Origin of the sequence: Anaerotruncus colihominis, assembly GCF_010206195.1 — a bacterium.
Taxonomy (GTDB): Bacteria; Bacillota; Clostridia; order Oscillospirales; family Ruminococcaceae; genus Anaerotruncus; species Anaerotruncus colihominis_A.
This window is the reverse complement of record NZ_VIQT01000022.1, coordinates 57,672-142,451: the sequence shown is the minus strand read 5'-3', so window position 1 is coordinate 142,451 and position 84,780 is coordinate 57,672. Positions and strand designations below refer to the sequence as shown.

The 84,780-nt window shown below is 55.6% G+C and carries 69 protein-coding genes, 1 tRNA gene, 1 pseudogene and 1 other annotated feature (1 of these 72 cut by a window edge); of the genes and pseudogenes, 47 read left to right on the top strand and 24 right to left on the bottom strand.

Annotation, left to right across the window (positions count from 1 at the left end; translation table 11 throughout):
- Window positions 1–444: 444 nt before the first annotated feature.
- A complete protein-coding gene (locus FMM72_RS15925; RefSeq protein ID WP_160210938.1) occupies window positions 445–1,596 on the top strand; it encodes a DEAD/DEAH box helicase in 1,152 nt (383 codons plus the stop codon).
- 488 nt (window positions 1,597–2,084) lie between these two features.
- On the opposite strand, the gene FMM72_RS15920 is transcribed toward FMM72_RS15925, so the two are convergent.
- Window positions 2,085–2,690 carry an HAD family hydrolase gene (locus FMM72_RS15920; RefSeq protein ID WP_162221979.1) on the bottom strand — a complete coding sequence of 202 codons (606 nt, stop codon included), beginning with the start codon at window positions 2,688–2,690 and terminating at the stop codon, window positions 2,085–2,087.
- Window positions 2,691–2,721: 31 nt separating this feature from the next.
- Entirely contained in the window at window positions 2,722–3,225 is a 504-nt protein-coding gene (locus FMM72_RS15915) for a prolyl-tRNA synthetase associated domain-containing protein (protein ID WP_162221978.1), read from the bottom strand.
- A 165-nt stretch (window positions 3,226–3,390) separates the two neighbouring features.
- Window positions 3,391–3,636 (top strand) — a binding site (T-box leader).
- 73 nt (window positions 3,637–3,709) lie between these two features.
- Here FMM72_RS15915 and FMM72_RS15910 point away from each other — a divergent pair.
- From FMM72_RS15910 to FMM72_RS15880, 7 genes are all read left to right on the top strand, one after another.
- Window positions 3,710–4,456: a methionine ABC transporter ATP-binding protein gene (locus FMM72_RS15910; protein WP_162221977.1), complete on the top strand. Its 747-nt coding sequence runs from the start codon at window positions 3,710–3,712 to the stop codon at window positions 4,454–4,456.
- The gene (locus tag FMM72_RS15905) at window positions 4,453–5,121 is read left to right on the top strand and encodes a methionine ABC transporter permease (RefSeq protein WP_162221976.1); all 669 of its coding nucleotides are present in this window, start codon (window positions 4,453–4,455) and stop codon (window positions 5,119–5,121) included. Before FMM72_RS15910 ends, FMM72_RS15905 begins: the two co-directional genes overlap by 4 nt.
- A 75-nt stretch (window positions 5,122–5,196) precedes the next feature.
- A complete protein-coding gene (locus tag FMM72_RS15900; protein WP_160210943.1) occupies window positions 5,197–6,105 on the top strand; it encodes a MetQ/NlpA family ABC transporter substrate-binding protein in 909 nt (302 codons plus the stop codon).
- 775 nt (window positions 6,106–6,880) lie between these two features.
- The gene (locus FMM72_RS15895; RefSeq protein WP_160210944.1) at window positions 6,881–7,822 is read left to right on the top strand and encodes an L-lactate dehydrogenase; all 942 of its coding nucleotides are present in this window, start codon (window positions 6,881–6,883) and stop codon (window positions 7,820–7,822) included.
- Window positions 7,823–8,035: 213 nt separating this feature from the next.
- On the top strand, window positions 8,036–8,461 hold the full coding sequence (locus FMM72_RS15890) for an Hsp20/alpha crystallin family protein (protein ID WP_160210945.1): 426 nt from the start codon (window positions 8,036–8,038) through the stop codon (window positions 8,459–8,461).
- A 215-nt stretch (window positions 8,462–8,676) separates the two neighbouring features.
- Entirely contained in the window at window positions 8,677–8,928 is a 252-nt protein-coding gene (locus FMM72_RS15885) for a hypothetical protein (protein ID WP_162221975.1), read from the top strand.
- 73 nt (window positions 8,929–9,001) lie between these two features.
- Window positions 9,002–9,841, top strand: coding sequence for an NYN domain-containing protein (locus FMM72_RS15880; protein WP_160210946.1), 840 nt, complete (start codon window positions 9,002–9,004; stop codon window positions 9,839–9,841).
- An 894-nt stretch (window positions 9,842–10,735) separates the two neighbouring features.
- Here the strand turns inward: FMM72_RS15880 and FMM72_RS15875 are convergent.
- From FMM72_RS15875 to FMM72_RS15865, 3 genes are all read right to left on the bottom strand, one after another.
- Window positions 10,736–11,572 carry an Mrp/NBP35 family ATP-binding protein gene (locus FMM72_RS15875; RefSeq protein ID WP_160210947.1) on the bottom strand — a complete coding sequence of 279 codons (837 nt, stop codon included), beginning with the start codon at window positions 11,570–11,572 and terminating at the stop codon, window positions 10,736–10,738.
- 454 nt (window positions 11,573–12,026) lie between these two features.
- Complete coding sequence (locus tag FMM72_RS15870) at window positions 12,027–13,406, bottom strand: uracil-xanthine permease family protein (protein WP_160210948.1); 1,380 nt, start codon at window positions 13,404–13,406, stop codon at window positions 12,027–12,029.
- 64 nt (window positions 13,407–13,470) lie between these two features.
- A complete protein-coding gene (locus tag FMM72_RS15865) occupies window positions 13,471–14,709 on the bottom strand; it encodes an amidohydrolase family protein (protein WP_162221974.1) in 1,239 nt (412 codons plus the stop codon).
- Window positions 14,710–15,032: 323 nt separating this feature from the next.
- Between FMM72_RS15865 and FMM72_RS15860 the strand changes: the two genes are divergently transcribed.
- Window positions 15,033–16,997, top strand: a complete 1,965-nt coding sequence (locus FMM72_RS15860; protein ID WP_160210950.1) for a LacI family DNA-binding transcriptional regulator — start codon at window positions 15,033–15,035, stop codon at window positions 16,995–16,997.
- 181 nt (window positions 16,998–17,178) lie between these two features.
- Here FMM72_RS15860 and FMM72_RS15855 read toward each other — a convergent pair whose 3' ends face one another.
- Window positions 17,179–17,958: a DeoR/GlpR family DNA-binding transcription regulator gene (locus tag FMM72_RS15855; RefSeq protein ID WP_162221973.1), complete on the bottom strand. Its 780-nt coding sequence runs from the start codon at window positions 17,956–17,958 to the stop codon at window positions 17,179–17,181.
- A gap of 382 nt (window positions 17,959–18,340) precedes the next feature.
- On the opposite strand from FMM72_RS15855, the gene FMM72_RS15850 reads away from it, so the two are divergent.
- The 8 genes from FMM72_RS15850 to FMM72_RS15815 all read left to right on the top strand — a co-directional run bounded on the left by FMM72_RS15850 (window position 18,341) and on the right by FMM72_RS15815 (window position 26,607).
- Complete coding sequence (locus FMM72_RS15850; RefSeq protein WP_160209991.1) at window positions 18,341–19,258, top strand: ABC transporter permease; 918 nt, start codon at window positions 18,341–18,343, stop codon at window positions 19,256–19,258.
- A gap of 25 nt (window positions 19,259–19,283) precedes the next feature.
- Window positions 19,284–20,072 carry an SDR family NAD(P)-dependent oxidoreductase gene (locus FMM72_RS15845; protein ID WP_160209992.1) on the top strand — a complete coding sequence of 263 codons (789 nt, stop codon included), beginning with the start codon at window positions 19,284–19,286 and terminating at the stop codon, window positions 20,070–20,072.
- A gap of 14 nt (window positions 20,073–20,086) precedes the next feature.
- Window positions 20,087–20,881, top strand: coding sequence for an SDR family NAD(P)-dependent oxidoreductase (locus FMM72_RS15840; RefSeq protein ID WP_162221972.1), 795 nt, complete (start codon window positions 20,087–20,089; stop codon window positions 20,879–20,881).
- A 15-nt stretch (window positions 20,882–20,896) separates the two neighbouring features.
- Window positions 20,897–21,967, top strand: coding sequence for a BMP family lipoprotein (locus FMM72_RS15835; protein ID WP_160209994.1), 1,071 nt, complete (start codon window positions 20,897–20,899; stop codon window positions 21,965–21,967).
- 74 nt (window positions 21,968–22,041) lie between these two features.
- The gene (locus tag FMM72_RS15830; protein WP_160209995.1) at window positions 22,042–23,577 is read left to right on the top strand and encodes an ABC transporter ATP-binding protein; all 1,536 of its coding nucleotides are present in this window, start codon (window positions 22,042–22,044) and stop codon (window positions 23,575–23,577) included.
- Window positions 23,574–24,653 (top strand): ABC transporter permease, encoded by a 1,080-nt coding sequence (locus tag FMM72_RS15825; protein WP_162221971.1) that lies wholly within the window; start codon window positions 23,574–23,576, stop codon window positions 24,651–24,653. Before FMM72_RS15830 ends, FMM72_RS15825 begins: the two co-directional genes overlap by 4 nt.
- Before the next feature lie 72 nt (window positions 24,654–24,725).
- A complete protein-coding gene (locus FMM72_RS15820) occupies window positions 24,726–25,640 on the top strand; it encodes a pseudouridine-5'-phosphate glycosidase (RefSeq protein WP_160209997.1) in 915 nt (304 codons plus the stop codon).
- Between the two features lie 55 nt (window positions 25,641–25,695).
- Window positions 25,696–26,607, top strand: a complete 912-nt coding sequence (locus tag FMM72_RS15815) for a carbohydrate kinase family protein (protein WP_160209998.1) — start codon at window positions 25,696–25,698, stop codon at window positions 26,605–26,607.
- Window positions 26,608–26,766: 159 nt separating this feature from the next.
- On the opposite strand, the gene FMM72_RS15810 is transcribed toward FMM72_RS15815, so the two are convergent.
- Complete coding sequence (locus FMM72_RS15810; RefSeq protein ID WP_162221970.1) at window positions 26,767–27,900, bottom strand: DUF4317 domain-containing protein; 1,134 nt, start codon at window positions 27,898–27,900, stop codon at window positions 26,767–26,769.
- Window positions 27,901–28,791: 891 nt separating this feature from the next.
- Here FMM72_RS15810 and glpK point away from each other — a divergent pair.
- The 4 genes from glpK to FMM72_RS15790 all read left to right on the top strand — a co-directional run bounded on the left by glpK (window position 28,792) and on the right by FMM72_RS15790 (window position 33,965).
- Window positions 28,792–30,282: a glycerol kinase GlpK gene (gene glpK, locus FMM72_RS15805; protein WP_162221969.1), complete on the top strand. Its 1,491-nt coding sequence runs from the start codon at window positions 28,792–28,794 to the stop codon at window positions 30,280–30,282.
- A gap of 153 nt (window positions 30,283–30,435) precedes the next feature.
- A complete protein-coding gene (thrC, locus tag FMM72_RS15800; RefSeq protein ID WP_162221968.1) occupies window positions 30,436–31,929 on the top strand; it encodes a threonine synthase in 1,494 nt (497 codons plus the stop codon).
- Window positions 31,930–32,572: 643 nt separating this feature from the next.
- Entirely contained in the window at window positions 32,573–33,820 is a 1,248-nt protein-coding gene (locus FMM72_RS15795) for a cofactor-independent phosphoglycerate mutase (RefSeq protein ID WP_162221967.1), read from the top strand.
- Window positions 33,821–33,878: 58 nt separating this feature from the next.
- Window positions 33,879–33,965 (top strand) — tRNA-Leu (locus tag FMM72_RS15790).
- Between the two features lie 239 nt (window positions 33,966–34,204).
- Here the strand turns inward: FMM72_RS15790 and FMM72_RS15785 are convergent.
- Entirely contained in the window at window positions 34,205–34,471 is a 267-nt protein-coding gene (locus FMM72_RS15785; RefSeq protein WP_162221915.1) for a hypothetical protein, read from the bottom strand.
- 693 nt (window positions 34,472–35,164) lie between these two features.
- On the opposite strand from FMM72_RS15785, the gene FMM72_RS15780 reads away from it, so the two are divergent.
- Window positions 35,165–36,367, top strand: a complete 1,203-nt coding sequence (locus tag FMM72_RS15780; RefSeq protein WP_162221966.1) for an ROK family protein — start codon at window positions 35,165–35,167, stop codon at window positions 36,365–36,367.
- Window positions 36,368–36,706: 339 nt separating this feature from the next.
- Here the strand turns inward: FMM72_RS15780 and FMM72_RS15775 are convergent, their stop codons facing one another.
- Window positions 36,707–43,720: a SpaA isopeptide-forming pilin-related protein gene (locus FMM72_RS15775; protein WP_162221965.1), complete on the bottom strand. Its 7,014-nt coding sequence runs from the start codon at window positions 43,718–43,720 to the stop codon at window positions 36,707–36,709.
- A 462-nt stretch (window positions 43,721–44,182) separates the two neighbouring features.
- On the opposite strand from FMM72_RS15775, the gene FMM72_RS15770 reads away from it, so the two are divergent.
- Window positions 44,183–44,362: a creatininase family protein gene (locus FMM72_RS15770; protein ID WP_162221964.1), complete on the top strand. Its 180-nt coding sequence runs from the start codon at window positions 44,183–44,185 to the stop codon at window positions 44,360–44,362.
- 28 nt (window positions 44,363–44,390) lie between these two features.
- On the opposite strand, the gene FMM72_RS15765 is transcribed toward FMM72_RS15770, so the two are convergent.
- The 9 genes from FMM72_RS15765 to FMM72_RS15725 form a co-directional block, all read right to left on the bottom strand.
- The gene (locus FMM72_RS15765; protein WP_160210018.1) at window positions 44,391–46,481 is read right to left on the bottom strand and encodes an ADP-ribosylglycohydrolase family protein; all 2,091 of its coding nucleotides are present in this window, start codon (window positions 46,479–46,481) and stop codon (window positions 44,391–44,393) included.
- Between the two features lie 14 nt (window positions 46,482–46,495).
- A complete protein-coding gene (locus tag FMM72_RS15760; protein WP_162221963.1) occupies window positions 46,496–47,125 on the bottom strand; it encodes a DUF4867 family protein in 630 nt (209 codons plus the stop codon).
- 10 nt (window positions 47,126–47,135) lie between these two features.
- A complete protein-coding gene (locus FMM72_RS15755; RefSeq protein WP_243157852.1) occupies window positions 47,136–48,296 on the bottom strand; it encodes an iron-containing alcohol dehydrogenase in 1,161 nt (386 codons plus the stop codon).
- A 65-nt stretch (window positions 48,297–48,361) separates the two neighbouring features.
- Entirely contained in the window at window positions 48,362–49,312 is a 951-nt protein-coding gene (locus FMM72_RS15750; protein ID WP_162221961.1) for a nucleoside hydrolase, read from the bottom strand.
- The gene (locus FMM72_RS15745; protein WP_162221960.1) at window positions 49,309–50,529 is read right to left on the bottom strand and encodes an L-rhamnose isomerase; all 1,221 of its coding nucleotides are present in this window, start codon (window positions 50,527–50,529) and stop codon (window positions 49,309–49,311) included. The genes FMM72_RS15750 and FMM72_RS15745 overlap by 4 nt, the downstream gene beginning before the upstream one ends.
- Before the next feature lie 21 nt (window positions 50,530–50,550).
- Window positions 50,551–51,603 (bottom strand): ABC transporter ATP-binding protein, encoded by a 1,053-nt coding sequence (locus tag FMM72_RS15740; RefSeq protein ID WP_162221959.1) that lies wholly within the window; start codon window positions 51,601–51,603, stop codon window positions 50,551–50,553.
- A gap of 3 nt (window positions 51,604–51,606) precedes the next feature.
- Window positions 51,607–52,431, bottom strand: coding sequence for an ABC transporter permease (locus FMM72_RS15735; protein WP_160210012.1), 825 nt, complete (start codon window positions 52,429–52,431; stop codon window positions 51,607–51,609).
- Entirely contained in the window at window positions 52,428–53,309 is an 882-nt protein-coding gene (locus FMM72_RS15730) for an ABC transporter permease (RefSeq protein WP_160210011.1), read from the bottom strand. Before FMM72_RS15730 ends, FMM72_RS15735 begins: the two co-directional genes overlap by 4 nt.
- 106 nt (window positions 53,310–53,415) lie before the next feature.
- A complete protein-coding gene (locus FMM72_RS15725; protein ID WP_162221958.1) occupies window positions 53,416–54,576 on the bottom strand; it encodes an ABC transporter substrate-binding protein in 1,161 nt (386 codons plus the stop codon).
- 373 nt (window positions 54,577–54,949) lie between these two features.
- Between FMM72_RS15725 and FMM72_RS15720 the strand changes: the two genes are divergently transcribed.
- The 5 genes from FMM72_RS15720 to FMM72_RS15700 all read left to right on the top strand — a co-directional run bounded on the left by FMM72_RS15720 (window position 54,950) and on the right by FMM72_RS15700 (window position 60,588).
- Window positions 54,950–55,987, top strand: a complete 1,038-nt coding sequence (locus tag FMM72_RS15720) for a LacI family DNA-binding transcriptional regulator (RefSeq protein ID WP_160210009.1) — start codon at window positions 54,950–54,952, stop codon at window positions 55,985–55,987.
- Window positions 55,988–56,029: 42 nt separating this feature from the next.
- A complete protein-coding gene (locus FMM72_RS15715) occupies window positions 56,030–56,890 on the top strand; it encodes an L-ribulose-5-phosphate 3-epimerase (RefSeq protein WP_162221957.1) in 861 nt (286 codons plus the stop codon).
- 3 nt (window positions 56,891–56,893) lie between these two features.
- A complete protein-coding gene (locus FMM72_RS15710; protein WP_162221956.1) occupies window positions 56,894–58,447 on the top strand; it encodes an FGGY-family carbohydrate kinase in 1,554 nt (517 codons plus the stop codon).
- Window positions 58,432–59,127, top strand: coding sequence for an L-ribulose-5-phosphate 4-epimerase (locus tag FMM72_RS15705; RefSeq protein WP_180322945.1), 696 nt, complete (start codon window positions 58,432–58,434; stop codon window positions 59,125–59,127). Before FMM72_RS15710 ends, FMM72_RS15705 begins: the two co-directional genes overlap by 16 nt.
- Before the next feature lie 69 nt (window positions 59,128–59,196).
- Window positions 59,197–60,588: a C69 family dipeptidase gene (locus FMM72_RS15700; RefSeq protein ID WP_162221955.1), complete on the top strand. Its 1,392-nt coding sequence runs from the start codon at window positions 59,197–59,199 to the stop codon at window positions 60,586–60,588.
- 300 nt (window positions 60,589–60,888) lie between these two features.
- Here the strand turns inward: FMM72_RS15700 and FMM72_RS15695 are convergent, their stop codons facing one another.
- The 3 genes and pseudogenes from FMM72_RS15695 to FMM72_RS15685 all read right to left on the bottom strand — a co-directional run bounded on the left by FMM72_RS15695 (window position 60,889) and on the right by FMM72_RS15685 (window position 62,071).
- Window positions 60,889–61,188: a YciI family protein gene (locus FMM72_RS15695; protein ID WP_160210005.1), complete on the bottom strand. Its 300-nt coding sequence runs from the start codon at window positions 61,186–61,188 to the stop codon at window positions 60,889–60,891.
- 129 nt (window positions 61,189–61,317) lie between these two features.
- Window positions 61,318–61,520 (bottom strand): annotated as a pseudogene (locus tag FMM72_RS15690) (helix-turn-helix domain-containing protein).
- An 89-nt stretch (window positions 61,521–61,609) separates the two neighbouring features.
- Window positions 61,610–62,071 (bottom strand): SLOG family protein, encoded by a 462-nt coding sequence (locus FMM72_RS15685; RefSeq protein WP_160210004.1) that lies wholly within the window; start codon window positions 62,069–62,071, stop codon window positions 61,610–61,612.
- Between the two features lie 114 nt (window positions 62,072–62,185).
- On the opposite strand from FMM72_RS15685, the gene FMM72_RS15680 reads away from it, so the two are divergent.
- Window positions 62,186–62,374, top strand: a complete 189-nt coding sequence (locus FMM72_RS15680) for a hypothetical protein (RefSeq protein WP_160210003.1) — start codon at window positions 62,186–62,188, stop codon at window positions 62,372–62,374.
- A 331-nt stretch (window positions 62,375–62,705) separates the two neighbouring features.
- Here the strand turns inward: FMM72_RS15680 and FMM72_RS15675 are convergent, their stop codons facing one another.
- The gene (locus tag FMM72_RS15675) at window positions 62,706–63,341 is read right to left on the bottom strand and encodes a DJ-1/PfpI family protein (RefSeq protein WP_160210023.1); all 636 of its coding nucleotides are present in this window, start codon (window positions 63,339–63,341) and stop codon (window positions 62,706–62,708) included.
- A gap of 116 nt (window positions 63,342–63,457) precedes the next feature.
- Between FMM72_RS15675 and FMM72_RS15670 the strand changes: the two genes are divergently transcribed.
- Window positions 63,458–64,408: a helix-turn-helix transcriptional regulator gene (locus FMM72_RS15670; protein ID WP_160210024.1), complete on the top strand. Its 951-nt coding sequence runs from the start codon at window positions 63,458–63,460 to the stop codon at window positions 64,406–64,408.
- A 25-nt stretch (window positions 64,409–64,433) separates the two neighbouring features.
- A complete protein-coding gene (locus FMM72_RS15665) occupies window positions 64,434–65,027 on the top strand; it encodes a uracil-DNA glycosylase family protein (RefSeq protein WP_162221954.1) in 594 nt (197 codons plus the stop codon).
- A 476-nt stretch (window positions 65,028–65,503) separates the two neighbouring features.
- Here FMM72_RS15665 and FMM72_RS15660 read toward each other — a convergent pair whose 3' ends face one another.
- Window positions 65,504–67,573: a methyl-accepting chemotaxis protein gene (locus FMM72_RS15660; RefSeq protein WP_162221953.1), complete on the bottom strand. Its 2,070-nt coding sequence runs from the start codon at window positions 67,571–67,573 to the stop codon at window positions 65,504–65,506.
- 377 nt (window positions 67,574–67,950) lie between these two features.
- Here FMM72_RS15660 and FMM72_RS15655 point away from each other — a divergent pair, with 377 nt between their 5' ends.
- The 16 genes from FMM72_RS15655 to FMM72_RS15585 all read left to right on the top strand — a co-directional run bounded on the left by FMM72_RS15655 (window position 67,951) and on the right by FMM72_RS15585 (window position 83,736).
- The gene (locus FMM72_RS15655) at window positions 67,951–69,348 is read left to right on the top strand and encodes a hypothetical protein (RefSeq protein WP_162221952.1); all 1,398 of its coding nucleotides are present in this window, start codon (window positions 67,951–67,953) and stop codon (window positions 69,346–69,348) included.
- Between the two features lie 34 nt (window positions 69,349–69,382).
- Complete coding sequence (locus FMM72_RS15650) at window positions 69,383–70,462, top strand: sugar ABC transporter substrate-binding protein (RefSeq protein ID WP_162221951.1); 1,080 nt, start codon at window positions 69,383–69,385, stop codon at window positions 70,460–70,462.
- A 90-nt stretch (window positions 70,463–70,552) separates the two neighbouring features.
- The gene (locus tag FMM72_RS15645; protein WP_162221950.1) at window positions 70,553–72,082 is read left to right on the top strand and encodes a sugar ABC transporter ATP-binding protein; all 1,530 of its coding nucleotides are present in this window, start codon (window positions 70,553–70,555) and stop codon (window positions 72,080–72,082) included.
- Window positions 72,083–73,240, top strand: a complete 1,158-nt coding sequence (locus tag FMM72_RS15640) for a sugar ABC transporter permease (RefSeq protein ID WP_160210030.1) — start codon at window positions 72,083–72,085, stop codon at window positions 73,238–73,240. It begins immediately after the preceding gene.
- A 21-nt stretch (window positions 73,241–73,261) separates the two neighbouring features.
- A complete protein-coding gene (locus FMM72_RS15635; protein WP_160210031.1) occupies window positions 73,262–74,722 on the top strand; it encodes a M81 family metallopeptidase in 1,461 nt (486 codons plus the stop codon).
- Window positions 74,723–75,251: 529 nt separating this feature from the next.
- On the top strand, window positions 75,252–75,608 hold the full coding sequence (locus FMM72_RS15630; protein WP_160210032.1) for a DRTGG domain-containing protein: 357 nt from the start codon (window positions 75,252–75,254) through the stop codon (window positions 75,606–75,608).
- On the top strand, window positions 75,601–76,026 hold the full coding sequence (locus tag FMM72_RS15625; RefSeq protein WP_160210057.1) for an ATP-binding protein: 426 nt from the start codon (window positions 75,601–75,603) through the stop codon (window positions 76,024–76,026). Before FMM72_RS15630 ends, FMM72_RS15625 begins: the two co-directional genes overlap by 8 nt.
- 52 nt (window positions 76,027–76,078) lie before the next feature.
- Window positions 76,079–77,392, top strand: coding sequence for a [Fe-Fe] hydrogenase large subunit C-terminal domain-containing protein (locus FMM72_RS15620; protein ID WP_160210033.1), 1,314 nt, complete (start codon window positions 76,079–76,081; stop codon window positions 77,390–77,392).
- Window positions 77,393–77,403: 11 nt separating this feature from the next.
- Window positions 77,404–77,739, top strand: a complete 336-nt coding sequence (locus FMM72_RS15615) for a hypothetical protein (RefSeq protein WP_162221949.1) — start codon at window positions 77,404–77,406, stop codon at window positions 77,737–77,739.
- A 36-nt stretch (window positions 77,740–77,775) separates the two neighbouring features.
- Complete coding sequence (locus FMM72_RS15610) at window positions 77,776–78,486, top strand: PHP domain-containing protein (RefSeq protein ID WP_162221948.1); 711 nt, start codon at window positions 77,776–77,778, stop codon at window positions 78,484–78,486.
- Window positions 78,483–78,839: a NusG domain II-containing protein gene (locus FMM72_RS15605; RefSeq protein WP_162221947.1), complete on the top strand. Its 357-nt coding sequence runs from the start codon at window positions 78,483–78,485 to the stop codon at window positions 78,837–78,839. The genes FMM72_RS15610 and FMM72_RS15605 overlap by 4 nt, the downstream gene beginning before the upstream one ends.
- 336 nt (window positions 78,840–79,175) lie before the next feature.
- Complete coding sequence (locus FMM72_RS17440) at window positions 79,176–79,301, top strand: hypothetical protein (protein WP_257432060.1); 126 nt, start codon at window positions 79,176–79,178, stop codon at window positions 79,299–79,301.
- Complete coding sequence (locus FMM72_RS15600) at window positions 79,298–80,200, top strand: DMT family transporter (RefSeq protein ID WP_162221946.1); 903 nt, start codon at window positions 79,298–79,300, stop codon at window positions 80,198–80,200. The genes FMM72_RS17440 and FMM72_RS15600 overlap by 4 nt, the downstream gene beginning before the upstream one ends.
- Before the next feature lie 4 nt (window positions 80,201–80,204).
- Window positions 80,205–81,314, top strand: a complete 1,110-nt coding sequence (locus FMM72_RS15595) for an AI-2E family transporter (RefSeq protein WP_162221945.1) — start codon at window positions 80,205–80,207, stop codon at window positions 81,312–81,314.
- 506 nt (window positions 81,315–81,820) lie between these two features.
- The gene (gene moaA, locus FMM72_RS15590) at window positions 81,821–82,789 is read left to right on the top strand and encodes a GTP 3',8-cyclase MoaA (protein WP_162221944.1); all 969 of its coding nucleotides are present in this window, start codon (window positions 81,821–81,823) and stop codon (window positions 82,787–82,789) included.
- Between the two features lie 5 nt (window positions 82,790–82,794).
- Entirely contained in the window at window positions 82,795–83,736 is a 942-nt protein-coding gene (locus FMM72_RS15585) for an MOSC domain-containing protein (protein ID WP_162221943.1), read from the top strand.
- Window positions 83,737–83,818: 82 nt separating this feature from the next.
- Here the strand turns inward: FMM72_RS15585 and FMM72_RS15580 are convergent, their stop codons facing one another.
- Window positions 83,819–84,780, bottom strand: partial view of a 2-hydroxyacyl-CoA dehydratase gene (locus FMM72_RS15580; RefSeq protein WP_162221942.1) — the 3' portion only. Its footprint extends 418 nt past the window's final position; 962 of the gene's 1,380 nt are visible here — the last part of the coding sequence; the start codon falls outside the window, past its right edge; the stop codon is at window positions 83,819–83,821.

Genomic DNA, 84,780 nt, shown 5'->3' with positions numbered 1-84,780 from the left:
CGTATCGCCCTGGCCATAACCCGGTATAATAACCGCTTTGCGGTTATTATACCATGTCCGCGAAGCGGCATGGTATAATTGGCCATCGGGGCGGCAGCGGGCCGCGCCCGCGTATCGCCCTGGCCATAACCCGGTATAATAACCGCTTTGCGGTTATTATACCATGTCCGCGAAGCGGCATGGTATAATTGGCCATCGGGGCGGCAGCGGGCCGCGCCCGCGTATCGCCCTGGCCATAACTCGGTATAATAACCGCTTTGCGGTTATTATACCACAGAATGAAGCCCTATAGTGAATATTCGGAAAAATTTTGTAAATTTATACTTGGCCATCCTGATAGCCCTTTACGCAGGGACAAGCTGTGTGGTATACTATTCTTATAATTGGAGTGGTATGCAAAAATGCAGGCGGATGCCTGCACAGGAACAAAGGGAGAATCAGAACATGGCGCAGTACAGTGATTTATTGCTTTCGGAAGAAACATTGAAGGCCGTGGAGCGCATGGGCTTTACGGAGTTGACTGAAATACAGGAAAAGGCAATCCCTGTCATGCTTGAAGGGCACGAGATCATTGCCAAGGCGCCGACAGGCACTGGCAAAACGTGTGCGTTCGGCGTGCCGATCATGGAAAAAATCGACCCGTCTGTTTTGGCCGTGCAGGCGGTTGTGCTCTGCCCGACGCGCGAGCTTTGCACGCAAATTGTGGATGAATTGCGCGAGCTTGCGCATTTTCGTCCGCAGGTGCGCGTCGCTGCGGTATACGGCGGGCAACAGATCGACCGGCAGATCAACGCCTTAAAGCGCGGCGCGCAGATCGTCGTCGCAACGCCCGGCCGTATGCTTGACCACATGCACCGCCGCACAATCAATCTTTCCAAAGTATCCATCGCCGTGCTTGACGAGGCCGACGAGATGCTCGACATGGGATTTTATAAGGATGTGTGTAAAATTCTGGACCGTCTGCCAAAGGAGCGCCAGATGGTCATGTTTTCCGCGACGATTTCCCGCGAGGTCATGGATATCGGTTGGCTTTATCAGCGCGACACGGTCGAACTGACGGTCGAGCCGGTCAAGGAAAGCCAGCCAAAAATTCATCAGTACATGCTTGAAAGCGTTGGCCGGCAAAAGCTCGCCGATCTGTGTTATATCCTTGAGTTGAACGACTTTCACAAGGTCATGATTTTCTGCAATACCAAATATTCGACCGCAAGTCTGAGCAATCTGCTGCGCGAACGCGGCTTCAATGCCGATTGCCTCAACGGCGATATGCGCCAATCCGAGCGCAACCAGATTATGGCCCGGTTCCGTTCCGGCGAGATCGGTATCCTTGTCGCCACCGACGTGGCGGCGCGCGGCATCGACGTGCTTGATGTCGATGCGGTCTTTAATTATGAAATCCCGCTTGAAAATGAATATTACCTCCACCGCATCGGCCGGACCGGCCGCGCCAAAAAGGAGGGCGTCTCCTATATTTTCTATGGACGCGACGAGCTGCCGCGCCTGCGTCCCATTATCCGTTATACGCGCTCGCGCGTCATTGAGCTTGAATTCAACGAATCCGGCGAACTTGTGGAAAAGGGATTGTTCCAGCCGTAAAAATGTACGATCCGCCAAACCGCGCCCCGCATATGTGGGGCGCGGTTTTTTCATTGCCGCGCTGCGGCGCGGCCTGTTTTTATGCAGCGCCTGCCCCGCTGTTCGCGGCACAGCCTGTATAAATGCCGGGACCTGCCCCACTATTCGCGGCGCAGCCTGTATAAATGCCGGGACCCGCCCCGCTGTTCGCGGCGCAGCCTGTATAAATGCCGGGACCTGCCCCACTGTTCGCGGCGCAGCCTGTATAAATGCCGGGACCCGCCCCGCTGTTCGCGGCGCAGCCTGTATAAATGCCGGGACCTGCCCCACTGTTCGCAGCGCAGCCTGTATAAACGCAGCGCCTGCTCCACTATTCGCGGCGCGGCCTGTTTTTACGCAGTGCCTGCCCCGCTGTTCGCGGCGCAGCCGATTAAAGTTTTTTGCCGAGGCTTTTTTTCAAAAAAGCCGGAAAGTTTTTTGGCTTACCTTTTTTTCAAAAAAGGTAAGTTTCAAAAAAGCCGGAGGCGGGCTTCCAGGGTGCGGATCAGGGAAGCCGGATCGGTGAACACAACGCCTTCCATGCCGCAGGCCCGGGCGGTCGCGATATTCTCCTCCCTGTCGTCGATAAAGAAGCACTCGGCCGGGTCAAGCTCGTAGGTAGAAAGCAGCGTCTCGTAAATCGCGCGATCAGGCTTCATCTGCTGGACATAGGCCGACACGATCACGCCGTCAAGACAGTCGTAAACTGGGATCTGTGCGCGGTAGCGCGCAAAACGCACGCTTGCGTTTGAAAGGAGATAAAGCTGATACCCACGCTGCTCCAGGGAACGGGCATAATCATTTGTCTCTTGAATTGGCTCGAAATAGCGATCCCAGTTGAGAAACACATTCTCCGCAGCGTCATGCAGCCGCTCAGGCAAAGCCGACAGGATGCTGGAAAGCGCCTGTTCCTCATCAATGGATCCCGCATCCAGAGCTATCCACTCGGGACCGGAGAACACATGCCCGCACAACAGCCTTTGATCCTCCTGATTGTCAACAAAACGGGCAGCCAGCTCCATGTCGTCAAACCGCATCAGAACGTTTCCCATGTCGAAAATAATATTTTTAATCATACGCGCTCCCCTTTCCAGCCTACCGGCCAGGTCATGTGGCGTCTGTTGCCAACGTAATAAAGTGGACGGTGTTCCCATTGCCCCTGACAACGCGCAGCAGGTCGTCAAACGCCAGCCAGACCGTCGCGGTGTTGTCGTTGGGATGGACGCCAACGCGCGGATTCCCCTCGAGCGACCGGTCGAACACAACCTCGACGGCAGCGTCCGCATCATTGACGACGCCCAGCGGCGTCACTTCGCCCGCCGTCAACCCGAGGTGTTTTTTCAGACGCTCCGCGGATGCAAAGCTCAGCCTTGCCGAGCCAAGCTGCGCTTCGATCGATTTGATATCGGCGCGGCAATTCCCAGGAATGACAACCAGGAAATGGCGGCGGCCCTTGGCGTCGCGCAAAAATAAATTTTTACAGACCATACCGACGTTTGTCAATCCCAGGCGTTCCATCTCCTCAATGGTAAAAACGGCCGGATGCTCCGTCAGCTCATAGGCGACGCCAAGCGCGTCGAGCCGGGCGAGCGCCGCGCTCCGATCGGACATATCAAAAAGCCCCCTCGCTTGCTTTTTACAAAATGACTGCTAACATGTTCATTTTATCATACTCATATAGGAATTACAACGAAAACAGCTTTTTCCTCTTGACGAAACGCAAAAAAGCAGTATAATAACAACTACACAACTACAAAAAAGGTTTGCAAAAAACTGTGAAAGACGCTGAAAAGAAGAGTAAGCTGTCAGAACCGCAGCAGAGAGCCTCGGTTGGTGAAAAGAGGCGCGGGGAACACAGCCGAACATGGTCTTGGAGTCCTGCGGGCGAAAGCTTTTAGTCCGCGGCGGGTTCGCCCGTTAAAGCGACAGGCGGTCGGTATCAAGCCGGACGCCGGTGAGGCTGCCGCGCAGACGCGGCGGTAAAGCAGGGTGGTACCACGAAGCGGCGCTCTCGTCCCTGGACAATCTGTCCGGAGACGGGGGCTTTTTTGTTGTTTCCGCCTCTGCGGGCGCGCAGGATGTTGGAGGGATTGCATTGATAAAAATCAGCAATGTATCAAAAATATTTAATGATAAGTCGGGGGAGGTTGTGGCGCTGCGCGGCGTCAACCTTGAGATCGGCAGAGGCGATATCTTCGGCATCATCGGCATGAGCGGCGCCGGCAAATCGACACTTCTGCGCTGCCTGTCCACGCTGGAAACGCCGACTTCCGGCTCCATCACGCTTGACGGGACCGACCTCGCGTCGCTTTCGGGCGCGCGTTTAATTGAAATACGCCGCAAAATGGGCGTTGTCTTCCAGGGCTATAACCTGCTGATGCAGCGCACGGTGCATCAAAACATTGCGTTTCCGCTCACGCTTGGACACGCCGCCAAGACGGATATTGACCGGCGCGTCAAGGAGCTTCTCGATCTGATCGGGCTGGCCGACCGCGGCGACAGCTATCCCTCGCAGCTCTCCGGCGGCCAGAAGCAGCGCGTCGCCATTGCGCGGGCGCTCGCCACAAGCCCGGAGGTGCTCCTGTGCGACGAACCGACCTCCGCACTTGATTCCCTTACGACAAAAAATATCCTGGAGCTTCTGCATGATATCAACCGCAAGCTGAACGTTACAATCGTTATTATTACGCATGAAATTGCCGTTGTGCGGGCCATCTGCAACAAGGTCGCCGTGATCGACGCCTCCGAATTCGTTGAATGGGGCGACACCGCTGAGATTTTCAAAAACCCGAAGCATGATATGACAAAGCAGCTTCTTGGATATGAGGTGATGAAAAAATGATGGAGCTTTTGCAGCGATACGGTCCCATGCTTCTGGAGGGCGCCGGCGCAACGCTCGTCATGGTGCTCGGCTCGACCGTCTGCGCTTACATACTCGGCCTGCCGATGGGCGTGCTGCTGCGCGTGACCGATCGCGGCGGCATTATGGAAAACCGTGTTTTCAATTCCGTTTTCGGCTGGATCGTCAACATCCTGCGGTCCCTGCCGTTTATTATCCTGATGGTGGCGCTGTTTCCGTTTACAAGGCTGATCATGGGCAAGATCATTGGTACAGCCGCCGCCTGCGTGCCGCTGACCATTGCGGCCGCGCCGTTTGTCGCGCGCCTGGTGGAAAGCTCGCTGTCGGAAATCGACAACGGCGTTGTGGAGGCGGCCAAGTGCATGGGCGCGACCAACAGCCAGATCATCCTTCGCGTGATGCTTCCGGAGTCGCTGCCCTCTTTGATCCGCGGCCTGTCGATCACCACCATCACCCTGATCGGTTATTCCGCGATGGCCGGCGCGGCAGGCGCGGGAGGGCTTGGCGACATCGCGATGCGCTATGGCTTTCACCGTTATGAACCAAAGGTTATGATCCTTACGATTATCCTGCTGATTATCATCGTCTGCCTGATACAAATCATCTTCGATCACCTTGCGGCGCGCGTCGATAAGCGCAACCGCTGATTCATTCATCCATCGCCGGGATGCGGCCGCTTCCGGTATGATAGAAATCTTTTGATTAAAAGGAGTCTCAAACATATGAAATCAATCAAACAACTGTTCGCGTCCGCGCTGGCCCTGACCTGCGCGCTTTCACTGGCAGCCTGCGGCGGGTCCGCCGCGCCTGCTTCCTCGTCCGCGCCCGCCCCGGCGCCGTCCACAGCCGAAGAAGCATCCGCCCCCGTTGACGCCACCGCCTCTGCCACCGTCTCCTCCGGTGACGCCGTCACGATCAAGGTAGGCGCTTCTCCGGCTCCGCACGCCGAAATTCTCGAGAGCATCAAACCGGCTTTGGCCGCCGAGGGCGTAAACCTCGAGATTGTCGAATTCACGGATTATGTCATCCCCAACATGGCGTTAGACGAGGGCGATATCGACGCCAACTATTTCCAGCACTATCCGTATCTGGCTGATTTCAACGAGAAAAACGGGACGGATCTTGTCTCCGCCGGGGCTATTCATTTTGAACCGCTCGGCATCTATCCTGGCAAGACAGCTTCCATCGAGGCCCTGGCCGACGGCGCGACCATCGCGATCCCCAACGACGCTACCAACGAGGCGCGCGCACTGCTGCTGCTTGAAAAGCTCGGCCTGATCAAGCTGGCCGACGGCGTCGGCCTGTCCGCCACCCCGCTCGATATTACGGAAAACACCAAAAATATCAAGTTTGAGGAAATTGAAGCCGCACAGGTTCCCAACGTGCTGCCCGATGTTGATCTAGCCGTTATCAACGGCAACTACGCGCTTGGCGCCGGGCTTGCCGGCAAGGTGCTGACCACAGAGGACAAGGATTCCGAGGCCGCGCAGGAGTTCGCAAACATTGTGGCCGTCCGCACCGGCGACGAGAGCCGCCCCGAAATCCAGAAGCTGATCGCCGCCCTCCAGAGCGACGAGACGGCCGCTTTCATCAATGAAAAATACAACGGAACCGTGATCCCCGTTTTCTAATCCCCTCCGGCTTTTTTTGAAAAAAAGCCTCGGCAAAAAACTTCATACCTTTTTTGAAAAAAAGGTATGCCAAAAAACTTTAGTCGGCTGCGCCGCGAATAGTGGGTTTGGCGCTGCGTAGAAATAGGCTGCGCCGCAAATAGTGGGGCAGCTGCTGCATAATTAGTTTTACGCCGCGTCGATCAAAAGTTTTCGCCCGCCTTTTTCAAAAGGCGGCGGGTGAGAAAAAAGGCAAGGCCCCTCGCGGGTCTTGCCTTTTTTCGAGGGCGGAGCCCTTTTCCCGGGCCGCAGCCCTCGTAAAAAGCGCGGCCCGCAGGCCGCAAGAATCCTGTTCACGCGCAGGGCCTTGCGTCAGCAAAAGCCATGACAGACGCTGCGCGGCTGGCATGGCTTTTGCAAGCACCTGCTTTTTTGAAAAAAGGTATGCCAAAAAACTTTAGTCGGCTGCGCTCCGGCTTTTTTGAAAAAAAGCCTCGGCAAAAAACTTCATACCTTTTTTGAAAAAAAGGTATGCCAAAAAACTTTAGCCGGCTGCGCTCCAGCCTTTTTGAAAAAAGGCTTCGGCAAAAAACTTTAGTCGGCTGCGCTCCAGCCTTTTTGAAAAAAGGCTTCGGCGAAAAACTTTAGTCGGCTGCGCCGCGAACAGTGGGGCAGATTTCAGAGTTTGTACAGGCTGCCCGCAAAAGGCGGCGCAGCCTCTTTTTATCCGCCTGAATATGGACCGCCTCGCGGGGAAAAATGGTCACAGGTTTTAAAATATAAGGAGGCGATTTTTTTGAACCTGCAAAAGTGTGCCGTGATCGGCTGCGGCGCGGTTGGTGCAACAACAGCGTTCACGCTCTTAAAAAGCGGCCTGTTTTCAGAGCTTGTCCTGCTTGACATCGATCAGAAAAAAGCCGAAGGCGAGGCAATGGACATCGCGCACAGCGTTCCCTTTGTACGGCCGGTCAACGTCTATGCGGGCGGTTATTCGGATTTGGCCGACGCGGGTATGATTGTCATCACAGCCGGGGCGGCCCAGGCGCCCGGTGAAACACGCATTGATCTTGTGCGCAAAAACGTCCGTATTTTCCAGTCGATCGTACCGCAGATCACACAGTACAGCCGTGATTCCATTCTGCTGATCGTGGCAAATCCCGTGGATATTTTAACACGCGTAACGCTCACGCTGTCCGGCTTTCCGGCGCAGCGCGTCATAGGCGCCGGCACCGTACTTGATACTGCGCGTTTAAAATATCTGCTTGGTGAACATTTGGAGGTCGATCCCCGCAACATTCATGCATTTATCATCGGTGAGCACGGCGATACGGAGCTGCCGGTCTGGAGCAGCGCCAATGTCTCCGGAATCGATTTGATTGATTTTTGCAAGATCTGTGGAAAATGCGCCGATATGTCCGGCATCCACGGACTGTTTGACGAGGTGAAAAACAGCGCCTATCGTATTATTGAGAACAAAGGCGCCACGAATTATGCTATTTCCATGGCAGTGCTGCGCATTGTCGAGGCAATCGTGCGCGACGAGCGTTCGGTACTTCCGGTATCCGTTTTGACCGATGGTCATTATGGCCTGCACGACGTCTGTCTGGGCCTGCCGGCAATTGTCGGACGCGGCGGCATCCAAAAAATTCTGGATTTCCCCTTAAACACCGAGGAAAACCGTGCGCTCTCTGCTTCTGCTGCCGCGCTCTCGGAGGTTCTCTCCAGCCTTTCAATTTGATTAGCACTCTATATATACAAGTGCTAAAATTTTCAGTTCGTTCATATATCATGTCTGGTTCTGTAACAATCATACAGTATACTGTAGTCAATGAAACAAAAAAAGTCCCCCAGGAGGACCGAAGGAAGATGGTTGCAATGTACCACCAATAGCGGACCGTACCGCGTAAATCAGGAGCAAGCCGCAGTTTCTTTTGTAAAGGGGTTTTGATTTATGTTTGACCTGATGCCTTTTGAACACAAGACCAGAAATATAGCAAATTTCTTTGATACGTTTGAAAAAACGTTCTTTAACGATTTCCCGGCCGGATTTTCGGAAATCCGCACCGATATCCTTGACAAGGGCGATCGTTATATGCTCCAGGCTGAATTACCCGGTTTTGACAAACAGGATATCAAGATTGATCTCAACGGCGAAACATTGACGATCTCGGCGCGGCATAACGCAGAAACGAACGAGGAAAATAAGGACGGCTATGTCCGCCGCGAACGCCGCTATGGTTCGTTTACACGCAGCTTTGATGTCTCCGGTATCAATACGGAGGCGATCAAAGCCGCCTATAACAACGGCGTGCTGGAGCTTGATCTGCCCAAGCGGACGCCGGCGCAGTCGCAGACGCGCCAGATTGAATTGCAATAAAGCAAGCCATACCCGCCCCGGCCGCGCGCAACTGCGCGCGGCCGGGGCCTTTTTTGCAAGATTGTCCTGTAATCTGCAAAAAAGGCCCGAAGGCTCAGATTGTAAAAAAACCAGCAGACACAGCGATGCGCCGCCGCTGAAAAAATACCTTAAATCGTAAAACCGCCCTTGCGGGCGGTTTTGTAAGAGGAAGGGTCGCGCCGGCGGGAAAACAGATGCACAAGGCAAGCCTGCGAGCCGCAATCACGATGCCCGCAGGCGTATCTCGGAATGCCGCCGCCGCTTTGCGGCGGCTCTTAACGCGTAAAGGAATGGTCGCCCGCCGGCAGCGTGTTGGGTTTCTCAACGCACTGAAGCTTCAGGCTGAGAAAAACCCGAAACCTGATGATATTTCCGTGAAAATTTTCCCCCGCACTGTAAAATTGCTCCATTCACCGCAAATCTGTGTTATACTTAATAAAAAATGATTAGGGCTTGTTTGAAAAAAGATGGAAATTTTGATTTTTTAAACAGCCCCTAGCACAGCAAAGGGGGATTTTCTTGGCGAGCGATCTGAAATTCGCAGTCCTGATCGATGCCGATAATGTATCGGACAAATACATTAAAATTATTCTCGACGAAATCTCAAACGATGGGATTGCGACCTATAAGCGCATCTATGGGGACTGGACAAAGCCTGCGCTTGTTTCATGGAAAAGCGTACTGCTTAACAACTCGATCCTGCCCATCCAGCAATACAATTACACCACCGGCAAAAACTCCACCGACTCCGCGATGATCATCGACGCGATGGACATTCTTTATTCCGGCCAGGTGGACGGCTTTTGCATTGTTTCATCTGACAGCGATTTTACACGCCTGGCGGCCCGCCTGCGTGAAGGCGGTATGGTTGTCGTCGGTATGGGCGAGCGCAAAACACCTAAATCGTTTATTTCCGCGTGTAACCGCTTTAAGTATCTTGATATTCTTGCGCAGGCTGAACCGGCTGTGCAAAAGGATGAGGATTGCCCGCGCGAGGACGCGCCCCGGCCCGCCAATAACAAGCAGGCGGACAAGCCCGCGCCGGCACAAATGGAAAAGGAAGCGGGCAGGGAAAACGCAAAGGCTGAAGCTGACCCATCGGCCGCCAAAGAGATGACCGGCCTGAAAACCATCCGAAAATCGCTGCGGATGATTGTTTCGGAAAATTCGGACGAGGATGGCTGGCTGTTCATCGGCACCATCGGCAATCTGCTCGTCAAGCGCCATCCTGATTTTGACGTACGCAATTTCGGGCATTCCAAGCTGACGCCTTTTCTTGAATCGCTCGGCCTGTTCGACGTCAAAAGCGTGCGCACGCGCGACAGCAGCGTTAAGCTGATCTATGTCCGTTTAAAGTAAACGGACGCTTAGGGGCTGTTTGAAAACCCTGAGATTGTGTGCAAAGCGACGAAGCGGCAGAATAGGCGCATGAAGAGACATGAAACCAATGAAAAACAAAAGGGTGTCGTCTGGCGGAAAACCCTTTCCTCAAGCTGAAGAGCAACCGCCGTTTTGCCACCGGATATGCGAAGAAGCCCTTCTATTTTCACGCTGTTGTCTGTCTTGCCTGTATCCTTGTTTGGTTGCTTTGATGGTTTTAAAACAGACTCCAGGGCTCCGCCCTCGAAAAAAGGCAAGGCCCGCGAGGGGCCTTGCCTTTTTTCTCACCCGCCGCCTTTTGAAAAAGGCGGGCGAAAACTTTTGATCGCCGCGGCGTAAAACTAATTACGCAGAGCCAAACCCACTATTCGCGGCACAGCCGAACTAAGTTTTTTGCCGAGGCCTTTTTTCAAAAAGGCCGGAAAGTTTTTTGGCATACCTTTTTTCAAAAAAGCAGGCGCTTGCAAAAGCCATGCCAGCCGCGCGGCGTCTGTCATGGCTTTTGCTGACGCAAGGCCCTGCGTCTGAACAGGATTCTTGCGGCCTGCGGGCCGCGCTTTTTACGAGGGCTGCGGCCCGGGAAAAGGGCTCCGCCCTCGAAAAAAGGCAAGGCCCGCCAGGGGCCTTGCCTTTTTTCTCACCCGCCGCCTTTTGAAAAAGGCGGGCGAAAACTTTTGATCGCCGCGGCGTAAAACTAATTACGCAGAGCCAAACCCACTATTCGCGGCACAGCCGAACTAAGTTTTTTGCCGAGGCTTTTTTTCAAAAAAGCCGGAAAGTTTTTTGCCGAGGCTTTTTTTCAAAAAGGCCGGAAAGTTTTTCGCCGAGGCTTTTTTTCAAAAAAGCCGGAAAGTTTTTCGCCGAGGCCTTTTTTCAAAAAGGCCGGAACTGCTCCACGGCGTCGGCGGCGGCGTCCATCCAATCGCCCTCAAACAGCTCGATCACGCCGCTGTCGCAGTTGGAAGCGAGCGAGGGATCGATGGGGATTTTGGCGAGCACCGGCAGTTTGTGACGCGCGGCTGTTTCATCGATATGGCTTTTGCCGAACAGCTCGATGCGGCGGCCACAGTCGGGGCACTGCACATAGCTCATGTTCTCCACCAGGCCAATGATCGGGATGTTCATCATCTGCGCCATTTTGACGGCCTTTTCCACAATCATGCCGACAAGCTCCTGCGGCGAGGCCACCACGACAATCCCGTCGACCGGAATCGACTGGAACACTGTCAACGGCACATCGCCTGTTCCGGGAGGCATATCTACAAGCAGGAAATCAACATCGTTCCAGATGACATCGGTCCAGAACTGTTTTACCACACCCGCAATGACCGGGCCGCGCCAAACGACGGGATCGCTGTCATTTTCAAGCAGCAGGTTGACGGACATAATATCGACGCCTGTTTTGCTGCGTGCGGGGATGAGCGCAGTCCCAGTTGAGGCGGCTTTTTCATGGACGCCGAACGCCTTGGGGATCGAGGGGCCGGTGACGTCGGCGTCCATGACGCCGACATTATAGCCGCGCCGCTTGAGCAGCACTGCGAGCAGGGAGGTCACAAGGGATTTTCCAACGCCTCCCTTGCCGCTGACCACACCGATCACGCGGCGCACGCAGCTTAATTCATTTGGCGCCTCCAGGAAATCAGCGGGATCGCTCTGCCTGCTTGGGCAGTTTTCGCCGCAGCTTGAACAGTCATGCGTACATTCGCTCATGTTGTTTTGCAGCTCCTTGCATAGTAAGATTAAAATAAGTATAGGATTTCCAGACGGCTTTGTCAAATACGCGGCCAAGCAAAAAAGAACGTCCCCTGAGGGACATTCTTTTTACAGATGTTCTATATCAAAACCGCTTTGCGCGGGAAATATTGGGCTGCCCTGCCCGCCGGACCGGTGTTCCGCCCATCCGGGGGCAGGCATGTGAAAAAAGAGATAGAAGAAAAAAGAGAGAAAGTAATAAATAAAGGCTGGAGAATGTCTTTACTTTTTATTCTGGAGGATACACCGCCTTTCCTTTTAAAGTGATTTCAGTATACAGGCCCAATGTGAAATTTATTTGAAGTTTTTTTGACGTTTGCTTAAAACTTCCATGGACAAAATGCGAAAGGCCCCCGCCGGCAGAGCAGGGACCCTTCACATTGATATGGAAAAGAAGAAGTAAATCTGTAGGTCAATTCTTTGCGGACGACGCTTCGGCAGGGTCCTTGAGGACCATGTGCAGAAGGATATTGAGCACGACGCCGCACACCACTGCGATAAACACATTGTTGTTGACAAACATCTTGACAAACGGATGGAACGAATTGGCCCACTCCGCGCCTGTGGTGGAGAAGAACACAGGCAGCATCACCGCCGTACCGATGGTGGTTCCGGCGATCAGGTTGTTGCGGGTTTCGCGCGCTTCGGAAACGACGACGTCGATACCGGAGAACATGATCATGCTCGCGGAGATCAAAAATACGGCGCCGACAATCGGACGCGGGATGCAGGCGAGCATCTGCGCAAGCTTCGGGGACAGGCCGTAAAACAGGAACATAACCGCCGCTACGCGCACAACACGGCGGGACGCAACGCCTGTAGCGGCCAGAATGCCGATATTCTGCGTATAGCTTGTGACCGGCAGCGCGCCGAGCAGACCGGAACCGATGCAGCCGAGTCCCTCGGCCATGATGCCCTTGTTGATGTGCTTAACGCGGTAAACCTGATCGCAGACGGCGCAGGTAGCGGCATAATCGCCGATTGATTCGAACATCGATCCGATATAACCGGTAAAGCCCGCGAGGATCGCCGCCGGAATCAGCACAAACGGAGCGGTCGCGCCGTCATAATTGCGGAAGGGGAACAGCTGCGGCAGGGCGAACAGATCAGCCTGGCCGACAAGCCCCCAGTCAAAGATACCGGCGATCGACGAAATAACGATGCCGATGACGACGACCGAAATCAGAACGAAGCCCTGCGACAGCAGGCCCTTGCCGCGGAATTTGAGCGTCAGCGCCAGCAGGAACGCAACAAGCGCCAGAATCAGATAGACAGGCTCATGCGAGGCGAAGATCCAGCCCAGGGCGATTTTAGCTGCAACAAAGCCGATTGTCGCCACGACCGATCCGGTTACGACCGGGGGAATGAATTTACGCAGGCGTCCCAGGACGCGCGAAACGCCGATAACGGCTTCAATCGCGCCGCCGACAAGCACAGCGCCCCACATCGCGGGGAAACCGTAGGTCGCCGCAACGCCGCCCATTGCGGTCAAAACGGATGAGGACGGTCCCTGCACAACCGGCAGACGGTTTCCGATCGTCGTCTGGATCAGCGTACCTACACCCATTGCAAGAAAGCAGGTGCGTATCATGATTGGGAGTATTGTCTCGGAAAGACCAGCCAGCGATACAAACATCCCGGCCCAGATAAACGGCGTAAAATCGACCAGTGTAATCTGCCATGCGAAAAACAGGGTTTGCCACCAGCTTTTAGGGTTTTCATCGACGCCGATCGTTACTTTGACCGTACTCTCCGGCTGTTTGTCAAAAATAGGCTGTTCAGGATTATACATTTGTCTTCCCTCCTCCGGTTAGGCGGCCGTCCAGCCGCGGACGGCCGCGGTTTACACCTGATGGTTACAGCAGCGACGCCTTACGCTCAAACGAAGCGATCACACGTCCACGGCGCAGAATATACGGCCGCGACGCGCGCGTGCGCAACGCCTCCTGAATATTGTCCGCGTCGAACAGATTGAGGTCCGCGTCGTTTCCGGCCTCGATGCCATATTTAGCGTCCGGGTCGAAAATCCTGGCGGAGTTGCAGGTGAGCATGTCAAAGATCAATTTCGCGGTGCCCGGGGTATTATACTGCGCGGTGTAAGCGCCCACAAGGCCGTAATCGAGCGGGTCGCCCGTGCCATACAGATGGAATCCGTCGCAGATCGTATCCTGCGCGGTCGCGACATTGATGCCCATATCGACCATTTCACGGATACGTGTGACGCCGCGCGTGCGCGGTTCTGCGTCGATGCCCATGATGGCAAGCACCTGCGTGTTTGTACAGATATTCATGCCGGACTCCTTGATCAGCTTCATAACCTTGATCGCGTGCGACTGGTTCTGATAGGTGATCGATGTACAATGTCCGCCGGTAACACGCGCTCCCCATCCCTTCTGCATGGTCAGCCATGCCGTGTATTCCAGCGAACGGTCAAACATGTCCTTGGACTGATCGATGTGCATATCGATCGGGACATTGTATTTTTCAGCAATTTCAAACACCAGATCCACATGGCGGCGCGCATGTTCGTCAAGCCATTCGGCCGCCGGCATACCGCCCACAACGTCGCAGCCCATCTCCATGGCCTGCCACATCAGCTTTTCGGTACCCTCATTGGCATAAATGCCTTCCTGCGGGAAGGCGATGACCTGCAAATCGCAGATGTCCTTACAAGCTTCCTTCGCGGCCAGCACACCCTCAAGACCGACCAGGTTTGCCATATTGTCAATGTCCACATTCGTGCGCAGCTTTGTCGTACCGAACATGACGCATTCGCGGATAGCCCGCTCGGCGCGCGCTTTCACATCCTCGACTGTGTAGCGGCGCTTGATATCGTGCATGATGTGGATGGAATCCTCCAGTGTTTCGATGGTGCTTTCGCGGCCGGCGAGCGCGGTGTAGGCTTTGTCAAAATGCATATGTGTGTTGACAAATGTCGGTGCAGCCAACATACCGTGCGCATCGATCACCTCAAGCCCTTCAATGCCTTCGGGATTGATGCCGGGACGGATCTCGGCATATTTTCCGTCATTCCCGATCAGAAGATCGTTCATACCGCGTCCATCCGCAAGATTCGCATTGCGTATCAAGAGCATGGCGTCCACTCCTTTTCAATTTTGTTTTGCTTTGGAATGTCTCCATCATATCAATCCAGCATTGTGATGTCAAATTTTTATGTTAAAATTGCACGTAATTTAATCTTTTAACGAGCGGTTTTTTGCCATAAACGGCTCATTAATTGCGCAAATAAAAAATTTTTTCTTTACAATTGGTTCATATATATAGTGTAAAATAGATACAAGAAGCAACCCTTTTCCTGTTAAAATATACGATTTTTCAGAGCGCCCCCCGATCTGAAAATTGCCGGCCGCGCCGTATTTTTAAAAGCCCTTGTCCGAGGAGTGGGAGGAGTGGAATAATGATCACAATCCATGATGTAGCCGCCGCCTGCGGCGTCTCCGCCACAACGGTTTCACATGTGCTCAACCACACACGCCCTGTCGACCCGCAGACGGCCGCCCGCGTGCGGGAGGCCGTCGAAGCGCTTGGATACCGGCCGCTGCGCAACCGCGACAAATACGGCCTGCGCGCTGTCCGCACCATCGGCTTTTTTGCCCATGGCGCGGGGATCACAGTTTGCGCCGACCTGATTGAGCGCCTGCGCGGACGGACGGATCCGGACAAGCATCTGATGCTGATCTGCGCAAAACCATCCCTGGAAGACGGCGAGCTGCGGGCCATGCAGATGTTCCACCGCCTGTCATTGTGTATTATTCACAATTCCGTGTGTATCGCCGGCGCGGACGGCAGCGGACAGGCCTATCCCGTGCCGACGCTGTCGCTCAACAGTCAGCCGGCGAACGCGCCCAACCTGCGCTGCATTTCCTTCGATTACCAGCGCGCGGTACAGATGGCGCTCTCCCATCTGATCGAGCTGGGGCATACCGAGGTTGCGTTTCTGTCCAGCATGCACAACCGCAATGTCAATGATGAAATCCGCGATTCGATCCGCGCTTTTCTGCGCGAGCATGGGCTTGTCTTTCGGGAGGACCTTTACTTCGAATTGCCCGCTATACCACCAGATGCCACCTGCATACAGTCCATGCTCGACGCGTTTTTTGCGGAGCATCCGTCTCTGACGGCGGTGGCGCCTGTCGGCGCGTGGGCGGCGGCCTGCACGGCGGATTTTTTTCTACGCCATGAGCTGTCCAGCCCGCGCGACAAGTCGATCGTCATCATCGGCGGGCTGAGTATCCTTGGGGAATACAGCTTCAATATCTCGCGTGTCGATATGGGTACCGACGGCCTGCTCGACGCCATTGCCGGCTGGATTGATTCGTGGGGGACGCGAGATGTTCCCGCGCGGGTCGCGCCCGTGTTCCATGTGAGCGCGAGCACCCGGGCGCTCGCCCGCACGCCGGCCGGCGCGCCCGCCTTCGCGCCCGAAGCGCTGGAACTTTCTTTTGACGAATTACAGCGCGTGCGCGCCGGAAGCTTTACCGTCTGCGTCTCGCTCGACAGCAGCGGCGCGGCCTTTTTCCAGCTTGTGCTGCGCGGCCTGCGCGACGCCCTTACCGACCTGAACATGACGCTGCTTGAAACAGCGGAAGCGAACGGCAGCCTTGCGCGGCGCAGCTCGCAGCTAAAGTATTTCGCCCATCTTTCGCCGGACGCAATCATCAGCTTTTCAAACGACCAAACGCCTTTGCGCAATCAATTCACCGCTCTGGCCAACGGCCCTTCCAAGCTTATCCTTGGCGTCGACCAGCCGCCCGATCTGCCGGAATACGCCTGCGCGGCCTGTATCGTCACCAACGAACCGGAAAAGGGCCGGCTGGCCGGCCGGCTGCTTGCCACCGAGCTGATCCGGCGCGAAAAGCGGCGCATTGGGTTCATCTGCAACGCGGACATCAATTTCTGTGCGCGTCAGCGCGATTGGACTGCCATCAACACGGTGCGCAAGAATTTCCCACAGCTGGAAATCGTATTTCGCCACGATTTCTCTGACGAGCGCCAGGCCGCGGACGCTGTGCGTCAGGCGCTTGACGCATATCCCGAAGTCGACGGCATATACGTTTTTTCCGCTCAGGCCGCGCTTGAGGCGCAGCGCCTGCTGCTTATGCGCGGCCGCAGCGACGTGCTGCTCGTCACGACCCAAATCAGTTCCGAAATCGCCGGTATGCTGATCAAATATCCAAACCTGATCGGGATCATCTCCTCACAGGGCTATGAAATCGGCCGCTGCCTTGCGCTTGCGGCCGCCGCCAGCCTGATTGGAAAGCAGCCGCCGCGCTATGTGGCGCTCGACCCCGTCACCATTACCGCCGGAAATTTGGAGCGCACCTGGGTGCGCACGATGCGTTTAAGTCCGCCGGCGCAGTAAGAGCCCGGCGCGCAAATACAGGGATCGCGGGCAATCCTTTGCAGATGAACCGTCCCGCCTTTATCCCGAACCTCGGCGGCGCCTTTGCATTTCCCGGGAAATGCAAACCGATGGCCAATTATACAATGGAAAACGGAAAGCCTCCCTGTTATTTTATAAAACAGGGAGGCTTTTTCACGAGTCAGACAAGATGCAATTCGACGCCAAGCCCACGGATATAATCGCACCATTCCTCGGAAAGATTTTTATCGGTGACGATGATATCAAAGTCGGACAGATACGCATAAAAGGCGACGCGCACAATACCGAATTTGCTTGAATCAGCCAGCAGGATTTTCACGCAGGAGGCATTGATTGCCGCGCGCTTTGTCGCAACCTCGTAATGGTAAGCGCAGGTGATGCCAAGCTTGCCGTCAACGCCGGACGCGCTCATAAACAGCTTGTTGGCGCGCGTGGCGTTGATCAGGGAGATGCCCTCGGGCGATTCAAACATCTGGGACGCTTTGTGGTAGTAGCCGCCGGCAAAGATCAGACTGATACAGTCGTCTTTTTGGAGCATCTGGAGAATAGAGGAGCTGTAACACAGGGCAGTGAATGAAAGCCCTGGCGGGATATGCGGCGGAATCTTCTCAACAGTGCTGCCGACGTCGATGATAACAACATCGTTTGGTTCAATCAACGAGGCTGCGAACCGGCCGATCCGCGTTTTCTCGTCGGCATGGCGGCTGTTTTCGTCGCTCCATTCATAATCCGCACCGATAACAGGCAAGTTGCTTTTCTCATTGTAAACGGCGACGCCGTGCACATTTTCCGCTATGTGGTTGCCTGCAAGCGTGTCCAGATCGCGGCGGATCGTCATTTCGGAAACGCCGAGCTTTGACGCCAGCTCCCGGATCGGGATGGCTTTTCTCGATTTAAGAAGATCGATCAGCGCGTTCAGGCGCATCATTTTTTTGTCCATCTGTATTGCCCCTCTGACCGACTGGTCCGATTTTGTTATCAGTTTAACATGATTCTCTCAAATTTACAATATCAAATCGATTTTCAGCGAAACCCGCGCTGACGTCATGCGATTTTCTGTTATGATTTACCAATTATTTGTTTATTTATTAACATTCACCTACATAATTCACAAAGTTTTATGTTAAAATGAACATAATAGCGCTATATTTATTTTATATTGTTGACAATAATCCAGCATTTTAACTATTTTATTAAATTTTTTTCTTGAAATATCAAAAATAGCTGCTAAAATGTTAATAAAAGAAACTTAATTTTGTATAAATGTTAATTTTAAAACATTTATATAACGATCCCTTTGGGCCTTGAGAGGAGCTGATCAAATGCAGGAAATCCTGGCCGGTATGATCCGAACCGCTACGCCGGTGCTGCTGGCGGCGATGGGCGGCCTGCTTTGCGAGAAAGCCGGCGTCTTTAACATTGCCCTGGAAGGCATGATGCTGTTCGGCGCATTCTTCGGCGTGCTCGGCGTCTACGCCACCGGCAGCCTGGCCGCCGGGGTCGCTGCGGCGCTGGCGGTCGGCGCGGCGGCGGGGCTTCTTTACACCTTTATCGTTGAAGAGCTTCGCGCCAACGCCACCATCGTTTCCATTGGGCTTAATACCTTCGCCGTCGGTATCACGACCTATCTGATGAAAATCGTTTTCGGCGACGCGGGCTCTGTCGGTTCCGACCGGATTGTCGGGCTGCCGCAGGTGAACATTCCCCTGCTTGGGAACATCCCGCTGGTCGGCCGCATTCTCAACGGACATACCATTCTGGTATACGTCGCGCTTGTGATCGTTGTGATGCTGCACATTCTGCTCTACCACACACAGGTTGGCATCGGCATCCGCGCCGTGGGCGAGCGGCCTGCGGCGGCCGCCTCGGCCGGGCTGTCCGTGCGGCGGTACCGCTTCGCCAGCGTTATGGCCGCCGGTATGCTCTGCGGCCTGGCCGGCATCCACCTCTCGCTCGGATATGTCACCCTGTTCTCCGAAAATATGACCGGCGGCCGCGGCTTTTTCGCCTATACAGCCGTCGTATTCGGCCAGGCTGACCCGCTGATCGTTATGATCGCAAGCTTCCTGTTCGGATTGGCCGAAACCGTCACCTACCGCGCACAACAGACCGGCCTGCCCGGGCCGCTTGTTCTGACAGTCCCATATGTGGTTACGCTGATCGCGCTGATCGTGCGCAGCCGCCGCAAACCAGCCGCCAAATATGCAAAGGCCGCGCCGGCCAAGGCCCCTGCGCCGTAAACGGCGCGGACCGGAAGGGAGAGATATGATGACAACGCCAATCAAAAGCATCCTTGACTTTGAGGGAAAAACCGCAGTCATCACCGGCGGCTGCGCCGGTATGGGCACGGGGTTAGCCAAACGTTTCGCCCAGACAGGGGCGAACATCGCCGTGACCTATTTTCGCACGCCGCCGGATGAACTGATCGCGCAGCTCGAGGCGGACGGCGCGCGCTGCATGGCCGTCCGGACGGATGTGCGCAGCCCCGCCGACAGCGAGGCGATGATCCGCGCCGTCGCCGAACGGTTCGGCTCGGTCGATTTTCTCATCAACAACGCGGGCATCTATCCCCACCACGATCTGCTGAAGGTGACCGAGCAGGAGTGGGACGACATGCACGACAGCAACCTCAAGGGCGCGTTTTTCTGCGCGCGCGCCGCCGCGCAGCAGATGATCGCCCAGGGGCGCGGCGGCCGGATCGTCAACATCGTTTCCATCAATGCGTTCCGGCCGATGCGCAGCGGGCTGGTGTACGGCGCGTCCAAGGCGGGGCTTGCCATGGCGACGCGCTGCATGGCCGTGGAGCTTGGCAAATACGATATCCGCGTCAACGCGGTCGCGCCCGGCCTTATGGACGCGCCGGGGCTTGATGAAAACGTCCCCGGCTGGCGCGCCCGCTACAGCGGCCGCGCGCCGCTTGGACGCATCGGGCGGCCGGAGGACATCGCGGACGCCTGCATCTTCTATTGTTCGGACCTGTCCGCCTGGATCACGGGTGAAATCACCATGGCCGACGGCGGCGTGATGCATGCGGAAGCATACGATACACAGTGAAAGGAAGGATTGAAATGGCGGACCTCTATCGTCTTGACGGCCGCACGGCCATTGTCACCGGAGGAGGCGGCGGGCTTGGACTTGGGATCGCGCGGGCGCTGGGCGAGCGCGGCGCAGGCGTGCTTGTGTGCGACATGAACGAACGCCTGCTCGACGAAGCCAGGCAATCCCTTTGTGGCGCGGGCGTGCGCGCCGCCGCCTGCCTGTGCGATGTGACACGCGAACAGGATATCGCGCAGGCGCTGCAAACGGCCGAGCGGGAGCTGGGCCTTGCGGATATCCTGATCAACAACGCGGGGATCACCAGGATGCAGGATATTATGGAGGTGCGCGAAAGCGACTGGGACGCCATCCTCGCGGTCAACGTCAAGGGGCTGTTCTCCTTCAGCCAGCAGTTTGCGCGCCGGCTCGCGGGCGCCGGGCGTGCGGGCCATATCGTCAATATCGCGTCTAACGGCGCGAAAACCACATATGACGACCAGGTCCATTACTGCGCGTCCAAGGCGGCTGTCGTCAATATGACCCAGTGCATGGCGTCCTCGCTCGCGCGGTACCGCGTCAATGTCAATGCGGTTTGCCCCGGCGCGGTCGAAACGGAGATGCTCAAGGGCTGCATGGCGGCGACCGAACAGCAGACAGGAGGCCGCGTGACGGTTGAGGACTGTATGAAAACCTGGGGGCCGCCACAGCTTGGGCGGCTGATCCAGCCGGAGGAAGTCGGCCGGATCGTCGCGTTTTTATGCACCGAGGCGGGGGCGATGATCCGCGGGCAGGCGCTCAACGTCGACGCGGGCAACACAAAATTTTAAACGGAGGAAATGCAGATGAAAAAAATCACGGCAATACTGACAGCTCTGACTATGGCAGCCGCCCTGCTGGCGGGATGCGGCGCGGGCAATCCCGCACAAACGTCCTCCGGCGCAGCCGCGGCGCCCGCCTCCTCCGGCGCGGCCGGGGAGGGCGGCGACGCCAAAAGCGTTGTCGTCGTTTTTCCCCAGGGGCTCGGCGACGCCGGGCCGATGGACGCCATGAATGAAAACCTAAAAAAAGCGCAGCAGGATTTCGGTATCGAGGCGTCGACCTTTGAGGCGCTCGAGGCCGCACAGCACGAGGAGGTGCTGCGCACCTACGCGCGCGAGGGCGCCGATTTGATCATCACCTCAATGCCGGCCACGGTGGAAGCTGTCAAAAAGGTGGCCGCCGAATTTCCGGATACGCGCTTCTGTTCGATCTTTCCGCTTGAGGAAATCGATCTGCCGAACGTGACCTGCGTTGATTTCTCCATCTGGGAGGCGTACTATCTGGCCGGCATCATGGGCGGCTCCATGAGCGACACGGGCAAAGCCGGACATGTGATCGGCGCGGAACAGTCGTCGCTGATCGCCAACTACAACGCCTTCAAACAGGGCGCGCAGAGCGTCAATCCAGACATGCAGGTGCTTTTGTCAAACACCAACACCTTTGACGATCCGGCCAAAGGCAAGGACGCAGGCATCAGCCTGGTGGACCAGGGCTGCGATATCCTGATCACCGACTGCGCCGCAACCGGGCTTGGCGTGATCGACGCCGCCAAGGAAAAGGGCATTTTGATGATGGGCGACTCCAACCCGCACTATGAGCTTGCGCCCGAAAACATCCTCGCCGATACGCTCTGCGAATACGGCCCGGCGCTCTATGCGCAGATCGAACGCTTTGTAAACGGCGAGCTGGAATCCGGCACCTATTATTCGTCCATCAGGGAAGGCGGCGTCGGCCTGCTGATCAGCCCGGAGATCCGCGGCAGCCTGCCGGCGGACAAGCAGGCGCGCTTTGACGAAGCGTGCGAAAAAATCGACCAGGCGCTTGCCGGCATCCAATCCGGCGAACTGGTGATCGAACGCAACATCGAAAAATGATCGCCCTGCGGCGACAGCAAATCGGACGCGGACGGCAAAGCCGCGTAAAAGCCAATTGGACAGGCGGTGCAATTATGAGCGAAGCATATGAACTGGAGCTGCGCGGCATTACAAAACGGTTCGGGGACACGCTGGCCAACGACCATGTCAGCTTTTGTGTCCGCCGCGGCGAGGTGCACGCGCTCATCGGTGAAAACGGCGCGGGCAAATCGACCCTGATGAATATCCTCTATGGGATGCTGCGTCCCGACGCCGGCGAAATTCTCTGGCGCAAAAAGCCGCTCTCCCTGCGCTCCCCGCGCGACGCGATCACAAAGGGCATCGGCATGGTGCACCAGCATTTCATGCTCGCCCCGTCGCTGACGGTGGCTGAGAACATTGCGCTTGGCCATCCGCCCGCGAAAGGCCCCTTCTGGAAGCCAAAGGAGCTTCGCCGGCGCGTGGAGCTTCTGCAAAACGACTACGGCGTCGAGCTGCCGCTGGACGCGCCCGTACGCGACCTGACGGTGGGGCTTATGCAGCGCGTGGAGATCGTCAAGACGCTCTACCGCGGCGCCGAAGTGCTCATCCTGGACGAGCCGACCGCCGTGCTGACGCCACAGGAATCCGTCGAGCTGTTCGCGACCATACGGCGGCTGACCGCGGCCGGGCGCACAGTCATCTTTATCTCGCACAAGCTGCGCGAGGTGCTCGATATCTCCGACCGGATCACCGTACTGCGCGCCGGAAAAACCGTCGGCACGGTCGATAAAACGCAGGTCACCGCCGCGCAGCTTGCGCAGATGATGATTGGCCGGCCGCTGGCGGGGCTTGGACGCGGCGAGTCCAAAACCGGCGAGGCCGTGCTCGAGGCGGACAACCTCTGCGTCGCCGGCGACCTTGGCACGACCGCGGTCGACGCGGTGTCCTTTTCGGTGCGCGCCGGCGAAATCCTGGGCGTAGCCGGCGTAGAGGGCAACGGCCAGACGGAGCTGGCCGAGGCGATCATCGGCGTGCGCCGCCCGCTTTCCGGCCATATCCGGCTGCTCGGCGAACGCGCCGACGGCCGCCCGGTCGACAAGCGGCTGAACGCCGGGCTTGCCATCATCCCGCAGGACCGCGTCAAGGAAGGGCTTGCGCTCAATTTTTCCATCACCGACAATGTCATTTTGCACATGCGCGGCGCGCCGCCCATCTCGCACCATGGCGTGATCGACTGGAAGGCTGCCGGCCGCGCCGGCGCGGAGATGGTGCGCGACTACGCGATCAAAGCGCCGTCGGCCGGGGAACTCTGCGGCAACCTCTCCGGCGGCAACATGCAGAAAGTCGTCGTGGCGCGCGAGCTGTCGAAAAAGCCCAAGGTCGTCATCGCCTGCCAGCCGACGCGCGGCGTTGACATCGGCGCTTCCGAATATATCCGCAAAATGCTGCTGAAAATGCGCGATGAGGGCAGCGCGGTGCTGCTCATCTCTGCGGATCTCGACGAGATTATGGAACTCAGCGACCGTATCATGGTGATGTATGGCGGAAAAAAATCGGGGGAGCTTGCAAGCGGGCAGGCCAACGAACAGATTCTCGGCCGGATGATGTTCGGCGAGACGGTACGGGAAAGCGCGGGTGATGCTGTATGAACGGGACCCCAGCCAAAAAGAAACTGATTTGCTCCCTGCGCGGATTGGCAAGCGTGATTCTTGTTATCGCCTGCGCGTTTCTCATCCATTGGGTCATCCTGCTGCTCAGCGGAAAATCGCCGGCACGCATCTATTTTATCCTGTTTAAGGGCGCGTTCGGCGGCGTCTACAATTTTGCGCGTTCCATCCGATGGGCTGTGCCGCTCATTTTTACCGCGCTTTCCTTCGCCGTTTCGGAACGCTGCGGCATCTTCAACATCGGCGCGGAAGGCCAGCTTTATATGGGCGCGTTCGCGGCCGCCTGGGTCGGCTTTACCTTCCCGGACCTGCCGCACATCGCGCTTGTTCTGCTGGCGATGGCCGCGGCAATGATTGCCGGAATGCTCTGGTCGATGGCCGCGGCCTGGCTGACGCTGAGGTTTCACGCAAGTGTGATCGTCGTGACGCTGATGCTCAACTACATCGCGATCCTGTTCACCGAATATTTGACACGCTATCCGTTCTATGTGCCGGGCACGCTCGGGGAAAGCGGATCGACACAGTTTATTTCGGATGGCGCGCGTCTGACGACGTTGATCTTTGGCACCGACGTCACAACAGGCGCGCTGCTCGCGCTCGCGGCGGCCGCGGCCATCGCCTTTTGGAGCGCGCGCACCGTAACAGGCTATGAATGCCGCATCATCGGCGCGAACGAACGCTTCGCCGCCTTCTCCGGCCTTATGGTGACACGCCGCAAACTGCTCGTGTTTGCGGTCAGCGGTATGCTTGCGGGCCTGGGCGGCGCGGTTGAAGTGCTCGGCAATTACGGACGCTTTATGGTCAATTTTGCAAGCGGTCTTGGCTTCGATGGTATCGTCGTGTCGCTGCTCGCCGGCGGAAACCCCGCTTTGATCCCGGTTTCCGCGCTGTTTATGGGCGCGATGAACAGCGGCTCGATCTCGGTCGAGATGTTCGGCGGGGTACCAAAAGCAATGACCGATATTCTAATGGGGGTAATCGTCGTCATCGTAACGGTCAGGGCGATTCCTGTATATATCAGGCGGCGGCCGCATAAAACAGCGGCCGCGCAAAAATAAGGGATCGCCTTGCCGAAAGGGCTTTGGCCCGCAGGCGGCGCCCCTAGGAATGCGGAAAGAGGGAATGTAAACGTGGAGCATGTAAACCTTCATATTTCAGAGGAAGTATCCGCGGCGCTGCGGGAAAACCGTCCGGTCGTCGCACTTGAAACGACCATCGTTTCACATGGGATGCCGTACCCGCAAAATGTGCAGACCGCGGCCGAGGTGGACCGCATCATCCGCGAAAACGGGGCCGTGCCAGCGTCGATCGGCGCGATTGACGGTCAATTCATCATCGGTATGACGGCAAAGCAACTTGACCATATGGGCAAAAACGGGGCGTCCATCCCCAAGGTTTCCCGGCGCGATATCGCCGCGGTTTGTACCAAGAAGCTCGACGGTGCGACCACAAGTGCGGCCACGAGCTTTCTTGCGGCCAAAGCAGGCATCCGTGTATTCTGCACCGGCGGCGTGGGCGGCGTACACCGCGGAGCGCAGCGCACCATGGATATCTCCGCCGACCTTGAGGAGCTTGCGCAGACGCCCGTGATGCTTGTCTGCGCCGGAGCGAAGGCGATTTTGGATCTTGGCCTGACGCTGGAATACCTTGAAACGAAGGGCGTTCCCGTCATTGGCTACAAAACAAAAAAGCTGCCGGCCTTTTACACATCCGAAAGTGATTTCGAGGTCGATTACCGCATGGACACGCCCGAAGAAATCGCCGATACCTTCCGTGCGCAGCTCGACATGGGGCTGCCCATGGGGATGCTCGTCTGTAATCCCATTCCGCGCGAATACGAGGTGCCGGCCGGCGTAATCAACCCTGTGATCGAGCAGGCGGTGCGGGAGGCTGAAGCGCGCGGCATTCATGGAAAGGATTCCACGCCGTTTTTGCTTGCGAAGGTCAAGGACATTACCCAAGGCAAAAGCCTGGATGCAAACATTCAGCTTGTTTACAACAACGCGAGGCTTGCGGCGCATATCGCCGCGGCGCTCTGCCGGTAAAGCGCGCGGGCCGGTCTTCGGACCCGGCCCGCGCCTGTTTATATAGGGAGGCTGTATGATGGAACAACGGATTGAAGCTGTTGTCATCGGACATACCACGCTTGACAGCGTCGTCACTTATGACGGCGAGCTTCACCTGCGCTGTCCGGGCGGCGGCTGTCTGCACGCTGCCGCCGGCGCGGCGTACTGGTTTAAAAACCACGAAGTCGGTATCGTGACAAAGATCGGTCCCAACTTTTTAGAGGAAAATGTGCGGACCATTCAAAGCTGCCCAGGGGTAGACTGCGCCGGAATCAGGCGGATGGACAAAAAAGGCATGGAACTTTGGCTACTTTATGATGCGGACGGCTATCGCCACTGGGTGCTGCATCACGACTGCTGTACCCGCGAGCAGGCCGCACCCGCGCCCAGGGATATCCCCGCGCGTTATCTTAAAGAGGCGCGCGGCTATCACATCGCCCCGCTGCCGCTAAACCAGGTCCAGGCGCTTTTAAAAGCGATCCCGCGCGGCCGGCGCATCCAGCTTGATCCGCATTATGAATGGTTCTTCCCGAAGTACCGAAGCGATTGGGAACAGGTTCTCCCGTATGTTTCGGTGCTTATGCCCAGCGAGGACGAATTTACAAAGTTCTGGGACATCCCCTATGGCCAGCCGGCGCAGCAGTACGAGCCGTATATCCGCCAGCTCTCGGAGATGGGACCCGAAATTGTGATTCTCAAGATGGGCGCGCAGGGCGCGCTCCTCTACCAGCGTGAAACAGGCGCCATAACAACGATACCGTCGCAGGCCACGAAAATCGTGGACGCCACCGGCGCGGGCGACGCTTTCGGCGGCGGTTTCCTCGCGGGCTGGCTGAAAACGGGCGACGTGACGGCCGCCGCTCAATACGGTATGCGTTCGTCGGCGCGCACCTTGCAGCTGCGCGGCGTCATCGCCGAATTCCTCCAGCCTTCCCCGCTTTTTTGAAAAAAAGCTTGGCAAAAAACTTCATACCTTTTTTGAAAAAAGGTATGCCAAAAAACTTTCCGGCCTTTTTGAAAAAAGGCCTCGGCGAAAAACTTTAGTCGGCTGTGCCGCGAACAGCGGGGCGGGTGCAGCGTTTTGCAGGCTGCTTTCATACGGCGTTCAGCTGTCGATGCGGATATTGACGCCGTTGACCTCAACGCCGTCGTTGGCGCGGATCAGGATATATCTGCATCCATTGATAACGCGCGTTTCAATCAGGTCGCTGCGCTGCGGGTTCACATGGATGGTAACGTCGGGCGTACATACCTCGAACTGCTTCTGGTCGACGATGTTGCGCGGCGGCAAATCCGTATCGGCGCCGAATGCGTCGTCATACCGCGCGTCAAACGCTTCAATGTTTTCCTCGGAAACGCCGCAGGATTTTAAAACGTTCTTGACCGTGTATTTCGAGACGGCTAACGGTTCGTCCACATGGTTCGCCTTGTGCTCCTCAATCATTCCGCAGAGCTGCTCGTGAACCGTCTGTATGACGCCAAGGCTGCAATCGCTTTCGAGCGTATCCTCCAGAATTTCCTGAAACGTCTCCTTTTGGACGGCGGCCGCCATAGGCAGCGGGCGGCAAAACACCGCGTCGACAAATTCCTGATTCATCTGTTCAATGTCGCGTGAATAGTACAGCGCACCGTACAGGTTTGCGCTGCGGTCGTCAAATGCCGGGAACAGAAAGCCAAGCTCGGGCGCGGCGACAATCCAATCCACCTTGCAGTTGTGAAATGTGTTTTCATTGACATAATAGCTCAAGGCGGGCTTTGTCATCTTGACCGGACAGACGCTGCACAGGATATAAGAATACACGTCGGCCGCCGCATCGTCAAGCTGCTGGCCGTCCTTGGCGCGGTAGGGAACGTCATATGTATCGTGCGCCAACAAAATCAGGTAATTTCCGTCAAACGAAACCGCCTGGATGACATGTTCATAAAATTCGCGCACCGCCTGTTCATCGCCGAGCGAGGAGCCGCGCAGCGCCATCAGCAGGCGGTGTTCCGGGCTGTCAACCACCTGCTGCGTTGCAAACGCAATATCGATCAGATTTTTCCCAAGCCCGCCTGACAGCGTCCGCTTGAGGATGGCGAGCAGCTTTTCGGCTTCCTCCTGCGGCATCAGGGCAAGCGATTGTGAAAATTCGGTGACGATCTCCCGTTTTTCGTTGACATAACAGCCCCGTACATGGGTGATGTTGCTTTTGTCCGGCTTAAACCGGCGGCGGATTTCCGCAATTTCCTTCTCGTTCATAGGATCCTCTTTCCATAATAAGCTTAAGAGTATGGCCTGTTTGCATGACGGCCGCCCTGCGGTTATTTTATCATGTCCGCAGCGCGGCATGATAAAATTGGCCATCGGGGCGCAAGCGGGCCGCACCCGCGTATCGCCCTGGCCATATGAGGATAAAATAAATGCCATGCATTTATTTTATCATGTCCGCAGCGCGGCATGATAAAATTGGCCATCGGGGCGCAAGCGGGCCGCACCCGCGTATCGCCCTGGCCATATGAGGATAAAATAAATGCCATGCATTTATTTTATCATGTCCGCAGCGCGGCATGATAAAATTGGCCATCGGGGCGCAAGCGGGCCGCACCCGCGTATCGCCCTGGCCATATGAGGATAAAATAAATGCCATGCATTTATTTTATCATGTCCGCAGCGCGGCATGATAAAATTGGCCATCGGGGCGCAAGCGGGCCGCACCCGCGTATCGCCCTGGCCATATGAGGATAAAATAAATGCCATGCATTTATTTTATCATGTCCGCAGCGCGGCATGATAAAATTGGCCATAGGGGCGGCAGCGGGCCGCGCCCGCGCATCGCCCTGGCCATGCATGAAGGATAAAATAAATGCCACGCATTTATTTTATCACAAATTTTCTGCTGTAACAAACAGAAAAAGGTAATTAGCTGTATCCTTAACCAACAGAGCGGGAATATCTTTGTGGGAACGCACAAAATTTTCCGGGAATGCTTGCATGACCCGCGCCGTGGTTGTATCATAATTTTATCTGTGCGGCCGCGCCGCGCAAACAGGGTGTGGCAGAAACGCCGGAAGGGCTGTTTTGCCATGCTTTTTTGTTCGGGCAAAAAGCCGTGGCGCCCACTCGGGGCGAAGGACAACGGAGGGGACGGATATGGGCAAATACATCCTGGCGCTCGATCAGGGTACCACCAGCTCGCGCGCGATCCTGTTCGATCAGAAACAGAACATCGCGGGCGTCGCGCAAAAGGAATTTACACAGCTTTACCCAAAGGAGGGGTGGGTTGAACACGATCCCATGGAGATCTACGCCTCCCAATACGCGGTAATGATGGAGGTCATTGCCCAAACAGGCGTGAACGCGCGCGATATCTCCGCCATTGGCGTCACCAACCAGCGCGAAACCACCATTCTTTGGGACCGGCGGACAGGCCGCCCGATCTATAACGCGATTGTCTGGCAGTGCCGGCGCACTGCCGGCATCATCGACGTTTTAAAGGACCAGGGCTTATCAGATTATATCCGGGAGGCAACGGGCCTTGTCCCGGACGCTTACTTTTCCGGGACCAAGATCAAATGGATTCTTGATCAGACGCCGGGCGCGCGGGAACGCGCGCAGAGAGGGGATATCCTGTTCGGCACGGTGGACAGCTGGCTGATCTGGAAGCTGACCGGCGGCGCGGTGCATGTGACCGATTACACCAACGCCTCCCGCACGATGATCTATAACATCAAAACGCTCGATTGGGACGACCGCCTACTGGACGCGCTTGATATCCCGCGCGCGATGCTTCCCACCGTCTGCGACAGCAGCCATATCTACGGATATGCGATGATTCAGGATACCCGTATCCCGATTGCCGGGATCGCCGGCGACCAGCAGGCGGCGCTGTTTGGGCAGTGCTGCTTTAAGCAGGGCGAGGCGAAAAACACCTATGGAACAGGCTGTTTTTTGTTGATGAACACCGGTGAAACGCCCTATATCAGCGAAAACGGCCTGGTTACGACAATCGCAGTTGGATTGAGCGGCCGGGTACAGTACGCGCTGGAGGGAAGCGTCTTTGTGGGCGGGGCGGTTATCCAATGGCTGCGCGACGAATTGCGCTTTCTCACCGAGGCGCGCGATGCGGAATATTACGCCCAAAAGGTGGAGGACACTGGCGGCGTTTATCTGGTGCCTGCGTTTACAGGGCTTGGCGCGCCCTATTGGGACATGTACGCGCGCGGCTGCCTGGTCGGGCTGACACGCGGAACGCGCCGCGAGCATATCATCCGCGCGGCGCAGGAATCGATTGCCTATCAGAGCGCCGATCTGGTGCGCGCGATGGAGCGGGACACCGGCGTCCCGCTGGCTGAACTGAAGGTCGACGGCGGCGCCTCGCGCGACCGGTTTTTGATGCAGTTTCAAGCGGATATCCTGGATAAACGCATCCGCCGCCCTGTCATCCGTGAAACAACCGCGCTCGGTGCGGCGTATTTGGCTGGGCTTGCAGCGGGCGTCTGGAACAGCCGCGAAGAAATTTGCAGCCTGTGGAGCTGCGACACTGCCTTTACGCCGGATATGGATTCAGACCGGCGCGACCGCCTGCTGCGCGGCTGGCATAAGGCGGTTGGGCGCAGCCTCGACTGGGAGGAACGTCTGTAATCCGCCGCGCTGTTTCATTGATCTTCCCCGCCCCTTTTGCGGTCTTGCGCAAACAGGTGCAAAGTCTTGCTATCCGGAACCGGATATGATAGAATAATCGATGGAACAAATACACATGTACGCCGATCACGTACATTTAAAGGGGATTTTCTTATGGATTATATCAGCACGCGCGGCGGCGGCCAGCCGGTTTCAGCGGCGCAGGCAATCGTATCGGGCCTTGCGCCAGACGGCGGGCTTTACCTCCCGCAGTCGCTGCCTTCGTTTACCCTCGATGAAATTGCGTCGCTTGCCGGCCTCGGCTATACAGGGCGCGCCGTCGAGGTGCTCTCCCGCTATCTGACGGATTTTACGCGCGGCGAGCTGACGGAATATGTTGAACGCGCCTATGCAAAAAGCAAGTTCCCACCCAAGGCTGTCGCGCCGGTCGTGCCGCTTGGTGATAACGGCGCGTATGTCCTCGAGCTGTTTCACGGGCCGACCTGCGCTTTTAAGGATTTCGCGCTCCAGCTCCTGCCGTTTCTGTTGACAGCCTCCCTGAAAAAAACGGGTGTGGACAAAACGGTCGTCATTCTTGTGGCGACCTCCGGTGATACCGGCAAGGCGGCGCTTGAAGGATTTGCCGATGTGCCGGGCGCAAAAATCTGCGTATTCTATCCCGACGGCGGCACAAGCAATATTCAGCGCCTTCAGATGACGACGCAGTCCGGCGATAACGTCATGGTATTCGCCGCAAAGGGCAACTTTGACGACGCGCAAAACGGCGTCAAGCGTATCTTTACCGATGAGCCGTTCGCCGAGGCGCTCTCTGAGCAGGGGTATCTGCTGTCGTCCGCCAATTCGATCAACTGGGGCCGCCTTGTCCCGCAGATCGTCTATTATTTCTCCGCCTACTGCGAACTGCTGAACGCGGGGCGCATCAAGGCCGGCGATCCGATCGACGTCGCTGTGCCAACCGGCAATTTCGGAAACATCCTCGCCGCATGGTTCGCCAAACACAGCGGCCTGCCCATCAGGCGTCTGATCTGTGCGTCAAACCGCAACAATGTGCTGACCGACTTCATCAAAACCGGAACGTATGACCGCAACCGCGATTTCTTTCTCACGGCTTCGCCGTCGATGGATATCCTGATCTCCTCAAATCTCGAGCGCCTGCTGTATCTGCTTTGCGGGCGGGACGCCGGCCGTGTGCGCGGTTACATGCAGTCGCTTGCAAAAACAGGGGCTTACACGGTTGAGCGCGACGTGCTTGAACGCTTGCAGGCGGAATTTTCAGCGGGCTGTGCCGACGACGCCCAAACGGCGCAGACGATCCGCGACACCTGGGAAAAGACGGGTTATCTGTGCGATACGCATACAGCCGTTGCCGTGCGTGTCTGCGAACAGGCGCGCGGCAGCGACAAAACGCCGGCTGTCATCGCCTCGACTGCCAGCCCCTTCAAATTTGCCGGCAGCGTCCTGCCCGCCGCTTTTGGCGCCGCGCCGCAGGGCGACGATTTTGCACAGCTCGACGCGCTGGCCAAAGCATCCGGCCTGAGCGCACCCGCCGCGTTGGCTGGATTGCAGGGACGCAAGGAGCGGTTCCAGACCGTAGTCGCTCCCGCCGACATGAAACAGGCCGTTTCCGACTGGCTCCGGCTTTTTTGAAAAAAAGCCTCGGCAAAAAACTTTAGTCGGCTGCGCTCCAGCCTTTTTGAAAAAAGGCTTCGGCGAAAAACTTTAGTCGGCTGCGCCGCGAACAGTGGGGTGGGCGCTGCGTAATTAGTTTTACGCCGCGTCGATCAAAAGTTTTCGCCCGCCTTTTTCAAAAGGCGGCAGGTGAAGGGGAATGACAAGGCCCCTTGCGGGTTTTGTCATTCCCCGAGGGCAGCGCCCTTGCTTTCGGGCCGCAGCCCTCATAAAAGCGCGGCCCGCAGGCCGCAAGAGCCTGTTCAGAGGCAGGGCCTTGCGTCAGCAGGAAGCGTGACAGACGCCACGCGGCTGGCGCGCTTCCTGCAAGCTTCCCGCTTTCCAGCCTTTTTGAAAAAAGGCTTCGGCGAAAAACTTTAGTCGGCTGCGCCGCGAACAGTGGGGCAGGTCCCGGCATTTTTACAGGCTGCGCCACGAACAGTGGGGCGGGCTCTGGCATTTTTTACAGGCTGCGCCGCGAACAGTGGGATGGGCGCTGCGCAAATGACGGGGCTGTTGCAAGCTCCAGCCTTTCGGGTTTATACAAATCAGGCGTTATGCCGCCGCGAGCAGCATGTCCCGCCGGATGAGCGCAGCGATTATGAAACATCAGGAGAAGCATATGAAATATATTGTCATGCTTGGGGACGGCATGGCCGACCGGCCGGTCCCCGCGCTCGGCGGCAAAACGCCGCTGGAAGCCGCATATACTCCCAATATGGATTTTTTGGCGCAAAACGGCGTCACGGGCATGGCGCGTACCGTACCCGAGGGAATGCCGCCCGGTTCCGATACGGCAAATCTTTCGGTGATGGGCTATGATCCCAAGGTCTATTACAGCGGTCGTTCGCCCCTGGAGGCGGTGAGCATGGGCGTGGAGCTTGCGCCGGACGATGTCGCTTACCGCTGTAATCTCGTAACGCTTTCGGATACGCCGGCGCTTGAGGATGCAAAAATGGTCGATTATTCAGCGGGAGAAATTTCGACCGCTGAAGCCGCCGAATTGATCGCCTGTCTTGATGCGGCGTTCCATACGGATGACTGCGCGCTGTATGCCGGCATCAGCTACCGCCATTGCCTTGTCCTGCGCAGGACGCAGACCGGAAGCGACTGTACGCCGCCCCATGATCTTTCCGGCCAGCCGGTTCGTGGTCATTTGCCTTCCGGCCGTCACGGCGCGCGCCTGTGTGAAATGATGGAGCGGTCGCGCGCGTTGCTGCGCGATCATCCGGTCAATCAGGCGCGTATCGCGCGCGGCCTGCGGCCGGCAAATGCCTGCTGGTTCTGGGGTGAGGGTACACGGCCCGCGCTGACGTCCTTTGAACAGCTCTATGGCGTGCGCGGCGGCGTGATTTCCGCTGTCGATCTGATCAAGGGAATTGCAATCTGTGCAGGGCTTGACAGCGTCGATGTGCCGGGCGCGACCGGCAATGTCGATACAAACTTTGCCGGCAAGGGTCAGGCCGCGCTGGAGCTGCTGCAAAACGGTCACGACTTTGTTTATATCCATGTGGAGGCCCCGGATGAATGCGGGCATCGCGGCGAAGCGGAAAACAAAGTCGCTTCGATCGAGCTGATAGACCGTGAAATCCTTGGACGTATATTGCCCGCTCTGCGTGAAAGCAGCGAGCCGTTCTCCGTGCTTTTGATGCCGGATCATCCAACGCCGCTGTCCATCCGTACGCACACGTCCGATCCTGTACCGTTCGCGCTCTACCGCAGCGACACCGTGCCGGACGCTTGTTGGCGCGCGCCCGCCTATACCGAAGCGCACGCAACATCCACCGGACTCATGCTTTTGGAAGGCCATCACATGATGGAATGGCTGTTGCGCGGCCGGTTCCCCGAAAATTTTGCCAAAAACTGTTGACAAGCAGTCGATCGAATGGTATACTAATTGAGCGTGATCAAATTGATAACGTTCAAGTGCGGGTATGGCGGAATTGGCAGACGCGTTAGATTCAGGTTCTAATGGTCGCAAGGCTGTGCAGGTTCAAGTCCTGTTACCCGCACCACCAGGCAAGGGTCTGGAGCCATTTCGTGCTCCAGGCTTTTTTTATGTCCAAAGCAATTGCCCGCGTCCGGGGTGGTTCCAAACTGGGCAGGTTTTCCAGACCATGATAATCCGAACCCGGTTCCAATCGGGGACGGATTCAAATTTTTAGTATATCTATGCTAAGGCAAAAGAGGCGGTATCGTTTTGATACCGCCTCTTTTGTTATACGCTTTTATGCTGTTCTGATTCCTTTACCCGTCACGCTTTCCATTCTTCAAATTCCGTCTGCCCCTCCGGACTGGCAAAGAATTTTTGGATATTTTTCAGCTCGCTTTCCAGTTTCATTCGCTCCATTGTATCTTTCAGTTTTCCATGCTCTTTTTCATACTCTGCAATGAATTTTAGCATCAGTTGGATAATTTGGCTGTTGGCGGAGCGTCCCGCATAGCCGCAGACATAGCGGAATTTAGCCAAAATATTACCATCCACCCTGAGTCCAAAGTGCTTTTCGTTGTCTTTGTTCATAGGTGTCCTCCAATAAAGCTATTATAACTTTATTGGAGACCTATCCTGTGGTACAATTCAAAAACAGACTTGTTATAAAGTTATTATAAGTCTGGATTTTTGGGAGGTAAGAATATGGACAGAGAGCACACTTGCCCCGTAACGGGCCACCGTTTACGTTGGAAATGGCGATCCCTAACCCTGGCCGGATGAACACGCCTGACAGAGAATTTCAACGTCTGCTAAAAGAATGTGATATTCTCAAAGCGCATATGGAGCAGTATTCCAAAAGCTGCTATACGGTGCGCAACCGATATAACGCAGACATATTAACAACGCCTGTATAATTTTTTGGCGGCTTTGAAATTTCAAGCCGCCGTTTTCTTTAAGTACAAGGCAGGCGTAGGCACGCATCAATAGGCTTAAAGCATAAACCAGCCCTTAATGTTCAATTTACCCGGGTTGAGGTTTTGGTTTTCTGGTTAAAAACCCATTAGGAATGGCTGGTGAGGAAAGAACTGGTCAGCTAAAAATAGTTTAAAGCCCAAACGAAAAAGAGTCCCCCGTGCTGAAATCCTGACGGAACCTCACTGTATCCGGCACAAAATGCGCTTTTTTGACAGCGGTATTATACAAATCCTATAAAATGTAAGATAAAATATATTGTATTTTCATAAGAAATACGATATAATGACATCGTGTGGATAATGGAGTGTGAAAAATGTGATCTGTAAAACTGCACCGCAGGATCAAAGCACAATCAAATACAACAATATGAAGATGATCCTCGATATCATTCGGGACAGCCGCGAGGTTTCCCGCAGTGAAATCGCGCGAATGACTGGCATGAGCCCTACAAGCGCGACACGGCTGGTCGGCTCTCTGGAGGAGTGCGGGCTTGTCAGGGATATGGCGGCGGTTTCAAATGGGGTTGGACGCAAGGCGGTTATGCTTGATGTGGAGGAGAACGCTTTTTATTGTATCGGGCTGGATATTTCCGAAACCAATTTAAAACTCTGCATCCTCAACTTTGGCGGCCAGATCGTCGCGCGGGGCGCAGCGCCTGCGCCGTGCGATTCTTTTCAGCCGGAGGAGGTTGTTGAGATTTTCTACCGGATGTACCAGCAGCTTGCTATACAAGCAAAAATCCCGAAGGAAAAGGTTGCCGCAATTGGGGCCGGGGCGGTTGGAACGGTTGACTCCAAGACCGGAGAGGTCATATTCGGGGATTTGATCCGTTGGAGCAATGTGCCGATCGGGCAGATGATCGAGGAAAGGTTCGGCCTTCCCACTTATGTGGACAACGATGTCAAATGTGCGATTATTGGGGATTGCTCCACACCGCCGATCAAGGGGGCGGACGATGTTGTTCTCCTGAGCTTTGGGTGCGGCGTAGGCGGCGCGGTGATCCACAGAGGACGCCTGGTGCGCGGTTCCATCAACTCCGCAGGCGAGATCGGACACACAATTGTGGACTATACCGACGGCCGGCTCTGCTCCTGCGGCCGGCGCGGGTGCGCGGCGGCCTATCTGACCAAGGACCAGATTATTCAACAGGCGACAAAATTCTGTCCGGAAATTTCCAGCCTCGAGGAAATCATGGCTGCATGGGAGCGCAGGGAACCTTGGGCAGAAGCTTTGCTTGACCGGATAAGTACCTATATGGCGATCACGGTAAGCAACGCCGCCTGTTTTCTCAATCCACGCAATATGATCCTGGGCGGTAAGCTGATGAACGAATACCCCTTCCTGTTTGATCTGGTATTGGAGAAATATAATGTTATGATGTATCCTCCCTTGAGGGGGGCGACTGCTTTTATCCGCTCTCCGCTGGGGACGGACGCAACCTGCGTTGGCGGTGCAATGATCGCTGTGGAAAAACATGTGTACAAGGTTATGCGCTCGGCGTCAGAGTAACGCGTTGTGGGTGCGACCGTTTTGATGCTTTTTTTATTTTCTCTATATCTATTGAATTGCAATTCAATAGATATAGAGGCAGGCCTGCGTCTTACCCCATTGTTGAAGTAGGTTGCTTTCATAGCAATCAAAGAAAATAAATAACCCGAACCTGTCTCCAATCGGAAATAGGTTCGGGTTATGTTTGTTTGGCAAGCCTGCCCGGTTTAGAACCACCCCGGACGCGGGCAGTTAAAGCCGCACCGCGCCAATACCGCTTTTATATGTATATTCTGCCCTCTAACTTTGGGGTAAACAGGCGGCGGGCGGCCGGAATATCCGGCCGCCCGCCGTCTGGCGTTACGAATCTTGCTTCCTTCTGCGGATCAGCGGCCAGCCCATGAGCAGGACCAAGCTGGCGCCGGACAGGCCCAGCAGTACCAGCCACAGCGTCAAACTGGCGCCGTCTCCCGTCTGCGGCACATGGGCGGCCGGTTTATCCGGATTATCCGGGCCGGTGGACTTGACTAGCTTTCCTGGGTCAATTGGGTTGTCCGGCTTTCCTGTGTCAGTTGGTTTGCCCGGCTTTCCTGGGCCAATTGGGTTGCCCGGATTGCCCGGTTTATCCGGATTGCCCGGGTTGTCTGGGTTGTCCGGATTGTCCGGGTCGATGGGATCGCCGGGACCGCCGCTGCCCACTTTGACGTTGACGATCTCCACTTCAACGACTTGCTTGTCCGTGGTCACAGCAAAGCGTGTCTCGGGGTTGTCCGGCAGCTGATAACCCTCCGGGGCTTCAATCTCTACCAGGGCATAGTTGCCGACCGGCAGCTTGCCGAGAGCGATCTCGCCCTTCTCATCGGTGGTATAAATCGACTCCTGCCGGGCGCGGTAGGAGCCGTCCGCTGCCAGCGCCTTGAGTTTGAACTTTGCGCCGGGCAGAGGGGCGCCGCCCTCCGAAACCTTCTTGACCAGAACTTCCCGCGTGGGGCTGGGGTCTTGCTTATTTGTGAACGTATAGGTCAGAGTTTCGTTGTCGGTTTTAATCTCAAAGTCCCACTCCGGTGCGGAAGCGTCCATCAGATAATCCAGAGGGGCTGCCCGCTCGACCAGCTTGTATTTTCCAAAGGGCAGGGAGTCAATGCGGATTTCACCGTTCTCGTCGGTGATATACCGCCATTCGCCGTAGTGCATGTAATCAACGTCCGGATCGTCCGAATACTTATGCAGCAGCTCAAACTCCGCGCCTTTCAGCTTCTTGCTGGGAACGTCTTTATCCACCTTCTCCACCACGATGGAACCCTTAATCTGGTAGTTCGGCAGAACCAGTTGGGGCGGGACGAAGTGGAAATCCTGGTCGAAGCAGGACTCGTCCAGCACAATCTCGTGATGGGTTTCGTCCAGCACATAGTTCTCCGGGGCCTTGGTCTCCACCAGATGGTAGGTGCTGCCCAGCATAAGGCCGGGTATTGCTATTGGCCAGCCTGGGGGCGTATAGTGCGTGTTCTGCTGATTGAACTCAATCCGCCCGTTTTTATCTGTTGTCGCCTTGCCTACTGACGTATGGCTGTTCATTGCATCGGTGCCGTCTCCGGTGTAAAGGAACAGCTCGTACTCCGCGCCCGCAAGCCCCAGCTTGCTCTTGCCATCCGTTTTGAGCACCTGAATAGCAAGCTTCTCCTGCACATCCGCTAAGTCCTTCAGAGGATTTTCCACATCAACCGTTATGGTCATGTTGGGGATCAGTTTTCTAACCAGCTTCGGCTGTCCATCCGGCTCCTGAATGCCGTCCGGGACTTTCGTCTCCAGATATTGCAAGCTACTGAGCGGATCGCCCGGATGCGTGGGCGACTCTGCCTCCCTCATGAGCGCGAAAACTTCACCGCTGCGGCCAGTGACCAGCTCCTTGGTAGCATCCGGTTCAGTCTCGTCACACTGTTGGTAGAAGCCATCTTTGAGTTGGATAAAGTAAAGCTGCTCGATATCAAACGTCAGTTTTCCATCGATGACCACCGGGGTTCTCCACGCCAGTTCAAAGGTCACTCCCGGGATATGGACAGCAGGATTTGTAAACTCTACCGCCTTGCGCAGGCGCAGGCCCGCCACGCCCTTGCGGTTGACAATCACGCCGTCCTTGACCTTGTCGTCGATCACCACAAGCGGCGGCGGAGTCACCCCGTCCTGGCTCTCCGGGATCTCAAAGGTCAGGTAGATATTCTCCAGATCAAGCAGGTAGCCGTCTGGGGCCTTCATCTCGCTCAGGCTGTACCTGCCTGGCGGCAGCTTGAAACGGATCTCGCCATCCGTTCCAGTGATATAAATGCCCTGGCCGTAACCAACCCAGATTTCCTGGCCGGCTGCGTCCGTTCCCATATACTTGGTCAGGAAGAAATGCGCGTCCTCCAGCCGTTTATCGTGGTCGTTTTCGTCCACCTTCACAAGTTTTGCCTCGCCCAGCACACCCTTGACGTTGGTCACCGCAGGGTACTGTACCGGAATCGTCACGCCGTCCCGGTCAAAGGAGAACCGGTCGATGGTGAACAGGCGGCGCGTACTGTCCAGCAGGTAGCCCTCCGGGGCCTTGGTTTCGATCATGACATAGTCGCCCCATTCCAGGCCGTCAAAGGTCAGGCCGCCGTTTGCATCGGTGGCCTGCGTGCCGATCTTCACTTCCCTGGTACGGGTGCCGTCCGGATAGTTCGGGTCATAATCCGGCTCATCTGGCTGAATCGTTTCGACCACGATGCGGTACAGGGTAAATTCCGCCCCCGCCAGCGGCTTGGCCATATTCTCTGCGTCCTGCTTATGCAGCGTTAGCTTGCCTTTCAGGCGGATGTTTTCCACTTCGTCGATACGGATTTTGTCTTTCTCTCCCTTGGGAAAGATGACATCAATACCGCTCGGCGCATTTTTCAACACTCCCTCCTCGCGGTTTTTTGCCGTCTTGAAGATGAATGGCTTGTTTTCATCCGGCTTTTTGTAGCCCCAGGGGGCGGCTGTCTCGGTGAAAGCATACTCCGTGCCGGCTTTTAGCCCGATAACGGTGAGCAGGCCGTCCAAACCGGGAACGATTGTTGAAACTGCATTTGGCTCGTCCGCTTTGGCGATCCGGTAAACGTTTCCTGGATCTGTGGGGTTCGTTACAGGAATGAAAAACAGCGTGGCTCCATTCTCCGAAACAGTGAATTCTGCACCGGCCAGCGCGGCCTTTTTCGGATCGTCTCCGTCTGCCTTTTTCAGCTGCAGGCCATACACAGCGGAATGGTTTTCGGCCATCCGCACGATGCCGGCCTTGGCGCCTGTATCATCCGGAAAGGCGTGCTCGTTGATATCGAAATACACAGGCGTCTGGTCGAGCAGGTAGCCCTCTGGAGCCTTGACCTCAATCATGTAGTAATACTCGGGATTGAGGCCGTTTATGAGTGGCTGAGAGTTTGCCCCCTTCATCTCCATAGATTTCAGCACGCCATTTTGGTCTGTTGTGCCCACGGCCACGCAGGTGTCGTAGCCAGCCTGATACCCCTGAATTGTTGTCGTGGTCAGCTCCTCCGGGCGGGGATTGGCCGTCCCCACCGCGCCGCTGCCCCGCATGAACAGCTTATAGACCGCGCCCGGCAAGCCGGTGGCGCTGCCGTCGTCAAGCACCTTGTCAGTATACAGCCAGCCGTCGTAATCGTGGCCGGGCGCTGCCGGGAGCGGCTGGCCCTCGATGTCTGGCTTGGCTTTTTCCGCGTCGTACTTCACCAGCGCCAGATGTACCATGCGCTTGAAGTTGCGCAGGGTATTGTCATTTAATCTGGTGGTATCGTCCTGCTTTTTGGGGGCAGTGTAGAGCTTGACTTCTGTGGCGCCCTGTTCGGTGGCGCTGCCGCTGTCCACGTTGAAATAGAAGCTGCGGTAGTCGCGGACATAGCCGGCCGGCGCCTGCACCTCTGTGATGGCGTAGTGCCCCATCGGGATGCCCGTGATGGTGAAATTGCCGCTTGCGTCTGTCGCGACGGCCTGTATTTTTCCTTTCAATATACCTTCGCCCTGGAGGTCGATTTCCACTGTAGAGTTGGCCGTCTTGAAGTATTCTCCTGTCCCCTGCGCCTCTTTCAGCTTAATGATCTCCCAATTCGCTTCCTTGTCGGGGTTATCCTCCCAATCCTTCTCCGTGCCCTTGAAGCGGAACAGGGCGAAGTACGCGTCCTGCAGCGGCTTATAGGCGCCATTCTCGGGAAACGGTCCGGTCTTGTGCAGCGTGAGCCTGGCGGTGCCAGGGGTGTTTTTCAGCGGGGCGTCCGCCGTATTCAGCAACAGGTGGTAGGCTGCGTCGTAACCGGCGGTTTTCTGTGGGATTTCCGCCGGCAGCTCGAAGTCATATTTAACCGGCTTCGCCGGCGTCACATAGCCCGGGGCGGCCGCAGTCTCCTGCAGGAAATACTTACCCGCGGCCAGGCCGTGGATACACAGTTCGCCGCTGGCGTTGGTTTTCAGCGCCGCATTCCCTGAGCCGTCCGCCGTTTTCCACAGGGTCTTATGTTCATTGAGTGTTTTAGCAGCAAAGCCGGTGACCGGGGCGCCGTTCTCATCAAACAATTTAAACTCTGCGCCCTCCACCGGATTGCCGCTGAAGGAATCCCGCTTATACAGCAGCACCGACCGGGAGGTATTGGGCAGCAGCTTATAGACGACCTCGTCCATATTGCTTTCCAGCAGGATCGGGGTTTTGTCCAGATAATACCCCTCCGGGGCCGCCTGCTCCACCAGCCAGTGCTTGTGCTGCTGGGTGATGCGCTGCAGCACGAGCTTGCCGTCCTGGCCGACGGCAAGCTCGGTCACTTCGCCCTGGACGCCGCCGTGATCCGGGTCTGTGCCCGTGTGGGTGTAGACGTAGGCGTCGCCGTTTGCGCTGGCGTCCTTGTCCAGGAAGTAGGCCAGATGCTCGCCTGTCAGCGGCGGCACCTGGCCATTGCCTGTGCCGCAGTACATCTGGAACTTGGCCCCGGTCAGGCCTGCATGATTTTTATCCACATTTTGGATGTCCTCGATATCCCCGGCAGCAGAGGCGTAGTGCTTGTCCGCCTTTTGTAGGACAACGCTGCCCAATGTGTAGCTGCCAGTGATGCCCGAGCCAAATCTGATGTTGTCCGCGGTGTCCTCCGCCGTCCACTGGCTGTCGCCCAGCCTGAAGGTGACGCGATTTCCATAGGAGGTCATGGAGGTGTTGATGGACTTGCTGCACACTTTGAGCGAAAAGCCGTAGACCTGCTCATTCTGGTAGAAATCCTTCGCGTCCTGATAGCGTTCCTTAACGGCTTTCCACTCTGTGCTGTATTGCAGGCGGTTGCTGCGATAGACCTCCTGGTCGCTTTTGATGTTTTGCAAGGACTTGACAAAGTTCGCGTACTCATTCAGATTTTCCAGCTTTTTGCCGTCTGGAACATCCCAATCTTTCATGGCAGTTATCATATCGAGCTTGGGCAGGGGGACGATCAGATTGCCAGCGGCATTTACCAGCTCTCCCAGCGGGCTGATATGGGGGTCGTCACGCCATGTGCGGTAGTTCTCGTTCCAATCCCCTACGGCCTGCTCTTTTTGCGCCCGCAAACCCGGGTCTGTTTCTATCGCCACCGCGCGGTTGAGTACGTTCAGCAGCATTGCCTGCCGCTGATCCATCAGTATGATGGGGGAATTTGCGCCGGCTTCCAGCGCCGTGATGGTATCGTCGCAGTTCTGTATCAGCTTTTCCAGCTCTCTGACAGGCCACCCACTGGTTCCGTAAATGTCCTTCCATGTGATGCCGTTCGCCGGATTCTTCGTACCCAGCTTGCCGGTGTTGATGAGCAGGGTCTGGCAGCGGGTATCCGGGTCTGTAGTGACGGTCCAGCTTTTCGGGGTCTGTTCCACCTCTTTCTGGACAGCCCGAATTGCGGCTGAAGTCGTCGCCTTGCTGCCGTCAATCTGTTTAAATTGATACCCATTGATGAAGGGTTGGATACTGCCTTTGCCGTCATAGCTGCCGTTGCCCAAACCGCCGTTGAGCAGGTTGCCGCTTCCCGGCACAACCACAGGCAGCTCAATGAAGAAAGGCGCGCCGTCCACATACTGTTTGCTGGGATACGGATTCCCGTCCACAGCCAGCGGGCAGTAGAACTGCTGGTTGGGGTCGAGCGTGTCCTCGATAAGCAGGTACTTTGGGTTTTCCTGCAGGGAATCGGGGTCTTTCCCACTGCTTAAAAATTCCCGCTGGCTTTTTTGCAGCTGCTCCAAAAAAGCCACGCGCCACTCGATGCGGGGCACCTCGTCTTGATTGTTGGAACTGTCCCACACCTTGCCCTTGCCGAAAGGGAGCAGGTTGTCGTTAAAGCTGGGGGGGATTGGCTTGGACCAGCCCACGCCGCCGGGGATGGAGGGCACTACAGGCTGCTCCGGCTTCGGAACGATGGTTATCACGCCGCCCTTAAGGCCATCGTCAATATCGCCGGTGCCCGTTTGCGCAAACTTTCCGCTGCCCTGGAGCATGGCGACAATGGTTTTGGGATCAAAAAACTGGATGTATCGATTGAAGACCATTTTGTACATCATGACGCCGGTGGCCTTGTTGTAGGTGGTTTGCCATTCGCCCACCTTGATGCCGTTAATGATCCATGCCCCTTTCCTGTTGAGAGCCAGATCCAGCTTTGGAACCTGGAATATCTGGTACTCAAACCAACTGCCCCCAACCAGTTCCTTACCGGCGTTTTCAATGGCTGTTGGATTGGGAGCCCAAAGATGGGTGTAAGCGAAGTTGTCGCCCTCGGTTACGGTGATATCCCCGCCCTTATAGAGGTCGCCATTGATGTAGAGATTTGTATAGTGGCTCAAGCAGCTCTCCGGGATCCGCTTGTCCGGGTCTTCCGCTGTAACAGCGGCATTGGACTGGTTCCGCAGAGTTTGCAGCCCCCCGGAATCCAGCATGTCTTGTGGCACGCCGTAGATCCCGCTGACTGTTTCGCCGTCCTCAAGGTTTTCGACAGGCGGCGCGCTGCCGCCCGCCGCCCAATCCGGGGCGTCCGGCCATTCGGCTGGGTAATTCTCCTTGCCATTGCATACCGCGCACTCGAAAGCGCAGGGCCGGCCCCCAGCCGCAGGGGCGTAGCCGCAATCCTCGTTGTGCTCATGCTGGCAGCCCAATTCTTTCTTGCTGCAGCCGCTTTCCTCACTGCACACATGGGTGCAGTTTCCCGGCTGACGATCGGTATAGCCGCACTCTGCTGTATGTACAGTGTGGTGTTCGCATAAGCCACTATCCGGGCCGCCGGATTCTATTGCGAATGCGTTGACCGGAAAAGCAGAAAAAAGCAATACGCCGCTGAACAACAAGCTTAAAAATCTTTGTTTCGTTTTCATGTTACCTGGTTCCCCTCTGCCAAAGTCGAAAATGGTCGAAGATGATCTGTGATGCTATAAAAAAAGGCGCATTGCCCCCGCGGAAAGCTGTGGAGACAATACCCCTGATTGTTTCAGATAAATTCTTTCAAACAACGAAAAAAGACAGAACTTGTCTGTCTGTCTGTCTGTCTGTCTGTCTGTCTGTCTGTCTGTCTGTCTGTCTGTCTGTCTGTCTGTCTGTCTGTCTGTCTGTCTGTCTGTCTGTCTAAAGCATATCGCGTTTGGATACAGTTTGTCAAGTGTTTTTCTCATATTTTCCCCTTTTTTTCTCTTTTTCTACCCTCGAAAACGCCATAAATTATGATTTTTATTATACTGCATTTTCCGCCGCTCGTAAATAGCTTTGAAGCCTGTTACAAGGAGAATTTTTCATTTCCACCGATAAAAGTACCATTCATCTTTTGAACAAGGAGGATTCTTATGTACCCCTCGGTCGATATGAAAACGATGACCTGGCTGGAATACCGCGAGACGCCGTTTCCCGGATGGGCCGCCGGGCACGCCGCCATTACGGAAACCTCCCTGATGCTTTATTTCGCTCCCGAACTTGCCCATATGGACCGTATCGACGGCAGCGCGGCGGCCCAGGGACAGTCATGACCACCCCTCTTAGGGGTGGTCATGATTTTTATATCCGGCCGGTCACAGCAAACGTTTTCCAACGGCTGGAGGCAGCGCCGGAGTGGCACACACCCACCATGCCGTAAGCAAAGCGGTCATCTACTGCCTGTAACACCAAAGCGCCGTCTACCAGCAGACGCAGGCCGCTGCCTTCGGCCTCTGCCCGGAGCCGCAGCGTTTCACTGCGTTTCCATCCATACGGGGCAGATGCCAGCTGCGTCCATTCGCCGTTCTCACAGCATGCAATGACCGCATTTTCGCCGTCAAGCCCCAGCGCATAGAAGTTACGGGCGCCCTTGCCCCGCAGAAGCAGCATACAGGAATCTCCGCTCTCCACGACGGCTTCACCTTCTATGGCCCCATCCCGGGTATAATAATTCCCGGTAAATGCCTGGCCGCCGCACTCCGTCCGCAACACCAGTTCACCATTCTGCAGGTCCGGCTCGATATCATTGCAGGAGAAGGGCGTGACCTCATCAAATTCCTTCTTCTGAATGGCCATATCGATGGTGTAGGCCATAGGGCCGGTGACTGTGATGTCATCCACAAAGACCCGGCCCAGCGTCCAGGGCGGCGTTACGGGGTCGATCTCCACCTTCCAGCCAATGAAATGGACCTGGTCCCCGGCAAGCTCAGGTACCCGGAAGGAGACCTGATGCCAGGTCCCATCCGGCAACACCACTGACTCCAGCTCTTTTCGCCGGCCTGTTACTGCCGTTGTCAGAAACGGCGTCACCGTAATGGCGGCGGGCGCTTCCTGCCTGCTCTTCATCCAGCAGGAAACCGTCTGGCCGGGATAGACCCGGGGAGAGAACACCGGTTCATAACGCTCATCGTTGAAGTCAGAGCGTATAAAGCTGCCGCGGAAGAACAGGTCAACAGGAACCGGCAGTTTTCCGTCTATCATCATCTCCAGACAGCGCTTACCAGTGTGGGCTTCGCCCTCCACAGGGCGGATCCAATGGCTGGCCCGGTCTGTCAATTCCAGGCCGTGGGTAGAGCCGGGCATCTCAAAGTCCATCAGCATATCGCCGGGTCGGGGCAAGGCCAGCCAGGCAGGAGGTTGTTCACCCCGCAGACGGTAAGCCAGAACAGCCAACTCCTTCGAGAACGTTGCGCTGTCCAGCATGTTCAGGAAGCCGGACACGCTGGACAAGACCACACAGTCGTTGATTGACGTGCGATAACGGGCAGGGAAATTCTCCAGCCCCCCAAGAACGCCGGTGATGGTGCCGGTGTTGCTGGCATTACAGTCCGTATCAAAGCCGCACATACAAGCGATCTCAATGGTGCGGCCCAACTCGCCCTTACCGTAAAGCAATGCCAGCACGCAAATACCCGCATTGGGGATGATGTGGCAGTAACCGGGGTACTTGTGGGCGCCCCACTCCCGATCCACATAATCGCGGCAGGCCCGGAAATCATCAGGCTGCTTCTTGTGGAAGGCCCGCACAGACTCCACCACACGGCGGTAATCGCAATCCCGAGGCAGGACCGCCAATCCGGCATCGAGCACCTCGTCTACCGTAGTACAAGTAAATGCCGCAGCTACGCAGGCCGCCATGAATTCCGCGCCATACAGCCCTTCGCCGTCATGGGAAACAGAGGCGGCCTTTCTGGCCTGCTTGGCTGCCATGGCAGGATCACCGGGATAGATCAGGCCCCAGGTGTCCACAAAGATCTGACCGCCGATTTGCTCGGCAGCCACCTGCCCGTTGAGAGCGATGCTGCCGGATTTTGGGGCGGATACCCCGCGCTTCAGGTTCATGTAGGCGCGGTGCTCTGTGGACATATCCTCGCCGCCCCACCAGAACATACCGTGACCGCAGCGCGTGTAGTTCAGCCAGGTCTCGCCTGCTTGCTTGGGGGTAAAGTCCTTGCCCCAGTCAGTCAGAGCCCGCAAGAAAATTACCGGGCCGTTGACATCGTCGTCAGCAGCATAGTGTCGGTATTCACGCAGATAGCCTTCCATGTTCCCATAGTATTCCTCAAGACGCTCATAGGTCCAGTAGGGATTCTCTACCGGTGCGCCCAGGCGCATACCTGCATCCATGCCCAGAAAACCGGCATAGATCTTTTCGATCCACTTTTCCTGCATGTTGTCCTCCTCGCTCAGCCCTTCATCAAGTCTACATCCGGACCCTGGATGCCCACATAGGCGCCCTGCTGCGCCTCATTGGTATTGGCGCCTGCGATGACCCACTTGTTTGCGCCCCAGAGCAGCCGGTCCTCTTTTCCCGCAGGCGTGATCCTGGGAGCATCCCCATTGGTCCCTCTGGGCAGAACACAGCCCATGCGGAATCCATGGCCAACCGCCGCAGGCGCATAGTGGAGGGTCGTGGCATACAGTTCGACCGCTGTGCCCTTGGGCACGAAGAACGCTTTGACGCAGCTGGTATCCAGCACACCGCCCACGATCTCGGGCTGACGGGCCACCAGCAGGACCATGTCACTCACAGCGATGTCCAGCTCGCTGGTGCGATGATACTCCAGACAGCTGAGGCGGGTGTTGGCGCCGTTGCAGTACCCGATCTGGATGGGCATACCTCCGAACCCGCGATCCCGCAGCTCTGCCGCCACAGAAAGCGCCTCTAATTCCGGGACGGACGCCACATAGACCGTGCCATCCTCCGGGCAGGGGGTCGTTTCTTCCATAACCCGGCAAAGTTCTGCGAAATCATATCCTTCCAGCACCTGTCCGTATGGTGCGAAGCGGCTGTCGAAAACAGAAATCTGTTCCATCGGTCCCTCCTTACAGAGCCATACGCAGGATGGCGCGCACGTCGTCCTGCGTCATCTTCTTATAAGCCCATGCGCCCATGTCTGTGTGCGCCACCAGATCATCAATGGCGCTCTCGGGGACGCCCAGATCCGTCAGAGTAGCAGGCGCGCCGATCTCGTTGAAGAAGTCGCGGGTACGCTGCACACCCTCGCGGGCCACTTCCAGCGGAGCCTTGCCGGTGGGGTCCACGCCCCACACATTCACGGCATAGCGGGCATAGCGCTCCGGGGCATTCTGGCAGAAATACGCCATATAGGTGGGATGCACCACAGCCAGACCCGCACCATGGGCCACATCAAACAGCGCAGAAATGGCGTGCTCGATGTTGTGGCTGGCCCAGTCGGAGTTCTTGCCGTTGCCTATCATGCCGCACAGGGCCACGGTGCTGGCCCACATGATATTGGACCGGGCGATATAGTCCTTGGGATCCTTGATAGCGACACGGGTCGCAGAGATCACGCTGCGCATCAGCGCTTCCGCCAGATTATCCGTCACGCTGTCGGTATCAGGCTCGGAGAAATACAGCTCCCAGATATGGCTCAGGGTATCCACGATGCCGTTGATCATCTGGTTCTTGGGCAGCGTATAGGTCAGAGTGGGGTCCAGAATGGAGAACTTGGGGAAGGTCAGATCGGAGTTGTAGTCGGTCTTTACGCCGGTCTCCCAATGGGTGATGACGGCAGAGCGATCCATTTCACTGCCGGTAGCAGGGATGGTCAGCACCACGCCCAGAGGAACGGCTGCTTCGGCCACCTCATTGTTCAGGTAAAATGCCTCCCAGAAATCACGGTCGGTGCAGGCGCCCACGGCGATGGCCTTGCTGCAGTCAATGGTGCTGCCGCCGCCAACGGCCAGGATAAAGTCCACATTGTGTTTTTTACACAGCTCAATGCCCTCATACACCTTTTCGGTGCGGGGGTTAGGCATGATGCCGGACAGCTCTACAACTTCCTTGCCGCAATCCTTCAAAATGGCCATCACGCGGTCATACAGGCCGGTACGCTTAATGCTGCCGCCGCCATAGGCCAGCAGGACCGTCTTGCCCACAGCCGCCAGCTCCTCCGGCAGCTTGTTCAGAGAGTTCTGTCCGAAATGAATCCGGACAGGGTTATAAAATCTGAAGTCATTCATGATGAAGCCCTCCTTTTTCAATCATAGCAATACTGGCTCCGCCAGAGCGGAGCCAGTAGATTCACTCAGCCGGCGCCCAACAATGCAAATAAGTGTTTTTTGTAGAGCGGGACATTCACTGCCGGACAAATCGCCGCGTTGGGAGAGCGCTTCAAGCGGTTGTGATGGTCGATGCGGAAATATCCCCGCGTCTCCGTTCCTATTCTCTCCACGGCGCAGTTTGCTTGAAACACGCCTTCCATGATCTCCGGATACAGCGCCGCCGTCATGACCAGGCTGTCAATGACGCTATAGGAAGACCGGCCATACATACTCAGGTAGTACTCCCGCAGTTTACGTGTGCAGCGAACACAGAATTCCGCCGTGGGAGAACCGCTGTTCAACAGCATCTCCACTTCTTCAGGCGTGATTTCCGTTGCGCCCACCGCCGTATCCCAAGTGACCCAAACGGCGTCCACGCCAGAGTCCAGAACGATATCGGCCGCTTCCGGGTCCACGTACACATTGTATTCCGCTGTAGGGGTCATATTGCCGGACCCACTGGAAGAGCCCCCCAGGATCCAAACCTTTTTGATGTTTTCCGCCAGCTTGGGTTCTTTCAGCAGCGCCATGGCCAAATTCGTCATGGGGCCGCAGGTGACGATCTCGATCTCGCCGGAATTGGCCATCACGATGTCGATGATAGCGTCTACCGCATGCTTGGTTTCCGCAGGTCTCTCCGGCATGGGCAGATCCATGCCGCCCAGGCCGTCCTCCCCATGGATATTGGCCGCATAAAACGCCTGCTTGCGCATGAGGGGCCGCTCCATGCCCCGATAAACCGGGGGCACATAGGTGTGCGCAGCGTCCACCGCATGCATGGCATTCTTGACGCAGAGATCCAGCGGCAGGTTTCCGCAGACCACCGTGATGGCCTCCACCCGGACAACATCTACCGCCCGGAGCGCCTCGATCACAGCCCAGACGTCATCGGAGCCTGTGTCTGTATCCACGATAAAACGGCGGAGCTCACTCATTTCAAATCACCGCCCATCCAGTTGGAAGCCTTGACGCCGTGACGCTCACAGTACTCGTTGAACACAATACCGGCAGGCAGCATCTTGAACTCCTCCTGCAGCGCCAGACGGCGGGTCAGATCCTCTTCGGCCTCAGCCTTTACCAGGTGCTCAGTGGGCTCCAGCAGAGCCGTCATCAGGCACTTTTTCACGCTGCGGCTGCCGATCACGGAAGCGGCGATGCGGTCAATGCTGGCATCGAAGAAGTCCAGGCCCAGATGTACCTTGTCGAAGGCGTTGCAGCGCTTGATCTGCTGCATGATGGCAACAATATCCTCAGACACGACGGCCACATGGTCGCTATCCCAGCGAACGCCGCGGGATAGGTGGGTCATGATCTCCTGGTTGAATGCGAAGTAGGAAGACAGCTTATCCGCAACGCTCTCCGTGGGGTGATAGTGGCCGATATCCATGCAGACCATAGCCTTGCCGGTGGTCAGGACATAGTTGGCATAAAAATCGTGAGAACCGGCAGTATAGCTTTCCACGCCCAGGCCAAAAACCTTACCCTCAACAGAGTCCCGGTTGTACTTGGGGTCGATGGGCTCCGCAAAGATCTGATTCAGAGAATCGATCAAACGCTCACGGGGACCCAGCATATCCACGCGGGTATCCTTGGAGCCATCGGGGATCCAGTGATTGGTGATGCAGGTCTCGCCCAGCGCCTTGCCAAAGGACTCGCCGATCTTACGGCATGCAATACCGTGCTGGATCCAGAAGTCCCGGACACTCTTGTCAGGGCTGGCCAGGGTCCAGCCGTCCTTGAGCATGGGATGGGAGAAGTAGGTAGGATTGAAGTCCAGGCCGATCCCTTTTTCCTTGGCGTAATCGATCCAGGGGGCAAAATGCTCGGGCCTGAGCTCATTCCGGGGGATCTTTACGCCATTGGTCAGGGGATAAACGCTGTGCAGGGCCAGGTGCTTTGCGCCGGGGACCAGGGAGAGCATCTTATTCAGATTGGTAAAATACTCCTCAATGCTGCGGGGCTTGCCTGGAGCATTACCGGTAGCCTGGATGCCGCCGGTCAGCTGCGCATCAAAATCTTCAAAGCCCGTCAGGTCATCCAGCTGCCAGCAATTGATGGACAGAGGGATCTCGTCCATGCGGCGGATGGCCTCCTCGGTATCGACCCCCCAGGAGGCATAAATCTCCCGGGCGGTTTCATAGTGCTTGCTCATATCAATAACTCCCCCAAAAAATCAGTTGTTATAGTAGACCACGTTCTCAGGACGAATGCGGACATACTGAGTCGCGCCCTCCTGCAGGTGGTCTGCGCTGATGCCCAGCGCAGAGATGTCCAGAGGCTGGTCGCCCAGCAGGCCGATCAGCTTCCAGCTCAGGCCGGTAAAGATCTTTTTCTGCAGGTGGAAGACGTTGGCGCCTTCCGCCCCTTCGTTACAGAACTCGAAGTACTCGCCGCGAACCGCAGCCTTGATGTCGTCGCCTTCCTTGCCGCCGCAGTAGTTGATGGGGATGCGGATACCGGTGTTTACCAGATACCACGTATCGTTCTCACTCATCAGCTTGCCGCTGATCAGGTTTGCCTTGCCCAGGAAGTCAGAAGCAAACTCGGTAGCGGGCTGGCTGTAGATCGTATAGGGATCGCCCTCCTGCTCGATGCTGCCCTTGTTTATCAGAATGATCTGGTCGGACATGGTCAGCGCCTCCTCCTGATCGTGGGTAACGAACACGGTGGTGGTGCCGATCTTCTGCTGAATGTTGCGGATCTCATACTGCATCTCGCCGCGGATCTTACGGTCCAGAGCGGACAGGGGCTCATCCAGCAGCAGGATGCTGGGGCGGGTCACCAGTGCGCGGGCCAGCGCCACACGCTGCTGCTGGCCGCCGGACATCTGGGTGATCTTGCGGGGACCGTAGCCGGGCAGCTTCACCAGCTCCAGAGCCTCTTCCACGCGCTCGTCGATCTCCTTCTGTGGGACCTTCTGCATCTTCAGGCCATAGCCCACGTTCTTGGCCACGGTCATGGAGGGGAACAGTGCGTAGTTCTGGAACACCAGGCCGATGTTGCGCTTTTCGGGCTTGACGTTGGTGATATCTGCGCCGTCTACCAGCACTTCACCGGAGCTCGGGGTCTCCAGACCGCAAATGATACGCAGAATGGTGGTCTTGCCGCAGCCGGAGGGACCCAGCAGTGACAGGAACTTGCCAGTCTCCAGATGGAAGCTGACACCCTTGAGCACTTCATTCTGACCAAAACTTTTTTTCAGATTATTTACTCTCAACTCAGCCATGATTTATTCTCCTTTTTTAGAGCTCGAGCCGGAGGAGATACCGAACAGGCTTCCGGCCGAAAAGCCCAGCTTGACCAGCAGGATCACAATGCCGACCGCGACCAGAACAATGATGGCGGAAAGGGCGTTCAGATCTGCCTGATAGCCGCTGCGGATGCGGGTAAAGACCAGGGTAGGCAGCGTCTGGGTCCCGATGGGGATCAGGTAGTACTGCACAACGAAGTTGTTGAAACACATGATCATTGCCATGATACCGCCGGCCATGATGCCGGGGACGATGGCCGGCAGCGTGATGTCAAAGAACACGCGGGCGGGCCCGGCGCCCAGCAACCGTGCAGCAGATTCCGGCGTGCGGTCCATAGACACAAAACGACCGTTGACCAGCAGCACCACATAGGGCAGCACCACGATCAGGTTACCGAAGAACATGGAGACCATGCTACGGCCCGCACCGACAAAGGAGAACAGCAGCAGCAGGGAGATGGCCGTCACCAGCCAGGGGATGATGATGGGCAGCTGGATCAACGCATTGAGGCGATTTGACCACTTGGGGGAGTAGGCCTGCAGGCCAAAGGAAGCCATTGTGCCAATAATGATCGCTGCCACCGTCACGCCGAAGGCAAACTTCAGGCTGAACACGCAGGCGGGCAGCAGGTTGCTCTCCGTAAACAGGATCTTGTACCAGTCAAAGGTAAAGACATAGGGGAACATACCATAGGGCGTGGCATTAAAAGACATGCCAATAATAGCGATGATGGGGATGTACATGAATGCCAGTACGATCCACAGGCACGCCACCATGGCACGGTTAAAACCCTTGGAATTCATTCCACGTCACCTCCGATTGCCTTCTGTGCCCTGGCAGTCGCCAGACGGACCAGCCCCATGATAATACTAAGGACGATCAGCAGCGTACAGGACAGGACCGCGCCATAGCCCATGTTCAGCGATCCGGAATACTGCGTATCGATCATACTGCCGACCATCGCACCGTTGGCGCCGCCGACCAGGCCGGGTTCCATAAAGCTGCCCGCCACGGGAACGAACACCAGCAGAACGCCGGACAGCAGGCCCGGAACACTCATGGGGAACACGATGTTGGTGAAGGTCTTCCACTTGTTGGCGCCCAGGATCAGGGAAGCCTGGATCAGGTTATCGCCAATGCCCTCCAAAGAGGAGTACAGGCACAGGATCATGTAAGGCAGGTATTCGTATGTCAGGATCAGAATGGTCGCCTTGTTGGTATACAGCATGGTGGGGACGTTATGGAAGCCGATGGCGTCCAACAGGGTCAGCAGCAGACCGCCGGACTGGATCAGGTTCATCATAGCGTAGATCAGCAGCAGCTGGGAGGTGAAAAACGGCAGAATGACTACCATCATGAAAATACTGCGGTTTTTCGGCTTCACGATCTTGGCAATGGCCCAGGCCGTGGGATAGGCCGCCACAATACATATGAGCGTCACCTTCAGCGCCGTCATCAGGGACTTACCCAACAAGCGCCAGAAGGTATCGGACTCGATCATACGGGTAAGGTTGTTCATGGTCCAACCCGGCCAAGGCTCACCGGCAAAGATATTCCGGTTCATAAAGCTGAACACCAACAGCATCACCAAAGGAACGATCGTCAGGCACAGCAGCAAAACGATACTGGGCGCTGTCCACAGTGTCACAGGCTGGAATTTCTTTTTGCTCAAACTACTCATTTAATTTTGCCACCCCCGGGTTTTTTAAAGGAAATGCCGCCGAAAGGGGTTCCGGCGGCATTCTGTCAGAACTATTGATGAATTCTGCGAATGATATGATCCTATATCAGCTGACAAACTCCTGATACAGGTCGACCCACTGATCCTTCACAGCGGGATCGGCGATGTAGGGCAGCAGCTTGATGATGGTGGGCATGGGATCCAGCTGCAGATCGATCTTCTGCTCGGGAGTCAACGCCTCGATAACTTCCGCGTTGACGGGCGTGTAAGTCATGTACTCACCGGGATAAGCTTCGCTGACGCCGGTAGCCATGGAGGTCTGCTGCTCGGTGCTCATGATCCAGTTGAGCCACTCATAAGCCAGATCCTGCTCGTCGGTGCCTTCCACGATGGCCCAGTAGTCGATGAAGCCAACGGTACCCTCTTCGGGGTGGACCAGCTTGATGTTGGTGCTGGAATCGTGCAGCAACTGGCTGTAGGGACCGGACCAGATCTCACCGGCCCAGAAGTCACCGGCCATCCAGGGCATGATCTGCTCGTCGTTGGTGCTCCAGAAGCCCAGCAGCTGACCCTTCAGCTCGTTCAGAGAGGCGCGGACCTTTTCGATGTCGGCGTTCTCAATATCGTTGGAATCTTCGCCGGCCAGCAGGCAGCCGATGACCCAGGAATCGCCGTCGCCGTTCAGAACCATGACATGGCCCTTCAGGCGGGGATCCAGCAGGTCGCTCCAGTGCTCGATCTCGAAATCAACATAGTCGGGGTTATAAGCGATGGAAGAGGTGCCATTGCACCAAGGCACTGCGAACAGGCTGCCTGTATCATCCACAGCATAGGGGGCCTGGTCCTTGTAAACGTCGGCGATCTTCTCATAGTTGGGCAGCTTGGAGGCGTCCAGGTCAGAGATCAGGCCATCGTCGTGGAACCACTGGGTGTAGTTGTTGGACAGAACAACTGCGTCAATGGTCTTGTTGCCGCCGGTCAGCAGCGTTGTCATCAGTTCGTCATAAGAGTTAAAATAAACATGCTCCACCTGCGCGCCGGTAGCATCCTCAAAGGCCTTCTCGCAATAGGCCTGGTCGGAGTTGTAACCCTGCCAGTTGGCAACGTACAGCGTATGGCCTTCGTAGGGCAGGCCGCCCTCGTTGGCGGGAGCGCTCGTCTCGGCGCCGGGCTTCTCGGTTGCGGGGGGATTTTTTGCAGGGCCGCCGCAGGCGGCCAAGCTCAGGGTCATAACCAGAGCCAGCATCATCGCTAAAATCTTTTTCATATGACATAACGACCTCCTTTTTCTGCGGATATCCAATCCGTTTGTTTACTAAACGCCAATAACTTCATCCCCGTGCAGGAGATTTATTATCTCAATCATACCATGATGTTTCAAGAAGTCAATTCGGAAGTTTGTACAAATACTTTTCTGATTTTTTTATCAAATAGCTAATTGCATCAAATTTTAACCTAATAGTTTATCTATTTTGCTTAATTTTTATTGCTTTTCGCAGTTTCGTGCAAAAACAGTCCCCGTTTTTTTCGCTTCCGCTCTTGCATTCCTTTTCAAATGTGTTAATATAATTTTAAACATTTTTTGTTTATATTTTTCTGTCGCTTTATCTGTTTACTAAAATCAAAAGGAGGGGTGCTGCATGAATCTGCGCGAAATCGCCAAAGAAGCCGACGTATCACTTACCACGGTATCCCTTGTCCTGAACGGAAAGCCCGGCATCAGCTCCGAGACCCGTGAACGCGTGAAGGACCTTTTGCACCAAAACGGCTACGATGTAAAGGGAAAAAGCAAAAGCAGCCGTAGCATCTGCTTTCTCAAGTATCTCCGCCACGCGCATCTGGTCAACGGCAACCCCGGCTTTGTGACCCAGATCATGGACGCCGTGGAGCAGGAATGCCGCAAGGCCGGGTACGACCTTCAGGTGGTGACGATCGACGCCTCGCTGTCCAGCGCCGCCCTGAAGGAATTGATCGGAAAACCCGCCATAAAGGGCGCCATTTTCCTCGGTACAGAGTTGATTCCCAACGATATAGCCCCCTTCCTCACCCTGGAAAAGCCGCTGCTGGTGGTGGACAACTCCCTGTCTTGCCTTCCGGTCAGCAGCGTGACCATGGATAATCAGCAGGCGATCTTTTCCGTTGTAGAGCACCTGGCACAGCTTGGCTACAAAAAAATCGGTTTTCTTTATAATTCCCTTCCCGCCAGCAACGACCAGGAACGGCGCGCCGCTTTTCAGAACGCCATGCGCCATCTGGGCCTGCCCTTTGACACGCGGCTGATCTTCCCTGTGTTCCCCACAATGGAAGGCGCCTACCGCTCCACCAGGGAACTTCTGGAGGCCGGCGCCGCACTTCCCTCCGCCATTATCGCCAATAATGACAGCATAGCCATTGGGGCGATGCGGGCCTTGAAAGACTTCGGTCTGCGGGTCCCCGAAGACATTTCCATTGTCGGCTTTGACGGGCTTCCATTTTCCGCCCTGGCGGAGCCGCCGCTCACTACCGTAAATGTCTCCTGCGAGGGCATCGGGTATTGGGCCATGCAGATCCTGCTGAACACCATCAACGGCCGCTGCACCACCCCCTGCAAAATGGTGGTCGGGACCCAGCTGGACGTTCGCTGCAGTACCATTCCGGCCCATCCCGTCCGCCCCCATCCCCTTCTGCTTCCGGACTGATCACGACCCCCTCAAATTTATACATAAAGGAGCGTTTCTACTATGTTAGGAGATCACTTGCTGGGGTTATACGAAAAAGCATTACCCGCTTCCATGAGCTGGAGCGAGCGCCTGCACGCCGTAAAAGAATTGGGGTTCGACTACATGGAGATCTCCATTGACGAGACCGACGAGCGCCTTGCCCGCCTTTTTTGGACCCAGGAAGAAAAGGACGCCCTGCACCGCGCCATGGCCGAGACGGGGACCCCCATCCCCTCCATGTGCCTGAGCGGACACCGCCGCTTCCCTTACGGCAGCGCTGACCCCTCCATTCGTCAAAAGGCATATGAAATGATGGAGCAGGCCATTTTGTTTGCCCGCGAATTCGGCGTGCGCGTCATTCAGCTGGCCGGATATGATGTGTATTACGAACCATCCACCCCTGAAAGCCTCCAAAGATTCAAGGAAGGTCTGGCCTGCGCCTGTGCACTGGCGGAGAAATATCAGGTCATGCTGTCCATGGAGATCATGGACACCCCCCTCATAAGCAGCATCACCCGCTACAAAGCCTTCAAAGCCGATCTGCCCACCCCCTGGTTCACTGTTTACCCCGACCTGGGCAACCTGACCGCCTGGGGCAGCGATGTGGTGTCTGAGCTGACGCTGGGGGGCAAGGAGATCGCAGCCGTTCATCTGAAGGATACCCTGGCCGTCACACCCGACTTCCCCGGTAAGTTCAAATGCGTCCCCTTCGGCGGCGGATGCGTGGACTTCCCCCTGTGCCTGCGCCAGCTGGAACGTCAGGGCTATCACGGTCCCTATATGATGGAAATGTGGCATCAGCCTGACCAGGACTGGAAACAGGACATCCTGGCCGCCAAATCCTATATCGAACAGCAATTTGCTCTGGCAATGGAGGAATAATACATGCGATATTATTTGGGACTGGACAACGGCGGCACCAGCACGAAAGCCGCCCTCTTTGACGCCGGAGGCCGGCAGATCGGCGTGGAGGCAGCCGCTACCGCTGCCATCACCCCCGCCCCCGGCTTTGTGGAGCGGGATATGAACGATATGTGGCAGGATAACTGCCGTGTCATCCGGGCGCTTCTGGAAAAAACCGGAATCGACTCGGGGGAGATCGCCGGTATCGGCCTGTGCGGCCACGGCAAAGGCCTGTACCTGTGGGGCAAGGACGGACAGCCCGTGCGCCGGGGTATTCTCTCCGCGGATAACCGCGCCTGGAAATACCAGATGGACTGGAGAACTGACGGCACGGAAAAAGCCGCCTTTGCCCTGTCCTGCCAGCACGTAATGGCCTGCCAGCCGGTGGCTTTGCTGGCCTGGCTGCGGGATCACGAGCCCGGTGTTCTGGAAAACACCAAGTGGGTCTTTGCCTGCAAAGATTACGTCCGTTTCCGTCTTACCGGTGAGGCCCGCGCTGAGGTCACCGATTATTCCGGCAGCGGCCTGATGAATCTGCACACCAAGTCTTTTGACCCCGCCTTGCTCAAGCTGTTCGGCATTGAGGCCATTTCGCCCGCTCTGCCGCCGCTGTGCAATTCTCTGGAGATCGCCGGCCGCATTACCGCTGAAGCCGCGCAGGCCACCGGCCTGGCAGAGGGTACTCCCGTCATCGGCGGTATGTTTGATATCGACGCCTGCGCTCTGGCCGTCAACGTGACGGACGAGGAGCACATCTGCATGATCGCCGGGACCTGGAGCATCAACGAATACATTCGCCGCGAGCCCGTCACCGACGGCCGCGTTCTCATGAATTCCCTGTTCTGCCTGCCGGAATACTATCTCATCGAAGAATCCAGCCCCACATCCGCCGGCAACAACGAGTGGTTTATCCAACAGCTGCTGCCCGAGCTGGTGCAGGAGGCAAAAGCGCAGTCCAAGAGCATTTACGCTCTGATGAATCAATGGGCTGAGGAGTTCTCCGCCGCCGATTTCATGCCCATCTTTCTGCCCTTCCTCACCGCCAGCAACGTAGACCCCCGGGCCCGCGCCGCCTTTATCGGCCTGAACGCCTCCCATAGCCGTAAGCACATGCTGCGGGCAGTTTATGAAGGCATTGCCTTCTCCCACCGCCATCACCTGGAAAAGCTGCTGGCTACCCGCGACGGCCGCCCGTGCCGCATCCGTCTGGCAGGCGGCGCAGCCCGATCCCCGGTCTGGACCCAGATTTTCGCGGATGTGATGAACTGCCCCGTGGAAACCGTGGCCGCTGACGAGACCGGCGCGCTGGGCTGTTCTGTGGCTGTTGCCACCGCATTGGGCGACTACGCCACACCCACCGAGGCGGCGGCTGCCATGTGCCGCCTATCCGCCCCCGTATACCCCGATCCCGAAGCCGCCAAGGCTTATGAGAAAAAGTACAACTTGTATCAGAAGGCCATCCGGTGCTTGGACGGCCTGTGGCCCGATATGCAGGCCTACATAGAAGGGAGAGACAGATTATGTTGGAAGCACTGAAAGAGCGCGTCTGCCGCGCAAATCTGCAGCTGGTCGCTCACGGTCTGGTGGTCCTCACCTGGGGCAATGTGTCCGCCCTGTCCGAGGACGGCAAATACATTGTAATCAAGCCCAGCGGCGTCAGCTATGACGTGATGAAGCCGGAGCACATGGTGGTCACCGACCGGGATGGCAACATGGTGGAAGGCGACCTGCGCCCCTCTACCGATCTGCCCACCCATGTGGAGATCTACCGGAGCTTCCCCGGCGTCGGCGGCGTTGTGCATACCCATTCCCGCCATGCCACCGCCCTGGCCCAGGCAGAGCTGGATCTGCCCTGCTACGGCACTACTCACGCCGACTACTTCTTCGGCGCCGTCCCCTGCACCCGCCACCTGACGCAGGAGGAGATCACCGAAGCCTACGAGATCAACACCGGCAAAGTCATTGCAGAGACCTTCCGCGGGAGAAACATTGATCCTGCGGCCGTTCCGGCCGTCCTGGTGCGCAAGCACGGCCCCTTCGCCTGGGGTCCCACTCCGGAGAAAGCCGTGGAAAACGCGCTGGTTCTGGACGAATGTGCCCGCATGGCCCTGATCACCCGCCAGTTTGACCCCGGTGTCGCTTCCGCGCCCCAGGAAATCCTGGATAAGCACTATTACCGCAAGCACGGCGCCGGCGCCTATTACGGCCAGAAGTAACCGTTCCCCCGCAAATCTCCCCAAAACACAGGACACGCAAAATACTGTAATAAGAAGGAGGCTGCGAATATGTGTACCTGCCTGATCGCCGGAAAGAAAGCCACCATCAGCGGCCGCGCCATGCTGGCGGCCAACGACGACTGGGAAAAAATCCCCAGTGTTCTGACCCATACCCCCCGGCGAGGCCACGTCCCCGGCGAAACCTACCTGCTGACTGCGGGCGGGCGGATCCCGGAGATCGCCGAGACCTGCGGTTACAGCTATACCGCCTGTAAGTACAATACCGGCACGCTGGACCGGTCCTGGGCCGGCGGCGTCAACGACTGCGGCGTGGCCGTGGCCGGCACCGGCGCCAGCGCCTTCAAAGCCATTCCGTGCGAGGACGCCCTGCTGGAGCCCGACGATATCCCCCTGCTGGTCCTCACCCGCGGGACCAGCGCCCGTCAGGCCGTCCGGATGCTGGGAGAACTGATCCGGCAGTACGGCATTCGCTATTCCGGCCTGGAGGGTTGCGAAAGCATGGCTACCTATAGCATCGCCGATGCCGAGGAAGGCTGGTTCCTGGAAGTAGCTCCCGGCAACCACTGGGTGGCTGTCCGGGTACCTGACGACCAAGTGGCCGTGCGCCCCAACGCCCTGTGCACCCACGACGCCGACCTGACCGACACGGAGAACGTGCTGGCCTCCCCCGGCCTGGCGGAATACGCCCGGGAGCAGGGCTGGTGGGACGGCGATATCCACCACTTCGACTTCGCGGCAGCTTACGGCAGCGACGTCAGCCCCAACGAGTGGGGCCCTGAGCTGGACAGGATGAACCTGCTGCGCCGCTGGCGTGCCGTCAGCCTTTTCTCCGGCAAGGACATGCCCTACGAAGACCTGACCTATTCTGTGGTGCCGAACCGCCTGCTGTCCATGGAAGATTTCAAAAACGCACTGCGCGACCTGTATCAGGGCACGCCTTATGACCTGTCCAAGGCGCCCGGCGCCGGTCGGTATGGCGATCCCTTCCACGACGATCCGCCCGAATACGCCCTGTGCCGCCGCTGGACCGTCGCCAGCTTCGTGGCGGATTTTCGCAAAGAAGGCGCTCCTGTCATGTGGGTCAGCATGGGCTGCCCCAAGACCAGCTGCTATATCCCCCTGTACGCAGATATCAGTGATCTGCCGGCCTGCTGTGAAGAAACAGAACCCGGCAAGGATACGCCGTCCCTGTTCTGGAGCTTCCAGGCACTGCACTTTCTCACCTGCCGCCGCTATTCCGAGAACATCCCTCTGGTGGAAGCGGCCCTGACCGCTTATGAGCAGGAAGCGGACGAGGCCCTGGCTTCCATCCATGACAAGCTGGCAGCACTCCCCGCCGACCGGCGCCGCGCAGAGCAGACTGCGTTTACCCACCGTCAGATCCAACAGGCCTTGACCCTGTGCCGCGATACTCACACCGCTCTGCTGTACCGGTATTAACTCATTTCGCCGCAAGCAGCCCGATCCTAGCAGAACGGGCTGTCCCAAGCTGTGCAGCCAGTACCAAAGCTGTATCGAAACACGAAAACAGAACGAAGGACAGCGCCGCAAAAGGCGCTGTCCTTCGTTTATGGTTATCGGCCACTCTCCTGGGCGGGTTCAAACAGCTGCACCGCCATGCCGGTCAGCGCCTTCTGCGCCGCGCTTCATGGTCAGACTGTAAAGCAATCCGGATGCCACATCAAATCAGACGATCTTGCCGCGCTCCCCCTCTTACCCCAGTGTTGTTCCTTGCCGCAATTACAGCAAGTAATTATTTTCCCGGTTTGCAATCTGTAAACCGACTAATTTGTAGGTTGCATATCCTCCTATGACCAGCGGCTCTGATTTGCAAATTTCTTCTGCTTCTTCACGGCTCTCTGTTTTTAGGATATACATACCTGCCATTCCCGGATAACCTTTAAAGACGCCGCAGATTTCCAGCTTTCCTTCATCGTCCAGCTTTCTTATATTCTCAACGTGTTCCATAACTACCTGTTTTGTCATTCTATTATAAGTCTTGCTTTTCTCAATCATCATCATGTACATCAATTTTTCCATACGATTTTCTCCTTTACATTCTATAAGGGTTCGCTGAGGGTATTATATTAAATATTTATCCGGCATTAGCAATCTGTCTGTCGCTTCCCGGAAGCGAACTGATATCCTGCGCCTAAAACGGTCTTACGGTCATTTTTCGGTAAACTCAATGACATCACCTATATTGCAATCTAATGTAAGGCAAATTTTATATAGGCTTTCCATTGAAACAAACTCGCTTTTCCCATCTTTTCCAGAACATTAAAGCTGTTCCCTGCCGCCTCTTTCAGTTCGGTCCGATTCATCTTCTTGTCAATCAATAGTTTCCATAGCTTATCATAGCTGACTGGCATTGTGATTCTCCGTTCAAAGCGTCTTCTACAGGATACCACATCTTGTCGCCCTATATCAAGGTAATCTCACAGAAAGAGGGGAATTCGTGTTATAGTTTGACTTCCCTCACAACACGTTTGGCTTGACGTGCATATCTGATTGTCGCTGCTGTGCCACCACTTTTGCGTCCATCATACACTGCAATGACCAGTGTTGAACAGTCCACCATATATCGGTTGCGCACCGTATAGCAGCTTTTGGAATACTGTTCCATATGCGCTTTGAGAATATCACATCCTTTTAGCAGACGTTGAAATTCTCTGTCAGGCGTGCTCATCCAGCCAGGGTAAGGGATCGCCGCTTCCAACGTAATAGGATACTCCGGCTTCAATTCGGCAACAATCCCAGCAAAAATCAGGTCTACGCCAGACGCAAAGCCGCTGACGAAATGCGTATACCCATCTTGAATTGCTTGTAACAACTCCTGATACAACTGATCTTGCACATATGAAATCTTTTCAACAGGAATATCACGGTGGCCCGTCACACAACAAGTATGTTCTTTGTCCATATTCTTACCTCCCAAAAATCCAGACTTATAATAACTCTATAACAAGTCTGTTTTTGAATTGTACCACATAATAGGTCTAAAATAAAGCTATAATGGCTTTATTGGAGGACACCTATGAACAAAGACAACGAAAAGCACTTTGGGCTCAGGGTGGATGGTAATATTTTGGCTAAATTCCGCTATGTCTGCGGCTATGCGGGACGCTCCGCCAACAGCCAAATTATCCAACTGATGCTAAAATTCATTGCAGAGTATGAAAAAGAGCATGGAAAGATTGATTTGAATGAATTACAAAACAAGTAAAAAGTACCGGTAGCAGAAGGTTGGCCACCTTCTGCTACCGGCATTATATTATTTTCCTGCTTGTATACCTTTTAATAAACAAAGAAAGAACAGAAAAGACAAATATGTTTTCCGGCATTGTCCGCTGTACTGACCGCGGCGAAAAGCTGTACTACTGCACAAGCAAAAATTTTGAAGCATGGCAAGAGCATTTTGTGTGTTCCACTTCAAGGCTCAAGGGAAAAGAAGTCTGCCTGACGCATTATATCCGCTTTTTTCTTTCGCCGTTGTGCGGCACTTTTTGACCACTATTTCATTTTCTATGGAAACCCTTCTGCATCAAACAGGTTCATTATTTATCAGTAGATGATAGCGTCTGCATGAGTGCAAAGAAGTGTTGTGGTTTACCAGTTTTGAAATATTCATACCAAAATTCCAGTGTATCGTTTTGAAAAACGCCCAAATATTCAATAATTTGCTTTGCCCACAATAAGCCTCCGGCAGATCCGGCAGTAATCAGGTTGTGCGTTGCGACGGAGGGAGCGTCAACATAAAATTTCTGACCTTTATAGTTAGGCGACACCATCTCAAGAAACCCCTGTCCGTTACTGGTATGTGGACACCGATCTAATAACCCGGAATTTGCCAATTTAGCAGTAGAACCGCAAATCGCACATACCATAGCTCCTACGGAAACAAGGTCATTTGCTTTTTTAATAATAGCATCATGTTTTGGGTTATCCCAAGTATTTGCACCCGGTAATATTAGCACACTTGTTTTGCTGACAGCTATATCATCAATCGTGCAATCGGGAATCACAGTCAGTCCTCCCATTGTTTTGATGGGCATTTGTGATAAACCAACTGTTTTGATTGATATGCAAGGTGCTTCTTTTTTGAAAAACCGTCCGGAATTTAATTCTGAGGTAACATATCCAATTTCCCAATCAGCAAGTGTATCCAAAGTGTAGACATAGACTGTAAACATATAATCCTCCATTTTCAGTGTTGATTTGTTTGCCCCGTTATTGTATCATGTAATGACTGACAATATTATGGCAACAATAGAAGATAACAAGCTGAATTTTGAAAGGTGGCTGTCAAGTGAAAATAGACAGACTTGTTAGTATTATTATGATACTCCTTAATAAAAATCGAATTGGTGCACAGGAGTTAGCAAGTTTGTTTGAAGTTTCACCCCGCACAATTTATCGTGATATTGATGCAATCAATATGGCGGGTATTCCTATTCGTTCAATATCAGGCGTTGGCGGCGGTTTTGAAATCATGCCAGAATACAAAATTGATAAAAAGGTTTTTTCAACCGCTGACCTTTCTGCAATTTTGATGGGGCTGTCCAGCCTTTCTAATATGGTACGAGGTGATGAATTGATAAATACTCTTGCTAAAGTCAAGAGTTTTATTCCCGCTGACAGAGCGAAAGATATAGAATTAAAGGCAAATCAAATCTATATAGATTTGAGTCCGTGGATGGGTAATAGGAATATACAACCATATTTAGAAATGATTAAAGCTGCTTTACAAAATCATAACCTACTTTCTTTTGAATACACGGCTCATCACGGAAATAAAACGGTACGCATAGTTGAACCATATCAGCTTGTACTAAAAAGCAATCATTGGTATCTTCAAGCGTACTGTTATAACAGAAGTGATTACCGTTTATTTAGGTTATCCCGTATATTCAGCCTAAAAATAATGGCGGATACTTTTGTCCCACGAGATTATGAAAAACCAATATTGGATTTTCCGGATGTTCTGGAAACGACGCAAATAGAAGTTAAAATTCGTATCCACAAGTCCGTGATGGATAGGGTGCTCGAATTTTGTACTTATGAAAACTTTACACCAGATGGAGATACACATTATATTGTCAATTTCCCATTCTTCGAGAACGAATATTATTATGATATACTGCTCAGTTTTGGGAATAAATGTGAGTGCTTAGAACCAGTACATATTCGCAACGAATTGCAACGCAGAATATATGATATAGCTGTTATATACGATCAGCAGCAGAAAATAACTATATAATCGTTGATGTAAGGAGAATAAAGATATGAACATAAAAAAAGAACTTGAAATGAAAGTAGGTATAGCAAACGGCATTTATCTAAACGACATTGATATTGACCCGCTTACGATTAAAGCAATTATGATAAATGAAGTTGTTCCCACTGACCCTTTACAGGATTTTTATGGAACCCCTGACGCTGATTATCTGAAAACAACGATCCCCCTTTTGCAAGGGGCGGGAACAGCGGTTACTTCCATACAAGACATATTACAAATGGGTATCTATATCACAAATGCAGTAAAAACCCCAAAGACAGAATATTCCATTGACAGAAGCAGTATTGAAAATAGTTTGCCATATTTAGAAGCGGAGCTTTCTTTATTCCCCAACATAAAGGTTATTATGCTTATGGGTGATGTTGCAAAGAAAGCCTTTAACATGATTACAAAAAAGTCAACAAAGAAAAATGCTGTTCCCGCCGTTTCGACCTATAAATTGCGGAATAGCGAAATTTATTACAAGGGTATTCGGGTAATGCCGTCATACATAATGACAGGAGGGAATATCTTAATCGAAAGGTCAAAAGTAACAATGGCAACCGAGGACATTGCAGCTATGTTGGAAATAATCAAGTAAAACCCCCTATAAAGATTTTGAAAGCCTGACAACCACTGTCAGGCTTTCATAGAAGCTGCCGAACTTGTAGGTGGGATAATTTCCGGAGTGATTGCTAATAAACTTAAAACAGAAAAAATTTACTGGTTGTTTTGGATTATGGGACTAGCAATAGCTGCTTTTGACAGTAGCCTATCGTTTAATCTTCCTGCAAACTTGACCTACATCTGCCACAGAACCGGACAAAGCCGCAGAAACATAGTGTTTCTGCGGCTTTGCGGCGTTTCTGGTATTCATTTTTTGCGGCGTGGTGAGCAGATTATTCTACTATTTTTTATAGATTGCAAAGTGCAATCTATAAAAAATTGGCTATCCGCGCCGTCCCCGGCGCGGGGCCGTTTGATTAAAATGCGCCTGCCCGCAGAGCGGGCAGATGCGCAAAAAAATAGTTGCAAAGCAACTATTTTTTATATCAGCCAAATTCCAAACATTGTGCATCAATCTGCCCAAACCTCAGTATGCAACGTCTGTCCTGCTGTTTGCTGGATCCGGAAGCGCCCGATGAGGCTGTTCAAGGCCCGCGCCTGTTGCGACAGCTCCTTAGAGACTGCCGCGCTCTTTTCCGCAGCGGCAGAATTGGTCTGAACCACCGCCGAAATCTCCCTGATTCCGTTTTCCACCGATGCGATCATCTCCGATTGCTCAACACTTGCGGTAGCAATCTCATCCATTAATTCCTTGATAGATTCAACGCAATCGTTGATGACATGCATAGCGGAGACAGCCATATCCGTAGACTCCGTTCCACTTTTGACGCTTTCAATCGACTGGCTGATCAGCACATTGGTGTTCTGCGCCGCCTCGGCAGATTTGGCCGCCAGGTTCCGGACCTCGTCTGCCACCACCGAGAATCCTTTTCCTGCGCTTCCGGCCCGAGCCGCCTCTACCGCAGCATTCAGCGCCAAAATATTGGTCTGGAATGCGATATCTCCAATGGTCTTGTTAATCGTGCCGATCTGGGAAGAGGATTGGTCGATATTCCTAGTGGCGGCAGTCAGCTGCTCCATCTTCACATCCGCCTCAGCCGCATAACCGGCAGCCCGGCCAACTAAGTCGCTTGCACTGCTGCAGCGCACAGTGCTGGTTTGAAGCTGGGCTGTAATGGCGTTTACATTTGCCGCCAGCCCGTCAACCGAAGTGGATTGCTCCGCCGCCCCCTGGGCCAGCACCTGGGCGCTGGAGGATACCCGCTCTGCACTGGCGTCAACCTGACCAGCTACTTGGGAAATGTCGCGAATCACATTCAGCAAATTCGTGTGAATTGATTGCAAACTTATGAACAGGGCTTTGAAATCGCCAATATAATAAGATTCATTCTCAAGAACATCAACGGTAAGATTTCCATTTGCTATTTCACCCAGAATCCGCCCCACATCATCAATGGTCTTTCGCAGGCAGCCGCAGACATGATGTGTGGTCTGGGCTATGATACCGATCTCATCCGACCTGCCGTAAAAAACCTCCAGTTCCTGGTCGGCAGAAAGATTCAGCTCGCCCAGGCGTCCAATGGCCTGTTCTACCATCATCAGATCCCTGCCCTCGCGGCGCAGTATCAAAAGTGTGACCAGAATGACAGCGGCAACCACAACCGCACACAATACGCCAACCAAAACACGTATCGTTGTTACAGAACCATAAACCTCTGTAGCATGATCTCGAACCATGAACACCCAGCCGCGGTCCTCAAGATATTTGTAAACCACCAACTGCCTAACCCCGTTTTCATCGCGATAGGAGTATGTACCGGCTTCGGTGCCGCCCTCCGCCTGGATACGCCGGATAATCTCCTGGTAACCGGCGTCGGTCGTTTCCGTGTTCAGCAGCTCGTCATTCTCATGGTAAAGGTATACGCCGGTATCTACATTCAAAAACACGTATTCGCTGCCGGGAAGGCCTTTGATGTCCAAATTTAACAAGGAATCCATAAGATGGCTGGCGTAAACGCCGGCTCCAACGTACCCAATACACTTTTCCCCTTCAAAAACGGGGTAGTACATAGATAGGATCATACTGCCAGTACCAGGCGACTTCATAATTCCTAAGTTGGTCAGTTCCCGCTGGGACAGGATCGTATCCTGAAAGGTCTTTAACGACTCCCCTGACCTCGTTGTCATACCAACGGCGCCCTGGGAGGTATGGGTCAAAACATGGGTTGTTGGAGTGGCAATGTAGAGCCCCTCGAACACATCCTTGACGGCTGCAAAATCCTCCGTATACTTCTGGGCTTGCTTTAGCAGCGCCGGATCGTCCGGATTCAAAAGAAGTTCGCGAACCTCGCTTCCCAAGGCGAATGCAGTCATATACTCCTCTGCGGAAAGCACATATTCATGAATGATTGCAGCACGGGACTCCACAGCATCCGTCATCTGGTTGGTAATATCGTTTTTGACGATAGATGCAGCGTTGGTGGAAACCACGAGCCAAAGCAAAAGCATTCCGACCAGGATAATGGATGTTATAATCACTCCGATCCGTACAGCAAGCTTTTTGTTCTCAATCAATCTCACAATACTCTCCCTCATGGACATAGATTTTTGGATTGAAATTACCTTATTCACTGAATATTTTAGATTCAGGAAACTGCTCGGAAGATTTTTCCCGGTATTGAATGCCTATATTATAATGTATCTGTTCCCACATATCAAGAATCTTTCCTATGGAATTCAAGCAATGCTTTGCAAAACAGTGTTTGGGAACAAAATTTGCTCGCCCGCTTTTTATTCTATAAAAAGCTGCCAAAAGCAAAAATGAAAATTTGTGATTATTCATAATTATCATCAAAACTTGTTGACAAATCATGCTGTTTTATTAATAATATAGTCAAGTTATTTTTTTATTCCCATTTAATAACGCCATGGGAGAAATTAAAAAGGAGTGTATTATCATGGGAACGATCCGGATTACACAAGCCGACAGCTTCTTTTTTGAACGGCAAAAGCTCCCGCTCCCTCATTTTACTGCTGAAGATTATCTTGCAAGGCTGGATCTTCTTACCGGCCGGATGCGCGAAAAGGGCGTCAGCCATGTCGTGATCTACGGTGATAGGGAGCATTTTTCCAATATTGAATACTTTTCCAGCTATGACTGCCGCTTTGAGGAGGCCCTGCTGATAGTGGACAGCGAGGGCGGACGTTGGATCATCGTCGGCAACGAAGGGATGGGGTACAGCCATCAGATCCCCTATCCGATCAACCGGATGCTCTATCAGCACTTCAGCCTCCAGGGACAGCCCCGCGACAGCAGCCCCACGCTTGAAAAACTGCTGGAACAGGCAGGTATCCGGCCGGGAAGCCGCGTTGGGGTGGTAGGATATAAATATTTTTATTCCGCGCACACCACCGATCCGCTGCACAGCTTTGACCTGCCGATGTATATCATGGAGGCGGTTTTTGCGGCTGCGGGCCAGGAAAATGTGGAAAATTTCACCCATGAGATCACCGGGCTGCCTGACGGCATCCGGATGCGGGTTTATTCACCAAAGGAAGTCGCCTGGGCGGAATACAGTGCGACCAAATCGGCCGATGTCCTGCTCAACCTGTTCGACGCGCTCAAGGTCGGCGGGCAGGAGCTGGAAACCTCCCGCTATGGGAAAATCGATTTCACACCGGTGTGTATGTACAGCCTTGTCAATTTCGGAGCGTCCAACCTCTCGCTCGGCCTGCGCAGCCCGGACGACAGCGTTTTGAGCCTGGGGGATCCCTGTGGGCTTTGTTACGGCGCCCGGGGGAGCCTGACCTCACGCACCGGAATTGCGGCAAACAACGAGAACGATTGGCCGCAGGCGCTCGCGGGGGAGCTGGAAAATTTCTATATGCCGTTTTGGTCCGCGATCGCCGCATGGTATGAAACCATTCGGGCGGGGACGACCGGCGGCGCGCTTTACGACGCGGTTATGAAAATAATAGGCGGCCCCGAATTCGGCGTCGCCCTCAATCCCGGCCACAACACAGGGATGGATGAATGGACAAATTCCCCTGTCTACCAAGGCTCCACATTGCCGGTTTTGAGCGGCGCCTATATGCAGTGCGACATCATTGCGTCGCGGCAGGAGCCATATTTCCACAACGCGATCTGTGAGGACACCGTCATCATCGCAGACGAGCCGCTGCGCGCCGGGATTGCGGCGCAATATCCTGAAATGTACGCCCGCATTCGGGCGCGGCAGGAGAAAATGCGCTCGACGCTCGGCATCCGGCTGGATGACAGCGTCCTGCCGATGAGCAACCTCAACGGCGCATATTTCCCGTTTATGCTGGACACATCCCGCGTGTTTGCCAAATAAGGCGCGGGCCTATTTAAAAATTCAGGAGGTAGCTATGAAAAAGTTTTTGTGTGGATTGTTTGCATTTATTCTATCTGCATCCCTGCTGACCGGATGTCAGCCGCCTGCCCCAACGGACGCCGGCGCGTCCGCCGGGCCCGCGTCCTCGGGAGAGACGCAGGCGGACAAGCCGGCGGACGGCGAACGGATCAAAATCGGCGTTGCCTTTGCATCCGAGGCGCAGTACCGCTTTAAATTCGACAAGGAGATCATGGAGCAGAAGGCGGAGGAGCTGGGCGCCGACATTATATTCCAGTATGCGAATTACGACGCAACCAAGCAGGCCAATCAGGTTGAAAACCTGATCTCCCAGGGGATTGACGTGCTGGTTCTGAATGTGGTAAGCGGCAACATGGTAAATCTTGTAGAGAAGGTACGCAGCCAGGGCATCCCGGTTATCACCTTTGACAATACGGTTGAGGGCGCGCAGGTCGACCTGAATGTGGACCGGGACAATGTGAAGGTTGGGCGGCTCCAGCTTGAATCGGCTCTTGAATATATGGGACCGGATGGCGGCAACGTCGTACTGGTCAAGGGCGACCCCGGCAGCGCGGTCGCACAGAGGATCAGCCAGGGCTATGAGGCTGTCGCGGCGGAGCACCCGGAGCTGAACATCGTGGCGGATCAGTTCCATGAGGCGTGGAGCCCTGACAAGGCGCTCAAAACCGTTGAAAATGCGCTCTCTGCAAACAACGACAATATCCAGGCGTTTGTCGCGTCCGCCGACTCGGTCGCTTTGGGCATCGTTCCTGCCATCAAGGCCGCGAAGCTGGACGGCAAAGCATTCCTCTGCGGGATGGATGTGGAGATCTCCGCCGCCAAGCTCATCAATGAGGGCGTTATGACCATGAGCATCTGGACCGATATTGTCTCCGGCGACCAGCGCACGATTGAAGCCGCGGTCAAGCTGGGCAGGGGCGAGGAAATCACGCCCGACGAGATCCAGCAGATCGGCGGGTTTGACATCCCTGTCCTTTTGGTGGACGTTATGCCCGTCACAAAGGATAACCTACATCAGTGGCTGGACGAGATCGCGCCCGCCGGATGGGCCACCGAGGAGGAGATCTTCGGCTGACCGCAAGGCGTCATAAAAACGCTCTAGTTTGACTGTTTGACGCGGGGCCTTCGGGCCCCGCTATTATAAAGCAAAAAAGGGGGCGGCATCTTGCCGAATGCAGTATTAGAGATCCGCGAACTGACCAAACGCTTCCCCTCTGTCCTCGCGGTCGACCGGGCCACCCTGTCGATTGAGCCGGGCAAGGTTCATGCGATCGTCGGTGGAAACGGCGCCGGGAAATCCACGCTTATGAAAATGCTTTCAGGAATTTATCCGTATGGGAGCTACGAAGGAGAATTTTATGTGGACGGGCGGCCATGCCGGTTCCGGTCGATTATGGATGCCGAAGCCAACGGTATTTCGATGGTCCCGCAGGATCTAAACATGGTCAACGAGATGACGGTTGCAGACAATCTGTTTATCAATCGCCAGCCGGGACGCGCCGGGCTGGTCAACCAAGCCGTTATGATGCGCAGGGCGCAGGAGATCATCGACGACTTTGGGCTGCATATCAACCCCAACAGCCTGGTGAAGGAGATCGGTATCGCACAAAAGCAGCTTATCGTGATCGCCCGTGCGATGCACAATCAGGTCAAAGCGCTGATTTTGGACGAGCCGACCGCCACGCTTTCCAGTGAAGAAAGCGAGCTGCTGTTCGCCAAGGTGCGGGAGCTGCGCGGCAAAGGGATCGCCTGTATCTATATCTCCCACCGGTTGGAGGAAGTGCAGAGCTTGTCGGACACGATTACAGTCATGCGCGATGGACGGATCATTGAAACCGATGCGGTTGAGCGCATGGACGAGCGGCGGATCGTTTCGCTGATGGTCGGCCGGGATGTGGACGATTTCTATCCTCCGCGCACGAACAAGCCCGGCGATGTGGTTTTCCGCGCAAAAGGCGTTACAGTCTACAACCAGAAATTCCCGGATAAAAAGGTGGTCGACAATGTGGCGTTCGACCTGCGCTCCGGCGAAATCCTTGCGGTCTATGGGCTGGTCGGCTCGGGGCGCACCGAGATGGCGATGGGGATGATCGGCGCTTGGAAGGGCAACGTCGAATGTGAGGTTGAGGTCAAGGGCAAGGCCGTTGTAAGCCGCAATCCCGCGCAAGCGCTCAAAAACGGCATCAGCCTGCTGCCTGAGGACCGCAAGCGGGAAGGCGCGATCGCCAGGCAGTCTGTAGGAAGCAACATCTCCGCCTCGAGCCTGCCGCGTTTTTCAAAATTCGGTGTGATAAACAGCCTGCTGGAAAAGCAGAACAACCAGGGGATGATCCGCTCCATGTCCATCAAGACCCCGTCGATGGATGCGCTGATCGAGACGCTCAGCGGCGGCAATCAGCAGAAGGTTATTCTGTCGCGGCTGATCTCGGCGGATTCCCCGGTTTTGATCCTGGACGAGGCGACGCAGGGGGTCGATGTGGAAGCGAAAACACAGATCTATCATATTCTGAACAGTCTCACAGCGCAGGGAAAGGCTATCCTGTTTATCTCGTCTGATATCGCGGAGGTGATGGGGATTGCCGACCGGATTATGATAATCCGCCACGGCAGGGTAGTCAAAATTCTTGATAATCAGGCTCTCGATAAGGAGCAGGTGCTCTGGTATGCGACGGTCGGAGATGAAGGAGGAAAATAAATGGCTGGCAGAGATCTCAAATCCATTTTAACCGGCAAGGCTGGCAAGAATATCCTGATGGCGGCCGGCGTCATCATCCTGATGTGTATATTTAATCTGTTGACCGGCAATATCTTCACTTCCGTGCGGAATCTTACGCTGCTGATGAAGCAGGGTTCCGTACTTATGATTGTGGCGTCGGGCTTGATGCTGCTGCTGATCGAACGCAATTTTGACCTGAGCGGCGGCGCCGCGGTCTATTTTGTCAGCGTAATCGCGGCCCAGTGCGCCGTCACCTATAAACTTCCGCTGCCCCTCGCCCTGCTGATTGCGATGCTCTGCGGCCTGCTCATGGGCGCGCTCAACGGTTTTTTCATCGGCTATGTGGGCATCCCGGCGTTTATCGGTACGCTGGCCGCGCAGCTTTTGTTCAAGGGGATCGGCTACACATGGACCAATGCGGCGACGATCGGCCCGCTCTCGGACGAGTTTGCATGGCTGAGCGAGGGGTACATCCCGCCGGCTGCGAGCGCGGTTTTGATTGCGGCGGTTGCATTGGCCGCCTGCCTGTTCTGCATTTCCGACTATAAAAAGATGCGCCAGTGGTATGGCAGCGTCAACCGCCTGTTTACCCGCATCGCAGCGATTGTGATTGCCGCCGCGCTGGCAATCTGGATCTTCACCGGCTATTATGGTATACCGATGTGCGTGTTCTTTGCGGCGGTGATGGCCTCGATCACGGGGTTTATCTCCAACAAGACCGTATTCGGACGGCATATTTACATCATCGGCGGCAACCCGGAGGCGGCAAACCTTTCGGGAATCAAGACAAAACGCCGCATCTTCCAGTCATATGTCTATATGGGCGTGATCTATGGTGTAGCGGGTATCGTGATCACCGCACGGTTGGGCGGTTCCACCGCTACCTCCGGCAACCTGCTCGAGCTGGACGCCGTTGCGGCGGCCTGTATCGGCGGGACAAGCATGTCCGGCGGCGTCGGCCGGATCACCGGCGTTGCGCTGGGCGTACTGGTGCTTTCCGCTGTGGATAATGTGATGAGCCTGATGAACGTCTCCTCATATTTGCAGATGGTGGTCAAAGGCTTGATCCTGCTTCTTGCAGTCTGTATGGATGTCTGTATGAACCAAACCAAATTCCGCCTGAAGAAGGCCAAATAAATAATAAACAGAGGGAAAGCTATGAAAATTGCTGTCGGCTTATTTTATCTGGAATGCAACACCTTTAACCCCGACCTGGTCGGACGGGAGCAGTTTGTCTTCGCCGAAGGCCAGCAGGCGCTCCCCTACCTGCATATATGCGATCTCTTCAAAGAGGAGGGCTTTGAGCTGGTGCCGACCATCATGGCCTCCACACTGCCGGCCGGACGGCTCAAAGAGGACGATTTCTGGTTTTTTGCCAACAAGATTTTGGATACCGTGCGGGCAAACCCTGATCTGGACGGCGTCTTTCTGCACCTGCATGGCTCGATGGAGGTCGAAAATATTGGCTCCGGAGATCTGCGGCTTGTGAAGGAGCTGCGGCGGATTGTCGGGGACAGCCTGCCGATCGGCATCGCGCTCGATGCGCACGCCAACAACGACGCGTCCCTTGCCGATTATGTAAACATGATGCGTGGATACCATACGATACCTCATTCAGACCAGCCGGAAACCGAACAGGCGGTCGCGCGTGCGCTGGTGAAATTTATCCGGGAAAAACAACGGATCAAACCTGCGCTCACCATTGTGCCCGCGATCATCTCGGGAGAAAAGGGGCTTTCTGCCGCCGAACCGCTCAAAGGTCTGATTGAAAAAGCCGAAGCTTACGAACAGATGGAAGGGATTGAAAGCGCAACCGTCTTTATGGGCGACCCGTGGTCCGATTGTCCAAACAGCCATCTTTCGGTCGTGGTGGTTCCCGAACGGGAGGAATACAGCGAAAAGGCCCGTGCGCTTTCACGGGAATTGGCGCAGGAAATGCTCGACCTGCGCCGGCAGTTTGATTTTGAGGTTCCGGCGCTATGTCCGCCCGAGGCGCTTGCACGCGCGCTGGCATTTGAAGGCGGACAGGTATTCATCACTGACTCGGGGGATAACACAACCGGCGGGGCAGTGGGGGAAGGCACCGAGATGCTCCGCCTGGTCATGGCCTGCCCCGATTTAAAGGGCAAAAAGGTTTTGATCACCGCGATCCATGATGACGCCGCCTTTGCAGCCTGTATGCATGCGGAAATCGGCCAGCCGGTTTCGCTGACGGTCGGCACCGGCCGGGATGAAACTTCTGTCCCGACCGAAATTTCCGGAATACTCAAATGCCGCGGCAAGGTGCTCGGCTATCTCAACACCGACAGCGACGAGTGCGGGGCCTGCTGTACGGTATCGCTTGGGGCGGTGGATGTTGTGATCTCCAACGCGGCGACTTCCTTTATTACGCCGGGCCATTTTGACGCCGCCGGCACACCGCTGGATCATTATGACATTTTGGTGCTCAAACAGGGGTATCTGTTCGCGCAGCTCAGGCCGCTTGCCAAGCTGGCAATGATGGCGGTTACAAAGGGCGCGACCTACCAGTTTATTGAAGAACTCCCGTACAAGCATCTTATGCATCCCATCTTTCCATTTGAGGATGTTTCTACAATCGAGCCTTTAGGGGCTGTTTGAAAAACCAAAACTGCCGGCGCCTATTTTGCTTTCAGTCAAAAACGATATGGAGCGGTACCTTTCTGTTTCTGTCAAAAGGTACCGCTCCATATCATTTTGTGTATGAACCGCACAAACTCCGCCCGTGCCGCTCGAAACTGGACGGTTGCGAAACGTGCCATGATATGATATACTGAAACTTACATAATTTCGCGCCCCAGGGGTGCACGGTTTTCGTGTGTTTTGTTAAAAAACAGACATATGACCATGCAGGCGGCCGGCCCAAATTCGCGGTACAGCCTGTGAAAACGCAGCGCCCGCCCCGCTGTTCGCGGCGCAGCCTGTGAAAACGCAGCGCCTGCCCCGCTGTTCGCGGCGCAGCCTGTAAAAACGCAGCGCCTGCCCCGCTGTTCGCGGCGCAGCCTGTGAAAACGCAGCGCCCACCCCGCTGTTCGCGGCGCAGCCGACTAAAGTTTTTTGCCGAGCTTTTTTTCAAAAAAGCGGGGGCCTTTTTTCAAAAAAGCCGGGACTTTTGACAAGGAGGGTATCTATGACCGTACGCGATATCCAGAAAATACTGCGCGCAGATTTGCTGTGCGAAGGCGATCATCTCGACGCCCGGGTGCATACGGCCTGCGGCAGCGATATGATGAGCGATGTGCTTGCATATGTCAAGGATCAGAGCGTCCTTTTGACAGGGCTTGTCAATGCGCAGGTGGTGCGGACCGCTGAAATGATGGATATGCTTTGCATTGTATTCGTGCGCGGCAAGCGCCCGGACGAAGCAATCGTCCAACTCGCGCAGCAGCGCGGTATTGCCGTTATGAGCACGCCCTACCGCATGTTCACGGCGTGCGGGCTGCTTTATGAGAACGGGTTGAAGGGTGGCTGTGAAACGGATGTCTGAATCGATTAAATTGTCCTACTGCGTGCCTGGCGACGATTTCACACGCGCAGGCGAGGCATCCAGCGACGTAAAGGGCGTGCTCAAAAAGCTGGGGCTTTCCCCGGTTGTGGTGCGCAAGGTCGCCATTGCCATGTATGAGGGCGAAATCAATATGGTCATTCACGGCGGAGGCGGACAGATCGCGGTTGAAATCGGCGGCGAGGATATCCGCATGTCTCTTTCCGACCACGGGCCGGGTATCCCCAACATTGCCCTGGCCATGCAGGAGGGCTGGTCCACCGCGCCCGAGGAGGTGCGCAATCTCGGCTTCGGCGCGGGGATGGGGCTTCCGAATATGAAAAAATATTCGGATGAAATGGAGATCATCAGCGCGCCCGGTGAAGGCACAACCGTCAATATGACGGTGCACATCGCTTGATTTCCATTTGAACCAGCCTCTTTGTACACCCATCTGAAGGGAGGCCGTCCACATGGATACGGCGAATTTTTTTCATTCCGTAACACTTGACCGCGACAAATGTCACGGCTGCATCAACTGTGTCAAACGCTGTCCCACCGAAGCGATCCGCGTGCGCGGCGGCAAGGCCAAAATCATCAAGGAACGCTGCATCGACTGCGGCGAATGCATCCGTGTCTGTCCGCACCACGCCAAGCAGGCAATTTTTGACCCGCTGTCCGTCATGGACCGCTTTACCTATAAAATCGCGCTGCCCGCGCCCGCGCTCTATGGGCAGTTCAACAACCTCGACGACATCGATCTCATTCTCGGCGCGCTGCTGCTGATGGGGTTTGACGAGGTGTTTGAGGTGGCGCGCGCCGCCGAGCTTGTTTCCGACGCAACCAGGCGCTATATGGCCCAGGAAGATATTCTCCGCCCTGTGGTCAGTTCCGCCTGCCCGGCTGTGCTGCGTTTAATCCGTGTCCGCTTCCCCGAGCTGATCGAGCATGTCCTGCCGATGCACGCCCCGATCGAAGTCGCCGCCCGTATGGCCAAAAAGCACGCCGCCGAAAAAACGGGCCTGCCGCCCGAACAGATCGGCGCAATTTTTATCAGCCCATGTCCGGCCAAGGTGACGGCCGTCAAGATGCCGCTCGGCTCCGAAAAGAGCTGTGTCGACGGCGTGCTCGCTATCCGTGAGGTATATCCCAAGCTGATCAGCCTCATGCGCGAAGTCCCCGGCTCGGTTGATTTGGCGCGCACAGGGCGCATGGGTATCGGATGGGGCAGCAGCGGCGGCGAGGCCGCTGCCGCGCTCAAGGAGCGGTATCTTGCGGCGGACGGCATCGAAAATGTCATCCGGGTGCTTGAGGATTTGGAGGATGAAAAATTTTATGACCTCGATTTTGTGGAGCTGAACGCCTGTTCCGGGGGCTGTGTCGGCGGCGTGCTCACGATTGAAAACCCATATGTCGCCAGGGCAAAGCTCAAGCGTATCCGCAAATATAGGCCGGTATCCTGCAACCATATCGACGGCGAGGATCTCTCGGCCTTTTTTTGGGACGAGGCGGTTGAATATGAGCCTGTGCTGGAGCTTGACGCGGATTTTCGCACAGCTATGGAAAAGATGAAAACCATGCGCGAAATTGAAGCGCGCCTGTACGGCATGGACTGTGGATCGTGCGGCGCGCCCTCATGCAAGGCGCTCGCCGAGGATATTGTGCGCGGCTTTTCTACCGAGGAAGCATGTATCTTTAAGCTGCGCGAGGAGATCGACGGCATGGCGGAAAGCCTGCGCCGTCTTTCGCGCGTGATGCCGAAGGCGGACGGCGATAAATCAAGATAGGAGGCTTGACCATGACAGTCTGTGAAGCTGCAAATACCCTGCATTTTGAAATATTGACCGGCGGCGGCGCGCTCGACCGCCCGATTGAAAGCGTTTACTCCTGCGACCTGCTTTCGTTCGTCATGGGCCGCGCGCCCGCCGACAGCGCATGGGCGACGGTGATGGGCAATGTCAACGCAATGGCCGTCGCCGTGCTGGCGGATGTTGCATGTGTTGTGCTCGCCGAAGGCGCGGCGCTCGACGACGACGCGCGCGCCAAGGCCGAACAGAATGATATTGCCGTATTGCGCAGCAGCGACCCGGTATTTGAAACGTGCCTTGCGATTCATACTCTGCTCAAAGGCTGACGGCGGGCTGCCCGCCGCGGAAAGGGGGGAGCGGCCATGCGTCCCGTGTTTTATGATTTGCATATTCATTCCTGCCTGTCGCCCTGCGGCGACCAGGACATGACGCCGAACAATATTGTCAATATGGCGCTGCTCAAAGAGCTTGAGCTGATCGCGCTGACCGACCACAACTCCTGTAAAAACTGCCCGGCAATTATGAAGGCGGCAGCCGGCACAGGACTTGTCGTACTGCCGGGCATGGAGCTGACGACTGCCGAAGAGGCGCATATCGTCTGTCTGTTTCCGGCGCTTGAGAACGCGCTCGCCTTTGATACATTTGTACATGACCGCCTGGCGCCCGTCAAAAATGTGCCGGATATCTTCGGCGAACAGCTTATCCTTGATGAAAACGACGATCCGGTCGGGTATGAGGACCTTTTGCTCGTCAACGCTACCCTGATCGGCGTCGACGAAGCGCCCGCAGCCGTGGCACAGTTTGGCGGGCTGTGCTTTCCGGCGCACATTGACCGGCCGAGCAACAGCATTCTGTCAAACCTGGGGTTTATCCCACCGGAATGCGGTTTTCACGCCCTTGAGGTCGCCCGGCCCGACGCCTTTTTTGCAGACGGCGCGCACAGCGGCCTATGGGAGGGCTATACAATTGTGACAAGCTCTGACGCGCACGATCTGGGCAATATCTCCGAGCGCGTGCGTTGTATCCACCTTGAAACCATCGACTATGCCGGACTGGCGGCGCGTTTATTATGAAAAAACGGGAATGGATTATTGTCGCGACGCTGTTGGCGGTCTGTATCGCGGCGGCTTTTTTTCTTTACCGCCCCAGGCAGGCGGCGGGAGGCGTTGTCGCTGTCATCTCCGTGGATGGGCAGGAGCTGCGCCGCATCGACCTGTCGGAAAATGGAACATATACGTTTCGTATCGAGGAGGAAACCGGCAAGCCGGTTTCTTTTGAGGTACAGGATGGGCGTATCCGCTTTATTGATGTTACCTGTCCCGACCACCTCTGCGAACAGACAGGCTGGTGCCAAAATCCCGGCGACCGCGCCGTATGCCTGCCAAACCGCACATCACTGATCTGTTACGACAAGGCTTCCCTATAAGCGCGTCCGCCGTTTTCCGTATCCTTCGCGGCGCAGCCTGCATAAGCGCAGCGCCCGCCCCGCTGTTCGCGGCGCAGCCGAACTAAGTTTTTCGCCGAGGCCTTTTTTCAAAAAGGCCGGAAAGTTTTTTGCCAAGCTTTTTTTCAAAAAAGGTATGTGGTATACTAATTAAAAATGGGCCGCGGCAGCGCGGCTCCTGAGAGGTATTTTGCGATGCACGGACATGACCCGGAAAAAAAGGTTATTGACTTTGACAGGCTTCGCCAGATGCGAAGGGAACAGGGACGCGCACGAAAACGCACCGTCCGCAGGGTGATCGCAGGGGCGGCCGCGGCATTGCTGCTGATCGCGACATTTTTGTTCTTTCAGCTCCGCGAGGCCTTTTCAGGCGGTGGCTTCTGGCAGAATTTCAACGCGTCCGCACCCGCGGCGCATACGGAAGGTTCGGAGCACAGCGCATGAAACGGGAACGGCTTTATATTGTCCTCGCGCTTGTCACCATCTGTTTTTGGGGGACAACCTTTGTTTCAACCAAAATCCTGCTTGACGTGCTTTCGCCTGTCCAAATCATGCTGCTGCGCTATGTGATTGCGTATGTGTCGCTGCTTGCAATCCATCCGAAAATCCACCGGCCGGAAAGCCTTTCTCTGGAGCTTCGCTATGTCGCGGCCGCTCTGTTTGGCAGCACGCTTTACTTTCTGGCGGAAAACTTTGCGCTTTCCTTCACTCAGGCGGCCAATGTCAGCCTGCTTATCTCCGCAGCTCCGATCCTGACATCGGTCGTCGCGCATCTGGCTACGCGCGACGAACATCTGACACGCCATGCAGTCAGCGGTTTCTTTGTCGCTATGGCCGGCATCGCGCTTGTTGTCTTTAATGGCAGCTTTGTTCTCAAGCTATCGCCAAAAGGCGATCTGCTCGCGGTCGCCGCAGCCCTGTCCTGGGCGTTTTATTCCGTGATTCTGCGCGGTATCCACTCCCGCTATCCGCCTGTCTATGTCACGCGGCGCATCTTCTTTTATTCCATCCTGACTATGCTGCCATGCCTGCTGTTTGATTTTGCGCCGTTTGATGCAACTGTGCTTAGGGAGCCGCTGATTTGGGGTAATCTGCTGTTTTTGGGCTTGATCGCATCGTCGCTGTGCTATGTGCTCTGGAACTATGTTGTCGCGCGGCTCGGTGCGGTTCGTTCCAACAACTTTGTTTATTTAAATCCCCTCATTACAATGATTGCCTCTGTCATCGTGCTGCACGAACGCATCACGCTCTTGATGATTGCAGGCGCCCTATTGATTTTGCTTGGCGTCATTGTATCGGAGGGGACACTGTTAAAGCGGCGGGAATCTGCTGCTCAGAGGTGATTCATTGGACAAAAAACAAATCAAAGGGTATTGTACCGTCGCTGCATTTACCGTTGTGCTCTACTTTGTCCTGAGCCATCCGGAACGCGTAGGACAGGTCGTTTCAGCGGCTGTCCGCCTGCTCATGCCGTTTTTTATTGGTGTGATTCTGGCGTTCGTCCTCAACGGTGTGATGGAAACGTTTGAAAAGCATGTGTTTGCCAGCCTGCCGCGTCGTTTTCCACAGCGTGCCGGTCTTGTACGGCCGCTTTCGCTGATCTGCACATATCTGTTGGTTTTAACGGCGTTGGTCGTACTTGGCTGGACGGTCGTCCCCCAGCTCGGCGAAAGTGCTATCACGCTCGGCCGTAATATCCCGGCTTATCTCAACTCGCTTGCCGAGCTTGCAGCGCGTTTTCAGCATGAATGGGTGTTGCCGCCCGAATTTTACGAACAGCTCACGGGCTGGCTGTCCAGCCTGGCTGATTTCCTGCTCAATTTCATCGCTGAATTTGTGCCGCATGTGCTTGATTTTGCCGCGTCCTTTGGCGGCGGTATTGTAACGCTCGTCATTGGCGTGATTGTCTCGATTCATATTCTGCTTACAAAGGAGCAGCTTCTTTCCCAGTTACGCCGGCTTAACCGGGCGTTTCTGCCGCCCAAGGCCGCGGACAGCATTGCCGGCGCCGCTTGCGTCGCAGCCGGTACTTTCCGCCGCTATGTCAGCGGCCAGGCGCTTGATGCGCTGATCGTCGGCGCGGTCAGCGTGATCGGCCTGTCGATCCTGCGGTTCCCATACGCCGTGCTGATCGGCGTTGTCATGGGCGTCACAAATGTAATCCCGTTTTTCGGCCCGTTTATCGGCGCGGTTCCTGGGGTGCTCATCCTTTTGATGGCGGATCCGATCAAAACAATCTGGTATATTCTGTTTGTGGTGATCGTCCAGCAGGTTGACGGCAATATCATCGCCCCCAAGGTGATCGGGGGGTCGGTCGGCCTGCCGCCGCTTTGGGTGTTGTTTGCCGTCACTGTGGGCGGCAATCTGTTCGGCGTCGCCGGTATGATTCTTGGCGTCCCGCTCTTTGCCACGATCTATATTCTGCTCGGACGCGCCGTGCGCGCCCGCAATGCCTGATTCGGCCTTTTTAAAAAAAGGCCCCCGCTTTTTTGAAAAAAAGCTTGGCAAAAAACTTTCCGGCCTTTTTGAAAAAAGGCCTCAGCGAAAAACTTAGTTCGGCTGTGCCGCGAATAGTGGGGCGGGGTTCAGATTTTTACAGGCTGCGCCGCGAACAGTGGGGCAGGGTGGGTCGCCCCTATCCCATGGACCCAACCCCGGGGTGGGCGCAGTTTAACAATTCCCCTTCAGACGTTTTGGCGTGCGCCCGATACAATCGCGCCAGGCAGAGGTGGGGATAACATAAGGGGAGGCGTCGCTCGACCCTCCCCTTGTGAGGCGCGCTGAGGGGCGCTGCCGCGGCTTGTCCGCGCCCGGCGCTATAGCGCCCGGAGAGCCCCGAATAGCCGGCCGGGCAAGCGCAGCGCCCGGCGGTGAGTGACCCGCGCACGGGTCACGCGCGCCCCAGCGCCCGGCGGTGAGTAATCCGCGCACGGGTCGCGCGCGCCAAGAGGGAGGTAAAAGACATGATAGATTCCTGCGGACGCCGCATCGATTATATGCGTGTATCCATCACGGACCGATGCAATCTGCGCTGTCGGTATTGTATGCCGGAGGACCAACCGTTTATTGAACACGACCAAATCCTGCGCTATGAGGAAATCATCCGCGTCTGCCGTGCCGCGACAAAACTTGGTGTGCGCAATATCAAGATTACCGGCGGCGAACCGCTTGTACGGCGCGGCTGCTGCGGGCTGATTGAACAGATCAAGGCGCTGCCTGGCATTGAGCATGTCACGGTCACGACAAACGGTGTGCTGCTCACTCCGGTTGTGCCGCGTTTTCGTGAAGCTGGCGTGGACGGCGTCAACATCAGCCTTGATACGCTGCGGCCTGACATATACGCCAGGATCACCGGACGCGACAGCTTTGACGACGTATGGCGCGGACTGCACGCGGCTGTCGACGCCGGGCTGCGTGTCAAGATCAATTGTGTGCCGCTCTCCGGCGTCAACGAGGACGAATTGTGCAGCCTGGCCATGCTTGCGCGGGACTGGCCAATCGACGTGCGTTTTATCGAAATGATGCCGATCGGTATGGGCGGTTCTATGAAGCCTGTTCCGGTTGAAACGGTGCGTGCGCGCGTGCATGATGCGTTCCCGGATTTAAGGCCCGATCCGAAAAAACATGGGTTCGGCCCTGCGCATTATTTCACCTGTGGCGCGCTGAAAGGTTCCATCGGCTTTATTGAAGCTGTTTCACACAGTTTTTGTACCGGCTGTAACCGTGTGCGTCTGACAAGCGAGGGGTTTTTCAAGCTTTGCCTTTATCATGACGACGGCGCAGATCTGCGCGCGCTGCTGCGCAGCGGCGCGGATGAGGACGAGATCGCCGAGGCGATGCGCCGCGCCATTCTGAAAAAACCGCGCGCACATGCGTTTATACCAGGTCAAACCGCCGGGGAATCGCGCGGTATGTCACAAATAGGAGGGTGATCCATATGGGAATTGTCAGGGCTGTCTGCGTCAGCGACCGGCGCGGCATTCAAAAAATTGATGTGGGCGCGGCAACTTTTGCGCCGGACTGCGGCATCGTCAACGACGCGCACCGCGGAACATGGCACCGTCAGATAAGCCTGCTTTCCTACGACAAAATTGAGGAATTCAAACGCCGCGGCGCGGATGTCGGCCCCGGGGCGTTCGGTGAAAATCTGGTCGTGGAGGGCTTTGATTTCCGCAGCATGCCGGTCGGCACGCGGTTTCAATGCGGCGACGTGCTTTTGGAAATGACGCAGATCGGTAAGGAATGCCACTCCCACTGTCAGATTTATCACAAGATGGGCGACTGTATCATGCCGCGCGAAGGCGTGTTCGCACGCGTGCTGCACGGCGGAACCATCTCCGTCGGCGACGAGATGACCGCCACCCCGCCGGCGGCCGACGCGCCGCTGCGCGCCGCCGTCGTCACCCTCAGCGACAAGGGCGCCGCGGGCGAACGCGTCGATGAAAGCGGTCCTGCTGCTGTCGAACTGTTGCAGCAGGCCGGTTATGATATCATTGAAACGCTGATCCTGCCGGATGAGCAAAAGCGCATCGAGACAGAACTCATCCGTCTTTCCGACGGACGCCAGGCTGACCTTGTCATTACGACGGGCGGCACCGGCTTTTCCGCGCGCGACTGTACGCCCGAGGCGACGCTCGCCGTCGCCACGCGCAACGCCCCAGGTATTGCCGAGGCAATCCGCGCCGAGTCGGCGCGCCACACCGACCGCGCGATGCTCAGCCGAGGCGCGTCCGTCATCCGGGGCGGCACGCTGATCGTAAACCTGCCCGGCAGCCCGCGCGCCGTCCGCGAAAGTCTGACGTTCATCCTGCCGGCGCTCGGCCACGGCGTGCGCATCCTCAAGGGCACGGCCTCTGAATGCGCACGGCCTCAGACGTGACCTGCAGCCGCCGCGCCGGATAAAAGCTGAAAAAGGCCCCGCGCCAGTCCGAAGGACTGGCGCGGGGCCTTTTTTAACAGGCTTAAACCCGGCTGCTTGACGAAGTAGGCGTTGGATTAAGAAACGGGTTGTACACAGGCGTATTCGCGCTGTCATATTCGTTTTCATGCTGCGGCATCGGGACTGTTTTGTCCGCGGCGGCCTGCTCCGCGATGGATGCGGCGTTCGCCAGCATCAGCTTGATACGGTTTTCCTGGTTGATCTTTGTCGCGCCAGGATCGTAATCGACCGCCACAATGTTCGACTGCGGGTTGCGCTCCTTAATAACGCGCATCATCCCTTTGCCGACGATATGGTTCGGCAGGCAGCCGAATGGCTGGGTACAGACGATGTTACCGGCGCCCTGCTCAATCAGCTCGAGCATCTCGGCCGTCAGAAGCCAGCCCTCGCCCATTTTGACGCCATGGCTGATATAGCCGCGCACCAGCTCCACCGTATGCGGGAAATATCCGCCGGGGCGGAAGGTGCCTTCGGCATTGACCGCGTCGATGACGTCACGCTGTTTTTTCACCAGCATGTTGTATACCATACGGAACACAAACGTCTTGGCAGCGCTCATCAGGCCGTAGAGCTTGTGGTCGTTGAGGTGGTTGTAGACGCAGTAAAGACAAAAATCGAGAAGCCCTGGGACAACGACCTCCACGCCTTCGGACAGAAGGAAATCTTCAAGGTTATTGTTGCCCAGCGGTGAAAACTTGACATAGATCTCCCCGACGACGCCCACGCGGATTTTTTCGGTTTTCTCACGCGGCAGGGCGGCAAAATCGCGGATGATCGCGTTGTAATTGCGGCGCACGCGCTTATAGCTGACAAGCCCGCGCCCCTTCATATCGTCTGTCAGGCGGTTTGCCCACTCGTCCACAAGCGCGTCCGTCGCGCCCTGCTCCAATTCATACGGACGGCACTGGTTGGCCAGCAGCATCAGCAGATCTCCATAATTGAGCGCGTAAAACACGCGGTCGAGCATCATCGGCGTCAGCTTAA

What these genes read in the sequence shown, in the direction of transcription:
- FMM72_RS15845 (WP_160209992.1), top strand. Translation starts at nt 19,284, where the DNA reads ATGATGACAACGCCAATCAAAAGCATCCTTGACTTTGAGGGAAAAACC.
- FMM72_RS15730 (WP_160210011.1), bottom strand. Translation starts at nt 53,309, where the DNA reads ATGAGTAGTTTGAGCAAAAAGAAATTCCAGCCTGTGACACTGTGGACA.
- FMM72_RS15760 (WP_162221963.1), bottom strand. Translation starts at nt 47,125, where the DNA reads ATGGAACAGATTTCTGTTTTCGACAGCCGCTTCGCACCATACGGACAG.
- FMM72_RS15610 (WP_162221948.1), top strand. Translation starts at nt 77,776, where the DNA reads ATGCGTCCCGTGTTTTATGATTTGCATATTCATTCCTGCCTGTCGCCC.
- FMM72_RS15615 (WP_162221949.1), top strand. Translation starts at nt 77,404, where the DNA reads ATGACAGTCTGTGAAGCTGCAAATACCCTGCATTTTGAAATATTGACC.
- FMM72_RS15715 (WP_162221957.1), top strand. Translation starts at nt 56,030, where the DNA reads ATGTTAGGAGATCACTTGCTGGGGTTATACGAAAAAGCATTACCCGCT.
- FMM72_RS15640 (WP_160210030.1), top strand. Translation starts at nt 72,083, where the DNA reads ATGGCTGGCAGAGATCTCAAATCCATTTTAACCGGCAAGGCTGGCAAG.
- FMM72_RS15875 (WP_160210947.1), bottom strand. Translation starts at nt 11,572, where the DNA reads ATGAGCGAATGTACGCATGACTGTTCAAGCTGCGGCGAAAACTGCCCA.
- FMM72_RS15765 (WP_160210018.1), bottom strand. Translation starts at nt 46,481, where the DNA reads ATGCAGGAAAAGTGGATCGAAAAGATCTATGCCGGTTTTCTGGGCATG.
- FMM72_RS15705 (WP_180322945.1), top strand. Translation starts at nt 58,432, where the DNA reads ATGTTGGAAGCACTGAAAGAGCGCGTCTGCCGCGCAAATCTGCAGCTG.
- FMM72_RS15625 (WP_160210057.1), top strand. Translation starts at nt 75,601, where the DNA reads ATGTCTGAATCGATTAAATTGTCCTACTGCGTGCCTGGCGACGATTTC.
- FMM72_RS15650 (WP_162221951.1), top strand. Translation starts at nt 69,383, where the DNA reads ATGAAAAAGTTTTTGTGTGGATTGTTTGCATTTATTCTATCTGCATCC.
- FMM72_RS15635 (WP_160210031.1), top strand. Translation starts at nt 73,262, where the DNA reads ATGAAAATTGCTGTCGGCTTATTTTATCTGGAATGCAACACCTTTAAC.
- FMM72_RS15890 (WP_160210945.1), top strand. Translation starts at nt 8,036, where the DNA reads ATGTTTGACCTGATGCCTTTTGAACACAAGACCAGAAATATAGCAAAT.
- FMM72_RS15785 (WP_162221915.1), bottom strand. Translation starts at nt 34,471, where the DNA reads ATGAACAAAGACAACGAAAAGCACTTTGGACTCAGGGTGGATGGTAAT.
- FMM72_RS15750 (WP_162221961.1), bottom strand. Translation starts at nt 49,312, where the DNA reads ATGAGTGAGCTCCGCCGTTTTATCGTGGATACAGACACAGGCTCCGAT.
- FMM72_RS15775 (WP_162221965.1), bottom strand. Translation starts at nt 43,720, where the DNA reads ATGAAAACGAAACAAAGATTTTTAAGCTTGTTGTTCAGCGGCGTATTG.
- FMM72_RS15825 (WP_162221971.1), top strand. Translation starts at nt 23,574, where the DNA reads ATGAACGGGACCCCAGCCAAAAAGAAACTGATTTGCTCCCTGCGCGGA.
- FMM72_RS15860 (WP_160210950.1), top strand. Translation starts at nt 15,033, where the DNA reads ATGATCACAATCCATGATGTAGCCGCCGCCTGCGGCGTCTCCGCCACA.
- FMM72_RS15675 (WP_160210023.1), bottom strand. Translation starts at nt 63,341, where the DNA reads ATGTTTACAGTCTATGTCTACACTTTGGATACACTTGCTGATTGGGAA.
- FMM72_RS15870 (WP_160210948.1), bottom strand. Translation starts at nt 13,406, where the DNA reads ATGTATAATCCTGAACAGCCTATTTTTGACAAACAGCCGGAGAGTACG.
- FMM72_RS15585 (WP_162221943.1), top strand. Translation starts at nt 82,795, where the DNA reads ATGGGAATTGTCAGGGCTGTCTGCGTCAGCGACCGGCGCGGCATTCAA.
- FMM72_RS15710 (WP_162221956.1), top strand. Translation starts at nt 56,894, where the DNA reads ATGCGATATTATTTGGGACTGGACAACGGCGGCACCAGCACGAAAGCC.
- FMM72_RS15915 (WP_162221978.1), bottom strand. Translation starts at nt 3,225, where the DNA reads ATGTCCGATCGGAGCGCGGCGCTCGCCCGGCTCGACGCGCTTGGCGTC.
- moaA (WP_162221944.1), top strand. Translation starts at nt 81,821, where the DNA reads ATGATAGATTCCTGCGGACGCCGCATCGATTATATGCGTGTATCCATC.
- FMM72_RS15925 (WP_160210938.1), top strand. Translation starts at nt 445, where the DNA reads ATGGCGCAGTACAGTGATTTATTGCTTTCGGAAGAAACATTGAAGGCC.
- FMM72_RS15810 (WP_162221970.1), bottom strand. Translation starts at nt 27,900, where the DNA reads ATGAACGAGAAGGAAATTGCGGAAATCCGCCGCCGGTTTAAGCCGGAC.
- FMM72_RS15680 (WP_160210003.1), top strand. Translation starts at nt 62,186, where the DNA reads ATGAACAAAGACAACGAAAAGCACTTTGGGCTCAGGGTGGATGGTAAT.
- FMM72_RS15720 (WP_160210009.1), top strand. Translation starts at nt 54,950, where the DNA reads ATGAATCTGCGCGAAATCGCCAAAGAAGCCGACGTATCACTTACCACG.
- FMM72_RS15900 (WP_160210943.1), top strand. Translation starts at nt 5,197, where the DNA reads ATGAAATCAATCAAACAACTGTTCGCGTCCGCGCTGGCCCTGACCTGC.
- FMM72_RS15665 (WP_162221954.1), top strand. Translation starts at nt 64,434, where the DNA reads ATGAACATAAAAAAAGAACTTGAAATGAAAGTAGGTATAGCAAACGGC.
- FMM72_RS15695 (WP_160210005.1), bottom strand. Translation starts at nt 61,188, where the DNA reads ATGGAAAAATTGATGTACATGATGATGATTGAGAAAAGCAAGACTTAT.
- FMM72_RS15770 (WP_162221964.1), top strand. Translation starts at nt 44,183, where the DNA reads ATGTACCCCTCGGTCGATATGAAAACGATGACCTGGCTGGAATACCGC.
- FMM72_RS15620 (WP_160210033.1), top strand. Translation starts at nt 76,079, where the DNA reads ATGGATACGGCGAATTTTTTTCATTCCGTAACACTTGACCGCGACAAA.
- FMM72_RS15795 (WP_162221967.1), top strand. Translation starts at nt 32,573, where the DNA reads ATGAAATATATTGTCATGCTTGGGGACGGCATGGCCGACCGGCCGGTC.
- FMM72_RS15740 (WP_162221959.1), bottom strand. Translation starts at nt 51,603, where the DNA reads ATGGCTGAGTTGAGAGTAAATAATCTGAAAAAAAGTTTTGGTCAGAAT.
- FMM72_RS15630 (WP_160210032.1), top strand. Translation starts at nt 75,252, where the DNA reads ATGACCGTACGCGATATCCAGAAAATACTGCGCGCAGATTTGCTGTGC.
- FMM72_RS15865 (WP_162221974.1), bottom strand. Translation starts at nt 14,709, where the DNA reads ATGCTCTTGATACGCAATGCGAATCTTGCGGATGGACGCGGTATGAAC.
- FMM72_RS15600 (WP_162221946.1), top strand. Translation starts at nt 79,298, where the DNA reads ATGAAACGGGAACGGCTTTATATTGTCCTCGCGCTTGTCACCATCTGT.
- FMM72_RS15745 (WP_162221960.1), bottom strand. Translation starts at nt 50,529, where the DNA reads ATGAGCAAGCACTATGAAACCGCCCGGGAGATTTATGCCTCCTGGGGG.
- FMM72_RS15835 (WP_160209994.1), top strand. Translation starts at nt 20,897, where the DNA reads ATGAAAAAAATCACGGCAATACTGACAGCTCTGACTATGGCAGCCGCC.
- FMM72_RS15885 (WP_162221975.1), top strand. Translation starts at nt 8,677, where the DNA reads ATGCACAAGGCAAGCCTGCGAGCCGCAATCACGATGCCCGCAGGCGTA.
- FMM72_RS15725 (WP_162221958.1), bottom strand. Translation starts at nt 54,576, where the DNA reads ATGAAAAAGATTTTAGCGATGATGCTGGCTCTGGTTATGACCCTGAGC.
- FMM72_RS15840 (WP_162221972.1), top strand. Translation starts at nt 20,087, where the DNA reads ATGGCGGACCTCTATCGTCTTGACGGCCGCACGGCCATTGTCACCGGA.
- FMM72_RS15685 (WP_160210004.1), bottom strand. Translation starts at nt 62,071, where the DNA reads ATGGACAAAGAACATACTTGTTGTGTGACGGGCCACCGTGATATTCCT.
- FMM72_RS15755 (WP_243157852.1), bottom strand. Translation starts at nt 48,296, where the DNA reads ATGAATGACTTCAGATTTTATAACCCTGTCCGGATTCATTTCGGACAG.
- FMM72_RS15700 (WP_162221955.1), top strand. Translation starts at nt 59,197, where the DNA reads ATGTGTACCTGCCTGATCGCCGGAAAGAAAGCCACCATCAGCGGCCGC.
- FMM72_RS15830 (WP_160209995.1), top strand. Translation starts at nt 22,042, where the DNA reads ATGAGCGAAGCATATGAACTGGAGCTGCGCGGCATTACAAAACGGTTC.
- FMM72_RS15850 (WP_160209991.1), top strand. Translation starts at nt 18,341, where the DNA reads ATGCAGGAAATCCTGGCCGGTATGATCCGAACCGCTACGCCGGTGCTG.
- FMM72_RS15905 (WP_162221976.1), top strand. Translation starts at nt 4,453, where the DNA reads ATGATGGAGCTTTTGCAGCGATACGGTCCCATGCTTCTGGAGGGCGCC.
- FMM72_RS15735 (WP_160210012.1), bottom strand. Translation starts at nt 52,431, where the DNA reads ATGAATTCCAAGGGTTTTAACCGTGCCATGGTGGCGTGCCTGTGGATC.
- thrC (WP_162221968.1), top strand. Translation starts at nt 30,436, where the DNA reads ATGGATTATATCAGCACGCGCGGCGGCGGCCAGCCGGTTTCAGCGGCG.
- glpK (WP_162221969.1), top strand. Translation starts at nt 28,792, where the DNA reads ATGGGCAAATACATCCTGGCGCTCGATCAGGGTACCACCAGCTCGCGC.
- FMM72_RS15605 (WP_162221947.1), top strand. Translation starts at nt 78,483, where the DNA reads ATGAAAAAACGGGAATGGATTATTGTCGCGACGCTGTTGGCGGTCTGT.
- FMM72_RS15655 (WP_162221952.1), top strand. Translation starts at nt 67,951, where the DNA reads ATGGGAACGATCCGGATTACACAAGCCGACAGCTTCTTTTTTGAACGG.
- FMM72_RS15855 (WP_162221973.1), bottom strand. Translation starts at nt 17,958, where the DNA reads ATGGACAAAAAAATGATGCGCCTGAACGCGCTGATCGATCTTCTTAAA.
- FMM72_RS15815 (WP_160209998.1), top strand. Translation starts at nt 25,696, where the DNA reads ATGATGGAACAACGGATTGAAGCTGTTGTCATCGGACATACCACGCTT.
- FMM72_RS15920 (WP_162221979.1), bottom strand. Translation starts at nt 2,690, where the DNA reads ATGATTAAAAATATTATTTTCGACATGGGAAACGTTCTGATGCGGTTT.